The sequence below is a fragment of the Methylobacterium sp. JK268 genome (assembly GCF_054052225.1).
This window is the reverse complement of the sequence record NZ_JBSVZN010000022.1, coordinates 56,112-159,076: the sequence shown is the minus strand read 5'-3', so window position 1 is coordinate 159,076 and position 102,965 is coordinate 56,112. Positions and strand designations below refer to the sequence as shown.

Genomic DNA, 102,965 nt, shown 5'->3' with positions numbered 1-102,965 from the left:
GGGCTACGGCCTTGACGGAAGTGAGTCGGGGTCTGCGAGGATTGCGCCGGCGAGCATGGCGGCGAAGCGCTGCCAGCCGCGGGCCATGATCTTGGGTCCCGGCGGCTTGCCGGCGACGTTCCAGCCGCCGTGCCGGGCCACGATCCAAGACAGCCAGGCCAGCGTCCCCGGTGGGTGTGGGTTCTGCAGGCGTGCCGTACTGCCCTCGCAGGCCCGGCCCAGCTGCGCCACCACGGGCAAGGCGACCGCGTCGAGCACGTCCTGCATCGGCCGCCCGCCGCCCGTGCGGGCATCGACCAACTGCAGGATGCGCACCGCCGCCCCCAGCGCCAAAGCCGCCAGCCGGAACAGCTTGTCGGGCACCCGCATCTGCGTCGCGTCCAGGCCCAGCCCGTCCCGCTTGAGCGCGCGGAACACCTCTTCAATGCGCCAGCGCAGCCGGTACAGCCGCACCGTCTCGCGCGCCTCGGCGGCGGTCGCGACCGGGCGCGTGCTCAGAAGGTGCCAGCACAGCGGCGCCTGACCGTCGGGCGGGGTGGGCTCCTCCACCGTCACCAGGCTCAGCGGCAGCGCGCCCGGCAGGCTCTTCGGCTCGCCCGCTGGCCGCTTCACCACCAGCGATCCGGCCCGCAACTGCACCCGTGCGGTGCGCTCGGGCCGGCCCGGCCGGGCGGGGACCGTCACCGTATCCTCGGCCAGGACCGGCCAGCGCGCCGCCTCCGCCGTCATCGCGCCCCCCGTGGCCAGCGCCCGGTCGTGGCGGGCGCGCACCAGCAGGTCGGTGCCCGCCGGACAGCGCGCGACGTGATCGTAGATGTCGCCTTCCTGGTCGGCCACCACGATCAGGCTCGCCGCGCTCTCGCCCAGGCGGGCCTGCGCGGCCTGCGCGCCCACACCCCAGCGCCGGCTCTCCTTGTCCGCGATCGGCCGGCCCGCCCGCGGCTTGACCGGCGCGTCCGCCCGCGTCCAGATCTGGGCATCGACCAGCCCCAGGATCGCCTCGTCCTGTGCGTCGACCGCCACGACCGGGTGCAGGAAGAAGCCGGGATTGCGCCCGTTGCCGGCGGGCCCGAGCCCGTGACGGCCCGCCGCCAGCGGGGTGAAGTTGATCTCGCTCGTGTCCTGCACCGCCACGACCGCGCGGCCGGCACAGGCCTGGGCCGTGCGCGCGCCAAACGCCCGCAGGATGGCGCCCACGCTCGTGTGCGGCGAGGACAGGTAGCGATGGGCTGCGGCCGTGCCGGCCTCGCTGCCCCCGACCGTGCTCAGCACCACGCTGCCGGTGGTCACGATCCGATCAAACAGCCAAGCGCCGCGCGCCTCGGTGCGGATGTCGCCGACCCCAAGTCCGTCCATGCAAAGCCTCCCGCACAGCGCAAAGGCTCACAACACGAACCGAGCGAATCAGATCCGTACAGGCCGTAGCCCACTCGGGAGAGGGGATCCGGCGCGAGCTGGGATGGCATAGTTTTCTGCTAACGTAGCCTTTTTCGGAGACCAAAGCGCACGAAAAGGGGCCTCCAATTTTCACCGGACAGCCGTGCCGCACGCGGGGAGAAGAGAAACCCGCACCTCATCCGGCGAAGTGTGAATGAGCGAGCCGTCGGAGGAGAGGGTTCCCGGCGCGCTCCCTACTGCGCGTTCTTGAACGGCTCGTACTTGGTCAGGCCGCGCAGGAGCTGGCCGAGGAAGGCCTGCTCGCCGCCGCTCGTCGGCGTCGTGCGCGAGATGAAGTCGAACACCCGCCCGTCCTGCTCGCCGTAGAGCGCCACCCGCTCCACCTTGAAGCCGCCATTGAAGTAGACCGCGAGCACCCGCTGGTCCTCCGGCCGCTCGCCCAGGAACATCACCGTGCGCTTGGTGTTCTGGCTGATGTAGTACCAGGATTTGTTGCCCACGGTGGAGACCGTGGAGGGCGTGCCCAGGAGCTGCAGGACCTGCTCGGCGCTGGTGCCCGGCTTGACCTGGGCGACCGCGGCCTCGTCGATCAGGTAGCCGTGGCGGAACTCCTCGCCGATCACGCAGCCGGCCACCGACAGGCCGAGCAGCCCCGCCGCGGCGAGGCGGGTGAGCGACGGAATGAAGCGACGCGGCATCGCGACCCTCTGGAACGCGCGAAAGGACGGCGCCCTTGCGCCGGAACGGACCGTTGCCGTACCCCGGGGTTGTGGCGTTGGCAAGGCACGGCCACGCTTGCCCGGCGGGCGCCCCGGCACCCCGGCCGGGCGGGAAACCGGCGCCCGTGCAAGGCTTTGGCAGTGAGGGGACCGATGCTCCGCAATCTCTTCCGGCGCGAGGACGGACGGCGGCGCGCCATCGAGGCGTTGCACATCCGCATCAACGCGGCCGCCCGGGTGCCCGCCCTCTACCTCGATCTCGGCGTCCCCGACACCGTCGAGGGCCGCTTCGAGATCCTCTGCCTCCACGTCATCCTGACCCTGCGCGGCCTGCGCGGGCTCCCGGCCCCGGCCGCGGACATCGCCCAGGACCTCGTCGACTCGGTCTTCGCGCAGCTCGACGCGTCCCTGCGCGAACTCGGGGTCGGCGACCTCGGCGTCGCCAAGCGCATGAAGAAGCTCGCCCAGGCCTTCTACGGGCGGGCGCAGGCCTACGACGACGCCCTCGACGCCCGGGACGAGGCGGCGCTGGCCGCGTCGCTGGCCCGCAACGTTCTCGGCGGGGCGTCCCCCGAGGCCGGCCGGCCGCTGGCCGCCTACGTGACGGCCGCCGCCGCCGCCCTCGCCGGGCAGGATCTCGACGGGCTGATGGCGCAGGGGCCCGTCCTGCCCGACCCGGCCGCGTTCCGGGCGGCCTGACGGCCCGGCACGGCCGGCGCGCCGTCCGGATCCCGATCCAACCCCCGAGGAGGACTCCATGACCCCCGAACCCATCGGCCCGCTCTCCCGCCCGGTCATGGTCGAGCGCACCCTCAAGGCCGGCGGGGAGATCACCGTCGAGGCGAACGAGGAGGAGCGCGCGGCCCTGGCGCGCGATTTCGGCCTGCCGGCGATCCACAGCCTCATCGGGCGCTACCGCCTCCAGGGCTCGCTCCACCGCCTGCAGGTGACGGGCACCGTCGAGGCCGCCCTCGCGCAGACCTGCGTGGTGACGCTCGAGCCCTTCGACTCGACGCTGCGCGAGGAGGTCGACGTGGATTTCGCCGCGCCCGACGCCTTCGCGGGCACGGCCGCCGAGGATGCCGAGATCCCCGACCCGATCGTCAACGGGCGCATCGACCTCGGCAGCCTCACGGCGGAGTTCCTGGCGCTGGGGCTCGATCCCTACCCGAGGAAGCCGGGCGTCGCCTTCGAGCCTCCGGCGGCCGAGGCCGGCGAGCACCCCTTCGCGGGCCTGCGCAGCCTGAAGGAGGAATGACCGGCCCCCGAGAATTCGTTTGCGGCCCGGCGCCGGGCCGCTATTTTCCGCCGCGCCGCGGCACCCCCCTGTCCGTCCGCCGCCGGAACGAGGCTCGTCGACACGCCCATGTCCCAGAGAGTGCGCATCTCGCTCGACGCGATGGGCGGCGACCACGGCCCCTCCACGGTGGTGCCCGGCGCGGCGATCGCCCGCGAGCGCCGCCCTGAGACGAGCTTCCTGCTGTTCGGCGACGAGGCGGTGCTGGCGCCGATGGTGGCGGCCGAGCCCCGGCTCGCCGGTGCCGTCGAGATCCACCACACCAGCGTCGCCGTCGCCATGGACGACAAGCCGAGCCAGGCGGTCCGGGCCGGGCGCGGCAAGTCCTCGATGTGGCGGGCGATCCAGGCCGTGCGCGACGGGGAGGCGGAGGCCGCGGTCTCGGCCGGGAACACCGGCGCCCTGATGGCCATGTCGAAGATCTGCCTCAAGACCATGGCGGGCATCGAGCGGCCGGCGATCGCCTGCCTGTGGCCGACGGTGCGCGGCGAGAGCGTCGTGCTCGACGTCGGGGCGACGATCGGCACCGACGCGGAGCACCTCGTCGAGATGGCGCTGATGGGCGCCGCCATGGCGCGGATCGTGTTCGACCTCGACCGGCCGACGGTGGGGCTCCTCAACGTCGGCACCGAGGAGATGAAGGGCAACGAGGCCGTCAAGGAGGCCGCCCGCCGCCTGCGCGAGGCGGAGCTGACGACCCTGCACTACCACGGCTTCGTCGAGGGGACGGATCTCGGCCGCGGCACCACGGACGTGGTGGTGACCGAGGGCTTCACCGGCAACATCGCGCTCAAGACCGCCGAGGGAACCGCCAAGCAGATCGGGCAGTATCTCAAGAGCGCGATGAGCCGGACCCTGATGGCGAAGATCGGCTACCTGTTCGCGCGCGGCGCCTTCGACGCCCTGCGCGAGAAGATGAACCCGAGCCGGGCCAATGGCGGCGTGTTCCTCGGCCTCGAGGGCATCGTCATCAAGAGCCACGGCTCGGAGGACGCGCACGGTTTCGCGGCCGCGATCGAGCTCGCCGCGGACATGGCCCGCCACGACCTGATGCGGACCATCCGCGACATGCTCGAGACGACGCCGGCCGGGGCTTCGGCGTGAGGGAGGATTGCGTGTGTCCCAGAAGCCCGGCATGACCCGCCTGCGCTCGGTGGTGCGGGGCTGCGGCGCCTACCTGCCCCCGACCATCGTCACCAACGACGAGCTCGCGGCCCGGGTCGACACCTCCGACGAGTGGATTGTCCAGCGCACGGGCATCCGCCAGCGCCACGTGGCCGGCCCGGACGAGACCACCTCGGTGCTCGGCATCCGGGCCGCCCGGGCGGCCCTCGACGCGGCCGGGCTCGACCCGTCGGAGATCGACCTCGTCCTCTGCGCCACATCGACGCCCGACCACACCTTCCCGTCCACGGCGACGCAGATCCAGGAGGGGCTCGGCATCCACGGCGGGGCGGCCTTCGACCTCCAGGCGGTCTGCGCCGGCTTCGTCTACGGGGTCGCCACCGCCGACAAGTTCCTGGTCACCGGCGCCGCCAAGCGCGCGCTCGTCATCGGCGCCGAGACCTTCTCGCGCCTCCTCGACTGGGAGGACCGCACCACCTGCGTGCTGTTCGGCGACGGGGCCGGGGCGATCGTGCTGGAGGCGCAGCCCGGCGAGGGCCATTCGGGCGACCGCGGCGTGCTCACGAGCCACCTGCGCTCGGACGGGCGCCACCGGGAGAAGCTGTACGTCGATGGCGGGCCGGGCTCGACCGCCACCACCGGCAAGCTGCGCATGGTCGGCAAGGAGGTCTTCCGCTTCGCGGTGGGCTCCGTCACCGACGTGGTCGCGGACGCCTTCGCGGCCACGGGAACGACGGCGGCGGACCTCGACTGGTTCGTGCCCCACCAGGCCAACCGCCGCATCATCGAGGCCTCCGCCGACAAGCTCGGCATCGCCCGCGAGAAGGTCGTGCTCACCGTCGACCGCCACGGCAACACCTCGGCGGCCTCGATTCCCCTCGCCCTCGACGCCGCCTGCCGGGACGGGCGGATCCGGCGCGGCGACCTCGTGATGATCGAGGCGATCGGCGGCGGCTTCGCCTGGGGCAGCGCCCTCATCCGCTGGTGACGGGAAAAGACGTCGGCTCCGGTTGACCAAGCGACCGCGCCCGATTAGCGTGCCCGATCATAGACATATCTCGGTTTGTTGAGATCCGTCCGGGAGAGGCACGATGACAGGCAAGACGGTCACGCGGGCCGACCTGACCGAGGCGGTCTACCAGCGCGTGGGCCTGTCGCGGACCGAATCGGCGGCCCTCGTCGAGACGGTGCTGTCGGAGATCTGCGGCTGCCTCGCCGCGGGCGAGACCGTGAAGCTCTCCTCCTTCGGCTCCTTCGTGGTCCGCGACAAGGGCAGGCGCGTCGGGCGCAACCCCAAGACCGGCGTCGAGGTGGCGATCGAGCCGCGCCGGGTGATGGTGTTCAAGCCCTCGAACGTGCTCAAGGCCCGCATCAACGGCGGGACGGCGGAACCCGACGAGGAGTGAGGCGCCTGCGCGGTGGTGCGCGATTGCGGCGGCGCCCGTCCGACGCCACTCTGGTCTCCTTCGACGGCGCCGGGCCTGCGGCCCGGCCGGATGCGGCTGAAGGCGGGAGGTCCCGCGCATGACGACGCTGGCGGCCGCCGGCGAGCCGGGCGGCGAGAAGGCTCCGGACGCATTCCGCACCATCAGCGAGGTGGCGGAGGATCTCGACCTGCCGCAGCACGTGCTGCGCTTCTGGGAGACCCGCTTCAGCCAGATCCGGCCGCTCAAGCGCGGCGGCAACCGCCGCTACTACCGGCCGGACGACGTCGACCTGTTGCGCGGGGTGCGCCGGCTCCTCTACGGCCAGGGCTACACGATCCGGGGCGTGCAGCAGATCCTGCGCGAGCGCGGCATGCGCTTCGTCCAGGCGGTCGGGCGGGGCGAGCAGGTGGCGCCGGCCGCCTTCGCGGAGGCGGAGCTGCCCCGCGACGCGCCGGCCGGCCCGCCGCTCGCGCCGGAGGACCGGGCCGCGCTGGTGCGCATCCACGACGACCTCGTCGCCTGCCGGACCCGCCTCGCGGCGTTCCGGGAGGGGCCGCCGCGCGAAAATCCGTCGCCCGTCGAGAACCTTGCGGAGGAGTAGGCGTTCCCCGGACATGGCCGACCCGCCCCGCCACGCTTCGCCGACCACGGCGCTGATCGCCCGGCTGATGCGCATCGTGCGCACCTGCCCCGAGGCGACGGCCGACGTGCTCGAACTCGTGCTGCTGGTGAGCCAGGTCGAGGCCCTGACCGCCGTCGACCGCGACTACCGCGACGCCAAGCGGGTGATCGCCCGCCTGCGCCATCCCCTCTGGGACATGGCGCCCGACCAGCGCGCGGTGCTGCGGCGGGCGGCGGACACGATCCGGGAGGCGTGCGGGCTCGCCGAGAGCGATATCCCGCCCGACCCGATCGGGGATGCGGGGGAGCGCGAGCGCATCGAGGCCCAGCTCGCCCTGGCGCTGGCCGGCGAGTTCACGCCGGCCCAGATCGCCAAGGTGACGGGCTCGGTGATGGCGGTGCTGCAGGCCTCGGGAAGCGGGCGAGGGGAGGCGTGATGTTCGGCGATTACCCGGTCGAGGGCCGAGGCTACTGGACGTGGCTCGGCGGCATCGCGCTGCTCGGGCTGTTCAACCTGTTCGTGATGCTCGTGCTGCACTGAGGGCGGGGCGGCGCCATGACCCTTCCCCGCAGAGGCGACCGTGTGCATACAGCATAGGAAAACATGTTCTATATCAAAAGGATGATCGTTCCGATCGATCAGACTTCGAGCGGATCCTTCATCGCTCAGCCGCACCCACTGCGCGATCGCTCGCAAAGCATCGCAAAACTCAGCCGACGCCGATCGAGCTGAAGACCGCTCGATTTCAGCCAGTCAGGTGATGGTGAGCCACAGCATCAAACCCGTCTTACGGCAACAAACCCACCTCCTCATGCTGAGGTGCGACCGAAGGGAGCCTCTGGCGGGCCGCAGGCCCGCACGCACCCCAGAGCGCCGTTCCAGGGCTCACGCCTCGGACGGTCTGGACAGGGGTGCTTCGAGGCTGCGCGCGATCTTCGATCGCCGCAGCACCTCAGCATGAGGAGTGTTGTGTTTTCCAGACGCGGTCAGCTGATGAGCCGGCACAAAGATGTGTGCCCACGGCAGCCCGCAACGGGCGGGAGGGTTCGGGCGGGGCGGCCCTCGACGTTCCCCGCCCCCTTCCCCACATGCCTGCCGCGGAGCTTCCTCGGAGAGAATCCCCATGACCCGTCTCATCCTCGCGCTCGTCGCGGCCGGCGCGGTGCTCGGCGGTCCGGCGCTGGCCCAGAGTGCCAAGACCATCGAGCGCAGCGTCGCGACCGGCAAGCAGATCCGCGTGCTCGCCGTGCCCAACCTCAAGAAGGATTGCTCGCTGGGACCCCAGCCCGAGCTGAAGGTCACCGCGGCGCCCAAGAACGGGACGCTGACCCAGCGCGCCGGGCGCACCAAGACGCCCGCCACCTATCGCTGCCCGAACGCCGAGACCACCATCCAGGCGCTGGTCTACGAGAGCAAGGCGGGCTTCACCGGCACCGACGAGGCGACCGTCGAGGTGAAGGGCACCGACGGCGCTACCGTCACCCGCACGATCCGGATCAAGGTCGGCGGCGAGGCCAAGGGCGAGTCCAAGGGTGACTCGAAGGGCGACGCCAAGAGCGATGCGAAGAGCGACGCCACCGACCTCTGAGGAACGTCGGGACCCCATCCCGCGTTTCCCGGCGGAGCGAAGGCGGAACCGTCCCCGCAACGGTTCCGCAAAACCGCAACGGGTGTGTCGGATCCGGCACAGTGCGCGCGGTCGCGGCGGGCTTCGCCTTGATGGACCTGCGACTTTCCGCAGGAGCACGGTCCCGGCGGCGCGTCCGAGCCGTGTCGTATGGCCCCGCTCACCCGTCCTGCGCAATTCCCCACCGTCGCCGCACTGCGACAAACATGGGGATATCGATTGCATTGGAGGCGGGACAGGATGAAGCTGGCGATGTCGTGAGGGTTCGGAATGCCAATGCCGTCAGCGAGCGACCTGTTTCAGACCTTTGCCCGCAGCTACGAGGCCCGCCGTGACGCGGAACTGACGCTGTCCGAGTACCTCGAAGCGTGCCGCAACGATCCCCTGATGTACGCGAGCGCCCCGGAGCGGATCCTGGAGGCGATCGGCCAGCCGGAATTCGTGGACACCGCGCGGGATTCACGCCTGGGCCGGATCTTCATGAACCGGACCATCCGGATCTACCCGGCCTTCTCGGAATTCTACGGCATGGAGGAGACGATCGAGCGGATCGTCTCCTTCTTCCGCCACGCCGCGCAGGGGCTGGAGGAGCGCAAGCAGATCCTCTACCTGCTCGGACCGGTCGGGGGCGGCAAGTCGTCCCTGGCCGAGCGCCTCAAGTCCCTGATGGAGGTGCACCCGATCTACGTGCTCAAGGCCGGCAACGAGCTGAGCCCGGTCTTCGAGAGCCCGCTCGTGCTGTTCGACCCCGAGACCATGGGGGCGGCGATCGAGGAGCGCTACGGCATCCCGCGGCGGCGCCTCACCGGCCTGATGAGCCCCTGGTGCCTCAAGCGCCTGGACGAGTTCGGCGGCGACATCACGCAGTTCAAAGTGGTCAAGGTCCGGCCCTCGCGCCTGCGCCAGATCGCCGTCGCCAAGACCGAGCCGGGCGACGAGAACAACCAGGACATCTCGTCCCTGGTCGGCAAGGTCGACATCCGCAAGCTCGAGACCCTGAGCCAGGCCGATCCCGACGCCTACTCGTATTCGGGCGGCCTGAACCGGGCGAACCAGGGCATTCTCGAATTCGTCGAGATGTTCAAGGCGCCGATCAAGATGCTGCACCCCCTGCTCACCGCGACGCAGGAGGGCAACTACGTCGGCACCGAGAATATCGGGGCGATCCCGTTCTCGGGCATCATCCTGGCCCACTCGAACGAGGCCGAGTGGCAGAGCTTCAAGACCAACAAGAACAACGAAGCCTTCATCGACCGCATCTACGTCATCAAGGTGCCGTATTGCCTGCGGGTGACCGAGGAGCAGCGGATCTACGAGAAGCTGGTCTCCGGCTCGGAACTGGCGGCGGCGCCCTGCGCGCCGGGCACGCTGGAGATGCTGGCGCGGTTCTCGGTGCTCTCGCGCCTGCGCGAGCACCCGAACTCCAACGTCTTCTCCAAGATGCGGGTCTATGACGGCGAGTCCCTGCGCGAGGTCGATCCCCGCGCCCGGTCCCTCCAGGAGTACAAGGACTCGGCCGGCGTCGACGAGGGCATGGACGGCATCTCGACCCGCTTCGCCTTCAAGGTCATGGCCGCGACCTTCAACCACGACACCACCGAGGTCTCGGCCGACCCGGTCCACCTGATGTACGTGCTGGAGCAGTCCCTGCGCCGCGAGCAGCTGCCGCCCGAGACCGAGAAGCGCTACCTGGAATTCATCAAGGGCGAGCTCGCCCCGCGCTACGCGGAGTTCATCGGGCACGAGATCCAGAAGGCCTACCTCGAATCCTACCACGATTACGGGCAGAACCTGTTCGACCGCTACATCGACTACGCGGACGCCTGGATCGAGGACCAGGACTTCAAGGATCCGGAGACCGGGCAGCTGCTCAACCGGGAGCTCCTGAATCAGGAACTCACCAAGATCGAGAAGCCGGCGGGCATCGCCAACCCGAAGGATTTCCGCAACGAGGTGGTGAAGTTCGCCCTGCGCTCGCGGGCGCAGCACGGCGGGCGCAACCCGTCCTGGACCTCCTACGAGAAGATCCGCGAGGTCATCGAGCGGCGGATGTTCAGCCAGGTGGAGGAATTGCTGCCGGTGATCTCCTTCGGCTCGAAGAAGGACAGCGAGACCGAGAAGAAGCACGGCGAGTTCGTGGAGCGGATGCGGGCGCGGGGCTACACCGAGCGCCAGGTGCGCCGCCTGGTCGAGTGGTACATGCGCGTGAAGCAGGCGGGCTGATCGGGGCGAGGGCCGGTGTCCCGGCTCCCCGCGGTTGCTGATGCCGGGAGCCGCCCGGTAGGGTAAGATGGCGTGATCGGAAGTTTCGCCTGATGCACATTATCGATCGGCGCCTCAATCCGGGCGGCAAGTCCCTGGCGAACCGGCAGCGTTTCCTGCGCCGGGTGCGCGACGTGGCCCAGCGTGCCGTGCGCGAGGCGGCCCGCGACCGCGACATCCGCAACATCGACAAGGAGGCCAGCGTCACCGTCCCGGCGGACGGCGTGCGCGAGCCCCGCTTCAGCCGGGCCCCCGGCTCGGGCGTGCAGGACCACATCCTGCCCGGCAACAAGACCTACATCGAGGGCGACACGATCGAGCGCCCGCCCCGCGGCCAGAGCGGGGGCGGAGGCGGCCAGGCCGGGGAGGGCGGCCAGGATTCCGAGGATTCCTTCCAGTTCATGCTGACCCGGGAGGAGTTCCTCGAACTCTTCCTGGAGGACCTGGAACTGCCCGACCTCGCCAAGCGCCGCCTCGCCGTGGTCGAGACGCCGGCCCTGCGGCGCGCCGGCTACATGACCTTGGGCTCCCCCGCCAACCTCGCGCTGACCCGGACCCTGCGCAACTCGCTGTCGCGGCGCATCGCCCTCAAGCGGCCGAAGACCGACGACCTCGCGGCCCTGGAGGCGGACCTCGCCGAGGCCGAGGCGCGCGCACCCGAGGCGCCCGAGACGGTCGCCCTGCGCGAGGAGGTGGAGCGGCTGCGCATCCGCAGCCAGCGCATCCCCTACATCGACCCGATCGACCTGCGCTTCCGGCGCTTCGAGCCCTATCCGCGCCCGGTCGCCCAGGCAGTGATGTTCTGCCTGATGGACGTCTCGGGCTCGATGACCGAGCACATGAAGGACCTCGCCAAGAGGTTCTACATCCTGCTGCACATCTTCCTGGTGCGCCGCTACAAGCACGTCGAGATCGTGTTCATCCGCCACACCGACCAGGCCAAGGAGGTGGACGAGGACACCTTCTTCGGCTCGCGGGAGACCGGCGGCACCCTGGTCTCCTCGGCGCTGGTCGAGATGAAGCGGATCGTCGCCGAGCGCTACAACCCCGAGGACTGGAACATCTACGCCGCCCAGGCGTCGGACGGGGACAACGTGTCGAGCGATTCCTCGACCTCGCAGGAGCTGCTGCGCTCCTCGATCCTGCCGGCCTGCCAGCACTTCGCCTACCTGGAGGTGGGGGACGAGACCGGGCCGCGGGCGGGGTTCGTGGAGCACCGCACCACGCTCTGGCGCACCTACGAGCCCGTCTCCAAGACGAACCCGGTGCTTGCCATGCGCAAGGTCAACCACCGGCGCGACATCTACCCGGTGTTCCGGGAGCTGTTCGCCCGCAAGGCCGGGCAGGAATCGGCCAGCGTCTGAGCCGCCGCGACACGGCCGCAATCCGAGGGGAGCCTGGCTTGACCGGGATACACGCGAGGTTCGAGGTCCGATGAACGCACCGACCACCGGGGTGATGCCGCGGCCCGCCCTGGCCCGGGCCGGAGAGCTTCTCTTCACCGGCAATGACTGGGACTTCGACACCATCCGGCGCATCCACGATGCCTGCGAGGCGATCGCCGGGCCGGAACTCGGCCTGTCCTGGTATCCGAACCAGATCGAGATCATCACGGCCGAGCAGATGCTCGACGCCTACGCGTCGATCGGCATGCCGCTCTTCTACAAGCACTGGTCCTTCGGCAAGCACTTCGCCCAGCACGAGGCCGGCTACCGCCGCGGCCTGATGGGGCTCGCCTACGAGATCGTCATCAACTCGAACCCGTGCATCTCCTACATCATGGAGGAGAACACGGCGACGATGCAGACGCTGGTGATCGCCCACGCCGCCTTCGGCCACAACCACTTCTTCAAGAACAACTACCTGTTCCGGCAGTGGACGGACGCGGACGGCATCCTCGACTACCTCGACTTCGCCAAGGGCTACATCTCCCGCTGCGAGGAGCGCTACGGCCACGGGGCGGTCGAGGCGGTGCTCGACGCCGCCCACGCCCTGATGAACCAGGGGGTGCACCGCTATCCCCGCAAGAAGCGGCCCGACCTGTCCTCCGAGCAGCGCCGCGAGCGCGAGCGCCAGGAGCACCAGGAGCGGATGTACAACGACCTCTGGCGCACGCTCCCCGCCAAGGCCAAGGCCGACGCCCCGAACCTCTCGGCCGAGCGCCGCCGCGCCCTGCTGGAACTGCCGCAGGAGAACATCCTCTACTTCCTGGAGAAGGTGGCGCCGCGGCTGCAGCCCTGGCAGCGCGAGATCCTGCGCATCGTCCGCCACGTGGCGCAGTACTTCTACCCGCAGCGCCAGACCAAGGTGATGAACGAGGGCTGCGCCACCTACTCGCACTACCAGATCATGACCCGCCTGTCGGAGACGGGCCGGATCAGCGAGGCCTCCTACCTCGAATTCCTGCAGTCGCACACCAACGTGATCCGGCAGCCGACCTACGAGGACCGGCACTACGGGGGGCACAACCCCTACGCGATCGGCTTCGCCATGATGACCGACATCGCCCGGATCGCCACCGACCCGACCGAGGAGGACCGCGCCTGGTTCCCGGACATCGCCGGCTGCCGCGACCCGATGGGGGTGCTGCGCGACGTCTGGGAGAATTACCGGGACGAGAGCTTCATCGCGCAGTTCCTGTCGCCGCGCCTGATGCGCCAGCTGCGGCTGTTCCACGTGGTGGACGATCCCGACCAGCCGGAATTGCGGGTGGAGGCGATCCACGACGAGCGCGGCTACCGCCGCCTGCGCCGGGCCTTCGCCCGGCAATACGACGTGGCCTGGCTTGACCCGGACATCGAGGTGGTCGACGTGGACCTGGAGGGCGACCGCCGGCTGATCCTGCAGCATCGGGTGCTGAACCGGGTGCTGCTGCAGAAGGACGATGCTCACCGGGTGCTCCAGCACCTCGCGGATCTCTGGGGCTACGACGTGGTGCTCAAGGAGGTCGACCCGGCCTCCGGGGCGGTGCTGAAGGAGCACACCGCCACCGCCCGGCCGACCTTCTTCTGAGGCGCGCCGTCAGCCCGCCCGGCTCTCCTCGGCCTTGACGGCGAGCGCGGCCTCGGCCTGGGCGCGCGCGAACAGCCCCGGCAGCTCCGCCGCGGCGTCGCTCTGCCCGCGCTCCGTCAGCTCGCCGCGCAGCCGCGCCAGCAGCGCCGCGTCGGTGAGCGGCGTGGCGATCGCCTCGACCAGCCGCCGCGTATAGGCCTCGCCCTCCGGCGCGGAGAGGCCGAGGCGGTCGCTCATCCAGGTCCCGATCATCCGGTTGCGGCGCACCAGGGTCCGGAACCGGATCTCCTCCTCGTGGGCGAACAAGGCCTCGAAGGCGCGTTCGCGCTCCTCGAAAAGGGTCGTCATCGGCTCCTCCCTGCTGCGGCGGGTGCGGATGCTACGCCGATCGGACGCGATTGCCAGATCGTCCCGGTTCACGCTTCGCGGAGGCGCGGCGGCCCTTGACCGCGCGGCCCGTTCGGCCGCTAAGGCGACGCATGCCCGCCACCCACGCCCTCCCGATCGGCGCCGCCCGCCGCGCAGTCCCCGAGCCGCGATGATCCTCGGCATCCTGGCGGCCCTGACTACCGGCGCGCTCTGGGGGCTGACCTTCGTGGCGCCTCGCGCCGTCGCCCCCTTTTCGATGGTCGACCTCGCCATCGCGCGCTACGCGGTGTTCGGGCTCGCCTCGCTGGGCCTGATGGCCCTCGATGCGCGCTTCCGGCCGGACCGGCCCCCGGCCCGCCTCCTGGCCCGGGGCCTGGCGCTCGGGGCGATCGGCTACGTGGCCTACTTCATCTGCGCGGCGCGGGCCGTGCACCTCGCCGGGCCCGTCATCCCGCCGCTCGTCATCGGGGCACTGCCGGTGGTGCTCGGCGTGCTCGGCAACTGGCGCGACCGGGACCTGCCGTGGCGGGCGCTCGCCGGGCCCCTGGCGCTGATCGGGGCGGGGCTCCTCGCCGTGAACGCCGCCGCCCTGGCGGACAGCCCCGACCTCCTGTCGCGCCGGGCGGTGCTGGAGGGCATCCTGTGGTCGGCGGTGGCGCTGGCGATCTGGATCGTCTACGCGCTCCTCAACGAGGGCGCGGCGCGCCAGGAGCGGGCGCCCGCCCCGCTTCCCTGGACGGGGCTGCAGGGCCTCGGCGCCGGGCTCGCGGTGCTGCCGCTCCTGCCGCTCAGTTCCTGGGCCGGGAGCGGATGGCTGCCGGCCGGGCCGCTCGGCGGCGAGGCGCTGCGCTTCGCCGCCTGGGCGCTGCTGCTCGGCATTCCCGGCTCGTGGCTCGCGACCTGGTGCTGGGTCGTCGCCTCGCGGCGGCTCAGCCTCGCGCTCGCCGCGCAGCTCATCGTCAGCGAGAGCGTGTTCGGGCTGATCTACGGCATCCTGTACGAGGCGCGCCCGCCGACCGGGCCGGAACTGGCGGGCGCGGTGCTCATCGTCGTCGGCGTGGTCGCGGCCATCCGGGCCTTCGAGCGGCACCGGGTGGCGCGCCGTGAAGGCCCGGTCGCGGGCTGACGCGCCGTCCCCTCATCCGGCCAGGGCGTAGACGCGCAGCCGATGCCCGTCCGGATCGGCGGCGAGGAAGCTGCGCCCGAAATCGAGGTCGGTCGGGGGCATGAGGATGCGCGCGCCCCGGGCCTCCCAGACCGTATGCGCGGCGTCGACCGCGGCGGCGCTCGCGAGCTTGAAGCCGAGCTCCGCGCCCCCGCCCGTCGCTTCGGGGCGCGGCGCCACGCCGGACGCCCCCCACAGCCCGAGGGACAGCCCGGAGGGCAGGACGAAGAGCACGAAGGTCGCGCTCACCTCGACGGGCTCGCGCGCGAGGACGGACGCGTAGAAGCGCCGGCTCGCCGCGGGGTCGGTGACGTACAGGAGGACGATGCTGCTCTCGGTCTCGGGATGGCTCATCGGTTCGCTCGTGGGCTCGCTCCGTCCCGGCTGGGACCGGGGCGAGCCTTAGCGGGCGCTGCTGCCAGGTTCCGTCAGCATCAGAAATCGGCCTGCGCCAGGCCCTGCGCCCGGCGCCAGTCCCGCATCAGGGCTTGGCGGCGCGCAGGGTAGCGGGCGTCCAGCGGCTCGGCCGCGGCGATGCGGTCGGTGCGGAAGGAGCGGAAATCCCCGCGCAGCTCGCACCACCCGAGGAGCAGGCGCACCTGATCGAAGAAGGCGAGGGCGAAGGGCCAGACGATGCGGTGCGTGTCGCGCCCGGACGCGTCGCGATAGGTGAGGGCGAGCTTGCGCTCGGCGCGGATCGCCCGGCGGAGCAGCGCCGGATCGACCCCGTCCTCGGCGCGCGCGGCGCCCGGTCCGACCAGGAGCGCGCCCGCCTCCATCTCCGCGCGCAGGTCCGCCGGCAGGATGGCGCTGATGCGGGCGAGCGCGCTCTGCGCGGCGTCGCGCAGGCGCCCGTCCGCCCGCCGGGCCACCCAGCGCGAGCCGAGCACCAGGGCCTCGATCTCCTCCGGCGTGAACATCAGCGGCGGCAGCAGGAAACCCGGCCGCAGGACGTAGCCGACGCCCGGCTCGCCCTCGATGGTGGCGCCGTGCGCCTGGAGGCTCGCGATGTCGCGGTAGAGGGTGCGCAGGCTGACCCCCAGCTCCGCGGCGAGCGCCCGGCCGCTCACCGGCTGCCGGTGACGCCGCAGCAGCTGCAGGAGGTCGAGCAGGCGCTCGGAGCGGGACATGCGCGCCTCTCTCGCGGCCCGCGCGTTCTCACCGCCGCGGCTTGGGATGCGCCTTGAAGAAGCGCCACATCTCCCGGGAGGCGTCGGGCCCGCTCGGGTCGGTGTAGCTCCCGGCCGCGTCGCCCCCCGACCAGGCGTGGCCGCTGCCCTGGATCACCCAGTGCTCGACGCTCGGGCGCCCGCGCCCGTCCGCCAGGATGCTGCGGCGCCACGCCCGCCCGTTCGGCGAGACGCCGGATTCCTCGCGCAAGGGCGTGGCGCCGGTCGCCGCGACGATCGCCGCGCCGTTGCGCGGATGCACGGTCCCGTCCTGGTCCCCGTGGAACACGATGGTGGGCAGCACCTGATCGGGCCGGGACGGGGCCTCCGCCCCCTCCCGCATGGCGCGCAGGGCCGCCGGCAGGCTGCTCGCGGCCCCGGCGCAGAGGCCCGAATGGATGCCCGCCGCCGCGAACAGGTCCGGATAGGCCGCCGCGAGGTTCGCGGCCGCCGCGCCCCCGGCCGAGAGCCCGGCCACATAGACCCGCCGCGGATCGACCGCGTACTCCTCCATCACCGCCCGGGCGATGCCGGCCAGGATCGAGGCCTCGCCGCGGTCGCGGCGCTGGTCGCCCGTGTTGTACCAGTTCCAGCAGCGGGCGTGGTTGGCGGAGGCGGTCTGCGCCGGGTAGGCGACCAGGAAGGTCTCCGCCTCGGCGATCCGGTTCATGCCGGTGCCCGCCGCGAAATCGTCCGGCGACTGCGTGCAGCCGTGCAGCATCACGACGAGGGGCACCGCCTGGCCGCGATAGCCCGGCGGAACGTAGAGTTTGTAGGCGCGCTGGCCGGCCGCGTTGGCGAAGCTGCGCGCGACGAAGTCTCCGGCGCCCGGCGCGGTCGGCGCCTTGGCGGGCTCGACCAGCCCTTCGAGGACCGGCCCGATCGTCCGGCCGATCTCGCGGGCGACGTCGCGTAGCCCCTCGGGCAGGCCCACCGGGAACAGGCGCGGCTCCGGCGCGGCCGGGCGCTGCGCCGCCGCCGGGCGGGACGCGGCGGCCGGACGCGGCTGCGGGGCCGGCCGCGCGGATGCCGGGGTGCCGCCCGGAAGGACCCGGAGCGGTACGGTCGTGCCGAGGGCGGCGGTGCTCTTGGAGGCCGCCTTGGCCTTCGGGCCGGGCGTGGTGGGAGCGGGCGACGGCGCGTCGGTGGACCCGCCGCGCACGGCCCGCTGGATCACCGAGAGCGCCTCGCCGAGGCGCCCGGCTCGGGTGAGGCGGGTCGCCTCGGCCATTCCGGGAAGGATCGTCTTGCGCATCTGAGCCTCGTCCTGCGGACGCGAGAGGAGAGGGCACCGGGCCGCGCGGTCCGGTGCCGTTGCGAGAAGGCGGAGCCTCCGCGGCGGGGCGGGGCCGCCCCGGTCAGCGCATGCGGTCGGCGAGGGCGGCCTTCACCGCGGGGCTGGCGTGGAGGGCGCCGAGCACCTCCACGGAGGCGATCGCGGCCCGGGCGAGGTCGGGCGTCACGTCCGGCGCGATCGTGGCGAGCCCGAGCACCCGGATGGCCAGCGGGCGTCCCGCGTCGCGGGCCGCCTCCAGGTCCTCCCGGGCGAAGTGGCGCAGCCCGAGTTCGACGCTCTTGCGCGCCACCGAGAGGCGCGTCGCCTCCCCGTGCCGGTCGATCTGGTTGCGAATTGCCGTGCGGATGAAGTCCGTGCGGTTGGCGTAGAAGCCGTCGCGCACCAGCAGGTCCACGTGCCCCAGATCGACGTAGCCGAGATTCACCGTGATCTTCTCGCTGTCGCCGGGCCGGGGCCGCAGCTCCTGGACGCTCCCGCTCATACGCACCATCCCATCACCATCCAACGGGATGGAAGATGGCTCTCTTTCGCAAGTGCAGCAAGTGCGGTGCAGCAAATATTTTCGGCCGCGTCCCCCTCCGAAGGACGAAGACGCACGGCAAGCGCGAGCGTTGAGGCTTCCGCAACCCTCTGTTAAGCGCCCCCTCCAGAACAGGGAGGAACGCCATGTGGAACCAGGTCTACGACCCCTTCGGGAACGCCTGGGCGTCGACGGCGGCCGCCGCCGTGCCGGTCGTGGCGCTCCTCGCGCTCATCGCCAGCGGTAAGGTGAAGGCCCACATCGCTGCCGTCATCGCGCTGGTGATCGCCGTGCTGGTGGCCACGCTGGTGTTCGGCATGCCGGCGGGCCTCGCCGCGCGGGCCACGGCCTTCGGCATCGCCACCGGCCTCTTCCCGATCGGCTGGATCATCCTCAACGTGATCTTCCTCTACCGGCTGACGGTGGAGAAGGGCTGGTTCGCGACCCTGCAGCAATCGGTCGCCGACATCACGGCGGACCGGCGGCTCCAATTGCTGCTGGTGGCCTTCGCGTTCGGCGCCTTCTTCGAGGGGGCCGGGGGATTCGGCACGCCGGTGGCCGTGACGGGCGCGATCCTGATCGGGCTCGGCTTCTCGCCGCTCGCCGCCTCGGGCCTGTCGCTGATCGCCAACACGGCGCCGGTGGCCTACGGGGCGCTCGGCGCGCCGATCCAGGGCCTCGCCTCCGTCACGGGCTACGACCCCTATCTCCTTGGCGCGATGATCGGGCGGCAGCTGCCCTTCTTCTCGCTGCTCGTGCCCTTCTGGCTGATCGTGGTCTTCGCGGGCTTCCGCGGCATGGCCCAGATCTGGCCGGCGGTGCTGGTCTGCGGCGCCTCCTTCGCGGCGGCGCAGTTCCTGATCTCGAACTACGTCAATCCCTGGATCGTCGATATCGGCGCCTCGCTCGTCTCGATGGGCGCGCTCGTCGCCTTCCTGAAGGTCTGGCACCCCGCCGAGATCTGGACCTCGACGGCCCTGCGCACCCACGACGATTCCATGGCCTTCGCCCCGCCGCGGCCGGCCTCGCTCGGCGCCGCCGCCGTGGCGCGGACGGCCACGCAGCGCGAGATCGTCATGGCCTGGGTGCCGTGGATCATCCTCTCGGTCATCGTGGCGATCTGGGGCACGGGCTGGTTCAAGGATCTCGTCAACCCGCTCTTCACCTGGCGCTACGAGGTGCCCGGCCTGCACAACATGGTGATGAAGGTGCCCCCGGTGGTGGCCAAGCCCGCGCCGGAGGCGGCGGTGTTCCTGTTCACCTACATGTCCTTCACCGGCACGGGCGTGCTGATCGCGGCGCTGATCTCGGGCGTCATCATGGGCTTCGGGCCGGTGCGGCTGGTCATGGCCTATCTCGAGACGATCTGGGTCCTGCGCACCTCCCTCATCACCATCGCGGCGATGCTGGCGCTCGGCGTGCTCACCCGCTACGCGGGCGTCGACGCCACCCTCGGCCTCGCCTTCGCGGGCACCGGCATCCTGTACCCGTTCTTCGGCACGCTGCTCGGCTGGCTCGGCGTCGCGCTCACCGGCTCCGACACCGCCTCGAACGTGCTCTTCGGCGGGCTGCAGCGCATCACCTCCGAGCAGCTCGGTCTCTCGGGCATCCTGATGGCGGCGGCGAACTCGTCGGGCGGCGTCATGGGCAAGATGATCGACGCGCAATCGATTGTCGTCGCCTCCACGGCCACCGGCTATTTCGGCCAGGAGAGCCGGATCCTGCGCTTCGTGTTCTGGCACTCGATCGCGCTCGCCTGCCTGGTCGGCGGCATGGTGATGCTGCAGGCCTACGTGCCGCCCTTCACGGCGCTCGTGCTGCGCTGAGGGGGCGCGATGGCGATCACCCTCTACGAACTCGCCGGGGCCGACCCGGCGCGGCGCTTCTCGCCCTTCTGCTGGCGGATCCGCCTCGCCCTGGAGCACAAGGGGCTCGCCTTCGCGGGCCGGCCCTGGCGCTTCACCGAGAAGGACGCCATCGCCTTCGCGGGCAGCGACAAGGTCCCGGTGCTGGTCGACGGCGAGCGGGCGATCGCCCTCTCGCCGGCCATCGCCGCCCATCTGGAGGAGGCCTATCCGCACCGGCCGAGCCTGTTCGGCGGGCCGGCCGGGGCGGCGCTCACGCGGTTCGTCGTCCACTGGACGGACGGGGTGCTGCATCCCGCGCTGGCGCCGCTCCTCCTCACCGCCATCCACGGGATGCTCGACGAGGGCGACAAGGACTATTTCCGCCGCTCCCGTGAGGCCCTGTTCCGCAAGCCTCTGGAAGCGGTCTGCCCGGACCCCGAGGCGCAGCTCAAAGTCCTGCGCCGGACCCTGTCGCCCGTGCGGGCGGTGCTCCGCGAGCAGCCCTTTCTCGGCGGAGCGGCGCCGCTCTACGCCGATTGCGCCGTGATGGGCGCCTTCCTCTGGGCGCGGGGCGTGAGCGCGCGGGCGCTCCTCGAGGCCGACGATCCGGTCGAGGATTGGCGGCAGCGGATGCTGGCGCGGCTCGGGCCGGATTCGGCCGGGCTGACGGCGTTCTGATCCGGCTGGCCCCGCATCGGGTTCCACCGGCGACGCTGACCTCGGCGGATGAGAGCGAGCCGTCTCGGTGTTTGGCTCAATCCCACTCCCTTTTCCGGACGACTGTCGCGTCAGCGGAAGGAGATCCGGAAACCAGCACAGGACTCGCCGCGAAGCGGCTCCTATTGTTGGCAGCGGTGTTGAAAAGCGGTCGCTTCGCGAAGTTTTGCGCTGGTTTCCGGGTCGCATTCCGCTGACGCTGCATGCGCCCGGAAAAGGGGAGATCCACAGGACAACCGGTGTCTCATCTTAGGACGCCGTGGCGAGCACCCGGACGGCGCGCCGCGGGTCGTCGTGAACGAGGCGGATGAGCGCGCGCAGGGCGGGATCGGGCTGGACCCGTCCCTGCTCCCAGTTCCGCACCGTGCCGAGCGGGATCCCGAGCGCCGCCGCGAAGCCCTCCTGCGTCAGGGCGAGGCCCTTGCGGGTCCGCCGGACGTCCCGGGCGAAGAGGCCGCGCGCGATCTCCGCCTCGGTCAGCGGCGGGTTGTCCGGATCCGCCTCGGCCGCCGCGGTGATCGCCGCATCCGTCAAGGCGTCGAGCGCGGTCTCCTCCGCGGGCGACGGGCACGGCGGGGCAGTGGGATCGAGGCGGAACTCAACGGATACCATGTCGGCGCTCCTGGCCGCCGTTCCACCCGAACGCGGCCGGCGTGATCATGGTTGGACCCTGCGCGAGCCGCGCATCTCTCACAAGGCTCTCCGCCGCAGCCCGCCTCCTGGCGCATCCGGGCGCGCCGTGGCGCCTCGGCCGCAGGACCGACGGATCCGACCGAACCCTGTGGACCCCTGCACCCCGCGCGGATCGCGGGGCCGCCCGCCCGTGTTAGAACCCCGGTTCGGGTGACCGCGGAGCCGTGATGACGATCAGCGTGGAGATGGGCGTGGCGGGCGGCCGCGAGGTCGCCGCCCTCGATCTGGAGGAACTCCTCGCCACCCGTCTCCTCGTCCAGGGCAATTCGGGCTCGGGCAAGTCGCACCTCTTGCGCCGCCTGCTGGAGCAGAGCGCGCCCCACGTGCAGCAGGTGGTGATCGACCCCGAGGGCGACTTCGTTACCCTGGCCGACCGCTTCGGCCACGTGGTGGTGGACGGCGCCCACGGGGAGGCGGATCTGCAGCGCATCGCCGCGCGGGTGCGCACGCACCGCGTCTCGGTGGTGCTCACCCTGGAGAGCCTCGACGTCGAGGCGCAGATGCGCGCCGCCGCCGCCTTCCTGGGCGGGCTGTTCGATGCCGAGCGCGACCACTGGTACCCGGTCCTCGTGGTGGTCGACGAGGCCCAGCTCTTCGCGCCGGCCGCGGCCGGCGAGGTCTCGGACGAGGCCCGCAAGGCGTCGCTCGGCGCCATGACCAACCTGATGTGCCGGGGCCGCAAGCGCGGCCTCGCCGGGGTCATCGCCACCCAGCGCCTCGCCAAGCTCGCCAAGAACGTGGCCGCCGAGGCGTCGAACTTCCTGATGGGCCGGACCTTCCTCGACATCGACATGGCGCGGGCCGCCGACCTGCTCGGCCTCGAGCGCCGCCAGGCCGAGAGCTTTCGCGACCTGGAGCGCGGGTCCTTCGTGGCGCTGGGGCCGGCCCTGTCGAAGCGCCCGCTCACCCTGCGCATCGGCGCGGTCGAGACGGCGCCGCGCTCGACGAGCCCCAAGCTCGTGCCGCTGCCGGTCCCCGCCGCGGAGGATCTGCGCGACCTCATCCTCACGCCCGGCGCCGACGAGCCCGTGCGTGTGCCCTCGCCGCGCCCCGTCCCGCGGCCCTCGTCCGTCGACCTGATGCAGCAGCTCGCCCAGGCCCGGCCGGTCCAGGCGGAACCCGAGGAGGTGCCGGCCCTGGCACCCGAGGAGCGCGAGGCCGCGCTCGCCGCGATCCTGCGCGAGATCGCCGCCGACCCGGACGCCACCCACCACACCCTGGCGGTGCTCTACCAGGACTTCCTGGTGCGCTGCCGGATGCGGCGGATCGGCGATCCCCTCGACCTGCCGGCCTTCCGGCGCCGCCTCGCCGTGGCCCGCGCCGGGCTGGAGGGCACGGAGGAGCAGGAGGGCGAGGCCGACGCCGTGCTCGCCGCCTGCGCGGGACTGCCCGAGGAGGTGCAGGGGCTGTTCCTGCTGCTGGCCCGCGCGGCGCGCAGCAGCGCCCCGTGCCCCTCCGACGACGCGCTCGCCCGCGCCATCGGCTCGCGCTCGCCCGGCCGGGCGCGGCGGCTGCTGGCCTTCGTGGAGAGCCGCGGCGCCGTGGTCTGCCGGACGGATTTCCGCGGCAACCGCGTCGTGGCGATCCCGAGCCTCGGCCTCGAGACCGGCCCCGGCGACCCCAAGGGGACGGCCGCGCCGCCGCCCGGGCTGTTCGCGGCCGAGTAGGGGTTCATACCAACGGCCCAGGATGCTGACGCATCGGGCCGTTGATCTATCTCGAATTTTCGATACCAGGCAAAAGCTTGGCGAAAATTCGAGAGCGGAACCACAGGTCATTTTCAATGACCGGTGGTATCAGGGACGCCGCTCGCAGAGGGTCTTCACGTAGGTGCTGGCATCCGGGCTGCGGCCGGCCCCGGCCACCATCGTCGGACCCATCATCAGGCATTCCTGGGGCGAGTGGGCCGGGGCGGTGATCACGTCCTGCGCCGTCTCGCGGGTGCAGTCCTTGGCGTCGAGGGTGGAGGCGCAGACGAGCGCCACGACGAGGAGAACGGGCATCGGGCCCTCCGGGGCGGGAGGCCGGAAGTGTAGTGCCGATCCGTTGCCCGCCAAGGATCGAGACCTGCGATATAATGCGCGCCATCAGGCGCGGGCGAGTCCGGCCAGGTGGGCCACGAGGCGGCGGGCGACCTCGTCCTTGCCCAGCGTCGGCCAGGTCTCGACCGCGCCGTCGCGACCGATCAGCAGGACGGTGTTGCGGTCGCCGCCCATGACGCCGGTCCCGGTCGAGACGTCGTTGGCCACGATGAGGTCGCAGCCCTTGCGGGCGATCTTGGCGCGGGCGTGGGCGACGACCTCGTGGGTTTCGGCCGCGAAGCCGACCACGAGGGGCGGGCGTCCCTCGCGGCGCTGCGCCACCGTGGCGAGGATGTCGGGGTTCTCCACCAGCGCGAGGCCGGGCGGCCCGCCCGGCCCCTTCTTGATCTTCTCGTCCGTCTCCGCGGCGGGGCGCCAATCGGCGACGGCGGCGGCGAAGACCGCGATGTCGGCGGGAAGCGCCGCCTCGACGGCCGCCAGCATCTCCCGGGCCGTCTCGACCCGGACGACCGTCGCGCCGGGCGGGTCGGGAAGGGACACGGGTCCGGAGACCAGCGTCACCCGGGCGCCCGCCGCGGCGGCGGCGGCCGCGATGGCGTGGCCCTGCTTGCCCGAGGAGCGGTTGGCGATGTAGCGGACCGGGTCGATCGGCTCGTGGGTCGGCCCGGAGGTGACGAGGAGGTGCCGGCCCGCCAGGGCACCCGCCTGGCTGCGCGCCGCCAGGAGCGCGACGAGGGCCTCGGCGATCTCCTGCGGCTCGGCCATGCGGCCCGGCCCGGTCTCGGCCTCCGCCATGGCGCCCGTATTGGGGCCGACCACCGCGACGCCGTCGCCCCGCAGGGTCGTGAGGTTGCGCTGCGTCGCCGGATGCAGCCACATCCGCACGTTCATGGCCGGGGCGATCAGGATCGGCAGGGTGGTGGCGAGGAGCACCGTGGCGGCGAGGTCGTCCGCGTGCCCGCCAGCCATTCGCGCCATCAGGTTGGCCGTGGCGGGGGCCACCACCACCGCGTCCGCCTGCCGGGCGAGCTTGATGTGGCCGATATCGGCCTCGTCGTCGCGGTCGAACAGGTCGGTGTGGACGCGCTCTCCCGAGAGGGCGCCGGCGGCGAGCGGCGTCACGAAGCCCTGCGCACCTTGGGTGAGCACGCAGCGGACCGCCGCGCCCCGCTCGCGCAGGCGGCGGATCAGGTCGAGGGACTTGTAGGCCGCGATGCCGCCGCCGATCACGAGCAGCACCCGGCGGTGGGCGAGGGGGAGGGTCATGAGGTCCTTCGGAGGCGGGGTGCATCCGGCGGAAGCGCCGATCAGGCGGCATCCTGGCAGGGTACGTCGAAGGCGATCCCGCCGCCCTCGACGTGGATCGACACCTTGAAGCCGAGGCGGCCCACGAGCCGCATCAGCATCGGCACCGAGAAGCGGCTCGGCCGCTCGCCGGTCAACGCCGTCACCTCGTCTTGGCCGAGTCCGAGCCGATCTCCGACCTCCTGCGGCGTCAGCCCGCGCCGCCGGATCTCCTCGGCGACGAAGCGGAGAAGGCGCGACTTCACCACGAGGTCGTCCGCATCGGGCATCTCGAGTGCGTGGAAGGCACTCTGGACCGCATCCATCGTGTCCGTCATCCCGGTCTCCTCCGCTGCCGCTAGGGCCGAACGGCGCGCTCCATCTCCTCGGCCTCCCGCAGGCGCGAACGGATCAGGTCAACGTCGTGCTTCGGCGTCTCGCTCCCGCGCTTCGACTTCTTCTTGAACGCATGGAGGACGTAGATCGCGGTGGCAAGGCGCACGGTGTAGACGCACCGGTATGCATCGCCGTCGTGATCCTCGACGAGTTCGATCACGCTGCCCCCGTCGAAGCCCTTCAGCGCTTTCGCCCGCGGTGCCCGCTCACCCTGCTGCGCCAGGTAGAGGGCGTACCCGACATCCTGGCGGACCTCGTCGGGAAACCCCATGAGGTCCTTGCGGCTCGATGCGACGAAAACCAGCGGTCGGAGCCTCCGGCCGTCGTCCATCGCTGCATCGTGCCCCCGGTCGTATCGGCGTCGCTATAGCAGACGGCCGCGATCTTCGCAGCGCCCGATCCGGTGCGAAGGTCACTGGTAGCCTCTGTGATCGGGGGCCGCACCCTGCCTCCCTGTCGCGCGGAAGCGTCAGCGCAGGGCGAGGACGAGCAGGCTTCCGGCGATGATCCAGAGCGCGAGGCTCGACCACAGCGCCCGTTTCGTCTCCAGCCGCACCTTCCGCTCCAGGCGGGCGGCGTCGCGCGGGCCGTCCTCGTCGAGGCGGATCAGCACGCGCTTCAAGCGCTGCGACAGGTCGGGCGCGTCCGCCACCACGTCGGCGAGCGTCAGGGCCGCGCGGCCCGCCTGCTCGACCCGCCCGATCGGCCCGAGATTGCGGGCGAGCCAGGTCCGCACCACCGGCTCGGCGGTGGTCCACATGTCGAGGCGCGGATCGAGCGAGCGGGCGACGCCCTCGACCACCACCATGGTCTTCTGGAGCATCACCAATTCGGTGCGGGTGCTCATGTCGAACAAAGCCGTCACGTCGAACAGCAGGGTGAGCACCTTCGCCATCGAGATCTCGTCGGCGCGGCGCTGGTGGATCGGCTCGCCGATCGCCCGGATCGCCTGCGCGAAATCGTCGACCGCGTGGTGGGAGGGCACGTAGCCCGCCTCGAAATGCACCTCGGCCACCCGCCGGTAGTCGCGCAGGATGAAGCCGAGCAGGATCTCGGCGAGGAAGCGCCGCTCCTTCAGGCCGAGCCGGCCCATGATGCCGAAATCCACCGCCGCGAGGCGGCCCATCGGGTCGACGAACAGGTTCCCGGGATGCATGTCGGCGTGGAAGAAGCCGTCCCGGATGGCGTGGCGCAGGAAGGACTGGATCACCGTGCGCCCGAGCGCCGCCGTATCGTGGCCCGCCGCCACGATCGCCGCGCGGTCGTTGAGGCGGATGCCGTCGATCCATTCGCTCGCCAGCACGTCGCGGCCGGTCAGCTCCCAGACCGGCTGGGGCACGCGGAAATCCTCGTCCGCCTTGATGTTCTCGGCGAATTCCGAGAGCGCGGCGGCCTCCAGCCGCAGGTCCATCTCCATGGCGACCGAGCGGGCCAGGGTCTCGACCACCTCGCGCGGGCGCAGCCGCTCGGCCTCCGGGCGCAGCACCTCGACCACCCGGGCCATGAAGCGCATGGCCTGGATGTCGCGGGCGAAGCGCTCGCGCACGCCCGGCCGCATCACCTTCACGGCGACGGTGCGCTCGGTCCCGTTCGCCTCGCGGATCCGCGCCTGGTGGACCTGCGCGATCGAGGCGGCGGCGATGGGCGGGCTGAAGGACAGGAACAGCTCGCCGAGGGGACGCCCGAGCGTCTCCTCGATCGTCGCCACGGCGACCGCCTGCGGGAAGGGCGGCACCCGGTCCTGCAGGCTCTCCAGGTCGCGGGCGGCCGCGACCCCGACGATGTCCGGGCGGGTCGCCAGGAACTGGCCGAACTTCACGTAGGAGGGGCCGAGCCGCGTCAGGGCCTTGGGCAGCCGGGCGGTCGGCCCGAGGCCGCGGCGCTCCAAGCGTCGGCCGAGGCGCAGGAAGGCGCGCAGGTGCGGGGGCAGCGCGCCCGCGTCCACGAAGGCGAGCGCCCCCTCGCGGGCCAGCACCCAGCCGACCTCGATGCCGCGCAGGAGGTGGATGATCGCGCTCAGCACGACGGGCGGGCTCCGCGGGCGGGATCTCTCACGCGATCTTCCAGCCCGAATGGATGGCGCAGATCCCGCCCGAGAGCGGCCGGTGGGTGACGCGGGCGAAGCCCGCCTCCTCGATCATGCCCGCGAAGGCGCCGGGCGTCGGGAAGCGGCGGATCGACTCGACGAGGTAGCGGTAGGATTCGCGGTCGCCCGCCACCAGCTCGCCGATCCGCGGGATCACCCGGAACGAGTAGGCGTCGTAGATCCGGTCGAGGCCCGGCACGTCGACGCGGGAGAATTCGAGGCACAGGAACCGCCCGCCGGGCTTGAGCACCCGGTGGGCCTCCGCCAGCGCCAGGGGGATGCGCGGCACGTTCCGGATCCCGAAGGCGATCGTGTAGGCGTCGAAGGTGCCGTCGGGGAGCGGCAGCGCCTCGGCGTTGCCGGCCACGAAGTCGATCCGGCCGGGAAACCGCTCGCCCGCCCGCTCGCGCCCGACGCCGAGCATCGCGTCGTTGATGTCGAGCACCGTGACGTCGGTCTCCGGCCCGCCCGCCTCCAGGGTCCGGAAGGCGATGTCGCCGGTGCCGCCCGCCACGTCGAGGAGCCGGAACGGCCGGGTCCGCGAGGGCCGCAGGGTCGAGATCAGCGCGCTCTTCCAGGCCCGGTGCAGGCCGCCCGACATCAGGTCGTTCATCAGGTCGTAGCGGCGGGCGACCGACCGGAAGACCTCGTTGACGCGCCCCTGCTTCTCGTCGAGGGGCACGCGGGCGAAGCCGAAATCGGTGCTGGTCTCGTCGGCGGCCATCGGTCCCTCCTGCGGCCGCCTGCATAGCGGGTGAGCGCCGGAATCACCATCTGGCGGGGATCCTTTCGGGTGCGGTTCTTCGCGCAGCCGCCCCATCCCGCTCGCGGAGTCCCATGCCCGAACTGCCCGAAGTCGAGACCGTGCGCCGGGGCCTGGAGCCCGCCCTCGTCGGCGCGCGCTTCGCCCAGGTCCATCTCGCCCGCCCGGACCTGCGCTTTCCCCTGCCCGCGCGCTTCGCCGCCCGCCTCACGGGCGCGCGGGTCGAGTCCCTGTCGCGGCGCGCCAAGTACCTCGTGGCGGACCTCTCCTCGGGCGAGGCGCTGATCATGCATCTGGGCATGAGCGGGCGCTTCGACGTGGTGCTCCCGGACGGGCGCCAGGTCTCGCCGGGCGACTTCTACCTCGACGGGGCGCTGGGGCAGGCCAAGCACGACCACGTCGTGTTCGGGCTCTCGAACGGGGCGCGGGTCACCTACAACGACGTGCGCCGCTTCGGCTTCATGGACCTCGTCTCGGCCCGGGACCTCGCGACCTGCCGCCACTTCGCCGGGATGGGGATCGAGCCCCTCGGCAACGAACTGTCGGGGGAGGCGGTGGCGCGGCTGTTCCGGGGGCGGCGCACGCCCGTCAAGGCGGCGCTGCTCGACCAGCGGCTGATCGCCGGGCTCGGCAACATCTACGTCTGCGAGGCGCTCCACCGCGCGCGCCTGCATCCCGAGATGCCGGCCGGCGCCCTCGCGGACGCGGCGGGGCGGCCGACGAAGGCCGCCGGCCGCCTCGCGCAGGTGATCCGGGACGTGCTCAACGAGGCGGTCGCGGCCGGCGGCTCCACCCTGCGCGACTACGCGCAGACGGACGGGAGCCAGGGCGGGTTCCAGCACGTCTTCCGCGTCTACGACCGGGAGGGGCTCGCCTGCACGGCGCGGGGCTGCCGGGGCGCGGTGCGGCGGATCGTGCAGGCCGGGCGCTCGACCTTCTTCTGCGAGCGCTGCCAGCCGCCGCCCTGAGGCGGGCGCGGCCGATGTGCGCTCCCGCACATGGGCCCGCTCGGTTCCGGTCTATGTCTGTACATGCCGGATGCGATGGCGTCGCGTCCGGCAGCCCTCGATGGGCGTTTCCTCCCTAGACTTCGGGCCGCTCCGCGAGGGGCGGCTTCTTTTTGTGTCGCGCGCCGTCGTGGTACGCGGGGCCGAGGCGGCGCGAAAGCGGGCCTTCCGCCCTAGGCCGAAGCGGACCGGCCTATGCCGAGGTGGTGGGCCTGCGCCCGCGCGACCCGCAGCGCGGCCCGGCCGGCCCGGCTCGCGGGGGGCGGCACGGGCTCGCCCGCCCAGGCGCGCCGCTTGAGGGCGAGGAGATCGGGATCGCCCCAGCGCGCGAGCAGGGCCTGGAAGGCCTCGTGGCGGGCGCGGTCGAAGGCGCCGGCCGCGTCGAGGGGATGGGGCGGCTGGATCATCGCGATCGGCACCAGCCCGGGCGGGATCGGCGCCGTGGCGGCGTGGCGGCGGCGCAGCCGCAGGAGCTTCGGCAGGACCTGCAGCCGCGCGTCCTGCCCGGTCCCGGGGGCCGCCTCGGCCCGGTGCGCGCCGGCCAGCGCCACGCGGTCGCAGGGCAGGGCGAGCAGGGCCGCGAGACCATCCTCCTCCTCCAGGACCGACGACCCGCAGCGGGCGCGCAAAGGCGCGGCGGCCTCCGGGTCCGGCGCCCGCAGGCAGAGGCGCAGGCCCGGCAGCCCGACGCCGAGGTCGAAGAGCGGCGCCCCCCGATCCTGCGGGCGCACCGCCAAGCGGTCGGGGCCGAGCGCCGTCACCCGGTCGGGCGCGCCGGCCGGGAGGTCGCGGGCGGGGAGGCAGAGCGCGACGGCGTGGCTCCAGGCCTCGCCCGCGAGCGCGGTCTCGTAGGCGACGGCCGTGAGTCGCCCGAGGGGCCCGAAAGCGAGCGCCCCGCCCGCCACCGCGCGGCCGAGCCGTCCGGCGAGCGGGATCCCCGGCGCCGCGATGCGGATCGCCGCCCCGTAGGGACCGAGGGTCCAGACCGTCGCGGGCTCCGCCAGCGCCGACGCGACGAGGTCGCGCAGGGCGGTCGCGTCCTCGCGGGGGCTCACCGGGTCGCTCCGCCTTGAGCGCAGCGCAGCAAACCGTTACCTGTGCGCGGGCAGGGGGCACCTGCGCTGGTGAGGACGTGAGCGTGCAGGATCCGTCTCCGTCGATCCCGGAGCCCGAGGCCGGCCCCCGCAAACGGGTCAGCGTCCGGGGGCGCCTGCGGAACTACTTCTTCACGGGCGTCATCGTCGCCGGGCCGCTGGCCATCACGATCTACATCACGTGGTGGTGCGTCAGCCTGATCGACAGCTGGGTCAAGCCGCTGCTCCCCAGCACCTACCTGCCCGACCATTACCTGCCCTTCAACATCCCGGGCCTCGGCCTGCTGATCGCCTTCGTGGCGCTCACCCTGCTCGGCGCCTTCACGGCGAACCTCGTCGGGCGCTCGGTGGTCGAGTTCGGCGAGGTGCTGCTCGCCCGCACGCCGGTGATCTCCGGCCTCTACCGGGGCCTGCGCCAGGTCTTCGAGACCCTGTTCTCCACGAGCGGCACCTCGTTCCGGACGGTCGGCCTGGTGGAGTTTCCCGTCAAGGGCACGTGGTCGGTGGTGTTCCTGTCCGCGCCCGCCGGGCCGGACGTCCAGGCCGCCCTGCCGCCGAGCGGCGACTACGTCGGGGTGTTCCTGCCCTGCGCGCCCAACCCGACCACGGGCTTCTTCTTCTACCTGCCGCGCGCCGAGGTGATCGAACTGCCGATCAGCGTCGACGACGCGGCCAAGCTGGTGATGTCGGCCGGCGTGATCCAGCCCGAGGAGGCCCAGACGCGCCTCCAGGCCATGGCCGCGGGCCTGCGGGCGGCCCAGGTCGGCCCCGTCGAGGTGCCGGCCCGGGACACCCAGGACGCCTGACCGCGCGCCGGGCGTCCGCTCACGCGAGCGCGCGCGCCGCGGTCGCCACCTTGCGGACGACCTCGTCCACCTCGCCGGAGGCCTGCCGGATGCGGTCGATGCTGGCCTGAACCTCGGCCACCTGCGTGGCGGCGCTCTGCATGTTGACCGACATGTCCCGGGTGACGGCGGTCTGCTGGGCGACGGCGGCCGAGACGCTGAGCGAGATGCCGCTCAGGTGCCCGATCGCCTCGGTGACGGAGCGGATCACGCCGACGGCGTCCTTGGTCGCGTCCTGCACGGCGACGATCTGGCGGCCGATCTCCTCCGTGGCGCGGGTCGACTGCTCGGCCAGCGCCTTCACCTCCGCGGCCACCACCGCGAAGCCCTTCCCGGCCGCCCCCGCCCGCGCGGCCTCGATGGTGGCGTTGAGCGCCAGCAGGTTGGTCTGATCGGCGAGGCCGTGGATCGCCGAGACGACCGCGCCGATCCGGTCCGCGGCCGCGGTCAGTCCCGCGACCGTGGCGCCGGCCTGCTCCGCCCGTCGCACCGCGTCGTCCGAGGTCGCCTTCGCCTCCTCGGCGTGGCGGTTCAGCTCGGCGATCGAGGAGGCGAATTCCTCCGCGCCGGCCGCCACGGCCTGCACGTTCGACGCCGCTTGGCCCGTGCTCTCGGCCACCGCGCGGACCTGCCCGTCCACCGCCGCCACCGCGCCCGCCGCCACCTGGAGGTCGGCGTCGATGGCGCGCTGGCCCTCCGCCCGGCGCATCCGGGCGCGCACGCGATCGGTCATGTCCATGGCGAACTTCACGACGGCGCAAGGGCGGCCGTCCGCGTCGAGCACGGGGTTGTAGGCGCCGAAGATCCAGACCTCCCGGCCGCCCTTGCCGATGCGGCGGAACTCCCCGGACTGGAACTCGCCGGCCGCGAGCGCCTGCCAGAAGGCCTGGTAGGCGGGCGTGCCGTGCTCGTCCGGCGACAGGAACATCCGGTGGTGCCGTCCCCGGATCTCGTCGAGGGTGTATCCGAGCACCCGCAGGACGTTCGCGTTGGCGTCGACGATGGTGCCGTCGAGCGCGAAGTGGATCACGGCCTGCGAGCGGCCGACCGCCGCGAGTTCGGCGGCGAGGGCGGCGTCCCGGTCGCGCTGCTCCGTGATGTCGGTGGCGAGCTTCATCACCCGCACCGGGCGGCCGGTGCGCCCCAGGACCGGGCTGTACGAGGCCTGGATCCAGAGCCGCCGCCCGCCCTTGCCGACGCGGCGGAAGACGCGCGCCTGCGGCTGGCCGTCCCGCAGGGCTTGCCAGAATGCGCGGTAATCCGGCGTATCCTGCTCCTCGGCCGGGACGAACAGGCTGTGATGCTGGCCCCGCACCTCGTCGAAGCGGTAGCCCAGCATGCCCAGGAAAAGATCGTTCGCGGCAAGGACGCGACCGTCCATGTCGAACTCGATCCGGCCCTGCGATCGGTCGATGGCGGCCAATGCTGCCGATTCCCGAGAGAAAAACGTCACGACTCCGCCCCAATCTCGAAACGAAAGCTGTCAATAGGAAATGAAAGTGAAAATTCAGTAAAATTGACATTGATCTGCGGCGAGCTGGCTTATTCTGTATTTGGAGATACGATTATTTTTCTAACAGTCATGATTCTCTTCATGGACTATATGATGCAAGTAATGACAAGGAATGGAGCAATGATGCCGTCATGTCGGCGCGCCGTGTGCTGCAACAGTGTTTTGCGGCCGGCCTCCGGGGATCTGGTCCAAGTCCGGCATCGGAGGCGTCCGGTCGGTCGAAACGACGGCGTCCCTCGCCGCCCTCGCGCGGCGACCGAGGGCGCCCTCGGCCCGAGATCCCGCGTCCGCCGTGATTCCGGCGATGGACAGCATGCCTGCCGTAAGATGATTGATAACCGATCGTGATCGAAAGGCGCGACCTACCGCGGGTGTCGAGAAATTTCAGCGCGTCCGCGCCGATGAGCGCCGTCTCGACGGCGATGGCCAGCGCTCTCACCGGGAGATCGCGACCGAGACCGCGCAGGACGGCGGCCATCGCGGGCCTGCCGCCGGTGTGTTGCGCGACCGCGAGCTGAGAGCAGCGATCGGCAACGCGCTCGACCGCGCTGTCGTCGTCGTGGCGCGGGCCGTTCGCGTCGATGGCGAGAGGGCTCACTGGGAAACATCCGGCGGGGAGAGGCGATCGATGGCGGCGCGCCTGGCGAATGAGGCGCTGTCCTGTGCACGCTCAATCGGAAACGCGATGGTCTCAGCTCTTCGTCCCGCGGCGCGATGCCGGAGCCGGCGGACCGCGCGGCCCCTCCGGGTCCTGAGCCTCAGAACGCCGACCGGAGGGAGGCGCGGGACGCGCTCAGCGCTGACGGATGCATTCAGATCCGATCATGCGGCATCTCGCCGAGGAAAATGCGATCCGGCTCATACGGTCGCAAGCCCGCCTTGATCAACCTGTCCAACTGTTTCGAAAAATGATCGGGATTGTCGAGATCAAGATCTTTGAATTCTGAAAAATGATACCGCCACCATTGTTGTTCAAGCAAATTATTGATCGTGTTTTGGCTGAAACGCATCTTGATGATCTGGGCGGGATTGCCTCCGACGATCGCGTATGGTGGAACATCTTTAACGACGACGGATTTTGCGGCGACCACTGCGCCGCTGCCGATGGCGAGGCCCGGCATGAGGGTGGCGCCGGCTCCGATCCAGACATCGCTGCCGATCACCGGCATCTCTTTCTTCGAGATCTGCCTGAAGTTATCATAGTTGGTATTGTGGTCGATGATGGCCTGTTTCGCGATGCTGAACTGGCCGTCGTAGAAGACCGACGAGGTGCTGATTTTCTCGAGCGGGTGCCGAGGAAACGGCACCAGCAATCCTCCGGCGATCGAGCAGTATCGGCCGACCTTCATGGATGGTTCAAGGTAAGACCAGCTGTAGGAGAACGCGCCCATCTCGCAAAGGGAGCCGCCTTCCAGGAACGCGCAGTAAGGTTCCACGGAAGTCTGTTCATCGAAGCTGATGGTGGCGCCGACATCAAAACGATTCGTTTCCAGAGACGCCGTGGAGAAGATACGCCGATCAAGTAACCACCGAATGCTGTCCTGGTTCAGCCGAACATGCATCATAACTCTCCGTCACAAAGGCTGATGATCCTAACAGGGAATCCGGTACGCGCGCGTTGTAGGAATAGAAATTTGATAATCGTGCGACTATTCGAAAGCATCGTCGTGGTGATGGCGGGCCCTGAAGTCATCGGGGTTCCGTCTCATGGCTGGTGAGGGGCCGTCAAGATCGCGAGATGTAGCTCGATTGAACTGATCGATCGCGATCGAGCCGAATTCGCGGAGGTCGGAGACAGCCTCGACCGTCCGCCACCCGTCCGGTGTGACGGTGGGGAGGGGCTCGTGGATGTCACGCCCAGCGATGGCGGTGAGGCCCTGGTTCGCGTCCCGGCTGGGCCCGAGCGCCGCGAACGATCCAGAAGAGACCGCGACCGCCCCGGCGGCCGGCCGGATGCGCGACCTCGGGAAGGGGATGGAGGCGGCTACGCCGGTGCGGTGCGCCGAACCGGCCGGTCCGCGCCGTGCCGGATGTCGGTTTGAGCCGAGGTCTCCACGCCCCGATCTGGTTCCTCGTTCGACCGCGCTCGTCCCCCGGGACGTGCGATCCGAGGGGCCTCGCAGCCCGGAGGTCTCGGAGTGGCAATGGTCGGAGCGGCGGGATTCGAACCCACGACCCTAGTTCCCCAGGCAGGGGCCAATCGCTGAATTTGCAGGAGAATCCTGCAAAACGCCTCACAGGCGTTCGTTCTTCGTATGTTCAGACCTGCCTGCGTCATATTGTCATGACAACAGCAGCGCAGCCGAGTGGTTCGAGAGCGGCAGCGACGTGGAGGCGGCCAGGACGATGAGCGACGCGGCATGGACACGTCCTGCGTCGAACAGGACGAGAGCGACACTGGCTCAGGGCCGGTGGCGGCTCGGCCCGGCAGATCGAGGTCTGGATCCTCACTGTGTCCCGGGTGTGCGACGCCGGAAACGCCTCCACTGGGTTAGTGCAGCGATCCGCCAAGATCTAGGGCAGTCGGGCGATGATCGCGTCAGCACAGCGGAACACTCTCTGCAGTCCGCGCTGCTGGCTGCTCCGAGCCGGTTTGGTTAAGCTACAGCTCAGAGACTCGGGCGGGATCCAGAGACCGTGCGCCAAGGTGACGAACCGGACGAGCCGCAGCGACAGGCGCCCCCTGCCGAGCAGCGTCTCAGAACATCCACCGAAGCGCGCGACGAAGCCTGGGGCGAGCTGCGCGTCGCGCGCAGCTTCGAGGCTGAGGTCGCCGCAATCATGAGCGCCCTCGCGCAGGCGCCAGGCGACGCTGACCGCGTTCTGCACCTCATCATCGAAAGCAGCACGCGGCTGTTCGCCGCGACGAGCGTCTCGATCCATCTCGCGGCGGACGACGCGGCTTCGCGCCAAGTCTGGGTCGGCGCTAACGCGCAGCGGGTCGGTCGAGCCTCTCCCTCCACCAGCGGCGGCGGCCTGCCGGGCGTGGTGGTGTCGCAGGACCGTTCGATTCACGTCGCTGACCTCGACGATCCCGATGCGTCCGTGGCGGACTGGCCCGGCCTCTCCGAGGCGCGCGCGGCCGGCGCCCGGGCGTTGAGCGGCACGCCGCTGCGTCGAGAGGGCCGGGCCGTCGGCGCCCTGATGGTTTTTCGCGACAGGCCGCTGCCTTTCACGCGGGACGAGCTCGCGCTTCAGCGGACCTTCGCGGATCAGGCCGTCATCGCCATCGAGATCGCGCGTCTGCGCGAGCAGGTACAGGCGCGGACGCGCGATCTCGAGGAATCGCTCGCGCGGCAGACGGCGACCGCCGACGTGCTGAAGGCGATCAGCCGCTCCGCCTTCGATCTCGACGGCGTGCTCGTGACTCTGGTCGAAGCCGCGCGCGACCTCTGCCGCGCCTCCATCGCCTCGATCAGCGTCGTCAGCGACGGCTTCCTGCGCTTTCGCGCGTTGGCCGGCGGCAACCCCGAATTCGAGGCGTTCCTGCGCGGACATCCGTTTCCCATCGCCGCGCCGACGCGGGCCAACAACGCCGGTCGCGTGCTGCTGACACAGGCGGCCTCCTACGTGGAGGACGTCGCCAACGAGCCAGACTACGCCTTCGGCAGCGCGCCTCGCCTGGGCGGGTTCCGCAGTCTGCTCGGCGTTCCTCTGATGCGCGACGGGGACGTGATCGGTGTTTTCCAGATCGGCGCGCCCGAGCCTGGCGCCCTGAGCCCGCGGCAGATCGATCTCGTCGCCGCCTTCGCCGATCAGGCGGTGATCGCCATCGAGAACGCACGATTGATCGAAGAGGTACGGGCGCGCACGCGCGAAGTCGAGGAAGCGCTCGCGCAGCAGACCGCCACGGCGGAGGTCCTGAAGACGATCAGCCGTTCCGCCTTCGACCTTCAAAAGGTGCTCGACACGCTGATCGCCTCGGCGGCTCCGCTGGCGGGTGCCGACAGCGGACTGATCTATCTTCGGCGCGACGACGCCTTCTACGTTCAGGCGCATTTCGATCCGGGATCGGAGCCGGACTTCGTGGAACTGCTGAAGAGCCGACCGCAGCGGCCGGGCCGCGGGTCGGTCGGCGCGCGGGTGCTGCTGACCGGCGACATCGTGCATGTTCCCGACAATCGGCTCGAACCGGACTACGATCCGGCGCTTCTGGCCGCCACGGTCAGTCGCGCGGTGCTGGGCGTGCCGCTGAAGCGGGACGGAGCGATCGTTGGCGCGATCGCGCTGGCGCGACGCGACCCGGGCTCGTTCACCACGCGGCACATCGAGCTCGCCCAAACCTTCGCGGATCAGGCCGTGATCGCGATTGAGAACTCGCGGTTGCTCGGTGAAGTCCAGACCCGCACGTGGGAGCTGGAGCGGTCGCTCGACGATCTGCGCAACGCTCAGAACCGGTTGGTGCAGTCGGAGAAGCTCGCTTCGCTCGGTCAGCTCACCGCCGGGATCGCCCACGAGATCAAGAACCCGCTCAACTTCGTCAACAACTTCGCCTCCGTATCGCGTGAACTGATAGAAGAATTGCGCGAAACTCTGAAGGCGCTTCCGGAGGACGCGAAGGCAGACGCGCACGAACTGATGGACATGATCGCTTCGAATCTCGAAAAGGTCGCGAGCCACGGCAAGCGCGCTGACTCCATCGTCAAGAACATGCTCCTCCATGCGCGCGAAGGCTCCGGCGAGTGCGCGAGCGTCGACGTCAACGCGATGGTGGAGGAGGCGCTGAACCTCGGTTACCAGAGTGTGCGGGCCGAGAAGCCCGGCTTCGATGTGACGCTCGAAAAGAATTTCGATCCCGAAGCGGGCGAAGCCGATCTCCATCTGCAGGAAATCACGCGCGTGCTTCTCAACCTGATTTCGAACGGGTTCTACGCCGTAGCCTCGCGCAAGGAGATGGCAGGCTCGGACTACGCGCCGACCTTGACGGCGGCGACCCGCAACCTCGGCGACCGGGTTGAGATTCGGATCCGCGATAATGGAACCGGCGTTCCCGAAGAGGTGCGGGCGAAGATGTTCAATCCGTTCTTCACCACCAAGCCGGCGGGCGAAGGCACGGGCCTGGGTCTCAGTCTCAGCCACGACATCGTCGTCAAGCAGCATGGCGGAACGTTGGACGTCGAGACGGCGCCGAACGCCTTCACCGAGTTGGTCGTCACGCTGCCGCGCAGGATAGCCGGGGCAGGGCGGCTGGGCGGGCGGCAGGCTGGCGAGGCCGCGGGACCGGACGGCAGCCGAGAAAGGATGCGGTGAAGGGCTCGCATAACCGGCCGCTGAGCGCAGGCTCGGTGCGTCGCGCCAGTTTGCAGAATGGTTTGCAAACTGGCTTCCGGGCAGAGAGTGGGACTTCCTCTGGCCCTCTGGAGAGAAATGGTCGGAGCGGCGGGATTCGAACCCACGACCCCTAGTCCCCCAGACTAGTGCGCTAACCGGGCTGCGCTACGCTCCGACGGCCCGGCGGGGCGCGGGGCGCCGCCAGGCGAGGGGGTCTTAGCCGTCCCGGTTTCCGGGCGCAACCCCCTATCGCGGGGGGAAGCCCGGTCCGGCGGGCCGCTCAGAGCGACCGCAGCAGGGTGTCGGCGCTCGACACCTCGGCCTTGGAGGGCGTGTCCTCGACGTTGAGGGCGCGCACCACGCCGTCCTCCACCAGCATCGCGTAGCGCTTCGAGCGCACGCCGAGGCCGAAGCCCGTCCCGTCCATGTCCAGGCCCACCGCCTTGGCGAAGTCGCCGTTGCCGTCGGCCAGGAAGGTGATGCCCTCCGCGCCCGCCGCCTTCGACCACGCGTCGAGGACGAAGACGTCGTTGACCGAGGTCACCGCGATCGCGTCGACCCCGTGCGCCAGGATCTCGCTCTTCTTCTCCACGTAGCCCGGCAGGTGGTTGCGGTGGCAGGTCGGCGTGAAGGCGCCCGGCACCGCCACCAGCACCACGCGGCGGCCCTTGAACACGTCGTCGGTGGTCTTGGCCGCGGGTCCCTCCGGCGTCATCACGCGGAAGGTCGCCTGCGGCAGGTGATCGCCAACCTGGATCGTCATCGTGCTCTCCCGAGGGTGACGGCCGCGGGCACCGCATCGCCCGGGCGGGGCGCCCGGCCCGCGGCACCGCTCCGGCCGAGCCGGCCCCGCTCTAGCGCGACCACTCGCGGGTGTCGAGGTTGGCCTCCGTGGTCACCGGGCGCTGGCCGGGGCTCGCCAGGATCAGGCTCAGGGGAAGTCGGTCGGAGGCCGCCGGCGGGCGCTCCAGCACGGGGATGCGGAACAGCACGGTGCCGGGGGCCTCCGGCAGGGGACGCGGCGGGGGCAGCAGGAGCCACCCGGGCGGGGCCGCGACGAAGAGGTCGGCCCGGGCGCCGCCGGGCACCCGCGCCCGCACGGCGACGAAGAGCCGCCCGGCGAGGCCCGGCGGCTCGGGCGTCGCGCCGAGCACCGTGAGCGGTCCCTCGCCGAGGGGCACCGGCCGGGGCGAGGCCGCCACCGCCTCCGCCACCCGCGGATCGCCCACCGCCGCGGCGTCGGCCGGGAGCGTCAGCGACAGGTCGGCCCGCACCGGGATGCAGATGGCGTTGCAGACGCCGTAATCGAGGCGCAGGCGCAGGGCCACCGGCGCCGCCGGATCCCTCGGCACCACCCGCAGCGGCAGCACGACCCGGTCCTCGTAGCCGAACACCACGTCGCCGGCCTCCGACAGGCGGCGGGGCACCGGCCAGAGCACGTCCAAGGCGGCGACGTTGCGCGAGGCCGACCAGTCGATGGCGGGCGGCACGCCGGCCTCGCCCGGATCGCGCCAGAAGGTCTTGAAGCCGCGGTCGAGCAGGATCTCCAGGCCGGCATAGCGCTGGCCCTCCGCCTGCCCGCCGGGGATCAGCCGCGCCCGCGCGTGCAGGCCCGAGGCCCAGGCGGAGGCCGCCCGGGCGGGCGGCGCCGCGGCGAGCGCGGCGAGGAGCGGCACGGCGAGGCGGGCGGTCCGGCACCACGAGCGGGCGACAGGGGTCATCGGGCGACAGGGGTCATCGGGCGACAGGGGTCATCGGGCGAAACGGGTCATGGAGGCGACATCACGGGGTCTGAATCACGGGCTCGGGGTCGTGGTCTCGACGGGCTGTCGGGCCGGGCTCCGGCGATGGGCGGCCCTCGCGAGGGGGCAGCGTACCAGCCGCGGGCGGGTCCGGACCAGGAACGTTCGCGCGAGCCGCCGGGATCCCGCGGCGGGAGGGCGTCCCGGCGGCGACGCGCGACGTCGTCCCGCGGCCGGACCGCCGGTTTGAGCATGGACAATGGCGGGCCGGGGCGTAGCATATCGGCATGCGCACGCGTTCCGATCCTGGCGCGACGGCGGCGACCGGCCAGCCCTCCGCGGAGAACTACCTCGACGGGCAGCTCCTGGTCGCGATGCCGGGCATGGCCGACGATCGTTTCGCCCGGTCCGTCGTCTACCTCTGCGCCCACTCGGCCGAGGGCGCGATGGGGATCATCGTCAACAAGGCCGCGGCCGACCTCAACATGCCGGACCTGTTGGTCCAGCTCGACATCATCCGGCGCGACGACGCCATCCGGCTGCCGCACCGGGTCGGGGGCATGCCGGTGCTGATGGGCGGTCCGGTGGAGTCGAGCCGGGGCTTCGTCCTGCACTCCCCCGACTTCCACATCGACCAGTCGACCCTGCTGATCGACGACGGCATCTGCCTCACGGCCACCGTCGACATCCTGCGGGCGATCGCGGCCGGGACCGGGCCGCGCGACGCCGTCCTGGCCCTCGGCTACGCGGGCTGGCAGGCGGGACAGCTGGAGAGCGAGATCCAGGCGAATGGCTGGCTGCACTGCCCGGCCGATCCGGACCTGATCTTCGGCACCGCCCTCGACGCGAAGTACGACCGCGCCCTGCGGGCGATCGGCATCGAGCCCGCCATGCTCTCGACGACCGCCGGCCACGCCTGAGTGCGGCCGGCCCGCCGGGGGTCAGGGGGCCGAGCTGGTGACCACCGCCGCCCTTTTCCGGGCGCATGCAGCGTCAGCGGAATGCGACCCGGAAACCAGCGCAAGACGTCGCGCAGCGACCGCTTGTCAGCACGGCTGCTGACATCCGGAGCCGCTTCGCGGCAGATTCCTGTGCTGGATTCCGGATCTCCTTCCGCTGACGCTGCAGTCGTCCGGAAAAGGGGGTGTCCGTGAGAGAGCCGATGCCGCCCGGTTTCAATTCACCTCCTCTCGAATTTTCAACGCCAAGCCCAAGGTTCCGAATTCCGGGCTTGACGACAATTCGAGAACGGAACCAGCGATCATCTGGAGGTGACCGCGGGCCTCACTCCTGCGAGTCGGCGAAGCCCGGGTTCATGCCGTCCGCGGGCGGCGGCCGGCGCCGGACCGGGCGGGGAACGTTGCTGGCGGTCGGGCTCGCGCTGCCGGTCGCGAGGCCGAGCCGCGTCGCCAGGGACAGCACCCGCGCCTCGGTGACGCGCAGGTGGCAGAAGCCGTGCACCCCCTCGCGCGCGTAGGCGCGGCACATCTGCTCGCGGTCCGCCGAGAACGCCGCCTGCTCGGCGACGATGGGGCGGACGTCCTCGCGGCGGGCGCGCTGCGTCATCACCTTGTAGTTCTCGCGCACGGAGCGGTCGGCGGCGCCGCGGGCGGAATCGAATTCCTGGGCGCGCGGCACCAGGGCGGCCGGGCCCGGCCCCCACAGGCCCTTCGGGGTGGTGGCGCAGTCGATGGCCTGGAAGACGCAGACGTCGGGCTCCGTCAGCGGGGTGACGAGCACGCTGCCCTCCAGGATCTCCATCCGCAGCGGGCAGACCGGGTCCGCGGAGGCGAACCGCGTCACGCCGCTGGGACGGCCCTGGTCGGCGAGGGGCACCGGCGCGCCCTTGTTGAGCGAGACCCGGCAGGATTCGGTCGGCTGCGAGATCTTGGTGCCCTCGAGCGTGATGCGGGCGGTGAGCCCGCCCTGCGCGGCACGCTCGATCCGCAGCGTGCCGGCGCTGCCGTTCTCCTGCAGGTCCTGGCCGATCACCGTGTCCTCGCCGGGCACCCGGATCACCACCGGCTTCGGCGGCGGGGGCGGCGCCGGGCGCACGTCCTGGGGCGGTGGCGCGTCCATGGGGGCCGGCGGCGGCGCGACGTGCGGCGCGGGCTGGGGCTTGGCCGCCCGTCCGATGCCGAACAGCTGCTCGAAGAAGTTCTGGGCATGCGCCGGAGCGGGCAGGGCGGCCACGGCGAGGGCCAGGACCAGGGGGCGGAACGCGGGCATCAGGCTCCTGAGCAGGCTGCGGACGAGGAGCCCGGCGCCCGGGCGGGGACCCCGCGTCCCGGCGGTCCCCGCCGGCGGGCGCGCGCGCCGCCGGGCGGCCGACCGCACCACATTCGACCGTAGCATGCGCCCCGTGGCGAGCGCGTGGCAAGCCCGCAACATTCTGGTGGCGCCTTGGCCGTGCGGGCCGGCTTCCGGTTGACGGAGGGACGCCTTGCGGGACGTCTCGCGGCGTCCGAGCGGTCCGCTCCGCTCGCCTTGCGGGCCTTCGGGGGCATTCTTATATCGCGTGCGGCGCGGGCACCGCACCGGCCTCCCCGGGGGGCTCGCCGGCTCCCGCCCGCCACAACCGATCTTCGTCACCTCAGCACCATGGGCCGAGCTGCTTCGGGGCTCGGCGGTCTGCTTAAGAAACATCAACGAGGGATCCCACCATGGGTAAAGTCATCGGCATCGACCTTGGCACCACGAACAGCTGCGTGGCCGTGATGGAAGGCACGCAGCCCAAGGTCATCGAGAACGCGGAAGGCGCGCGGACCACGCCGTCGATCGTCGCCTTCACGGATGACGGCGAGCGCCTGGTCGGCCAGCCGGCCAAGCGCCAGGCGGTCACCAACCCGTCGCGCACCTTCTTCGCCATCAAGCGCCTCATCGGTCGCACCTACGACGACCCGATGACCCAGAAGGACAAGGGCCTCGTGCCCTACCACATCGTGCGCGCCAGCAACGGCGACGCCTGGGTCGAGGCGGACGGCAAGCAGTACTCGCCCTCGCAGATCTCCGCCTTCACGCTTCAGAAGATGAAGGAGACGGCGGAATCCTACCTGGGCCAGCCGGTCACGCAGGCGGTCATCACGGTCCCGGCCTACTTCAACGACGCCCAGCGCCAGGCCACCAAGGACGCCGGCAAGATCGCCGGCCTCGAGGTGCTGCGCATCATCAACGAGCCGACCGCGGCCGCGCTCGCCTACGGCCTCGACAAGAAGAAGTCCGGCGTCATCGCGGTCTACGACCTCGGCGGCGGCACCTTCGACGTCTCGATCCTGGAGATCGGCGACGGCGTCTTCGAGGTGAAGTCGACGAACGGCGACACCTTCCTGGGCGGCGAGGATTTCGACAACCGGATCGTCGAGTACCTGGCGGCCGAGTTCAAGCGCGAGCAGGGCATCGACCTGACCAAGGACAAGCTCGCCCTGCAGCGCCTGAAGGAGGCGGCCGAGAAGGCCAAGATCGAGCTGTCGGCGGCGACGCAGACCGAGATCAACCTGCCCTACATCACCGCCGACGCGTCCGGGCCGAAGCACCTCGCGCTCAAGCTCAGCCGCGCCAAGTTCGAGTCGCTCGTCGACGACCTGATCCAGCGCACCATCGAGCCCTGCCGCAAGGCGCTCAAGGACGCGGGCGTCTCGGCGAGCGAGATCGACGAGGTGGTGCTGGTCGGCGGCATGACCCGCATGCCGAAGATCCAGGACGTGGTGAAGACCTTCTTCGGCAAGGAGCCCCACAAGGGCGTCAACCCGGACGAGGTCGTGGCGATCGGCGCGGCCGTCCAGGCGGGCGTGCTGCAGGGCGACGTCAAGGACGTGCTGCTCCTCGACGTGACCCCGCTCTCGCTCGGCATCGAGACCCTGGGCGGCGTGTTCACCCGGCTCATCGACCGCAACACCACCATCCCGACCAAGAAGTCGCAGGTCTTCTCGACGGCGGAGGACAACCAGAACGCGGTCACCATCCGGGTCTTCCAGGGTGAGCGCGAGATGGCGGCCGACAACAAGCTGCTCGGCCAGTTCGACCTCGTCGGCATCCCGCCGGCCCCGCGCGGCGTGCCGCAGATCGAGGTGACCTTCGACATCGACGCCAACGGCATCGTCAACGTCACGGCGAAGGACAAGGCGACGGCCAAGGAGCACCAGATCCGCATCCAGGCCTCGGGCGGCCTCTCCGATTCCGAGATCCAGCGGATGGTGCAGGAGGCCGAGGCCAACGCGGCCGAGGACAAGAAGCGCCGGGAACTCGTCGAGGTGAAGAACCAGGGCGAGAGCCTCGTCCACGCCACCGAGAAATCGGTGAAGGAGTACGGCGACAAGGTCTCGGAGGCCGACAAGGCCGGCATCACCACCGCCATCGACGCCCTGCGGCAGGCGCTGGCCGGCGAGGATGTCGAGACCATCAAGGCCCGCACCACGGACCTGATGCAGGCCTCGATGAAGCTCGGCGAGGCGATGTACGCCGCGCAGGGCGGGGCCGAGGGCGGCGCGGCGCCGGGGTCCGAGGGCCACGCCGAGGCCAAGAAGGACGACGTCATCGACGCCGACTTCCAGGAGGTCGACGACAAGGACCACAAGAAGCGGGCCTGACCGCGCCGCATTTGTCGTGGTTCATCTTGGCGAACGCATGAATGTGGCGCGGGAACCCCTCTCCCGAGTGGGAGAGGGGCAGGGGTGAGGGACGGAGGCTTCAGCAAGAAGACGGGACCGAGCCGCTGGCAGCTCAACGGGTCCGTCGCCTTGCGGAAACCGAGCCACCCTCACCCCGACCCCCCTCCCACCCGGGAGAGGGGTTCCCGAGCGCAATCCTGATGGATGAGAGGCCGTCACGGTCCCCGCCGCTCGGACAGCGACGGGGACCGTGCGCCTGTGAGACGGGGCCCACCGGGGTCGGGGACGGGAATGTCGAAGCGCGACTATTACGAGGTGCTGGGCGTCGCCAGGACGGCGAGCGAGGGCGAGCTAAAATCCGCCTTCCGCAAGCTCGCCATGGCCTATCACCCCGACCGCAACCCCGGGGACAAGGACGCCGAGATCAAGTTCAAGGAGGTCAACGAGGCCTACCAGACGCTCTCGGACGGCCAGAAGCGGGCGGCCTACGACCGCTTCGGCCACGCCGCCTTCTCGCAGGGGGCGGGCGGTCCCGGCGGGCCGGGCTTCGGCGCCGATTTCGGCGACTTCATGTCGGACATCTTCGACACCTTCTTCGGGGACGCCCGGGCGGGCGGCGCGCCCGGGCCCGGCGCCCGGAGCGGACGCGCGGGGGGCCGCGAGCGCGGCGCGGACCTGCGCTACAACCTCGAGATCACCCTCGAGGAGGCCTTCACGGGCAAGACCGAGACGATCCGGCTGCCCACCTCCGTCACCTGCGAGGTCTGCGCGGGCTCGGGCGCCAAGGCGGGCTCGAAGCCCCGGGCCTGCCCGACCTGCGGCGGCTACGGGCGCGTGCGGGCGGCGCAGGGCTTCTTCGCCATCGAGCGCACCTGCCCGAACTGCCAGGGCCGCGGCGAGATCATCGACGACCCCTGCGCGGCCTGCGGCGGCGCCGGCCGGGTCACCCGCGAGCGCACGCTCTCGGTCAACGTGCCGGCGGGCGTCGACGACGGCTTGCGCATTCGCCTGGCGGGCGAGGGCGAGTCCGGCCTGCGCGGCGGGCCGGCCGGCGACCTCTACATCTTCCTCTCGATCAAGCCGCACCCGTTCTTCCAGCGCGACGGGGCCGACCTGTTCTGCCGGGTGCCGATCTCCATGGTGACGGCGGCGCTCTCGGGCGAGATCACCGTGCCGGTGATCGACGGCTCCCACACCACCGTGCGCATCCCGGCCGGCACCCAGACCAACAAGCAGTTCCGCCTCAAGGGCAAGGGCATGCCGGTCCTGCGCGCCCGCGACGTCGGCGACCTCTACATCCAGGTCTTCGTCGAGACGCCCCAGAACCTCACCAAGCGCCAGCGCGAGCTGCTGCAGGAATTCGACCAGCACGGCACCCACGCGGACAATCACCCGGAGAGCGCGGGCTTCTTCTCCCGGGTGAAGGAGTTCTTCGACGGGCTGAGCGGCGCCGGACGCGCCTGAGGGCCCTCTCCGTGAACCGGCGGACGCGCCGCGCGTTCTCCCGCGCGGCCGGCGGCGGGATTCTGAAGCCGGCTGAAGGCTTGACGGCAGCGTCCCTTTGGACGACAGCCGTCACGCACCCTCCGCCTGCCTCAAGGGTTCGACCGTCTTGCCCTCGCCCCGCCGCTCCAGCGCGAAAGCCGTCGCCCTGACCCGCGCCCCCCGGCGCGACCTGTTCGAGGACGAGGCGCGGTTCCTGCGCTCCTGGCTGGAGCGGCCCCTGGTCACGGGTGCGGTGACGCCCTCGGGGCGGCTCCTCGCCCGGACCATGGCCTCCTACGTCGACCCGCGGATGACGGGGCCGGTGATCGAGCTCGGGCCGGGCACCGGCCCTGTGACGGACGCGCTGGTGCGCCGGGGCATCGCGCAGGAGCGCCTCGTCCTGGTCGAGTACAACCCGGATTTCTGCGACCTCCTGCACCGCCGCTTTCCCCGCGCGACGATCATCCGGGGCGACGCCTACCGGATCCGCGAGACGCTGCGCGGCGTCGTGGACGAGGCCGCCTGCGCCACCATCTCGAGCCTGCCGCTCTTCACCAAGCCCCTGGAGCAGCGCCTCGACCTGCTGCAGGAGGTGCACGACCTGATGCACCCGAACGCGCCCTTCGTGCAGTTCACCTACGCGGTGGTGCCGCCGATCCCGGCGCGGTCCTCGACCTACACGGCGAGCCGCTCCAACAAGGTCTGGTTGAACCTGCCCCCGGCCCGGGTCTGGGTCTACCGCCGGCCCTGACCGCTCTCCCCGAAGGACGTGGCCGAGGCGGACGGGCGATCGGCGAGACGCAACGGCCCGAGCATCCCTGGCGGGCCTGAGGCGCGGGGGCGTATGCCCGCGCTCCCGCATTTTGGTCGCGATCCTCTGGTTTGAGCGCGGGGCCCGGGCCGACCGGGTTCGTACCGGAGTTCCCCGTGCTGCACCGCATCGCCCTCGCGCTCGCCCTGTCGTCGACCGCCGCGCTCGCCGCGCCTCAGCAGACGCCGGTGCCGGACCGCGCCCTCCTCAAGCAGCACTGCACGGGGGATTACCTGACCTATTGCGGCGACCTGCCCCCGGACGGACCGGAGGTGCAGGCCTGTTTCCGCCAGAACAAGGCGAAGCTCTCGCAGAACTGCCAGTCGGCGATCGCCTCCTACGTGAAGGCCCAGCGCCGGGGCTGAGCCGCGCCGGGCGCCGGAAGGCCGAACCGGCGCTACACCCCTGGCCGGGCGCCCGCGGCGTCAGCGGAGGACGACCCGGAACCCCGCGCGAGACGACGCGACGCGACGGCTTCTCGGCACCGCTGCGGGCCTATGGAGCCGCTGCGCGACGCTTGCGCCGGTGCCCGGATCTCCATGGGTCGACGCTTCGGTCGTCCGGGAGAGCGGGCGCTTGGCGTGTGGCGGTTGCGGTCCGGCGCTTCGGTCCGTGTCGGCGTTCGCCGACCCCTGCGGATCGCCCGCATCGCGCGACCTCCCTCTCGTGTCGCGTCTCAGAAATGTCGTCTAAGTTATTGTCTTAATTTGTAAAGTAACGGAAGTTCGGTCGCGCGTTGCGATATGTCGAATCCGTGACACCGCGCACATCCCGCCGCAAGGCCTTTCGGCCACACTGCGTGAGGATCGGCCACGGGAGGGCCGGATCCGACGGGATCGCCCCGACCTGTCGCGCCGCGGCACTGGCGACCCGCCGCCTCCGCCGCTCCTCTGGACGGCCCCGGAGCAACGCTCGCGGATGAGGCGCGACCCATGACGGATGCATCCCTGTTCCTGAACCTCGGCGGCGCCATGGCGCTCGCCGCGCTCGCCGGGCACGGCATCCGCTGGGCCCTCGACACCTGGGTTCGGCTCGCCCCCGTCGGCTCCGAGGAGCCCGATCCGGTTGAATAGGCGGCGATTGCACGACGAAGGTGTGGGCGGCGGATCCCGCCGCCGGGCGACCGGCCCGGGTCGGAAAATCCCGTCCGCTGAGCCATTTGGCCGAGGGTGTCACCACGCGCGGTGAGGTCGGCCGCCGGGCCCGTCGGCCGCGATCCGGCACCGGTTTCTTCTTCGTGGCCAAGGACTTCGCCTCTTGTCCTCGCGCGCCGGGCGAGGAGCGCCGGGGCGTTTGACGGCGGATCCCCGTCAAGCCTTCCTTCACCAGACCGCGGCAGCGTGGCGGTCAAGTGGCGTGGCCCGATGGGCCGCGGATCGGACCGCGGCGGATCCGGGCAAACCGGACGGCGCGGGGGGGCAGGCGGGACCGGACACGACATGGCAGGATCCACGAACGGTGAGGCCGGCGCCGCGGCCGGCCTCCTGCGGCTCGCGGCGGTGGCGGGCGTCGCCCTCCTGACGGCCAATTGCGCCGGGACCCCGCAGCCGACCGCCACGGCGTCGGCCCGCGGCGGCCGGCAGGTCGATCCGAAATACGGCGTCGTCGCGAGCCCGCGGCTCTACGGCGAGAACGACCCGATCCCGAAGGGCGGCGGCCGCGCCATGGTGGGCAAGCCCTACGTGGTCGCCGGCCACACCTACGTGCCCCGCGAGAACCCCCATGGCTACGTCCGCGAGGGGCTCGCTTCCTGGTACGGCACTGCCTTCCACGGCCGCCAGACCGCCAACGGCGAGGTCTTCGACCGCTTCTCGGTGGCAGCCGCCCACCCGACCCTGCCGCTGCCGAGCTACGCGCGGGTCACCAACCTCGCCAACGGCCACTCGATGGTGGTCCGGGTGAACGATCGCGGCCCCTACCACGAGGGCCGGCTGATGGACGTCTCGGAGCGCGTGGCCGAGGCGCTGGAATTCCACCGCCGCGGCACCACCAAGGTGCGGGTCGAGTATCTCGGCAAGGCCTCGGTCGCGGGCAGCGACGACCGCAAGCTGATGGCGACCCTGCGCACCGACGGGCAGCCCGCGGGCAGCCCCTACGGCGCCAACCTGATGGTGGCCGATGCGGGCGAGGCGGCGACGCCGCTGGCGTTCCGGCGGCCCGAGCCCGAGCCGGAGCCGGTCCGCCCGATCGTGGAGCGCCCGCGGGTCGCGCCGCTGCCCGCGCCGGTCCAGGTGGCCGAGGCGCCGCCGCGTCCCGCCGCCGCGCCCCTGCGGATGGCCTCCGCCGCACCGGTGCGCGCCGCCGTCGCCCTGCGGCCCGCCCTCCCGCCGCAGCCGGTGCAGCACCCTATGCCCCTGCGCCTCGCTGCGGCGGAGCCCGCTCGCGGACCCGCACCGCGCCCCCTCCCGGCCGCGATGCGCCCGGCGGCCGCCGCCAAGGACCGCGACGCCCTCGCGCAGGCGATGCTCGCCGCCTCGCGCACCGCGCCGGGCGCCAAGGGGGCGGCGCATCCGGGGCCGCTGCCGCTGACCTCGCCCCTGCCGCTCACCGGCGCGCGCCCGCTGCCCCCGGGCCGGCCCGGCGGCGAGCGCAGCCAGACCGCGCGCCTCGACGGCGCCGATCCGGCCGACCGCAAGGGCAGGGCGGCCCGCGCCCGCATGGCCGACATGCTCTGAGGGCGGCGCAGCCGCGGGACACCGCATGGCGGGATGGGCGTTCCGCCGCAATTGCTCCGGTCCGGCCGTAGCGGCAGAGTGGCGCCGGGTCCGGGTGAGTGGAACGGTGTGCGCATGAGGCTGACGGCAGGACGGGCGGGCGGCGCGGTGGCGCGGCTCGCGATGGGGCTGGCGCTCGCGGCGGGCGTGGCGACGGCGGCCCTGGCCCAGGGCTTCCAGAGCCAGGCGCCGCACGCGATCCTCCTCGACGCGGATTCCGGCTCCGTCCTCTACGAGAAGGCCGCCGACGAGCCCTTCTCGCCCGCCAGCATGGCCAAGCTGATGACCGTCGAGGTGATCTTCGACGAGATGCGCAAGGGCCGCCTCAATCAGGACAGCGAGTTCCCGATCAGCGAGAACGCCTGGAAGCACGGCGGGGCGGGCGGGGGCGGCTCCTCGATGTTCGCCCAGGTCAACAGCAAGGTGAAGCTGCCCGACCTCCTGCGCGGCATCATCGTGCAGTCGGGCAACGACGCGGCCATCGCGGCCGCCGAGGCGATCGGCGGCACCGAGGACAATTTCGCGCAAATCATGAACCGGCACGCCCGCGAGATCGGGCTGACCCGCTCCACCTTCCGCAACCCGACCGGCTACTCGGCCCCGGACCAGAAGGTGACGGCCCGCGACCTCGCCCGGCTCGCCGTCCACCTGATCGAGACCTATCCGGAGGAGTACAAGCTGTTCTCCGAGCGCGAGTTCACCTGGAACAAGATCCGCCAGCAGAACCGCAACCCGCTCCTGACCATGGATATCGGCGCGGACGGGCTGAAGACCGGCTACCTCGAGGAATCCGGCTACGGCCTGACCGGCTCGGCGGTGCAGAACGGCCAGCGGCTGATCCTGGTGGTGAGCGGCCTCAAGAAGGCCCAGGAGCGGGCGGCCGAGGCCCGCAAGCTCCTCGACTGGGGCTTCCGGGCCTTCGAGGCGCGGCAGGTCTTCGCGCCCGGCGAGACGGTGGCGGAGATCGACACCTACGGCGGCGAGAAGGGCAAGGTCGCGCTGGTGGCCAGGAAGCCGGTGCGGGTGCTGATGCCCCGCGGCTCGGTCGACCGGCTCACCGCCCGGGTCGTCTACCAGGGACCCCTCAAGGCGCCGATCGAGGCGGGCCGCGAGGTGGCGCGCCTGAGGATCACCCGCGGCGAGCAGCAGGTGGCGGACATGCCCCTCTACACCGCCGAGGGCGTCGGCACCGGCACGATGAGCCAGCGCGCCCTCGACGCCGCCCTGGAGGTCGGGACCGGCTGGGTGCGCGACGCCTTCGCCAAGCTCACGAACCGCTCGTGAGCGGAGGCCGGGGGCCGGGCGTGTTCATCACGCTCGAGGGCGGGGAGGGCGCGGGGAAATCGACCCAGGTGGCGCGGCTCGCCGACCTGCTGCGCCGGGGCGACCGGGAGGTGGTCACCACCCGCGAGCCCGGCGGCTCGCCGCGGGCCGAGCGGATCCGCACCGCGCTGCTCGCGGGCGCCGCCAAGGACCACGGGCCCTTCGCGGAGGCGCTGCTGTTCTCGGCCGCGCGCCTCGACCACCTCGCCACGCTGATCCGGCCCGCGCTCGCCCGCGGCGCCGTGGTGCTGTGCGACCGGTTCGCGGATTCGACCCGGGCCTACCAGGGCGCGGCGGGCGGCATCGACCCGGACAGCCTCGCGGCCCTGGAGCGGGTCGTGGTCGGGCCGACGCGGCCGGACCTGACGCTCATCCTCGACCTGCCGCCGGAGATCGGCCTCGCCCGCGCCCGCCGCCGCGAGCGGGGGGCGCAGGACCGGTTCGAGGCCGAGGCGCTGTCCTTCCACCAGCGCCTTCGCGAGGTGTTCCGGGCCATCGCCGCCGCGGAGCCGGAGCGCTGCGCCCTGGTCGACGCCACCGGCGATCCCGACACGGTGGCGGCCGCGATCCGCGCCGTCGTCGCCGGGCGCCTGCCGCACCTGCTCCCGGAGCTCGGCCATGCCGCCTGAGGTCGAGGACGATGTCGAACCCGGCGAGATCCGGGGCCTGCCCCGCCCGCGTGCGCAAGGCGTCCTGATCGGCCAGGAACCGGCCGAGCGCGCCTTCCGCGACGCGATCGGCGCGGGGCGCCTGCACCACGCCTGGCTGCTGGGCGGCCCGCGCGGGATCGGCAAGGCGACGCTCGCCTACCGGGTGGCGCGCCACCTCCTCGCCCGCGGGGCCGGGCAGGGCGTGCCGGAGACGCTCGCCATCGCGGAGACGCATCCGGCCTTCCGGCAGGTCGCGACGCTGGCGCACCCGAATCTCGTGGTGCTGCGCCGCCAGCGGACGCCCGGCGCCAAGACCATTCCGACTCAGATCACCGTCGAGGCGGCGCGGCGCGCGCTCCACCTCTTCGCCGAGACCTCGGCCGACGCGGGCTACCGGATCTGCATCGTCGACTGCGCCGAGGAGCTGAACCTCGCCAGCGCCAACGCGCTCCTCAAGCTGATCGAGGAGCCGCCGCCGCGCTCGCTGTTCCTGATCGTCAGCCACGCCCCCGGCCGGCTCCTGCCGACCATCCGCTCCCGCTGCCGCCGCCTCGCCCTGCGGCCCTTGAGCGAGGCGGACGTGGTGCGGGTGCTGCGCGGACTCGGCGACTCCTTCGCGGCGCAGGACCCGGAGGTGCTGGCCCGGGCGGCGGCGCTCAGCGAGGGTTCGGTGGCCCGCGCGGTCGGCCTCCTCGATCCGGCGACGCTCGCTCTCGTCGGCGAGGTCGAGGCGCTGCTCGCCGCGCCGGACTGGCGCCGGGTGCTGGCGCTCGCCGAACGCCTGAGCGGCCGCGAGGCGGAAGCGCTCTACGAGACCGCCCTCGACACGGCGCAGCGCCACCTCGCCGCCGAGATCGGCCGGCGCCTCGGCGAGCCGCCTGCGCGCTTGGCGGCTTTGGCCGAGGCGAGCGAGCGCATCGCCCGCGCCGCCCGCGAGGCCGCCACCTACAATCTCGATCGCCGCCCGGTGATCCTGTCGCTGTTCGAGGAAGTCGCGGGGGCGCGGTGAGCGAGGCCAATCCCCCGTCGGAGGCCGTCGTCGGCCTCTACCGGCGTCACGCGCGGGCCTGGGCCGAGCGGCGCGGGCGATCCTCCGGGCAGCCGATCATGGAGGCTGCCTGGCTCGGCCGCTTCCTGCAGCTCATGCCCGCCGGGCCGCGCGTGCTCGATGTCGGCTGCGGAAGCGGCGAGCCCATCGCGGACTTTCTCGTCGGGCAGCAATGCCGCGTGACCGGGATCGATGCCGCTCCCGAGCTGATCGCTCTCTGCCGCGCGCGACGGCCCGATCAGGCATGGCACGTCGGCGATATGCGGGCGATGGCGCTCGGTGCCAGCTTCGACGGCATCATCGCCTGGAACAGCCTCTTCCACCTGTCCCACGCGGATCAGCGACGGATGGTCCCGATCCTCCGCGCCCATGCAGCGCCGGGTGCGGCGCTGATGTTCACGAGCGGCCCGTCCCACGGGGAGGCGATCGGCCGCTTCGGCGGCGAGCCGCTCTACCACGCCAGTCTCGACGGCGACGAGTACCGGGCGCTGCTCGACCGGAACGGCTTCGACGTGCTGGCGCACGCGGTCGAGGACCCGGCCTGCGGCGGCCACACGATCTGGCTTGCCCGGCGCCGATAGAGCCGCCCGGTCCGACCTACGTGGAGCTGGTTCGCCGCACACGATGCCGCGGCGTGCGCAGAACCCGCCGAACCGCCCTACGACGCTGGCCTGCGCAGCAGCACCCCGAACCCCTCCGCCGCGTCGCCCACGAAGCGCACCCCCTCCTGCTCCAGGGCCGCCCGGATCGCCCCGAGGGTGCGGGCACGAGGGGCCACCTGCTCGCTCTCGATCATGTTCAGCGTGACCACCGAGACCGCGGCCCGGGCCGCGAGGACGGATTGCGTCCAGCGCAGCAGGCCGCGGCCGGCCCGGATCTGCGCCGGGGTGATGCGGGGTTCGTCCATGGCTGCCAGATGGGGCAAACTGAAAGATTCTTCAAGTTCTGCGTTGACACGGCCGCGGTTCGCCCGTATCCACCCGGCCATCGGCCTGCCGGGCCGGTGATCGAAGGTTATCGCTCCCTCCGGACGTCCGCGGTCGCGAGCCGCGGGGGCGAAACGCCCAGTCCACCTTTGATCGGTCATGACCGGCAGGCCCCGTCGCCGGCGCGGGCCGGAGGCACTCGGTTATCGCCTGCAACGCGCCAACCACCGAGGGCCATCTCACGACCGCGCCACCCTGGGGTCCCTCGCGGACGGAGAACGGCATGAACGAGCACGACCTGATCGTCGCCTTCGCCCGTCCGCTCGGGCGCCCAGGGCGACCGATGCCGGCCTGTCGACGCAGCCGCGACGGCTGAGGTCCAGGTAGGCCACACCCCTCCCACAGTATCTGTCCGATCGGGCCCGTGCGGGCCGAACGGAGACGGTTCCCTGGGTCGAGCGCCGCGCGGTTCGCCGCGCGGAGGAGCGGGTTCGATCCCCGCCGGGCCGCGAGGTCCGGAGCTCATACCGTTTCCGAGCCCATGCCCGCACGACCCGATCCGCGTCTCGACGGCCGCGCGGGCCGGAGAGGGAAGGTTATCTTTTGCCAAAAGGGAGGTCGCGGGTTCGAGTCCCGCCGGGCCGCGAGGCCCGTAGCTCAGTCGGCAGAGCGCCAAGACCTTTCCTCATCTCATGACCGCGCGGCCCGCACGGGCCGGCAGGCGAAGGTTATCGGCGAATCCGGGGATGCGGGTGCAAGACCCGCCGGGCCGCGAGGCCCGTAGCTCAACGGCAGAGCTCCGGACAGGACACCTTCTCCGACCTCCACGACCGTGCGGCGCGCGCCGTCCCTGACCGATCCCGATCGTCTTCGGCCCCGCCGCCATCGCGCGGGCCGGAGCCGCCCGGCGCCTGCGGGCTTGCCCCGCATGCGCCACCGCACCGCCGCGGCGCGCGTCCGGGAGCAGGCTCCCGAACGGCCCCGGCCACCCGAAGAGGAGCGAGCGATGTTCGATTACGCCAAGCTGTTCTCGCTCCGGCGCACGCCGCAGTCGGAGCCCATTCCCCGCACCGTGCCGAATTCGGCCGGCGGGCACGCCTTCCCGGTCGACGACTGGACGCGGCTCGACCGCTTCCTGGTGCTCGGCGCGGAGGGCGGCTCCTACTACGCGGGCGAGCGGGCGCTCACCCGCGAGAACGCGGGCGCGGTGCTGCGCTGCCTGAAGGCGGATGGCGCGCGGGCGGTGGAGACCATCGTGGCGGTGAGCGCGGGAGGCCGGGCGCCCAAGCAGGACCCGGCGATCTTCGCGCTGGCCCTGGCGGCGGGCGCCGAGGACCTCGCGGTCCGGCGCGCGGCGCTCGCGGCCCTGCCGCGTGTCTGCCGGACGGGCACGCACCTGTTCCAGTTCGCCGAGGCCGTCGGGGCGACCCGCGGCTGGGGCCGTTCGCTGCGGCGGGCGGTGGCGCGCTGGTACGAGGACAAGCCCCTCGACGTGCTCGCCTACCAGGCCGTGAAGTATCGGTCGCGGAACGGCTGGTCGCACCGCGACCTGCTGCGGCTCGCCCATCCGGAGGCCGGGGAGGCGGACCGGGCCGCCCTGTTCGAGTGGATCTGCCGCGGCACGCTCGCGGCGGATCTGCCGCCCCTGGTGCACGGCTTCGCGGCCGTGCAGCGGGAGGGCGTGGACGGCGCGGCGGCGGCGCAGCTCGTGCGCTCGCACGGCCTGCCCTGGGAGGCGCTGCCGACCGAGCTTCTGCGGAGCCGGGCGGTGAACGAGGCGCTGGTCGAGGGCATGCCGATCGGCGCCCTGGTGCGCCAGCTCGGGCGGCTCACCGCCGCGGGGGTGCTCGCGCCCTTCTCCGAGGGGACCGAGCGGGTGCGCGCGGCGCTGTCGGACCGGGAGCGGATCCTCAAGGCCCGCCTGCACCCGATGGCGCTGCTCATCGCGCTCCGGACCTACGCGTCCGGGCGGGGTGAGCGGGGGAAGCTGACCTGGGAGCCGGTCGGGACGATCGTGGAGGCGCTCAACGCGGCGTTCTACACGGCGTTCCGGGCGGTGACGCCCACGGGCCGGCGGCTCGTCCTCGCCCTCGACGTGTCGGGCTCCATGAGCGTGGGGTCGGTGGCCGGGTCGCCGCTCACGCCCCGCGAGGCCGCCGCCGCGATGGCGCTCGTCACCGCGGCGACGGAGGAGCACTGGCAGGTGGTCGGCTTCACGGCCGGTCCCTCCGGGCGCGGCACGGGGCTGACGCCGCTGCCGTTCGGGCCGTCGCTGCGGCTCGACGCGGCGGTGGCGGCCACCGCGGACCTGCCCTTCGGTCCCACCGACTGCGCCCTGCCGATGCTCTGGGCGCTGGAGCGCGGGATCCGGGCCGACGCCTTCGTGGTCTACACGGACTCGGAGACGTGGGCGGGGGATGTGCACCCGGTCGAGGCCCTGCGCCGCTACCGGGAGCACACCGGCATCCCGGCGAAGCTGGTGGTCGTGGGGCTCGTCTCCAACGGCTTCAGCATCGCGGACCCGGAGGATGCCGGCATGCTCGACGTGGTCGGCTTCGACACGGCAGCGCCGGCGCTGATCGCGGACTTCCTCCGGTAGTTCCGGGGCGGGCGGCTCCCTCGCGGGGGCCGCCCGCCTCATGAGGAGCCGGTTCGCGGGGCGGTGCCACGTCTTGCAGGTTCACATCCAACTCTCCCCCCTTTTCCGGGCGCATGCAGCGCCAGCGGAATGCGACCCGGAAACCAGCGCAAGACTCCGCGAAGCGTCCGCTCTTCAACACCGTCGCTGGCATGCGGAGCCGCTTCGCGGCGATTCATCATCTGGTTTCCGGATCTCCTTCCGCTGGCGCTGCAGTCGTCCGGAAAAGGGGGCGTGTGATAGAGCGCGGGTCTCACGGTTTCATCCGCCGGGGGCCGCTGCGCCGCTGCAAACTCACCGCCGCGGCACGAAGGGGTGCGTGCTGGAGAGCCCGCCATCCACCGCCAGCGCCTGCCCGTTCACGTAGGAGGCTGCCTCGCTCGCCAGGAACAGGGCGGCGGCCGCGACCTCCTCCGGCTGGCCCGCCCGCCGCAGCGGGTTGAGCTGCCCGATCCGGTCCTCGCGGCCCCGGGCGCGGGCGGCCGTGAACAGCCCGGCGGTCATGCCCGTCTCGATCAGGCCGGGGCAGACCGCGTTCACCCGAACCCCGGTGCCGGCGAGCGCGTCGGCGGCCGTCTGGACGAGGCTGATCACGCCGGCCTTGCTGGCGCTGTAGGCGGCGCCCGCCGCGTTCGCCCTCAAGCCCGCCACCGAGGCCGTGCAGACGATGGCGCCGCCCCCGTGCCGGATCAGGGCCGGCGCCCCGTGCTTCACGGCGAGGAAGGCGCCGATCAGGTTGACCCGCAGCACCTCCTCCCACAGCGCGACCTCCTGCTCCAGGAGCGGGATCGCGCCCCCGGAGATCCCCGCATTGGCGAAGATCGCGTCGAGCCGGCCGAACTCCCGCTCCGCCGCGGCGATCATCGCGACCACGTCCGGTTCGCGCCCCGCATCGGCGGTCAGGGCCAGCGCCCGGCCGCCCTCGGCGCCGATGGCGGCGGCGGTCTCCGCGACGGCCTGCGCGGCCCGGTCGACCGCCGCAACGGCGGCGCCTTCCCGGGCGAAGAGGAGGGCGGCGGCGCGGCCGATGCCGCTCCCCGCGCCGGTGACGATCACGGCCTTGCCGTCGAAGCGGTGCATCGGAGCGCCCCTCACGCGACCGTGTAGCCGCCGTCGATCACCGTGACCTGGCCCGTCACGTAGGCGGAGGCCTCGCTGGCGAGGTAGACCGCGATGCCGCCGAAATCCGCCGGGCGCCCGTAGCGGCGCAGGGGGATGCGGGGGAGGGTGTTGGCCACGAACTTCTCGTTGCTCATCAGGCCGGCCGTCATCTCGCTCTCGATCCAGCCCGGCAGGATGGCGTTCGCGGTGATGCCGTAGCGGGCGAGTTCGACCGCCAGCGCCCGCACCATCGCGTTCAGCGCCCCCTTGGTGGCCCCGTAATGCTCGTTGCGCGCGGCGCCGAGCAGCGAGGCGACGCTCGACGTGGCGATGAGCCGCCCATAGGCGTCGCCGGCCTCCGCCCGCGCGGCCATGTGCCGGGCCGCCTGCTGGAACACCTGCACCACCCCGTCGAGATTGACCGCGAAGGTGCGCCGCCACTCCGCCGGGTCCCGCTCCAGGAAGGAGCGCCGGCCGCCGCCCGCCACGCCCGCATTGGCGAAGACCGCGTCGACGCGCCCGAACCGCGCCAGCGTCGCCGCGAAGGCCGCTTCGACCGCCTCCGGCTCCGCCACGTCGCAGCGATAGGCCTCGGCCGTCGCGCCCGCGGCGGCGAGCCGCGCGACGGCGGCCCGGTTCTTGGCCTCGTCGCGGCCCCAGATCGCCACCGCGGCCCCGGCCCCGGCCAGCGCCTCCGCCATGCCGAGCCCGATACCGCCATTGCCGCCGGTGACCAGGGCGACCCGCCCGGTGAGATCGAAGAGGCCGGCCATGGATGTCCTCCCGTCGGCGCCCGGTTTCGGGCTTCCGTCTTGCTGCGTTGATCCAACCTCGCGGAAACAAGCCAAACCGGCAAGTCCGCCTTTCGAAAAGACGGTATGGTCGTGCGCCCTGTCCTGCATGCGGAGCGGGCGGCGCTCGCGAGCGCTGGCGAAAGGGCATTCGGACGGCTTGCCTCGGGACGTCATCCTGCTCCATCTGTTCCTTGGCGAGGAGGCGTGCGGCGATGCACGACGAGGTCGATTCGAGCCCGGTCCACGCGGCTCTCCTGGAAGAGGTGCGGCAGGAGGAGTTGCGGGCGGGGGAGAGCCCGGAGAAGGTCAGCTTCCCGGCGCCGCCGGCCCTCGTCGCGGCGGCCAAGCGGCAGACCGGCGTGACCTCGACGGCGGATTTGGGGCTCCTTGCCCTGGCCCTGCTCGCGCGGCCGGATCCGGTTGCCGCGATCCTGAAGCGGCGGCGCGGCCGACTCGGTCGAGACCACAGGCTTGACGTTTGACCTTCGCGGTTCTCTGCGGCGCAGGAAGCCCGATCGCCGCCGCAAGAGGCTGACGCCGCGGCCGGTCGCCGCCATCCCGTCGGTGGCGACGCTCGAAGGCGAACCGCGGCCGATCCTGCCGGAGACCCGATTCGTCGTTTTCGAGCCCTAAGCCCCGCGCATGCCACGCCCGCCCGGGCGGCGCTTGCAACGGGCGGTCGCGCGCCAGATCTCTTGGCACTCAAGGGGCCACGCCAACCACGGGAGCCCGGGATGCCGCCCTTCTCCGTCCTCGACCTTGCTCCGATCCCCCTCGGATCGACACCCGGCGAGGCCCTGCGCAACAGCCTCGACCTCGCCCGCGCCGCGGAGCGGCTGGGCTACACCCGCTACTGGCTCGCCGAGCACCACAACATGACCGGGATCGCCAGCGCGGCGACCTCCGTGGTGATCGCCCACGTGGCGGCCGGGACGCAGCGCATCCGGGTCGGGGCAGGGGGCGTGATGCTGCCCAACCACTCGCCCCTCGTCATCGCCGAGCAGTTCGGCACGCTCGCCGCCCTACATCCGGGCCGGATCGACCTCGGCCTCGGCCGGGCGCCCGGCACCGACGGGCGGACCCTGCGGGCCCTGCGCCGCGATCCGGCCGCCTCCGACAGCTTCCCGCAGGACGTGCTGGAACTGCAGGCGCTGCTCGGGCCGGTGCAGCCCGGCCAGGTGGTGCAGGCGGTGCCCGGCGCCGGCACGCAGGTGCCGCTGTGGATCCTCGGCTCCAGCCTGTTCGGGGCGCAGCTCGCCGCCATGCTGGGCCTGCCCTTCGCCTTCGCGTCGCATTTCGCGCCCGACGCCCTGGACCAGGCCCTGGAGATCTACCGCGCCCGTTTCGAGCCCTCGGCGCAGCTGGACCGCCCTCACGCGATGGTCGGGGTCAACGTGATCGCGGCCGAGACGGATGCGGAGGCGCGCCGCCTCTTCACCTCGGCCCAGCAATCCTTCACGAACCTGTTCCGCGGCACCCGCGGCCAGTTGCTGCCGCCGATCGACGACATCGAGACCTACTGGACACCCGCCGAGAAGGCGCAGGCCTCGCGCATGCTCGCCTGCTCCTTCGTCGGCTCCCGGGAGACGGTGCGGGCGGGCCTGCGGGACTTCCTCGACCGGACGAAGGCCGACGAGATCATGGTCGCGGCCGCGATCCACGACCACCGCGCCCGGGTGCGCTCCTACGAGATCCTGGCAGAGCTGCGGGAGGACGTGCGGGTGGCGGAGCCGGCGCTGGCGTGATGCGAGGGCGGCGCCTCAGGCGGAGGCCTCCCCCTTCGCCGCGGCCCTGAGGACGTCCTCGGTCCATTGCGCGAGGCTCTTCGCGGCGCTGGCGGCGGCCCGGGCGGCCTCGGCATGGACGGCCGGGTCGATGCGGACCATGAGCTTGCCGGAGAACGCCTTCTCGGGCTGCTTGCCGATCCTCGCACAGGTCTCGACGGTGTCGTCGACCGCATCGTGGGAGGCCCGTATCAGATCCGGGCCGTTTCGGCGTGGAAGCCCACGATGGCGTTGATGCCGGTGAGGTGCCCCACGAGGGCTTCGTTCTCGGCGCTGAACTGCACGTTCGCAACGAAGCCTTTGTAGCTCAGTGTGTTGTTCATGGTTTCACACCGATCTAGCTGAGGAACGAACGGCGTACGTCTGCAAGGTGGCGCCTAACAGTCTGAGGGTCAATGTCGGCACGTTTCGCGGAGGTCTCCCGGGCGCCCTTCGTTGACCCGACCGGCCCCACTCCCTAGGGTGCCGGCTTCACCCTTCCCGCCCGCCCGCGCCCGTCCGGGGCTCTCGAGACACCATGCCCGCTCCGCTTCGCATCGACCCCGCCCTCCTCGACGCCGCCGCGACCTCCGCGGCCTGGCCCTTCGAGGAAGCGCGCAAGCTCGTCGCCCGGCTGGAGCGGAGCCCGAAAGCCGAGGTGCTGTTCGAGACCGGCTACGGCCCCTCGGGCCTGCCGCATATCGGCACCTTCGGGGAGGTCGCGCGCACCTCCATGGTGCGCCACGCCTTCCGGGTGCTGACCCGCGACGCGGTGCCGACGCGGCTGCTGGCCTTCTCGGACGACATGGACGGGCTGCGCAAGGTGCCCGACAACGTGCCGAACCGCGAGATGATGGCGAGCCATCTCGGCAAGCCCCTGTCGCGGATCCCGGACCCGTTCTCGAACGAATATCCGTCCTTCGGGGCGGCCAACAACGCGCGCCTGCGCGCCTTCCTCGACAGCTTCGGCTTCGACTACGAGTTCGCCTCGGCGACCGACTACTACACGTCGGGCCGGTTCGACGCGGTGCTGCTGCGGGTGCTGGAGCGCTACGACGCCGTGATGGCGGTGATGCTGCCGTCGCTGCGCGCCGAGCGCTCGGCCTCCTACTCGCCCTTCCTGCCCCTCCACCCGGTCACCGGCCACGTGATGCAGGTGCCGATCGACGCGGTGAATGTCGGAAACGGCACCATCGTGTGGCGCGACCCCGCCACGGGCGAGGCGTACGAGACCCCGGTGACCGGCGGCCACGCCAAGCTGCAGTGGAAGCCCGACTGGGCCATGCGCTGGGTGGCGCTCGGCGTCGATTACGAGATGGCCGGCAAGGACCTGATCGACTCGGTCAAGCTCTCGGGCCAGATCGCCCGCGTGCTCGGGGCCGAGCCGCCCGAGGGCTTCAACTACGAGCTCTTCCTCGACGAGAAGGGCCAGAAGATCTCGAAGTCGAAGGGCAACGGGCTCACCATCGACGCGTGGCTGGCCTACGGCACGCCCGAGAGCCTCGCGCTGTTCATGTACAACAAGCCGCGCGAGGCCAAGCGCCTGCACTTCGACGTGATCCCGCGCCACGTGGACGATTACCTCTCCTTCCTGGAGAAGTTTCCGAGCCAGGAGCCGAAGCTGCAGCTCGGCAACCCGGTCTGGCACCTGCACGCGGGCGAACCACCGGCGCCGGAGCTGGTGGGCGGCGGCAGCGCGATCACCTTCGCGATGCTGCTCAACCTCGTGGCCGTAGCGAACACCGAGGACCCCTCGGTGCTGTGGGGCTTCATCCGCCGCTACGCGCCGGACGCCTCGCCGCAGACCCATCCGCGCCTCGACCGGCTGGTCCACCACGCGGTGCGCTACTTCCGGGACTTCTTGCGCCCGGAGAAGCAGTACCGGCTGCCCGATGCCGAGGCCGCGGCGGCGCTCGCGGACCTGTCGGAGACGCTCGGCGCGCATGCGGGCTCCACCGACCCGGAGGCGCTGCAGGCGGCGGTCTACGAGGTCGGGCGGCGCCACTACCCGGACCTGTCCGGCAAGGCGAAGAGCCCGGACGGGCGGCCCGGCGTGGCCCAGACCTGGTTCACCACGCTCTACGGCACGCTCCTCGGCGAGGCCCGCGGCCCGCGCTTCGGCTCCTTCGTGGCGCTCTACGGCGTGGCCGAGACCCGGGCGCTGATCGCCCGCGCGCTGTCGGGCGACCTCGCGGCCGAGCACGCCGCCTTCCTGGAGAGCCGGGCGCCGAAGGCCGCCGAGTAGGCGCGACGGGGGCCGGCCCGTCCGGACCGGCCGCCGTCGCCGCGATCCCGGCGGATCAGCGGGCGGGCGCGGCCTCGGGCGCGAGTCCGGGCAGGGCGGCCTCCGCGCGCGCCTCCGCCGGCTCGGGCGCGGCCTCCATCTCGCCCTGCCACTTCGCCACCGCCGCGGTGGCGAGCCCGTTGCCGAGCACGTTGGTGACGGTGCGGCCCATGTCGAGGATCTGGTCGATGCCTATGATCAGCAGGATGCCGGCCGCGGGCAGGCCGAACATCGGCACCGAGGCGGCGACCACCACCAGCGAGGCGCGCGGGACGCCGGCGATGCCCTTGCTCGTCACCATCATGACCAGCAGCATCATGACCTGATCGGTGAAGCCGAGGGGGATGCCGAAGGCCTGGGCGATGAACAGGGCGGCGAGCGCCTGGTACATCATCGAGCCGTCGAGGTTGAACGAGTAGCCGAGCGGCAGCACGAAGCCGGTGACGCGGGGGCGGACCCCGAACCGCTCCAGCACCTCGACGGTGCGCGGGAAGGCGGCCTCGCTGCTCGCCGTCGAGAAGGCGACGATCATCGGCGCGCGCAGGAGCCGCAGCAGCCGCAGCGTGTCCCGCCCGAGCACCAGCCAGCCGGCCCCGATCAGCAGCGCCCAGAGCACCGCGAGGCCCGCGTAGAAACTCGCGATGAACTTGCCGTAATCGACCAGCACGCCGAGGCCCTGGACGGTGATCACCGCGGCGATCGCCGCGAAGACCGCGATCGGCGCGAGCCGCATCACCGCGTCGGTGACCCGGAACATCACCCGGGCGAGTCCGTCGAGGAGGTGCACCATCGGCGCGGCGTGGTGCCGGTCGAGGGCGCTGAGGCCGAAGCCGAAGAAGACCGAGAAGACCAGGATCTGCAGCACCTCGTTGCCGGCCATCGCCGAGACGATGCTGGTGGGCACGACGTGGGCCAGGAAGTCGTGCAGGTTGAGCGAGGCGGCCTTCAGGCCCGTCTGCGCGCCCGCGTCCGGCAGGGGGAGCGCGAGGCCGGCGCCCGGCTGGAACAGGTTGGCGGCGAGAAGCCCGAGGCTCAGCGACACCAGCGAGGCGGTGACGAACCAGCCCATCGCCAGGGCCGCGACGCGGCCGACCGAGCGGGTGTCGCCGAAGCTCGCGATGCCGCCGACGATGGTGGCGAAGACGAGCGGCGCGATGATCATCTTGATCAGGCGCAGGAAGATCTCGGTGACGAGGGTGAAATGCGCGGCGAGCGCCTTGGCCTCGGCGGGGCCGGCCGCCTGCCCGTGCAGGACGGCGCCGGCCAGGATGCCGAGCAGGAGCCCGGCACCGGTGTAGAGGGTGAGCCGGCCCGAATGGCCGCCCGCAGGGGCGTGAGTCATCGCGTGTCCTCCCGTGACGTGGTTGGGTATCGAGGGGGCGGGACCCGGCCGCTGGCGTGGCGGCGCGGGTCCCGGGTTCGGGTTCAGGCCGCCGTGACCGGGCGGTCGAGGGCCTGCGGGCGGGTCAGCCGCTCGGGGCGCAGCACCGCGTCGAGCTGGGCGCGGGGCATCAGGCCCTTCTCCAGCACGAGCTCGTAGACGCCCCGCCCGGTGGCGTGGGCCTCCACCGCCACCGCGGTGGCGTTGCGGTAGCCGATATAGGGGTTGAGCGCGGTGACGAGGCCGATCGAGGCCTCGACGTCAGCGCGCAGCCGCTCGCGGTTCGCCGTGATGCCGCGCACGCAGTTCACGTCGAGGGTCCGGCAGGCCGCCTCCAGGTGCGCGAGGCTGCGGAACAGGCTGTAGGCGATCACCGGCTCGAAGGCGTTGAGCTGGAGCTGCCCGGCCTCGGCCGCGAAGGTGATGGTGACGTCGTTGCCGATCACCTCGAAGGCGACCTGGTTCACCACCTCGGGGATCACCGGGTTGACCTTGCCGGGCATGATCGAGGAGCCCGCCTGCCGGGCCGGCAGGTTGATCTCGTTGAAGCCCGCCCGCGGCCCGGAGGAGAGCAGGCGCAGGTCGTTGCAGGTCTTCGAGAGCTTGACCGCCACCCGCTTGAGCACGCCGGAGAGCTGCACGAAGGCGCCGCAATCCTGGGTCGCCTCGACGAGGTCCTCGGCCGTGACGAGGGGCACGCCGACGATGGCGGAGAGGTGCTCGCGCACCAGCCCCGCATAGGCCGGGTGCGCGGTGATGCCGGTGCCGATCGCGGTGGCGCCGAGGTTGATCTCGCGGATCAGCAGAGCCGCCTCGCCGAGCCGGGCCTCGTCCTCCGCGAGCATGCGGGCGTAGGTGCCGAATTCCTGGCCGAGCGTCATCGGCACCGCGTCCTGGAGCTGGGTGCGGCCCATCTTGAGGATGTCGGCGAACTCCGCCGCCTTGGCCTCGAAGCTCCCCCGCAGGGCCGCCATGGCGGCGAGCAGGCGCCGGATCGCCCCGGTCGCCGCGATCTTCAGCGCGGTCGGGTACACGTCGTTGGTGCTCTGCCCCAGGTTGACGTGCTCGTTGGGGTGGAGCTGCGCGTAGGCGCCGCGCGGGTGGCCGAGGATCTCCAGCGCCCGGTTGGCGATCACCTCGTTGGCGTTCATGTTGGTGGAGGTGCCGGCCCCGCCCTGGATCAGATCGACCACGAACTGGTCGTGGAGCGCCCCGCCGCGGATCTCCTCGCAGGCCGCCACGATCGCGTCGCGTCGCGCGGCGTCGAGGAGGCCGAGCTCGTGGTTGGCGCGCGCCGCCGCCTGCTTGATCGCCGCGAGCGCGCCGATCAGGTCCGGGCAGGACGCCAGCACGGTGCCGGTGATCGGAAAATTCTCGACCGCGCGCAGGGTGTGGACGCCGTAATAGGCCCCCGCCGGCACCTCTCGGTCGCCCAGGAGATCGTGCTCGGTGCGGGTGGGGGCGGTCGGACGGGTCACGGCGGATCTCCTTGCGGGTCGCGACGATCCGGCGCCCGGCCGCGCACGCGGCCGAGCGGGGGCGCCCGCGGCGGAGCGCCGTTCCGGATCAAGGGGTTGAGGCCGATGAGGGCCGCCGTCCCCGGGCGGAGAGGCGGCCCGGCTCACCGGGCGGGCTCTCGATAGACCCGGCGCCGAGAGCGCGCCAATGCCGAGTCGGACCGCGGTTATTCCGATCCGGAATAGTTATCCGTGGCCTCCCCGGCCGCGTCCCAGACGAGGTCGAGGAAGGGGCGGTTCCGCTCGGCGCTGCGGTAGAGCCGGATCTCCATCGGCATCTCGGCGCTCACGACGGTCAGCGCCCCGGCGGCGACCTCGCCCGCGACGAGGCTGCGCGGCAGCCACGCCACGCCGTGGCCGCCGAGCGCCATGGTGCGCAGGGCCTCGGCCAGGGAGTTCTCGTTGATGTGCACGGGGTGAGTCGCGGGCGCGCCCGCCTGGGCCTGGGCGATCCCGGCGAGCCGCCCGAGGAAGGAGCCGCGGAAGTACTGGAGCAGGGGCAGGCGTCCCTCCGCGTCGGGCCGCAGCCCGCGGGGGGACGCCACGGCCACGAGGCTGTCGCGGCCGATCACCCGGAAGGCGTGGCGGGTGGGGTCGAGGGGGATCGGGATGCCGGGGTGGTGGTAGGTTAGCAGCAGGTCGTAGCCGCCCTCGACCAGGGCCTGGACGCAGATGTTGAAGTTCTCCGGCAGGACGCGGCTGCTGACCGGCCCGACGACCTCCTGGATCCGCGCGAGCCAGCCGGGCAGGACGGAGAGGCAGAGGGAGTGCAGGGCGGTGATCGCCACGACCGGCAGGCTCGACCCGGTGCCGCGGCTGCGGAACTCCGCGCGGCTGACGGTCATGAGCCGCAGCACCTCCTCGGCGGTCTCCAGGAACTGCCGCCCGTCCGCCGTCAGCGTGATCGGGTAGGCGCTGCGGTCGATCAGGATGGTCCCGAGCCAGACCTCCAGCGACCGGATGCGCCGGCTGAAAGCCGACTGGGTGACGTGCCGGATCTCGGCCGCGCGCGAGAAGCTGCGCGTCTCGGCGAGACTGAGGAAATCCTCAATCCACTTCAGCTCCATAGCGGCGACTCGCGGTGCTCCCGGGTTGCGGGGATCCTACGATAGCCGGGGTTTCCGATGTCGTGCGCCGCGCGCGCCGGGGGGTGACTTACGATGAAGACTGGAGTCCGGCGGCATCCGAGTTTGGCGCGGGATCCCCTCTCCCGAGTGGGAGAGGGGTAGGGGTGAGGGTGGCGCGGGTGCAGCAAGAAATCTGAACCGTGCCGCTGCTTGCTCAACGGTTCAGACCAATCCTGAACCCGAGCCACCCTCACCCCCGGCCCCTCTCCCACTCGGGAGAGGGGGGAAGTGCCTCGGCTCTCCCCGGACAGCCGTGCCGCAGAGGAGGAGGCTTCGCCGTCGGCGCTCCCTCAGGACGCTCGGCGCGCCCGGGCCATCCGCACGGTCTGCAGGGACAAGTCGCGCCGCACCCGGGCCAACTCGCGCTCCTGCAGCCGCACCGCCGCATAGCCGAGCGTCACGACCAGCAGCGGCGTGACGCCGAAGGCGAGGAGCGCGGAGGCGGTCATGGCAGGAGCCCGTCGAGGAGGCGTCGTGCCAGACAATGTAGGAGCATCGCGGCCGCGAGCCAACCGGCGATGCCGAGGCCCAGCACGCCGAGGCCCAGCGAGGCCTGCAGGCCGCTGACATTGTAGAGCCAGCCCGCCACCGGCGTGGCGACGCCGACCGTGAAGCAGGCCGTCGAGGCCCGATCGAGGTTGTTGGCGAGGAGCCGCACGCGCTCGTTGACGCGCTGCTTGCGGGCCGAGAGCGGGTCCGCCGGGCCGGGCCCCGCAGGGGGCGTGGTCACGCGGCGAGGCCCCCGCGCGAAGCCCGGCCCCCCGTTGCCAAACGCCCGAAACCATGGCTGAGTGCATGACGTAACGTCATGAGATTCCCATGAAGCGGCTCGCCAGTCTGGTCGCGGTTCCGGGGCTCCTCGGTCTCGGTCTGCTCGAAGCAGGGCCCGCCGAGGCGTGGCCGACCCGAACCTTCGAGAAGGTCGCCGTCGCCGGCCATCCGCAGAAGTTCGCGTCCTACACCGCCGTCGAGGAGAACTGCACCTCGGCCGGAGCCATGACGGTCCACATCATCGAGCCGCCCGGCCACGGCACCCTCGATGTCCGGTACGGTCGCGCGTATCCGAACTTCCCCGCCTACAATCCGCGCTCGCGCTGCAACACCCGCCAGGTGCCGGCGACCCTCCTGTCCTACACGAGCGCCCCGGATTACCGCGGGGAGGACGAGTTCGTCGTCGAGGCCGTCGGGCCGTTCGGCACGCCGACGGAGATCCGGTACCACGTCACGGTCCGGTAGGGCCGCGCCGCGCGACCCGCGCCGCTCACGCCCCGACCGCCAGCGCCCGCGGCGCCCGCCGCGCGGCCGCCTTCCGGGGGGCCGGGGGCGCGAGCCGCACGAGGTCGCCGAGCGCCACGAACTCCTCCGTCTCCGGGCCGGGCAGGCGCGTGCCGAAGCCGAGCGCGAAGGAGAGGGTGAGCTTGCGGTCCGGCGCGATGCCGAAGGCGTCGAGCGCCGCCAGGAACGCCTCCCGGAAGCTGCGCACCCCGCACCACGCCTTCTCGGAGAGGTGCAGCGGCCATTCCCAGTGGCCGTCCGGCCGCTTGGCGCCGAGCGCCTCCCGGTCGATGAAGTAGCCGGTCGCCCGGTGCTCCAGGCCGTCCTGCGACAACACCCAGTCCCGGTTCTCGAACAGAGCCGCGTCGTCGAGGCAGGTCGCCGCCATGATCAGGCCTCCCGGGATCCGCTGCGGGGCCGTGCCGCGTCGCGCCGGCGCCCGGTGTTTGGAACAGATGCGGAACATTGGTCTCATTCGTCACGCAGGTCAATGGCCGGATGCGAACAATCCCTGAACGATGACGGGTGCGCGCCCCTGGCGCGGCCGGGCGGGCGACGCCACCTGTCACGGAGAGCGCGACGGGGAGGAGCATGGAGCGGAGCCGGACGAGCCAGGGTACGAGCCAAGGAGCGAGCCAGGAGAGCGAGGCGCTGCGGCGGCTGGAGGGCCTGCGGCCCGAGTACGAGCGGCTGCGGGCGGAGCGCATCCGGGCGGAGAGCGACGTGGAGCGGCTGAGCGCCGAATTGGAGGCGGCCCGCGCCCAGGCCCGCGAGGAGCTCGGCACGGACGACGAGGCCGCGATCCTGCGGATGATCGAGGAGACGCGGTCCGAGAATGCCCGCCGGGTCGAGGCCTTCGCGCGGGCGCTGAGGGACGTGGAGGAGAGGCTCGCCGGCCTCGCCGAGCCCCGCTGATGGCGCCGGAGGCAGGTTTTCCGGCCGTCGAGCGGCTCGGCCGCGCGCTCGCGTCCGCGCAGACCCGGCGCCGCGCCCTGCAGGAGGAGCGGGACGGGCTCGTCCGCGCGGTCGCCTCCGCCAAGGGGCGGCTCGACCTGCGCGACGCCGTCGACCTCTGCCTGCGCGACCTGCAGCGGGACACGCACCAGCGCAGCCTCGCGCGGTTCGAGGCGCTGCTCTCGGCGGTGGTGCAGGAGGTGCTGCCGGGGGAGAAGCCGGTCTCCCTCGAACTCACCACCGAGCGCGGCCTGCCGGCCCTCGATATCGGCCTCCTGCGCCCGGACGGGGGCCGCGAGGACGTGCTGGAGGACAATGGCGGGGCCATGACCAACGTGGTCGGCATGGGCCTGCGGCTGATCGCGGTGGTGAAGGCCGGGGTCGGGCGCTTCGTCGCCCTCGACGAGGCCGATTGCTGGATCGCGCCCGAACGGGTGCCGGCCTTCTACCGGGTGCTGGAGGACGGGGCGGCGCGGCTCGGGCTGCAATGCCTGGCCATCTCCCACCACGACGTCTCGGGTTTCGGCACCGGCACGCGCGTGAGCCGGATCGGGGGCGAGCCGGGGAGCGGCGTGCTCATCGACGGGCCGGCGGAGGAGTGCGCCGCCGCGTGGTCGCCCGACGCGCCGGGTTTCCGCTTCGTTCGCCTCACCGACGTCCAGGGCTTCGCGGACGCGACGCTGCCCCTCGGTCCCGGCGTCAACGCGCTGGTCGGCCCCAACAACCGCGGCAAGTCGACGGTGATTCGGGCCCTGCGGGCGGTGTTCTACGGCGAGGCCCGGGACGGGCTGGTGCGGGCCGGCAAGCCGGCCGCCCGGATCGAGATCGGGGTCGCGGGCGGGCGGATCCTGCGCTTCGTGCGCCAGGTCCGGCGCTCGCCCGTCAACCTGTGGTCCCTGCACGAGCCGGACGGGTCCCTCGTCCTGCACGAGGGCGCCCGGCTGGAGACCGGCGGCCGGGACGTGCCCGGCTGGGTCGACCGGCTGTTCGGCATCACCCGCGTCGAGGAGCTGGAGGTCCACGTCGCGCACCAGAAATTCCCGGTCTTCCTCCTCGGCGAGAAGGCGCCCAAGCGCTCGGCCGTGCTCTCGCTCGGCCGCGAGGCGGGCGTCATCCGCGACATGCAGGCCCTCCAGCGCGAGCGCGTGAGCGAGGACCAGCGCGTCGTGCGCGAGGGCGAGCGGCGGCTCGCCTCCCTCGCCGAGGCGCTGGCGCCCTTCGCGGAGCTCGACGCCCTCGCGGGGGCCGTGGCGTCCCTGCGCGAGCAGGCGGCGGCGGTCGCGGCCGGCGAGGCCCGCGCGGCGGCGATGGAGGCCCGGGCGGCGCAGCTCGGGCGGCTCGCGGCCTCCCGCGCGGCGGCCGCCGCCCGCGCCCGCGCCCTCGGCGCCCTGCCCCCGCCCGAGGCGCTCGCCGATCTCGGCCGGCACCTCGCCGAGGCCCGCCACCGCGCGGCGGCCGGCCGGCGCGTCCTCGCGCTCGTGAGCGGCCTCGCGGCGGCGCGGGCCCGGGCGGCCCTACTCGCGGATCTGCCGGACGCCGCGCCGGTCCCGGGATCGAGCGCCGTGCCGGAGCGCCACGCCGCCCGCCTCGGCCGGCTCACCCGCGACCTCGCCCGGGCCCGGAGCCGGGCGGCCAGCCTCGCGGCGCTGCCCGCCGCGGCGCCCGCCCTCGTCGAGACCGCGCGCGAGGCCCGCGCCGCCGGGCGCCTGCGCGACCTCGCCGGGCAGCTCGCCGCGGCGCAGGCGCGGGCAGCGGCGGCGGACGAGGGCCTCGCCGCGGTCGAGGCCGAGACCGCCGCACTCCTCGCCGGGACCGGCGGGCGCTGCCCGGCCTGCGGCACGCCCGCCGCCCCGGCCGCGCTCCTCGACGCCCACCGCCACGATCCGTCGCCCGGTCCCGCGCGCGATCCGCAGCATCCGGAGGCCGCATGATCCTGTCGGGCGAGCGCCTCGACGCCCCGCCGGTCGCGTGCGCGGGGCTCCTGCTGATCGGCGACCCTCACGTCTCCTCGCGGCGGCCGGGCCGGCGCAAGGATCCGGACTGGCCGGGGCCGGTGCTGGCCAAGCTCGACCATTGCGTCGCCCTGGCCAATGCGGGCGACCTCGCGCCGGTGCTGCTCGGCGACCTGTTCGAGCACCCGGTCGAGCCCGACGAGAGCCTGAAGGCGCGGCTCATCCGCATCCTGAAGGGCTTCCGCCACCGGCCGCTGGCCAATGTCGGCAACCACGACATCCGCCACACCCGCCTGTCGGACGGGGACAGCCTCGCGGTGCTCGCGGTGAGCGACGTCCTCGACGTGGTGCCCGAATCCGGCCCGGCGGCGCATTACGCGCTGCCCGACCTGCGCCTCGGCCTCGGCGCCACGCCCTACGGGCAGGCGATCCCCGAGGATGCGCGCGGCCTGCTCGCGGCGGATCGGGTGGTGTGGCTGACGCATCACGACCTCGCCTTTGGGGCGGGCTATCCGGGGGCGGTGCCGCCCCGGGCGATCCGCGGCTGCGACCTCGCGGTGAACGGGCACGTGCACAAGCGCCATCCGCTGGCGCGGGTGGGCGACACGGTCTGGTTCAATCCGGGGACGATCACCCGCGGCTCGGTCGACCTCCTGACCCACCTGCCCGCCGCCTTCCGCCTCGGCCCGGACCTCGCGCCGATCGAGGAGGCGCTGCCGCACCGCGCGGAGGTGTTCGACCTGACGGGCCGGCAGGTGGCGGCGTCGCGGCCCGCGGCGCCGGTGGAGAGCGCCTTCGTGTCGCTCCTCTCCGCCGAGAGCGCCACCGACCTCGCCCGGACCGACGACGGGGCGGTGATCCGCGAGACGATCGAGGCGACCTTCAATCGCGACGCCACGCCCGAGCCGGTGCGGGCGATGGTCCGCTCGCTACTGGAGGAGGTGGTGGCGCGGCGACGGTGAGGCGACCTCGACCTGCGGGAGGGGATACCCGAACGCAGCCGGGCGCGCGACGTGCCGGTCTCAACCGGGGAGGAGGGTGATCGCGAGCGCGCCTCCGAAAAGGCCGGAACGCCCTCGCCGGCGGGGGTCGCGACGCTTCGCGTCACTGTCGACGACTCGGGTCAAACCGGTCTGTCCGGCTCCTCAACGGCACACCGCGTGGTATGGTCGATGCCATGACCCGCAACGACGCCATCGCGCAGCTTCGCTCCCATGCCGAGGCGGTTCGCGCCCGCGGCGCGACGGCACTCTCCCTGTTCGGATCGACGGCGCGGGACGAAGCCGCTGCGGACAGCGACCTCGATCTGTTTATCGAATATGATCCCGCAGGCGTCGTCTCGCTCCTGGATCTCGTCGACATCAAGCTGTTCCTTGAAGCTAAGCTCGACGTTGACGTTGATATCACGACGCGCGACAGCCTCCATCCGCGGCTCCGGCACCATATCGAAACATCGGCCGTCCGGGTGTTCTGATGACAGGCCGCAGCCCAACGGCCCTCGCGCCGCCCGCGCTCCAAGGTCGCGCACGGTCCCCGGAGCGCGGCTTGGCCGCCCGCACGGGTCCACGTGCCGCCGGGCCGGTAACGACGGCAACCATGCCGAGACCCCCGCGCAGGCTGGACCGGACTTTGCACGTGACCTAACGTGATGGTTTGAGCGAGCGGTGCGCGGCTGCGAGCCGATCCGCCGCCGTAGGGCGGTCCAAGTCAGGGGTCTCGATGACCTACGCCATCCGGCCCGCACGGGTCGATGACGCCGAAGCCATCAGCGATGTGATCGTCGCGGCGCTCCACGTGACGAATGCTCGGGATTATTCCGAGGCGGTGATCGCGCGTGTGGCGCTGAACTTCTCGCCCGACCGGGTGCTGATCCTGATGCAGCGCCGGACGATGATCGTCGCCACCCTGGCCGGGTGCGTCGTCGGCACGGCGAGCCTGGAGGGTGGGCTCGTCCAAACCGTGTTCGTCCACCCCGACCATCAGGGCCGCGGCGTCGGGCGCCGGCTGATGGCCGCGATCGAGCGGGCGGCGCGCGACGACGGCGTCACGACCCTGACCGTCCCGGCCTCCGTCACGGCCGAGCCCTTCTACGCCGCGCTCGGCTATCGGGCCGTCCGGGACCGTCACTACGGCGAGGAGCGCACCATCGAGATGGAGCGGGCGCTCCCCGCTTCCGCGTAGGGCCGCGCCTCGGCCATCGCCCGCTCCAGCACCGTGTAGACGCGCGGGTCGGTGCTCTGGGCCACGTTGAAGCGCAGGAAGCGCCCGGCGCTCCCCGAGAGGCTGAACACGTTGCCGGGTGCCAGCACCACGCCGTCGGCCAGGGCCCGCCGCGCGACCGCCTCGGCGTCAAGGCCTTCCGGCAGCGACGCCCAGAGGTAGAGCCCGCCGCGGGGCGCGATCCAGGGCGTCAGGCCCCGGGCCTGCAGGCGCTGCCGCGCCTGCCCCATCGCGTCGGCGAGGCGCGCGCGCAGGGCGTCGAGGCTGCGCCGGTAGCTGCCGTCCTGCAGGAAGCGGTGGACGAGGCTCGCCGAGAGCCGGCCGCTGCCGAAGCTGGTCGCGAGCTTCAGGTCGACGAGCCGGTCCACCCAATCCGCGCGCAGGGCCGCGTAGCCGCAGCGCAGGGACGCCGAGAGGGTCTTGGAGAAACTGCCGATCCGGATCACCCGGTCGAGCCCGTCGAGGGCGGCGAGCCGGGGCGAGGGCTCGGCCTCGAAATCGTCGAACAGCGCGTCCTCAATGATCAGCACGTCGTGGTCCTCGGCGAGGCGCAGCAGCCGGTGGGCCACCCCGGCGCTCATCGTGGCGCCGGTCGGGTTCTGGAAGGCCGAGTTCGTCAGGTAGAAGCGCGGACGATGGGCCGCCACCGCCGCCGCGAAGGCGGCGAGGTCGGGGCCCGCCGGGGTCCAGGGCACGCCCACGAGCCGCGCCCGATGCGCCTGGAGCAGGGCGCGGAAGTTGAAGTAGCAGGGATCGTCCACCAGCACCGCGTCGCCCGGCCGCAGGAGCAGGCGGGCGAGGAGGTCGAGGGCGTGCGTCGCGGAATCCGTGAGCACGATCCGGTCCGGGTCGGCCGGGATGCCCCGCTCGGCGAGGCGCCGGGCCAGGGCCTGGCGCAGGGGCGCGTGGCCCAGGGGCTCGTCGTACTCCACGAGGTCGCGCGCCTCGGCTCGGGCGAGGCCGCGCAGGGCCCGGCGCAGGGCCTCGTCCGGGAGCCAGCCGGGCGGTAGCCAGCCGCAGCCCGGCAGCAGCGCGTCGGGGCGCGCCTCCAGGGTCTGGCGCACCACCCAGAGGGAATCCACCGCCCGGTCGAGGCGGGGGGCGAGGTCCGCCGGCGCGAGGGGCCGTGCCGCGCCCGCCACGTAGAAGCCCGAGCCCGGCCGGGCCACGATCGCGCCCTCGGCGACGAGCCGGTCGTAGGCCTCGACCACGGTCGATTTCGACACGCCCATCTGGGTGGCGAAGCCGCGCACCGAGGGGATCCGGGCGCCCGGCGCGAGCGCCCGCCCGTCGATGCGCGCCCGGATCGCCGAGGCCACCGCCTCGATCCGGGTCGGGTCCCGCGCCGCATCCATCCGTACTGGTCTCCGCACCCGGACAGTTCGGCCGGATCGTACCGGGTCCGTGCCTGTCGCGACAGGCGTGTCGGCGGCAAGGAAGCGCTCTCGTGTGGAGGAGCGTGCGATGGGGAGCGGCACCGTGGCGATCGAGGGAGCGGCGGGCGAGTGCGCGCGGGCGGAGCGCGCCGTGGCGCGCCGCGCCCTGCTCGACGGGCTGATCGGGGTGGTGATCTTCGCCGGCTCGCTGCCGGCGACGCGGGTCGCCGTGATGGATCTCGACCCGTTCTTCGTGACGGCGTTCCGGGCCGCCGCCGCGGGCCTCGCCGCGCTCGGGCTCCTCGCCCTCCTGCGCCAGAGGGTCCCGGACCGGCGCGACCTCGGCGCCCTCGCGCTGGTGGCGGTCGGGGTGGTGCTCGGCTGGCCCCTCTGCACGGCGCTGGCGCTGCGGACGGTCACGGCCGCGCACGGCACCGTCACGGTGGCCTGCCTGCCGCTCGCCACGGCCCTGTTCGGGGTCTGGCGGGGCGAGCGGCCGCGCCCCGCCTTCTGGCTGTTCTCGGGGCTCGGCACCGCGATCGTGGCGGGGTTCTCGCTCCGCCAGGGCGGCGGACGGCTCGAGATCGGCGACGCGTGGCTCCTCCTCGGCATGGTGCTCTGCGCGCTCGGCTACGCGGAGGGGGCGCGGCTCGCCCGCCGGCTCGGCGGCTGGCAGGTGGTGGCCTGGGCGCTGGTCCTGTCGCTTCCGGTCTCGGTCGCCGCCGCGTGGCTCCTGCGGCCCGCCACCGTCGCGGGCGTCGGCCTGCCGGCCTGGTTCAGCCTCGCCTACGTGTCGCTGTTCAGCATGCTGATCGGCTTCGTGTTCTGGTACCGGGGCCTGGCGCGGGGCGGCATCGCGGCGGTGGGGCAGGTGCAGCTGCTCCAGCCCTTCTTCAGCCTGATCCTGGCCGGGTTCGTGCTGGGCGAGCCGGTGGATGCCGGCCTCGTCCTCGCCTGCGCCGGGGTGGTGGCGACGGTGGCGGCGGCCAAGCGCTTCGCCTGACGAGGGGTGGGTCCAGGGCCACCTTGGCGGGGCGCCGGCCGAGGCTCCGCCTTCAATCGTCAGAAATCCGAAGCTCGCGCGACCTGAGGCGCAGGAACTCTGCGAGCGAACCTTCGTCGACGGCGCCAGCCGCCAAGCTCATCCAGGTTTGATAGAGTTCATCCGGATCACAATCGATCTCATGGCCGTGCCGCATCAGAAAGAGATCTGCGATGATCAGTGAGACGCGCTTGTTGCCATCGATGAACGGGTGATTTCGCGCCAAGCCGTAAGCGTAGGCGGCTGCCAAGTCGAAGACGTCCGGATCTCCGTAGGCAGCGAGGTTCAGCGCCCGCGCGAGGGCGGAGTCGAGAAGTGCGCCATCCCGCAGCCCGGGCGATCCGCCATATCGTGCCAGTTGCTCGGAATGCAGCGCGATCACCACCTCCCGGTCGATCCAGGCGATCGCCACGTCGCGCCTCTCAGCGGGCAAGCTTGCGCAGGACGTCGTGGTGCTTCGCCATCACCCGACGGCCCAGGGCGAGCTGCTTCGCGCGCTCGCGCTCCGGATCCTCCGTGGCCTTCGTCAGGATGTCGATGACGTCCTGCAGCCGTTGCGAGACGGCCTGGAGCGTCGCGCGAGTCGCCGCACTGTTCGCCGCATCCTCGCCGAGAAGCGTCTCGATCTGCGCGTGGATCGTATCGGCCTGCCGCAGCAGGTGATCCGCATGGATGGGATGGGTCTCGTCCGTCATCGGCGCCTCACGCGGACCGTATAGCACGTCCCGCCGCCTGCCTCACGGATCCGCCTCACGGGTCCTTCGCGATCGCCTCGATGTCGCGGTCGACGCCGCTCTCGACCTTGAAATCCTGGGTGTAGACCTTACCGTCGTGGCGGGCGATCAGCTGGTACTCGCCCTCCGCGAGCGTCACCTGCGGGAAGGCGCCGATCGCTTCGCGGATCGTATCGCCGCCGGGCGTCAGCACGCTGAAGGCGGTGCCCGCGAAGGCCTCGGTGCCGGGCGAGGCCACGAGCTTCAGGGTCACCGTCGCGGCGCGGTGGTTGAGGGTGGCGTCGGTGATGCGGCCGTTCTCGACCTTCAGGTCGGCGCGCTGGATGGCGTTGGAATCGCCCCAGGTCGAGACCACGTGGTAGGTGCCCTCGGGCAGGCGGATCAGCTCGCCGGCCTTGACCCCGTCGCGCACGAGCCGCCCTTCCGGGTTGTTGCCGATCGGCACGAAGATCGAGAAGGCGAGCTGGTTCGCCGGCAGCTTCGTCTCCCCGACCGCGCCGCCGAGGCGCAGCGCCCCGGCATTGACGGTGATCTGGTCGGAGAGGCCGGCGGCGGCCAGCGTCACGCGCTTCGAGGTGCTGACGAAGCCGTAGGTGACGTTGGCGAGGTAGCTGCCCGGCGGCAGCCGGAAGGTGGGCTGGACCTCGTCGGAGCGGGCGAGCAGGGCGGGTTTCCCGGCATCGCCGCGATCCTCGTAGATGCGCCAGGTCAGGCCGCCGCGGATCGGCTTGCCCTCGCCGGTGAGCACCGCCCGCAGGGTCAGGGCGGCATCCGGCACCGGCACCGCCGAGGGGGCGGGCAGGGCGGCCGGACGGGGCGCGTCCTGCGCCGAGGCCGCGCCCAGGCCGACGAGCACCGCGCCCGCCCCCATGAGCGCCCGCATCCCCTCACCGAACCGCCGTCGCTCCCGCCTCATCCCCGTCCCTCTCCAGCACTTCAGTCGCCGCCGCCACCAGGTTGCCGACCGAGAGCGGCCGGAACCGGAACGTCACGACGTGGCGCCCCTTGGGCACCTCGACGCCGCGGAACAGCAGGTTCGTCCGCAGGATGGGCTTGCGCTGGCCGTCCACCCGGGCCTCCCAGCCCGGATAGTAGAGGTCGTGCAGCACCAGCACGGCGTCGCGGTCGGTGTCGACCTCCACCGTGACGAGAGTGCGGCGATAGGCGCGGATCTGCGCGCCGCCCTTCGCCGCGGCCACGGGGGCGGCGGGATCGCCCTGGCCGTAGGCGCCCGTCACCTTGGGCAGGCTCTCCTGGTCCACCAGCGCGGTGTCGTTCCCCTCGAAATCCGGCAACTCGTCCTGCGAGAGCACGTCCTCCGAGTCCACCGGCACGAGGCGGGTGGCAAGGTAGGCGCGGGGGCGGGCCGGGTCGAGGCGGTAGATCCACATCTCGCCCGAGCCGTAGAGGAGCTTCGCCCCGGTGAGCTGGGGGAAGTGCTTGGGCAGGCGCTCGGCCGGCCGGTCGAGGACGAGGTATTCGAGGCCGAGCAGGCTCGCGAGCCGCGAGCGGTAGCCCCGGAACAGGGCCGGGAACTGGCGCAGGTTGGCGTCGGCGGCGTTCTCGCCGGGGCCGACCGCGCGCTCGTAATCGGCCAGCCGCAGGGGGTTGTAGCCGATCGTGTCCTCCAGCCCGAGCACCATCGAGGCGTTCTGCCACGCGCCGCCGAGGCCCAGGATCTCGACCCGGGGATGCTCGCCCTTGGCGTGGCGGGCGTCGAGCTCGGCCTTGAGGATGGTGAGGCCCTGGAGCTGCTCGGGGGGCAGCTGCCGGAACACCGCGTAGCGCCCGGCCGGCTCCGCGTTGAGGGAGGAGCCGGCGTTGCGCCAGATCAGCTCGGCGCCCGTGACGGCGACGAGCCCGGCCGCGATCGCGGCGCGGTGGCGCGGACGGCGCAGGAGCAGCACGCCGGCCGTCGCGAGGCCGGCGCCGATGGCGATGTCCCGCAGGGCCTCCCGCAGGTGGCCTGCCGGCCACGCGAAGTCGAGGGCGGCGGCGAGCGCGCCGAGGAGGAGCGCCAGCGCCAGGGCCGGCAGGGCGAGGCGCGCGCCGCGGGCCAGGGCGGGGGCGCCGTCCCGTACGAAGCGGTGCACGAGGTAGCCCGCCGTGAGCGCGACGCCGATATTGATCACGAAGGTGGCGTCGGCGGGCCGGCGGTAGAGGTCGATGCCCGGCACGTGGTCGAAGAGCAGCGCGAAGGCGGGCGTGTAGCGGCCGAGCGCGTAGAACAGGGCGCAGGCCAGCACCAGGACCGGGAAGCGGACCTCCCGGGCGAGGAGGCGCCCGCCCGCGACCCCGTGCCAGAGGATCAGCAGGGCGGGGATCGTGCCGGCGAACAGGTAGTTGATTGCCCGGTCGGTCCAGGTGTCGCCCTTGAGCGAGACCCAGTCCGGCCCCCAGTAATCGTAGGTCCAGCGCAGGGACCCGAACACGTCCGCGAACAGGCCGGTGGCGAGGCTCTCGGGCGGCAGCGAGCCCATGGCGGCGACCCCGTAGCCGAAGGAGGGCCGGGTCGAGGTCATCAGGAGCTGCATGGTGAGGAGCGAGGGCACGGCGAGCAGCGCCCCGCCGACGAGCGCCATCGCGCCGAGCAGCGCCAGCCGCGAGCGCAGGAAGGCGAGGGGGCGCTCGGCCTCCGCCACCGCCGCCACCGCCCGGGCGATCAGCACGAGGCCGCACAGGAAGGCGACCTGGTCGCGCCCGACCGTCATCACGGCCGCGACGACCGCGAAGCCGAGGCCGAACCGGAGGGAGCGGCGATCGAGGGCCTCCTCCAGCAGCCAGAGGGCGAGCGGGAAGTAGCCGTAGGAGAGGATCATCCCGGTATGCTGCAGCCGGGCCGAGGCCGAGCCGCCGAGGATGAAGATCATGGCGGCCGCCACGGCGCCGGCCGGGTGCCAGCCCCGGCGCCGGAATAGGGGCAGCATCGCCACCGCGCCGGGCAGGAAATGGGCGAACACCACCGCGTCGAACAGCTCCATCGACGGCGAGGGGTCGAGCCACGCGAACAGCATCATGGTGGGCGAGAACAGCAGCGATTGCGGGTCCGCCACCGAGGGATGCCCGGCGAAGTGGTAGGGGTTCCAGAGCGGCATCTCGCCGTTCGCCAGCGCCGCGCCGAGGTAGCGCAGCATCGGGTAGAAGTGGTTCTTCGAATCCCACGGCACGACCGTGCCGGTGAGCGGCCAGATTGCGGCGGCGGCGGCCCAGAACACCAGGATGGCGGCGAGCGCCAGCAGGAAGGCGCGCGTCGACCAGGCCTGGTCGGGCGGCGGGGCGGGGGGGCAGCTCATGCGGGGAGGTTCCGGCGGGGTCGTGTCTCGCGGGGGCTCGTGTCGACGGTGTGCACGCGGCGGCGGTCCGCATGCCCGGTTCCCGTGACGAATTTCGGGCCGGATGGCAAAGCCTTCCGTCGGCGGCGCGCGCCGGGACCGGCTCCGTCTGGACTTGGTCTCGTTCTAGGTGATTGATTCTCGCGCATTTTTTGTGACGGACCGGTTTCCGCCGGGCCGGCGGATGCTCTAAGAGGAGCCGGGGCGGGGCGGCCCGCCGGACCGTTCCTTCTTCCTGTCTCATCCGCACTGAAGGCCCGATGAACGCGACGATCGACCTCCTGCGCCGCCGGCGCTCGGTTCCCCCGGCGATGCTCTCCGGCCCGGGGCCGAGCCCCGAGGAGCTGGACACGCTGCTCACCCTCGCGGCGCGGGTGCCGGACCACGGCAAGCTCGCGCCCTGGCGCTTCCTGGTGATCGCGGACGAGGGCGCGCGGCGCACCGGCGATCTCATCGCCGCGACCTACGCGGCCGACCACCCGGAGGCGGACGCGGCGCGGCTCGAGATCGAGCGCAACCGGCTCGCGCAGGCCCCCCTCGTGGTCGGGGTGGTGTCGCGGGCCGGGCCGCACGTGAAGATCCCGGATTGGGAGCAGGTGCTCTCGGCCGGGGCCGCGGCGATGAACCTCGTCGTGGCGGCGAACGCGATGGGGTTCGCCACCGCGTGGCTGACCGAGTGGATCGCCTACGACCGGCGCATCCTCGACGCGCTCGGCCTCGCACCGCAGGAGCGGATGGCGGGCTTCGTCCATATCGGCCGCGCCGCGCAGGTGCCCCCCGACCGGCCGCGACCGGACCTGGCGGAGATCGTTACGCGGGTGTGAGGGCGCGCCTGCGGGCCCCGCCGCCCCTCGCGCGTGGGGCGAAGGATGCTACGCTCGGCGGATCGCCGAGCCCAGGACCGACCCATGCACTACGACGCCGAGACCCGCTCGCTCCCGCGCAACCCCTTCAAGGCGCTGGTCGCGCCGCGGCCGATCGGCTGGATCAGCGCCCTCGACCGCGAGGGGCGGCTCAACCTGTCGCCCTACTCGTTCTTCAACGGGATCGCCGACAGCCCCGCCGACATGGTGATGTTCTCCTCCTACGGCCGCAAGGACGCGCTGACCTTCGCGGAGGAGGGGGGCGAGTTCGTGTGCAGCTTCGCGACCCTCGCCCTCAAGGACGCGATGAACGCCACCTCTGCGCCCCTGCCGCGGGGCCAGAGCGAGTTCGACGCCGCCGGCCTCACCCCCGCGCCGTCGCGCAAGGTCCGCCCGCCCCGGGTGGCGGAATCGCCCGCCGCGGTCGAGTGCCGGTGGCTGCGCACCATCCCGCTCGAACCGCACGGGGGCGGGGAGGCCCACTACTTCATGGTGATCGGTCAGGTCGTCTCCCTCTACATCGACGACCGCTTCGTGACGCCGGAAGGCCGGGTCGACACCGCGGCCATGCGGCCGCTGATGCGCGGCGGCTATTTCGACTATTTCGCGGTCGGCGAGGAGAACCGGTTCGAGCTGCGGCGGCCGGAGGGAGGCGGGGACGCCCCAAAGCGCTGACCCGGCCGGTCGCGCCCGCTTCAAGCTTCATTTACCATGTTCCGATCATGGTGACCTTCGGGAGCCGGCACCCGCATGGCGGTGCCGTCCCGCCGGGGCGCCATGTTCCTCTTCACCACGTCCACGCCCGCGCCGAGGGATGCGCAGCAGGGTCGCGCCGCCGGCGCCTCGGGCGGGGTCGTCGAGGCGATCCGCCAGGGCGCGGAGAAGACCGGCACCGGCTTCGACTACCTGCTGGCGACGGCGCAGCGGGAATCGAGCCTCGACCCGGGCGCCAGGGCCTCCACCTCCTCGGCGAGCGGGCTGTTCCAGTTCATCGAGCAGACCTGGCTCGGGGTGCTCAAGCAGGACGGGCCCTCGCTCGGCCTCTCCGCCTACGCGGACGCGATCACGGCCGGCCCGAAGGGCGGCTACACGGTCGCCGACCCCTCCGCCCGGCAGGCGATCCTCGACCTGCGCCAGGACCCGGAGGTCGCCTCCGCCATGGCGGGCGCGCTGACGCGGCGCAATCACGACGCGCTCGTCGCCGATCTCGGCCGCGAGCCGACCCGCGGCGACCTCTACGCCGCCCACCTGCTCGGCGCGCGGGGCGCCGCCACCCTGATCCGCTCGGCGCAGTTCACCCCGGCCCGCGCCGCCGCCACCGACCTGCCGGAGGCCGCCGCCGCCAACCGGGCGCTCTTCTACGACAAGGGCGGACGGGCGCGCAGTTCCGCCGAACTCACCGCGCTCCTCGCGGCCGGCCCCTCCGCCCCTCCGCCCGCTGCCGCCGCGGGCGAGCCCTCCGCCTTCGCGCCGGAGGCCGGCACCGGCCTGCGCTCCCTGTTCCAGACCGATGCCCGGCGCGGCCCGGTCTCGGACGGCGTCGCCCGCCTGTGGCGGACCCGGTCGGGCCCCGACACCGACGCGCCGAGCTACTTCCCGCGCTCGGACGACGGCGCCCCGACGGGGGCGGGCGCGCAGGAGACCTCCGTCCCGGCCGCCCCGCCGACCCTCGCCGAGGCCCCGCTGCCGCCCGCCCGCCCCGCCGAATTCACCGCCTTCCGCCCCCTCGCCGACCTCTACCGCTCGACCGGCCGTCCCTGACGCCGCCTCCCCGGACCCGCCCCGATGATGATCCGTCAGTTCCTGCTTTGGACGCAGCACGAATCCGCCGGCCGCCGCGCCGAGGCCGCCTCCTCGCTGGCCCGGGCCTACCTCTACGCCGCGCTCGACGCGGAGGCGCGCTGGGAGGCCAAGACCGCGATCACGGCGCTCCTCGACGATCCCTCGCCGCTGGTGCGCCGGGCGCTCGCGGAGGCCTGCGCCAACGCCGCGGAGGCGCCCCGGCCGGTGGTGGTGGCGCTCGCCCAGGACGTGCCGGAGATCGCCGGGCTGGTGCTCGCCCGCTCGCCCGTCCTGTCGGACGCGGACCTCGTCGACTGCGCGGCGATCGGCGAGGAGCCGGCCCGGGCGGCGATCGCGTCGCGGCCCGTCCTGTCGCCGATGGTCTGCGGCGCCCTCGCGGAGATCGCCGGCCCGGCCTCCCTGCGGGGCCTCGCGGCCAATCCGGGTGCCGCGATCACGCCCGGGAGCCTGATGCGGATCGTCGAGCGCCACGGGGAGGACGGGGCCCTGCGGGAGGCGCTGCTGGCGCGGCCGGACCTGCCGCTGGAGGTGCGCCAGGCCGTGACCGCCCGCCTCGCCCAGTCCCTGTCGGACTTCGTGGTCGGCTGCGGCTGGCTCAGCCGGGACCGCGGCGAGCGGGTGGTGCGCGAGGCCCGCGACCGCGCCACGCTCGGCCTCGCCGAGGGCGCGGCGCGGGAGGATCTGCGCCGCCTCGTGGCCTTCCTGCGCCGCAACGGCCAGCTCAATGCCGGTCTGATCCTGCGCGCCCTCCTGTCCCGGCGCATGGCCTTCACGGAGGCCGCCCTCGCCGACCTGTCCGGCCTGGCGCTGCAGCGGGTCGCGGGCCTCCTCCACGACGCGAGCGGCCAGGGCTTCGCGGCCCTCTACCGCCGAGCCGGGCTGCCCGCGTCCCTGGCGCCCGCCTTCGCGGCCGCCCTGTCGGTCTGGCGCGAGGAGGCGCAGGGCTTCAGCGACGAGACCGGGCCCACCCTGTCGCGCCGGATGATCGAGCGCGCCGTCACCGCCTGCGAGCGCCTGCCCTTCGCCGAGGGCCACGCCCTCCTGGCGCTCCTCAACCGCTTCGAGGCGGAGGCGGCCCGCGAGGAGGCCCGCGTGATGGCGCGGAGCCTCGCCACCGAGGCCACGGTGGCGGCGGTGCTGGACTCCATCCCGGCCGCCCTCATCGAGAGCTATCGCGAGGACCGCCGCCGCGCCGCCTGACGGGATCGGCCCGCGGCCGACGACACCGTCCCGCGGGAGGAAGGGCGCCGGGCGCCGCCGGACACCGGGGCGTCGGCGCCGCGCCTGCTCACCGTCATTCCCGCCCGGCGCCCCCCGGTCCGCCACCGCGGCGGCCGTGCCGCGCGGAGGACGGCGCGTGGCCTGCGCAGCAACATTGTGGCTCGTCGGCCATCGGAATCGACAAGAGCGGGTATGAATTGGCTACAAAAAGATATACAACCATTCCGCTTGTATACAACCTAAGGTTATAATTCCACGCTCATATCGCAGGGGTCGTCCACAAAAACCGTGCCTGATGCGGGACCTTGTTCCCGAGACCATCTTGCGGATTGCGACGAACGGCGCCAACACATCTGTCACGCTTTCTGGGCTAGTGTTTCCGCAACGTCCGGAGCGCGTCACAACGAGACGAAGAGGGTCGGCCCTTGCGCCCTGGCGGTCGCAGTCCCGACCCCAACCCCTGACGAAACGGATCTGGATGATGACAGACGTGGATGGCTTGGACGCGGACGCGGAGGATCTCGTCACGCTCACGGCCGACATCGTGTCGGCCTACATCTCGAAGAACTCGGTGCCCGCCTCGGAACTGCCCGGACTGCTGACCTCCGTCCACGGCACCCTGCAGGCGCTCGTGGCGCCGCCGCCGCCCGAGCCGGCGAAGCCCGTCCCGCCGGTTCCGATCAAGAGGACGGTGACGCCGGACGCGATCATCAGTCTCGAGGACGGAAAGCCCTACAAGAGCCTGAAGCGCCACCTGACGACCCGTGGGCTCACCCCGGAGCAGTACCGGGAGAAGTGGGGTCTGCCGTCGGACTACCCGATGGTGGCGGCGAACTACGCCGCGCAGCGCTCCGAGCTCGCCAAGAGCATCGGCCTCGGCCAGCAGCGCAAGAACCGGCCCGCGCCCCGCAAGAGCTGAGGCCCCCGGCGGCGCGGCCGGTCCGGTCCGCCGCCGTAACCCGGGACGGCGGGGCTTGCTGATTCACACTTCGGGTGGTGCGCATGCCCTCTCCCCGCACGCGGGGAGGGGGGAAACCCGCGCCTCATCCGGCGAAGTGTGAATGAGTTAGGACGGCGGGGGGAGGGGGCCGATGCGGCTCCCGCCCCCCGGCAGGGCGGCGCGGCGGATCAGTGGGCCGCGCGCTTGGGCAGGTAGAGGTCGGTGATCGTGCCCTCGAAGGCCTCGGCGGCCATGCCCACCGTCTCCGACAGGGTCGGGTGCGGGTGGATGGTGAGCCCGATGTCGCTGGCATCCGCCCCCATCTCGATGGCGAGGGCCGCTTCCGCGATCAGGTCGCCCGCCGAGGGGCCGACGATGCCGCAGCCGAGGATGCGGTCGGTGGCCTCGTCGAACAGCACCTTGGTCAGGCCCTCGTCGCGCCCGAGCGACAGCGAGCGCCCGCTCGCCGCCCAGGGGAAGACGCCCTTGCCGACCTTGATCCCCTTGGCCTTGGCCTCGTTCTCGGTGAGCCCGACCCAGGCCACCTCCGGGTCGGTATAGGCCACCGACGGGATCACCTTCGCGTCGAAGAAGGCGTTTTTCCCCGCGGCGGTCTCGGCCGCGACCTTGCCCTCGTGCGTCGCCTTGTGGGCGAGCATCGGCTGGCCGACCACGTCGCCGATGGCGAAGATGTGCGGCACGTTGGTGCGCATCTGCTTGTCGACCGGGATGAAGCCCCGCTCGTCCACGGCCACGCCCGCCGCCTCCGCGCCGATCAGCTTGCCGTTCGGCCGCCGCCCGACCGAGACCAGGATCCGGTCGAAGGTGTCGGTGGAAGGCGCCGAGCCGCCCTCGAACGTCACCTTGAGCCCCTCGGGCAGGGCCTCGACGGCCGTGACCTTGGTCTTGAGGTGGATCGCCTCGTATTGCTTGCTGATCCGCTTCATCAGCGGGGTGACGATGTCCTTGTCGGCGCCCGGGATGATCTGGTCCATCAATTCGACGATGGTCACGCGGGCGCCGAGCGCGTGGTAGACGGTGGCCATCTCCAGCCCGATGATGCCCCCGCCGATCACCAGCAGGCGCTGCGGGATCCCGCCGAGCTCGAGCGCGCCGGTGGAGTCGACCACCCGCGGGTCGTCGTGCGGGATGAAGGGCATCTTCACCGGCTCGGAGCCCGCCGCGATGATCGCCTGGTCGAAGCCGATGATCCGGGTCTGGCCCTCGTGCTCGACGGCGATCTGGTGCGGGCTCACGAAGCGGGCGGTGCCGGTCACCACCGTGACCTTGCGCTGCCTGGCGAGGCCGGCGAGGCCGCCGGTGAGCTTCTTGACCACGCCCTCCTTCCAGGAGCGCAGCTTGTCGATGTCGATCTGGGGCGACGCGAAGCTGATCCCGTGCGAGGCCATGGCGTGGCTCTCGTCGATCACCTTGGCGGCGTGGAGCAGCGCCTTCGAGGGGATGCAGCCGACATTGAGGCAGACGCCGCCGAGGGACGCCCAGCGCTCGACGAGCACCACCTTCTTGCCGAGGTCGGCGGCCCGGAAGGCGGCCGTGTAGCCGCCCGGCCCCGCGCCCAGCACCAGCACCTCCGCCCGCATCTCCTCCCCGGAGACCGGGGCGGCGGCCTGCGGGGCGGGGGGCGTGGCGCCGTTGCCCCCGCTTGTCGCGGCCGCGGCCGACGAGCCGTAGCCCGCCTGGCCCTCGCCCGCCCCGTGGGGCGGCGCGCCACCGCCCGCGGCGGCCGGCGTCCCGGCGACGGCGGGTTTCGCCGCGCCGGCCCCCGCCGCCTCGGCGAGGAGCAGGATCAGGTCGCCCTGCGAGACCTTGTCGCCGGGCTTGACCTTGATCTCCGCCACCGTGCCGGCCACCGGCGAGGGCACGTCCATCGTGGCCTTGTCGGATTCGAGCACGATCAGGGTGTCGTCGACCCCGATCGTGTCGCCGGGCTTCACCACCACCTCGATGACCGGGACGTTCTTGAAGTCGCCGATGTCCGGCAGGCGGACCTCGTTGCTGCTCATTCCGAGGCCTCCTCAGATCACGAGGCGCCGCACGTCCTCGAGGACGTGGGCGAGGTGGCGGGTGAAGCGGGCGGCGAGCGCCCCGTCGATGACCCGGTGGTCGTAGGAGACGCTCAGCGGCAGCATCAGCCGCGGCTTGAACTCGGAGCCGTCCCAGACCGGGGCCATCTTGGAGCGCACCACGCCGAGGATCGCCACCTCGGGCGCGTTGACGAGGGGCGTGAAGCCGGTGCCGCCGATGCCGCCGAGGGACGAGATGGTGAAGCTCGCCCCCTGCATGTCGCCGCTGCCGAGCTTGCCGTCGCGGGCCTTCTTCGACAGCGCGCCGAGCTCCTGGCTGATCTCCTGGATGCCCTTGCGGTCCGCGTCCTTGACCACCGGCACCACGAGCCCGTCCGGCGTGTCCACCGCCACCCCGATATTGTAGTAGCGCTTGAGGATCAGCGCCTCCTTGTCGGGCGACAGGGAGGCGTTGAACTCGGGGTGCTGGCGCAGCGCCGAGACCGAGGCCTTGATCAGGAAGGCCAGCAGCGTGACGCGGTAGCCCTTGTCCTTGGCGGCCGTGTCGAGGTCCTTGCGGTAGGCGTCGGTCTCGGTGATGTCGGCCTCGTCCTGGTGGGTGACGAGGGGGACGTTGAGCCACGCCCGGTGCAGGTGCGGTCCCGAGATCTTCTTGATGCGGGGCAGCGGCCTGGTCTCGGTCGGCCCGAACTTCGAGAAGTCGACCGCCGGGATCTCCGGGATGCCCATGCCGCCGCCGGCGAAGACCGCGCCGCCGCCGGAGGCCGCGGGGGCCGCCGCCCGGGTGAGGTGGCCCTTCACGTCCTCCTTGGTGATGCGGCCCTTCTCGCCGGTGCCCTTGATCTGGTTCAGGTCGACGCCGAGTTCGCGGGCGAGCCGGCGCACCGCCGGGCTGGCATGGACCTGCGAGAAGTCCGGGATCGCCGAGGCCGCCGCGGCCGGGGCGGGGGCCTGCGGGGCCGGCGGGGGCGTCGGCTCGGGCTCCTGCTTGGCCATCAGGGCGGCCGTGTCGGCCACGACGGCGGTGTCGGCCGTCGGGGCCGCCGCGCCGTTGGACTTGGTGTCGCCCTTGGCGTCCCCCTCGCCCTTGAGCAGCAGGATCGGGTGGCCCTCGCTGACCTTGTCGCCGATCTTGATCAGCAGCTTCTCGACCACGCCCGCGGAGGGCGCCGGCACCTCCATGGTGGCCTTGTCGGATTCGAGCGAGATGATCGGGTCGTCCGGCCCGATCGTGTCGCCCACCTTCACGTGTACCTCGATGATCGGCACGTCCTTGAAGTCGCCGATATCCGGAACCTTGACCTCGGTCGCCACGACGTCTCTCCCGTTACGTCACGTTTGAAGGGGGGGCTTGGACACGGTCGGCGGGGGATCGCAGGATCCCCTCTCCCGTGCGGGAGAGGGGTATGGGTGAGGGTCCAGGTGGTTCAGCAAGTGTCCTGAACCGTCCCACCGTCAGCACGACGCTGAGATCCCTATTCTGATCGGTTCGGGACCCTCACCCCTGCCCCTCTCCCGCACGGGAGAGGGGTTCCGTCGCGCTGCCCGCGCCTCATGCCGGGATGGTCGCCGTCACACCGTCCAGGGGGCGGGCTTCTCCGGGTCGATGCCGTACTTGGCGATCGCCTCGGACACTTTCGCGCTCGGCATCAGCTGGTCCTCCGCGAGGCTCTTGAGAGCCGCCACCGCCACCCAGCGCCGGTCGACCTCGAAGAAGTCGCGCAGGCGCACCCGGTAATCCGAGCGGCCGAACCCGTCAGTGCCGAGCACCTTGTAGCGGGCCGGCACGTAGGGGCGGATCTGCTCGGCGAACATCCGCATGTAGTCGGTCGCCGCGACCACCGGGCCGGAGCGGCCGGACAGGCAGGTCTCGACGTGGGATGTCCGCGGCGCCTCGTCCGGGTGGAGCATGTTCCAGCGCTCCACCGCCATCGCGTCCCGCTTCAGCTCCGTGAAGCTCGGGCACGACCAGATGTCGGCGACGATGCCGAAATCCTTCTCCAGGAGTTCGGCGCCCGCGATCACCTCGCGCAGGATGGTGCCCGAGCCCAGGAGCTGCACCCGCGGCCCCGAGCCCTTGCCCTCTCGGAACAGGTACATCCCCTTGATGATGCCCGCTTCCGCCCCCTCCGGCATGGCCGGATGGGCGTAGTTCTCGTTCATCACCGTCAGGTAGTAGAAGACGTCCTCCTGCTCGGCGTACATCCGGCGCAGGCCGTCCTGCACGATCACCGCCACCTCGTACGAGAAGGTCGGGTCGTAGGAGACGCAGTTCGGGATTGTGGCCGAGAACAGGTGGCTGTGGCCGTCCTCGTGCTGGAGCCCCTCGCCGTTGAGCGTGGTGCGCCCGGCCGTGCCGCCGATCAGGAAGCCCCGCGCGCGCAGGTCGCCCGCCGCCCAGGCCAGGTCGCCGACCCGCTGGAAGCCGAACATCGAGTAGTAGATGTAGAACGGGATCGTCGGCGCGTTCGAGTGCGAGTAGGAGGTCGCGGCCGCGATCCAGGACGACATCGCCCCGGCCTCGTTGATGCCCTCCTGGAGCATCTGACCGTTCTTGTCCTCCTTGTAGTACATCAGCTGGTTGGCATCCTCCGGCCGGTAGAGCTGGCCGACCTGGCTGAAGATGCCGAACTGCCGGAACATGCCCTCCATGCCGAAGGTGCGGCTCTCGTCGGGCACGATCGGCACGATGCGCTTGCCGATCTCCTTGTCGCGCAGGAGCGTGTTGAGCACCCGCACGAAGGCCATGGTGGTGGAGATCTCGCGGCCGGCGGTCTCCTTCAGCTGCGCCTCGAAGGCCGAGAGGGGCGGAACGGTCAGGCTCTCCGATGTCTGCCGCCGGGCCGGGAGCGGGCCGCCCAGCGCCTGGCGGCGGGCCATCAGGTAGCGGTGCTCGGGGCTCCCGTCCGGGAAGCGGATGAAGGGAATGCCCGAGAGCTGCTCGTCCGAGAGGTCGATCTGGAAGCGGTCGCGGAACTGGCGCAGCACCGCCTCGCCCATCTTCTTCTGCTGGTGGGTGATGTTCTGGGCCTCGCCGGCCTCGCCCATGCCGTAGCCCTTGACGGTCTTGGCGAGGATGACGGTGGGCTGGCCCTTGTGGTTCACGGCGGCGTGGTAGGCCGCGAAGACCTTGCGCGGGTCGTGGCCGCCGCGGGTCAGCCGCCAGATGTCATCGTCGCTCCAGTCCGCCACCAGCGCCTTGGTCTCGGGGTAGCGGCCGAAGAAGTGCTCGCGGATGTAGGCGCCGTTCTTCGACTTGAAGTCCTGGTACTCGCCGTCCACGCACTCGGCCATCAGGCGGGCGAGCATGCCGGAGGTGTCGCGGGCCAGCAGCGCGTCCCACCCCGAGCCCCACAGCACCTTGATCACGTTCCAGCCGGCGCCGCGGAAATTGGCCTCCAGCTCCTGCACGATCTTGCCGTTGCCGCGCACCGGCCCGTCGAGGCGCTGCAAGTTGCAATTGATCACGAAGACCAGATTGTCGAGCTTCTCGCGGGCGGCGAGGGAGATCGCGCCGAGCGATTCCGGCTCGTCCATCTCGCCGTCGCCCATGAAGGCCCAGACCTTGCGGCCGTCCGTGTGGGCGAGGCCGCGATGGTGCAGGTAGCGGAGGTACCGCGCCTGGTAGATCGCCATCAGCGGCCCGAGGCCCATCGAGACGGTGGGGAACTGCCAGAAATCCGGCATCAGCCAGGGATGCGGGTAGGAGGACAGGCCCTTGCCGCCCACCTCCTGGCGGAACTTCAGGAGCTGCTCCTCGCTCAGGCGCCCTTCGAGATAGGCGCGGGCGTAGATGCCCGGCGAGGAGTGGCCCTGCACGTAGATCAGGTCGCCGCCATGCGTCTCGTCGGCCCCGTGCCAGAAATGCATGAAGCCGGTGTCGTAGAGGGTCGCGGCGGATTGGAAGCTCGCGATGTGGCCGCCGAGCTCGGAGGAATCCTTGTTGTTGCGCAGGATGATCGCGATGGCGTTCCAGCGGATCGCCGAGCGGATCCGGTGCTCGATCGCGCGGTCACCCGGATGGGGAGGCTGCGCCTCGACCGGGATGGTGTTCAGGTAGGCGGTGTTCGCCGAGTAGGGCACCGGAGCGCCCTTCTTGCGGGCCTCCTCGATGACCTGCTCGATCAGGAAGTGGGCCCGGTCGGGGCCCTCGACCTCGAGGACGCCGTCGAGGGAATCGAGCCATTCCCGGGTCTCGATAGGGTCGGGATCGCGCGGGTCGAGGTCGCGGCTGCGTTCCACTCTGTCCTCCCTCTCAGGTCCCGGCAGGTCTGGCGCCCCGGGCGGGGGGCCGGCCCGTGCGGGCCGGTCGTCCCTAAACCCTACGCTATGGGACCCGCAAGGAAGTTCAAGAGGATGCGCGCAGAAGTAGTCCCGCGCGCCGCATCCGCCCGGCTCAGGAGCGGGCCGGCGCCTCGACCGTCGAGACGAGGGCCGCGTCGGCGGGGGCGTCCGGCGTCGGCGCCGTCCCGGCCACCAGGGGGCTGCCGGGCTTGGCGAGGGTCAGCGCCGTGACGCCGAGCGCCAGCAGGGCCGCGAGCCCGGCCGGGAACAGGAAGGCGTTCTCGCCGAAGGCGGCGTGGAGGAGGCCGCCCGTGACCGCCCCGGTGCTGAGCGCGCCCCAGAGCGGGGCCTGGATCCAGAAGGACTTGGCGGGCCTGTGGAGGATCAGGTTGGCGAGCCCGGTGCCGAACCGGACCACCGCGCCGGTCACGTAGGTGAGCGCGAGGCTGCGGCCGTCCTCGTCCTGCAGCGTCGCGTTCTGCATGCCGAGGGCGAAGACCACCGGGTAGGCGTGGATCGGGAAGCCGAAGGGCCCCGGCGGCATCACCAGCCCGAGGCACAGGAAGGCGGCCTGCAGCCCGAGCAGCACCGGCAGGCGCCACGCCCCGGCCGCGGCGGCGATGAGCGTGCCCATGAAGGCGCCGAAGCAGAACAGCGCGATCACCGAGGTGACCCGCGTGATCCCCTCCCAGTCCGCGCCCGCCACCGCGACGCCGAAGCGGGTGGTGTTGCCGGACATGAAGGACATGAAGAGCTGCGAGAATTGGAGGAAGCCGATCGCGTCCGCGCAGCCGGCCAGCCCGGACAGGGCCAGGGCCAGGGGGATGCGGGTGGTCGGGCTTGCGGGGAAGGACTTGTCGTGCATGAGGGCTCCGGCTCCGGGCCACAACCGGCCGTGCCGCGCCCCGTTCCCCAAGGGGCGCCAGGCCCTATGCCGCAGGGTCGGGAAGGCCGCCGCCCCGCGCCGAGCGGCTCCGCGGGGCCGCCGGATCCGATCAGTGCATGATCGGGCGACCGGGACGACCGGCCGCGCGAGGCCGGGCCACCGTGAATTTCGGACATCGGGACAAGGATTTGATCGGCCGGCCGGCGGAATGTTGCCCGGCCTTGCGCGCGACGGCCGCGAATACGGTTCGCGGCGGCACTTCATCCCGCCGGTCGGCGGGTTACTCGCCGGAGCGCTCGTGGCGGGCCGGCGGCATGCCGCCCCCGCCGAAATTCTGCGAGAACATCTTCAGGAACAGGGACTGCATCTGCTCGGCGTTCTGAGGAAACAGCGAGAACCAGCTGCGCATGATCGCGTCGGGCGAGAACCGCTCCATGTCGGCGAGCATGCGCCGCTCGACCTCGGCCATGACCGCCTCCTGCATCGGCTCGACGTTCGGGAGGCCGACGAATTGGCGCGCTTCGAGTGGCGTGCAATCGACCTCGACGCGAAACTTCATGGCAATCAACCCTCAAGGGCGCCGGGCGCCCTCCCGCACACAGGGGCATTCCCAGCGGTTTGTAAAGAGCGGGCCGGGCAATCCGGACGAGCGGCGATTTGATGTGGATCACGGCGCTGCCGCCCGTTTCCGGCAACCCTGCAGCGTCGCTCCGCTCCCGCATGGTTGCGAACGGACGACGGCGGGTCGGGTCGCGGCCCGACCGGGGGGAGAGGCCCGGCCCGGCCCGCTTTCGGCGAAATCCACCGCGCGAACCTCCTATGTCAACAGCGTCGCCGTGACGGGTGTGCGAGTGTGCGGGCGTCGCGCTGGTCGTCCAGCCCCTCTCCTGACGGCGCGGCGGCGGGCCGGGCTCCCATCCCCCCACCGGGGAGAGCCCGGCCCGCCAGCATTCCGGTGACATTCAGCACATTCTTCTGCAGTCGACCGAGCTAAATCTTCTCTTGTCACCGCCTCACGACACCGCGGACGACAGACAAGAGGAGAACTGGTCATGACGAACACGAAGTTTCTCGCGCTGGCCGCTGTCGTCGGTGGCCTCGGCTTCGCCTCGGCGGCGAGCGCCGCTCCGGGCGCCGTGGCGCCGGCCGGCCTGATCGCGGGCGACGCGCAGGTCCAGTCCGTCGCCTATGGCTGCGGCCCGGGCTGGGCGCCGAACGCCTGGGGGAATTGCCGCCCGATCTACCGTCCCTTCGGGTACGGCTACGGCTACGGCTATCGCCCGACCTACGGCTACGGCTACGGCTACCGCCCCTTCCACCCCCACCACGGCATCGCGCTTCGGTTCTACTGAGCCGGCCGCCCCGCGGGGCCTGGGTGGCGGCCCGCGCGGCGGGGCGCCACCCAGGGCATGATCGCCCCGGGGACGATCGCGGCGGCCCGCGGGCCGCCGCCAGGGACGGGCGCGCGACTCACGCCCGGCGGGCACCGCCTCCGGTGCTGCGAATCGCGCCGCTACCGGGCCCGTATCCGAGGCCCGTCATGTTGATATTGGGGACAAGCCGGGCGACTCGCCCTGCTTTTGCGCAAGATGGCACCACCGTCGCATCCCGTTCATGGGCTGGTTCCTCAGAGTCGAGGATAGCGTATCTGCGAGGCTCTACCTTGCGAGGTGGTGATGGAGTTTCGAGTCGAGCAGGAAGGCAAGGGGAAGTGGGGCTGGCGTCTGCTGGGTCCACGGGGCGTGACTCTGCTCCGCTCCGACGAGACCTACGGCAGCGAGGTCCAGGCCTCCGCGGCCGCCACCGCCTTCGCGCGGCTGGTCGCCCAGGCCTCCCGGAAGATGACGGCGCCGGCGCCGATGGACGTCTGACCGCCCCGGGCGCTCAGCGGCCCAGGCAGGCCTCGTTCGCGCCCGGGCCGAGGATGATGTCGCCCTGCCGGGGTGCGTTGACCGCGAAGGGACCGGTGCCCTGCAGGCCGAAGGTGCCGCGCCCGAAATCGGGCGTGATCGCGTTGGTGCCGATCTCCACGTAGCAGCGGTCCTGGACCGCCTCGTAGGGCAGGTGCAGCTCCGCCACGACCTCCCGGCCGCAGGTCGCCACGAGGTCGATCTGCCCCGGCGCCGAGAGCCGCACCGGGTGCGAGCGGCCGGGCGGCAGCACGAAGCTCGGCCCCCCATCCTGGCTCCCCACCAGCGTCAGCACCGAGCGGTTGGTGATGCGCCGCGTGCAGCCGGCCTGGGCGGCCGTCTGGCCGAGGGGCAGCAGGACCAGGGCCGCGAGGGCGGCGCGCGGGAGCAGGCGGGAGGACGGCAGCATGCGGGGAGCCCTTCGCCGCGGTGCCCCCCGATTCCGGGAGCCCGACGGCCACGCGTATCTGCCCGCGAAACCGGGCGATTGCAAACGGGTTCGGCGCCGACCCGCGTCGCGGCGGCCCCTCAGCAGCCCGAGCAGATGCTCTTGTCGATCGCGTCGTCGCGCCGCTCGTCGCGGCTGCGCTCGTCGACGCGGCGCTCCAGGGCGCGGTCGCCGCCCCGTGGCACGGTCGCGCCGGTGGAGGTCGTGTAGGGCGCCGTGATCGTCGAGCGCGGCCCGCGCCCGGTCCCGGTCTGGTCTGCCTCTGCCTGCGCGAGCGCGCCGGTGGGCAGGAGGAGAAGCATCAGGCTCGTCGCGGATCGCACGGGCGTCTCCTGTCGCGGAGGTCTCACCCAAGATCTGGTCGCCGGACGCCGGCCGGCAAGCCGGTTCAGGCGGCCTTCTTGCGCTGGGTGAGCTTGACGAGGTCGCGAAGGATGGCGGTCGTCTCCTTCAGGCGCTCGGCGACCGTGTCGAGGTTGCGGATGAACACCACGCTCATGTCCGGCCGCACCTTCGCGAAGCTGCGCTGCTCGGCGATGTAGGCGGCGAGCCGGGCCGGGTTGGCGAAGGACCGGTCGCGGAAATGCAGCACGATGCCCTTCGGGCCCGCCTCCACCTTCTCGACGTTGGTTTCCCGGCACAGGATCTTGATCGTCACGATCTTGAGGAGCTGCTCCACTTCCGGCGGCAGCGGGCCGAAGCGGTCGATGAGTTCCGCCCCGAAGCTCTCCAGCTCCGCATCGTTCTCCAGCGTCGCGAGGCGCCGGTAGAGGCCGAGCCGCACCGTCAGGTCGGAGACGTAGTCCTCCGGCATGGTCACGGGGGCGCCGAGCGCGATGGTCGGCGACCATTGCTCGTCGGTCGGCACCGCCTTGCCCTCCTTGAGGGCCGCGACCGCGTCCTCCAGCATCTGCTGGTAGAGTTCGTAGCCGACCTCCTTGATGTGGCCGGACTGCTCGTCGCCGAGCAGGTTGCCGGCGCCGCGGATGTCGAGGTCGTGGCTCGCGAGCTGGAAGCCGGCGCCGAGCGTGTCGAGGGATTGCAGCACCTTGAGCCGCCGCTCGGCCTGCACCGTGAGCGCCTTGTCCTCCGGCGTCGTGAACAGCGCGTAGGCGCGCGCCTTCGAGCGGCCGACCCGCCCGCGCAGCTGGTAGAGCTGGGCGAGGCCGAACATGTCGGCCCGGTGCACGATCAGGGTGTTGGCGGTCGGGATGTCGAGGCCCGATTCGACGATCGTGGTCGAGAGCAGGATGTCGAACTTGCCCTCGTAGAAGGCCGTCATCACGTCTTCGAGCTGGCCCGCCGCCATCTGCCCGTGGGCGATGCCGACCTTGGCCTCCGGCATCTCCCGGTCGAGGAAGCGCTTGACCTCGTCAAGATGCTCGATCCGCGGCACCACGTAGAAGGCCTGTCCGCCCCGATAGCGCTCGCGCAGCAGCGCCTCGCGGATCAGCAGCGGGTCGAAGGGCGTCACGAAGGTGCGCACGGCCAGCCGGTCCACCGGGGGCGTGGCGATGATCGAGAGTTCGCGCACGCCCGTCATGGCGAGCTGCAGCGTGCGCGGGATCGGCGTCGCCGACAGGGTCAGCACGTGCACCTCGGCGCGCAGGGCCTTCAGCCGCTCCTTGTGGGCGACGCCGAAATGCTGCTCCTCGTCGATGATGATGAGGCCGAGGTCCCGGAAGGTGATGGCCTTGGCCAGCAGCGCGTGGGTGCCGACCACGATGTCGATCGTGCCGTCGGCGAGCCCCTCGCGGACCTTCTTCAGCTCGGCACTCGGCACGAAGCGCGAGGCCTGCGCGACGTTGACGGGCAGCCCTTTGAAGCGCTCCGCGAAGGTGCGGTAGTGCTGGCGGGCGAGGAGCGTGGTGGGCACCACCACCGCCACCTGCTTGCCCGAGATCGCCGCCACGAAGGCGGCGCGCAGCGCCACCTCGGTCTTGCCGAAGCCGACATCGCCGCAGATCAGCCGGTCCATCGGCCGCCCGGCCGTGAGGTCGCCGAGCGTCGCCGCGATGGCGGCGTCCTGGTCCTCGGTCTCCTCGTAGGGGAAGCGCGCCGCGAACTCGCCGTAGGTGCCGTCCGGCGGCACCAGCTTCGGGGCGGGGCGCAGGAAGCGCTCGGCCGCGACCTTGATGAGGGCGCCGGCCATCTCCAGGATGCGCCGCTTCAGCTTCGCCTTGCGGGCCTGCCAGGCCCCGCCGCCGAGCTTGTCGAGGGGGATGTCCGCCTCTTCCGAGCCGTAGCGGGTCAGGAGCTCGATGTTCTCGACCGGCAGCAGCAGCAGCCCGCCGCTGTACTGGATCTCCAGGCAATCGTGCGGGGCGCCCGCCGCCGTCACGGTCTTGAGCCCGACGAAGCGGCCGATGCCGTGATCGGCATGGACCACGAGGTCGCCGGGGCTGAGCGCCTGGACCTCCAGGATCACGTCCTGCGGGCGCTTGGCCTTGCGCTTGGGCCGCACCAGCCGGTCGCCCAGGATGTCGCCCTCGGCGACGACCGCCATGCGCTCGATGGTGAAGCCCGCCTCCAGGCCCCAGACCGCCACGGCGACGTCCTGGCCGCGCTTGAGCGCCAGCGTGTCGGAGAGCCGGGTGATGGTCTTCGGCTTCGGCAGGCCGTGATCGGTGAGCACGCCGCAGAGCCGGTCGCGCGAGCCCTCCGACCACGCCGCCAGGATGACGTGGTGGCCGGACGCCTGCAGGTCGCGGACATGCTGGACCGCCGCGTCGAAGACGTTGACGCCCTCCTGCGCCCGCTCGGGCGCGAAGCTGCGGGCGGGCTCGGCCGCGCAGTCGATGGTGGCGCGCCCGGGGCTCTCGGGCACCGCGAAGGGGGTGAGGCGCGCCACGATGCCGCCCTCGACCCGCTTCGCCCACTCGGTGGGCGAGAGGTAGAGCGCGTCGGGCCGAAGCGGCTTGTAGGGCGCGACCCCGGGCTGGGGCGCCGCCATCGCCTCGCGGCGGGCGTCGTAATACTCCTGGACCTGGCCCAGCCGCTCGCCGGCCGCGTCGTCCACGTCCTTGTCGAAGACCAGCGGCACCCCCGCGAGGTAGTCGAACAGGGTGTCGAGCCGGTCGTAGAAGAGCGGCATCCAGTGCTCGATCCCGGCCGCGCGCCGGCCCTCGCTCACCGCCTCGTAGAGCCGGTCGTCGCGGGTCGCCGCCCCGAAGGTGGCGATGTAGCCCTGGCGGAAGCGCCGGATGGTCTCGGTGGTGAGCTGGACCTCGCTCATCGGCACGAGGTCGAGGGAGCGCAGCTGCCCGATCGTGCGCTGGGTCTCGGGATCGAAGCTGCGGATCGATTCGAGCGTGTCGCCGAAGAAGTCGAGGCGCACGGGGTTGGGCAGGCCCGGCGGCGACAGGTCGATGATGCCGCCGCGCACCGCGTACTCGCCGGTGTCGCGCACCGTGCCGGTGCGCAGGAAGCCGTTCGCTTCGAGCCAGGCGACGATCTTGTCGGTGTCGAGTGCGTTGCCGACCGCCGCCGAGAAGGTCTCGACCGCGATGCGGTCGCGCGCCGGCACCCTCTGCACCAGGGCGTTCACGGTGGTGAGCACGACCCGCGGCCGCTCCTCGGAGGAGCGCGAGCGGGCGAGCCGCGACAGGGCGGTCATCCGCTCGGCCGCGATGGCGCCGTTCGGCGAGACGCGGTCGTAGGGCTGGCAGTCCCAGGCCGGGATGCTCAGCACCTCGATCTCGGGCGCCACGAAGGCGAGGGCCGCCGCGAAAGCCGCCGAGCGGGTGCCGTCGCGGGCCACGTGGACGAGGGCGGCCGGCCCCTGCGCGTCCCGGCCGAGCACGCGCGCGAGGTCGGCCACCACCAGGGCGTCGAACCCGTCGGGCACCCGCGCGAGGGTCGGGCTGTCGCCGCGCTTGAGCGCCTCGACGGCCCGGGTGAGGGCGGCGGATTTGGGGAGCGCGAACCGGGCGGCCGGCGGCTTGGGAGCGGTTGTCATCGAGGGCGTTCGGAGATCCGGGGCGAGGGCCGGGAGATGCGCGACCCCGCGCCCGCGGCGGAGGGCCCTGCGGGCAATCTCAGGTGTGGATGGGGGCGCCGTGCTGATGGAAGCCCTTCAGGCGGCGATAGACGGGGGTGTCGTAGTTGGTGGGCACCTCCTCCTCGCCGCTGATCCAGCGGAAGAGGTCGCGGTCGGGCACCTCGATCAGGAGTTCGAAATCGTCGAGCTCCGCGTCCGTGAGGGTCCCGATCTCGGCGTCCGCGAAGCGGCCCATGATCAGGTCCATCTCGCGGGTGCCCCGGTGCCAGGAGCGGTAGAGGGTGCGGCGGCGGCGCGGATCGAGGTCGGCGCTGCTGCGGGTCGTGCCGGTCATGGGTCGGTTCCCCGGGGGACTGCGCGGGCGGCCTGTATATGGGCGACGGCGGCGCCCGCGTCATCCCGCATCGTCGCAGGGCCGTGCCGCGCGGCCGCGCTCGTGTATAGCACCGCGATCCGATCCTCGTTCCGCCGCCGCATGTCGCTCCGTCCCTCGCTGCTCGACCCCCTGTTCGCGCCCGCGACCGTCCTGCCCGGGGCGGGCCCCAAGATGGCGGCCTATCTCGACCGGCTGCTCGGCACGCCCGAGCACCCGGCCCGGGTGGTGGACCTGCTCTTCCACCTGCCGCACGGGGGCGTGGCGCGCAGCCTCAAGGGATCGATCGCCGAGGCGCCGACCGGCGAGCCGGTGACGCTCTGCGTGACCGTGGCGGCCCACCGCCCACCCCAGACCGTCGGCGCCCGCAAGCCCTATCGGGTGCTGGTCGAGGACGCGACCGGCGACATCACGCTCGTGTTCTTCAACATGCCCCGTGCCCGCATCGAGAAGATGCTGCCGGTGGGCGCCCGCCGCTACGTCTCGGGCCGGATCGAGCTCTGGGACGGCTTCCGTCAGATGGTCCACCCGGCCCGCATCCTCGACGACAAGGGTTTTTCGGAGTTGCCCGCCGTCGAACCCCTCTACGGGGCGACCGAGGGGCTGACCTCCCGGGCGATCGGCAAGCTGGCGCAGGGCGCGGTCGAGCGCCTACCGGACCTGCCCGAGTGGCAGGACCCGGCCTGGCTCGCCCGCCAGCGCTGGCCCTCCTTCGTCGAGTCCCTGCGCGCCGCCCACCGGCCGGACCAGCCGCCGCCCGCCGAGGGCGAGCCGCCCGCGCCGGGCCGGCGGCGCCTCGCCTACGACGAGCTCCTGGCCTCGCAGCTGGCTTTGGCCCTGGTGCGCAGCCGGATGCGCCGGGCGCCCGGCCGGATCAACGCGGGCGACGGCGCCCTCTCACGGCGGATCGAGGCGGCCCTGCCGTTCCGGCTCACCGGCGCGCAGATCCGGGCGCTCGCCGAGATTCGCGGCGACCTGCGCTCGGACCGGCGCATGCTGCGCCTGCTCCAGGGCGATGTCGGCTCGGGCAAGACCGCGGTGGCGTTGCTCGCCATGGCCTCGGCGATCGAGGCCGGGCGGCAGGCGGCCCTGATGGCCCCGACCGAGATCCTGGCCCGCCAGCACGCCGAGCGCCTGCGCCCGCTCGCGGAGGCGGCCGGGCTCTCGCTGGCGCTGCTCACCGGCCGCGACCGCGGCGCCGAGCGGCGCGCCACCCTGAAAGGTCTGGAGGAGGGCACGGTCGCCATCGCGGTCGGCACCCACGCGTTGTTCCAGGAGGGGGTGGCCTTCCGCGACCTCGGGCTGGCGGTGGTGGACGAGCAGCACCGCTTCGGCGTGCACCAGCGCCTCGCGCTCGGCGCCAAGGGCGCGGGCGTCGACATCCTGGTGATGACTGCGACCCCGATCCCGCGCACGCTGGCGCTGACCTATTTCGGCGACATGGAGGTCTCGGTCCTCGACGAGAAGCCCGCCGGCCGCCAGCCCATCGCCACCCGCCTCGTCTCGACGGAGCGCCTCGACGAGGTTGTGGCCGGGCTGGAGCGGGCGCTCGCCCGGGGCGAGCGGGTCTACTGGATCTGCCCGCTCGTGGCGGAATCCGAGGTGATCGACCTGGCGGCGGCCGAGGAGCGCTTCGCCGATCTGCGCCAGCATTTCGGCGAGGCGGTCGGGCTCGTGCACGGCAAGATGCCGGGCCGCGACAAGGACGAGGCGATGGCCCGCTTCGCCGCCGGCGAGACCCGCATCCTGGTCTCGACCACGGTGGTGGAGGTCGGCGTCGACGTGCCGGAAGCGACCATCATGGTGATCGAGCACGCGGAGCGGTTCGGCCTCGCGCAGCTCCACCAGCTCCGCGGCCGGGTTGGGCGCGGGGCGGCGGCCTCGACCTGCCTGCTCCTCTACCGCGGCCCGTTGGGCCAGGTGGCGCGGGCGCGGCTGGAGATGATGCGCGAGACCGAGGACGGTTTCCGCATCGCCGAGGAGGATCTGCGCCTGCGCGGGGAGGGGGAGGTGCTGGGCACGCGCCAATCCGGCCTCGCGGCCTTCCGGCTGGCGCGGCCCGAGGCGGACGGCGACCTGCTGCTGGCCGCCCGCGACGACGCCAAGCTGATCGTCGAGCGCGACCCCGGGCTCGCGAGCGAGCGCGGGCAGGCGCTGCGGGTGCTGCTCTACCTGTTCGAGCGGGACGCGGCGGTGAAGCTGCTCGGGGCGGGGTAGCCGGGGGCCCGGAGGGCGGTGAGGCGGGCCGGCATCGGCCGCGAACCTGTACCGGTTCCTCGCCGGCTACCCCGCCCGCCGACGACGTCAGGAATCGCGCTCTTCAGGCTCCACGCTCCCTTCTGTTCGACCTCGACTCTCTTTCGGCCCGGCCGCCGGCCACTCGCCAACCCGGTCGTGCTTTCGGATTCCGCTGCGGAACCCGAGCCGGCGCCGGCCCCCGGGGATCCCGGCACGGTGGACATCGTCGCGGTGGACGTGCGCGGCGCGATCGCGGGCGTCGCGCGCGCGATCGCGCGCACCGGGCGGAGATCGCCGGGAGCGCGGAGCCTGACCGCGTGCTCGGAATCGAGATCGTGGACGCCTGAGCGACGGCCGCCTGACGCTGGAGGCGTTGCCGCCCGCGGGCACCATGCCTGGAGGATAGCAGCGCCGGACCGGTGCACAGCTTTCTTCCAGCCTACGGCCGTGAAATCCACCCATGGTCGCTATCCAATTCGAAAATCCCGTCGTCGGGCCCGCAAATTTCTTTTGTAAAAAAATAAAATGATGCAATAGTAATTAAAGACAATTAGAAGTTACATGATGACCCAAAAATCGACGTAAACGCACATCATCTAAAATATTTAAAATGACAAATACGATTCGTAAGCTCACAGCTCGGATTCAAGCAATTTGGAAATGATGCGTATGAATGAGATAAGTTGATATAAATTGTTAACAGATTGATGTTATGGTTCCATGATGTCGAACCTCTTCCGGCTCCGCCACCCGCCCCTGCCCCCGGTTGCCGTGCTTCCCGATCCCGCGGCGGAACGCGAGCCGACGCCGGCCCGCATGGATCCGGGCGTGGTGGCCATCGTCGAGGCGGATGTGCGGGGGGCGATCGCGGGCGTCGAGCGTTCCATCGCGGCGGCCCGTGCGGAGGTCGTGGCGATGCAGCGGGATTCGCAGGCGATCCGCGAGCAGTCCGAGGCCCTCGCCGGGAGCGCGCGGGCCGCTTCCGCGGCGAGCGCGGAACTCGCGGAGCGGACCGGCGCGCTTGCGACGACCTCCGGCCGCATCGACGGGGCGATGACCGAGGCGGCGCGGCACGTCGACCAGGCGACGGCCTGCGGGCAGGAGGCCTCCGCCCTGGTCTCGTCGCTCGACGCGGCCGGGAGCGAGATCGCCGGCATCGTCGACACCATCGCGAAGGTGGCCCAGCAGACCAACTTGCTGGCGCTGAACGCGACGATCGAGGCCGCCAGGGCCGGCGAGGCCGGCCGCGGCTTCGCGGTGGTCGCCGCAGAGGTCAAGGCGCTCTCGGTCCAGACCGCCCGCGCCGCCGAGGAGGTGCGCCTGCGCGTCGCGCGCCTGCGCGAGGGCGCCGCCTCGTCGGGCAAGGCCCTCGGCGCGGTGGCAGCGGCGATCGAGGCGGTGCGCCCCTCCTTCGCTCTGGTGCGGAACCTCGCCGAATCCCAGGCGGGTACCGTCGCGGGAATCGTCGGCGAGGCGGCCCGGACCTCCGATCAGGCGGCCACGGTCCACGCCGAGGCCGTCGCGGTGAGCGGCGCGACGCGGTCCCTCGACGGCCAGGCCGCCGCCATGGAGAAGGCCGCCGCGGCGGCGGCCGGCGAGGCCGCGCGGCTCGCCCGGCGCTTCGTGGCTGTGATCCGTCAGAGCGAGGTCGGAGACCGGCGCCGGTTCGACCGCTACCCCGTGGAGCATCCCGTGCGCCTTGCCGACGGCCGGGGAAGCCGCACGATCGACCTGAGCGAGGGCGGGCTTCTGCTGGCGAGGCCCGACGGGCACGCCCTGCCGGTCGGGTCGATCCTGCGGCTCGACGTCGAAGGGCTCGGAGCGGTGGAGGCCCGGGTTGCCGCGGAGAGCCAGCTCGGCCTGCACTGCGCCTTCGCGCTGCTTCCCGAACCGGTCCGCGAGCGGCTCCTGCGCCTCCTCGAGGAGACCCGCGCCGGTTACGCGCCCCTCATCGCGCGGGCCCAAGCGGTCGCCGGCCGCGTCGCCGCCCTGCTCGCGACCGAGATCGAGGCGGGGCGCCTTCCTGAGGCCGACCTGTTCGACACCGACTACGTACCGATTCCCGGCACCGACCCGGCGCAGTTCCGGACCGGCGCGGTGTCCGTCCTCGAGCGGCTGCTGCCGCCGATTCTGGAGGGCGAACTCGTCCAGGATTCCCGCATGCTGTTCTGTATCGTCACGGACCGGAACGGCTTCCTGCCGGTCCACAACCGTCGCTACGCCCAGCCGCAGCGGCCGGACGACCCGGTTTGGAACGATGCCCATTGCCGCAACCTGCGGATCTTCGACGACCGCACCGGCATCACGGCGGCGCGTTCGACCCGGCCGGCCACGGTGCAGGCTTATCGGCGCGAGATCGGGCGGGAGGTCGTCCTCGTGCGGGAGGTGGACGCGCCGATCAGCATCCACGGCCGGCACTGGGGGGCCTGCCGCACCGCCTACGCGCTCTGATTCACGGTCAGAATTCCGGCTCGTTCAGCGCCCGGCTGCCGATCCGGCTCTGCAGGTCGATGGGGGAGCCGGCCTGTCCGCCGGCCTCGTCGACGACGATCACCGGGATGCCGGCGTCGCGCATCTGCGCCCGCAGGCGCTCCGCCATCGTCCGGAACGCGCCCGCCTCGCGGGGCGGAACATGAAGCAGAACGGCCGCCGGCCGGGGCATCACCGCCAGCACGTCGTCCGCCGCCTCGAGCGAGGCCGTGACGCTGGCGTAGCCCAGCTCGGCGAGCTCGGCGGAGAGGGCCCGATCGACGGCGCGGTGGCCGTCATCGACGACGAGGACTTTCTGCAGCGCACCCATGGAGCGAGTGGTAATCCGTTGCGCGCCTCTCGTGAAGGCACCGCAGCAATAACTCGCGTAGCCGCCGAATGGTTCACGCGGCCCGGGGCGAGGCCGCGCGGCGCGCGGCGGCCGGGTCCGCCTCCGGCGGCCGCAACCCTCTGATTTGTCATGGATAAACCACGATCCGCACCGACCCGCTCACGCCTCCGTCACGGCCGTGGCGACGCCGGCCATCAGCGTGGTGCGGAAGCGCGACACCGTCCAGTCATCCACATTTTCGTTGCGGGCGGTGCCGCGCTGCAACACGCGGATGGCGGCGGCCGGCCCCTGGAAGGCGAGCTGGCCCTCCGCCTCCCGCCGGATGCGCATGAGCCCGCCCGCCGTCGTCCGCTCGGGCGCGGCGAGGAGCAGCGCGACGTCGCTGCCGTCGCGGCGGCCCGCCACCAGGGCGGCCTCGTCGAACACCACCACGTCGGTGACGTCCCGGCGTCCCGGCGCGCGGGCGCTGAGCCGCACGGGCGCGCGATGCACGAAGACGAGGCTCTTGAGGCGGGCCGGCACGCTCGTCCGGGCGAGGCCGGGCTCCATCCAGCCCGGCGCGACGAGGTGGGTCGGCTCGGGGCGGGCCAGGGCCGCGGCGAGGCCGGCGCTGTCGTAGACGGGGTGGGATTCGAGGGTCCCGCCCGTGAGCAGCGCGGCGGCGAGGCCCGGCACGAGGCCGCGCAGGTCGGCCGGCGGCAGCAGGCTGAGGATGCGGTCCCCCGGCTCGATCCGGGCCGGTGCGAGGTAGAGGGCCGTGGCCGCGGTGA

General features: G+C 72.2%; 96 protein-coding genes and 2 tRNA genes (1 of these 98 only partly in view). 50 read left to right on the top strand and 48 right to left on the bottom strand.

Features of this window, described 5'->3' with window-relative positions; translation table 11 throughout:
* Nucleotides 1-3: 3 nt before the first annotated feature.
* Nucleotides 4-1,356, bottom strand: coding sequence for an IS4 family transposase (locus tag ACW9J6_RS22375; RefSeq protein ID WP_457118717.1), 1,353 nt, complete (start codon nt 1,354-1,356; stop codon nt 4-6).
* 275 nt (nt 1,357-1,631) lie between these two features.
* On the bottom strand, nt 1,632-2,096 hold the full coding sequence (locus ACW9J6_RS22370; protein ID WP_457118716.1) for an outer membrane protein assembly factor BamE: 465 nt from the start codon (nt 2,094-2,096) through the stop codon (nt 1,632-1,634).
* Between the two features lie 174 nt (nt 2,097-2,270).
* Here ACW9J6_RS22370 and ACW9J6_RS22365 point away from each other — a divergent pair, with 174 nt between their 5' ends.
* The 11 genes from ACW9J6_RS22365 (at nt 2,271) to ACW9J6_RS22315 (ending at nt 13,489) form a co-directional block, all read left to right on the top strand.
* Entirely contained in the window at nt 2,271-2,816 is a 546-nt protein-coding gene (locus ACW9J6_RS22365) for a ubiquinol-cytochrome C chaperone family protein (protein WP_457118715.1), read from the top strand.
* A 58-nt stretch (nt 2,817-2,874) separates the two neighbouring features.
* A complete protein-coding gene (locus tag ACW9J6_RS22360) occupies nt 2,875-3,375 on the top strand; it encodes a YceD family protein (protein WP_457118714.1) in 501 nt (166 codons plus the stop codon).
* A gap of 108 nt (nt 3,376-3,483) precedes the next feature.
* Nucleotides 3,484-4,518, top strand: coding sequence for a phosphate acyltransferase PlsX (gene plsX, locus ACW9J6_RS22355; protein ID WP_457118713.1), 1,035 nt, complete (start codon nt 3,484-3,486; stop codon nt 4,516-4,518).
* 31 nt (nt 4,519-4,549) lie between these two features.
* On the top strand, nt 4,550-5,527 hold the full coding sequence (locus ACW9J6_RS22350; protein WP_457118725.1) for a beta-ketoacyl-ACP synthase III: 978 nt from the start codon (nt 4,550-4,552) through the stop codon (nt 5,525-5,527).
* A 103-nt stretch (nt 5,528-5,630) separates the two neighbouring features.
* Nucleotides 5,631-5,945 carry an integration host factor subunit alpha gene (locus ACW9J6_RS22345; RefSeq protein ID WP_457118712.1) on the top strand — a complete coding sequence of 105 codons (315 nt, stop codon included), beginning with the start codon at nt 5,631-5,633 and terminating at the stop codon, nt 5,943-5,945.
* 118 nt (nt 5,946-6,063) lie between these two features.
* The gene (locus tag ACW9J6_RS22340) at nt 6,064-6,567 is read left to right on the top strand and encodes a MerR family transcriptional regulator (protein ID WP_457118711.1); all 504 of its coding nucleotides are present in this window, start codon (nt 6,064-6,066) and stop codon (nt 6,565-6,567) included.
* A gap of 13 nt (nt 6,568-6,580) precedes the next feature.
* On the top strand, nt 6,581-7,024 hold the full coding sequence (locus tag ACW9J6_RS22335) for a hypothetical protein (protein ID WP_457118710.1): 444 nt from the start codon (nt 6,581-6,583) through the stop codon (nt 7,022-7,024).
* Nucleotides 7,025-7,711: 687 nt separating this feature from the next.
* Nucleotides 7,712-8,176 carry a 4-aminobutyrate aminotransferase gene (locus ACW9J6_RS22330; protein ID WP_457118709.1) on the top strand — a complete coding sequence of 155 codons (465 nt, stop codon included), beginning with the start codon at nt 7,712-7,714 and terminating at the stop codon, nt 8,174-8,176.
* A gap of 309 nt (nt 8,177-8,485) precedes the next feature.
* A complete protein-coding gene (locus ACW9J6_RS22325) occupies nt 8,486-10,438 on the top strand; it encodes a PrkA family serine protein kinase (RefSeq protein WP_457118708.1) in 1,953 nt (650 codons plus the stop codon).
* A gap of 92 nt (nt 10,439-10,530) precedes the next feature.
* Nucleotides 10,531-11,841 carry a YeaH/YhbH family protein gene (locus ACW9J6_RS22320; protein ID WP_457118707.1) on the top strand — a complete coding sequence of 437 codons (1,311 nt, stop codon included), beginning with the start codon at nt 10,531-10,533 and terminating at the stop codon, nt 11,839-11,841.
* Nucleotides 11,842-11,911: 70 nt separating this feature from the next.
* The gene (locus ACW9J6_RS22315) at nt 11,912-13,489 is read left to right on the top strand and encodes a SpoVR family protein (protein WP_457118706.1); all 1,578 of its coding nucleotides are present in this window, start codon (nt 11,912-11,914) and stop codon (nt 13,487-13,489) included.
* Nucleotides 13,490-13,498: 9 nt separating this feature from the next.
* Here the strand turns inward: ACW9J6_RS22315 and ACW9J6_RS22310 are convergent, their stop codons facing one another.
* Nucleotides 13,499-13,837, bottom strand: coding sequence for a DUF1476 domain-containing protein (locus tag ACW9J6_RS22310; protein ID WP_457118705.1), 339 nt, complete (start codon nt 13,835-13,837; stop codon nt 13,499-13,501).
* A 190-nt stretch (nt 13,838-14,027) separates the two neighbouring features.
* Here ACW9J6_RS22310 and ACW9J6_RS22305 point away from each other — a divergent pair, with 190 nt between their 5' ends.
* A complete protein-coding gene (locus tag ACW9J6_RS22305; protein WP_457118704.1) occupies nt 14,028-14,984 on the top strand; it encodes a DMT family transporter in 957 nt (318 codons plus the stop codon).
* 12 nt (nt 14,985-14,996) lie between these two features.
* On the opposite strand, the gene ACW9J6_RS22300 is transcribed toward ACW9J6_RS22305, so the two are convergent.
* The 4 genes from ACW9J6_RS22300 to ACW9J6_RS22285 form a co-directional block, all read right to left on the bottom strand.
* Nucleotides 14,997-15,377 carry a VOC family protein gene (locus ACW9J6_RS22300; protein WP_457118703.1) on the bottom strand — a complete coding sequence of 127 codons (381 nt, stop codon included), beginning with the start codon at nt 15,375-15,377 and terminating at the stop codon, nt 14,997-14,999.
* 80 nt (nt 15,378-15,457) lie between these two features.
* A complete protein-coding gene (locus ACW9J6_RS22295) occupies nt 15,458-16,153 on the bottom strand; it encodes a helix-turn-helix transcriptional regulator (protein ID WP_457118702.1) in 696 nt (231 codons plus the stop codon).
* 28 nt (nt 16,154-16,181) lie between these two features.
* Nucleotides 16,182-17,447 (bottom strand): extracellular catalytic domain type 1 short-chain-length polyhydroxyalkanoate depolymerase, encoded by a 1,266-nt coding sequence (locus tag ACW9J6_RS22290; protein ID WP_457118701.1) that lies wholly within the window; start codon nt 17,445-17,447, stop codon nt 16,182-16,184.
* Nucleotides 17,448-17,550: 103 nt separating this feature from the next.
* The gene (locus ACW9J6_RS22285; RefSeq protein ID WP_457118700.1) at nt 17,551-17,970 is read right to left on the bottom strand and encodes a CopG family transcriptional regulator; all 420 of its coding nucleotides are present in this window, start codon (nt 17,968-17,970) and stop codon (nt 17,551-17,553) included.
* 185 nt (nt 17,971-18,155) lie between these two features.
* Here ACW9J6_RS22285 and ACW9J6_RS22280 point away from each other — a divergent pair, with 185 nt between their 5' ends.
* Nucleotides 18,156-19,835, top strand: coding sequence for an L-lactate permease (locus ACW9J6_RS22280; protein WP_457118699.1), 1,680 nt, complete (start codon nt 18,156-18,158; stop codon nt 19,833-19,835).
* A gap of 9 nt (nt 19,836-19,844) precedes the next feature.
* Nucleotides 19,845-20,534, top strand: coding sequence for a glutathione S-transferase N-terminal domain-containing protein (locus tag ACW9J6_RS22275; RefSeq protein ID WP_457118698.1), 690 nt, complete (start codon nt 19,845-19,847; stop codon nt 20,532-20,534).
* 288 nt (nt 20,535-20,822) lie between these two features.
* Here ACW9J6_RS22275 and ACW9J6_RS22270 read toward each other — a convergent pair whose 3' ends face one another.
* A complete protein-coding gene (locus tag ACW9J6_RS22270) occupies nt 20,823-21,185 on the bottom strand; it encodes a helix-turn-helix domain-containing protein (RefSeq protein ID WP_457118697.1) in 363 nt (120 codons plus the stop codon).
* Between the two features lie 248 nt (nt 21,186-21,433).
* On the opposite strand from ACW9J6_RS22270, the gene ACW9J6_RS22265 reads away from it, so the two are divergent.
* Entirely contained in the window at nt 21,434-22,933 is a 1,500-nt protein-coding gene (locus tag ACW9J6_RS22265; protein WP_457118696.1) for a helicase HerA domain-containing protein, read from the top strand.
* 129 nt (nt 22,934-23,062) lie between these two features.
* Here the strand turns inward: ACW9J6_RS22265 and ACW9J6_RS22260 are convergent, their stop codons facing one another.
* From ACW9J6_RS22260 to ubiE, 6 genes are all read right to left on the bottom strand, one after another.
* Nucleotides 23,063-23,269 (bottom strand): hypothetical protein, encoded by a 207-nt coding sequence (locus tag ACW9J6_RS22260; RefSeq protein WP_457118695.1) that lies wholly within the window; start codon nt 23,267-23,269, stop codon nt 23,063-23,065.
* Between the two features lie 84 nt (nt 23,270-23,353).
* Nucleotides 23,354-24,574 (bottom strand): bifunctional phosphopantothenoylcysteine decarboxylase/phosphopantothenate--cysteine ligase CoaBC, encoded by a 1,221-nt coding sequence (coaBC, locus tag ACW9J6_RS22255; RefSeq protein WP_457118694.1) that lies wholly within the window; start codon nt 24,572-24,574, stop codon nt 23,354-23,356.
* Nucleotides 24,575-24,615: 41 nt separating this feature from the next.
* Nucleotides 24,616-24,930: a helix-turn-helix transcriptional regulator gene (locus tag ACW9J6_RS22250; RefSeq protein ID WP_457118693.1), complete on the bottom strand. Its 315-nt coding sequence runs from the start codon at nt 24,928-24,930 to the stop codon at nt 24,616-24,618.
* A 20-nt stretch (nt 24,931-24,950) separates the two neighbouring features.
* Nucleotides 24,951-25,319 carry a type II toxin-antitoxin system RelE/ParE family toxin gene (locus ACW9J6_RS22245; protein WP_457118692.1) on the bottom strand — a complete coding sequence of 123 codons (369 nt, stop codon included), beginning with the start codon at nt 25,317-25,319 and terminating at the stop codon, nt 24,951-24,953.
* A gap of 138 nt (nt 25,320-25,457) precedes the next feature.
* Complete coding sequence (ubiB, locus tag ACW9J6_RS22240; protein WP_457118691.1) at nt 25,458-27,011, bottom strand: 2-polyprenylphenol 6-hydroxylase; 1,554 nt, start codon at nt 27,009-27,011, stop codon at nt 25,458-25,460.
* A 28-nt stretch (nt 27,012-27,039) separates the two neighbouring features.
* Nucleotides 27,040-27,798 (bottom strand): bifunctional demethylmenaquinone methyltransferase/2-methoxy-6-polyprenyl-1,4-benzoquinol methylase UbiE, encoded by a 759-nt coding sequence (gene ubiE / locus ACW9J6_RS22235; RefSeq protein WP_457118690.1) that lies wholly within the window; start codon nt 27,796-27,798, stop codon nt 27,040-27,042.
* A 113-nt stretch (nt 27,799-27,911) separates the two neighbouring features.
* Between ubiE and mutM the strand changes: the two genes are divergently transcribed.
* Nucleotides 27,912-28,805: a bifunctional DNA-formamidopyrimidine glycosylase/DNA-(apurinic or apyrimidinic site) lyase gene (mutM, locus tag ACW9J6_RS22230; RefSeq protein ID WP_457118689.1), complete on the top strand. Its 894-nt coding sequence runs from the start codon at nt 27,912-27,914 to the stop codon at nt 28,803-28,805.
* Nucleotides 28,806-29,017: 212 nt separating this feature from the next.
* Here the strand turns inward: mutM and ACW9J6_RS22225 are convergent, their stop codons facing one another.
* Entirely contained in the window at nt 29,018-29,899 is an 882-nt protein-coding gene (locus ACW9J6_RS22225; protein ID WP_457118688.1) for a DUF6925 family protein, read from the bottom strand.
* An 83-nt stretch (nt 29,900-29,982) separates the two neighbouring features.
* Between ACW9J6_RS22225 and ACW9J6_RS22220 the strand changes: the two genes are divergently transcribed.
* Nucleotides 29,983-30,744: a DUF502 domain-containing protein gene (locus tag ACW9J6_RS22220; RefSeq protein WP_457118687.1), complete on the top strand. Its 762-nt coding sequence runs from the start codon at nt 29,983-29,985 to the stop codon at nt 30,742-30,744.
* A 19-nt stretch (nt 30,745-30,763) separates the two neighbouring features.
* On the opposite strand, the gene ACW9J6_RS22215 is transcribed toward ACW9J6_RS22220, so the two are convergent.
* Nucleotides 30,764-32,236, bottom strand: a complete 1,473-nt coding sequence (locus ACW9J6_RS22215) for a methyl-accepting chemotaxis protein (RefSeq protein ID WP_457118686.1) — start codon at nt 32,234-32,236, stop codon at nt 30,764-30,766.
* Between the two features lie 872 nt (nt 32,237-33,108).
* Nucleotides 33,109-33,858 (bottom strand): CatB-related O-acetyltransferase, encoded by a 750-nt coding sequence (locus ACW9J6_RS22210; protein WP_457118685.1) that lies wholly within the window; start codon nt 33,856-33,858, stop codon nt 33,109-33,111.
* 1,075 nt (nt 33,859-34,933) lie between these two features.
* On the opposite strand from ACW9J6_RS22210, the gene ACW9J6_RS22205 reads away from it, so the two are divergent.
* Nucleotides 34,934-37,546, top strand: a complete 2,613-nt coding sequence (locus tag ACW9J6_RS22205; protein ID WP_457118684.1) for a GAF domain-containing protein — start codon at nt 34,934-34,936, stop codon at nt 37,544-37,546.
* 118 nt (nt 37,547-37,664) lie between these two features.
* On the opposite strand, the gene ACW9J6_RS22200 is transcribed toward ACW9J6_RS22205, so the two are convergent.
* The 3 genes from ACW9J6_RS22200 to ACW9J6_RS22190 all read right to left on the bottom strand — a co-directional run bounded on the left by ACW9J6_RS22200 (nt 37,665) and on the right by ACW9J6_RS22190 (nt 39,288).
* Nucleotides 37,665-37,742 (bottom strand) — tRNA-Pro (locus ACW9J6_RS22200).
* 105 nt (nt 37,743-37,847) lie between these two features.
* A complete protein-coding gene (locus tag ACW9J6_RS22195; protein WP_457118683.1) occupies nt 37,848-38,330 on the bottom strand; it encodes a redoxin family protein in 483 nt (160 codons plus the stop codon).
* Nucleotides 38,331-38,421: 91 nt separating this feature from the next.
* The gene (locus ACW9J6_RS22190; protein WP_457118682.1) at nt 38,422-39,288 is read right to left on the bottom strand and encodes a protein-disulfide reductase DsbD domain-containing protein; all 867 of its coding nucleotides are present in this window, start codon (nt 39,286-39,288) and stop codon (nt 38,422-38,424) included.
* A gap of 308 nt (nt 39,289-39,596) precedes the next feature.
* On the opposite strand from ACW9J6_RS22190, the gene ACW9J6_RS22185 reads away from it, so the two are divergent.
* The gene (locus ACW9J6_RS22185) at nt 39,597-40,229 is read left to right on the top strand and encodes a YqgE/AlgH family protein (protein WP_457118681.1); all 633 of its coding nucleotides are present in this window, start codon (nt 39,597-39,599) and stop codon (nt 40,227-40,229) included.
* A gap of 364 nt (nt 40,230-40,593) precedes the next feature.
* On the opposite strand, the gene ACW9J6_RS22180 is transcribed toward ACW9J6_RS22185, so the two are convergent.
* Nucleotides 40,594-41,538: a hypothetical protein gene (locus tag ACW9J6_RS22180; protein WP_457118680.1), complete on the bottom strand. Its 945-nt coding sequence runs from the start codon at nt 41,536-41,538 to the stop codon at nt 40,594-40,596.
* A 434-nt stretch (nt 41,539-41,972) separates the two neighbouring features.
* Here ACW9J6_RS22180 and dnaK point away from each other — a divergent pair, with 434 nt between their 5' ends.
* The 10 genes from dnaK to ACW9J6_RS22130 all read left to right on the top strand — a co-directional run bounded on the left by dnaK (nt 41,973) and on the right by ACW9J6_RS22130 (nt 52,528).
* Nucleotides 41,973-43,895: a molecular chaperone DnaK gene (gene dnaK / locus ACW9J6_RS22175; protein ID WP_457118679.1), complete on the top strand. Its 1,923-nt coding sequence runs from the start codon at nt 41,973-41,975 to the stop codon at nt 43,893-43,895.
* 312 nt (nt 43,896-44,207) lie between these two features.
* Entirely contained in the window at nt 44,208-45,380 is a 1,173-nt protein-coding gene (gene dnaJ, locus ACW9J6_RS22170) for a molecular chaperone DnaJ (RefSeq protein ID WP_457118678.1), read from the top strand.
* Between the two features lie 148 nt (nt 45,381-45,528).
* Nucleotides 45,529-46,152 (top strand): class I SAM-dependent methyltransferase, encoded by a 624-nt coding sequence (locus ACW9J6_RS22165; RefSeq protein ID WP_457118677.1) that lies wholly within the window; start codon nt 45,529-45,531, stop codon nt 46,150-46,152.
* A gap of 176 nt (nt 46,153-46,328) precedes the next feature.
* On the top strand, nt 46,329-46,577 hold the full coding sequence (locus ACW9J6_RS22160; RefSeq protein WP_457118676.1) for a hypothetical protein: 249 nt from the start codon (nt 46,329-46,331) through the stop codon (nt 46,575-46,577).
* A 567-nt stretch (nt 46,578-47,144) separates the two neighbouring features.
* On the top strand, nt 47,145-47,285 hold the full coding sequence (locus ACW9J6_RS22155) for a hypothetical protein (RefSeq protein WP_457118675.1): 141 nt from the start codon (nt 47,145-47,147) through the stop codon (nt 47,283-47,285).
* Between the two features lie 366 nt (nt 47,286-47,651).
* The gene (locus tag ACW9J6_RS22150) at nt 47,652-48,887 is read left to right on the top strand and encodes a septal ring lytic transglycosylase RlpA family protein (protein WP_457118674.1); all 1,236 of its coding nucleotides are present in this window, start codon (nt 47,652-47,654) and stop codon (nt 48,885-48,887) included.
* Nucleotides 48,888-49,001: 114 nt separating this feature from the next.
* Nucleotides 49,002-50,210, top strand: a complete 1,209-nt coding sequence (locus ACW9J6_RS22145) for a D-alanyl-D-alanine carboxypeptidase family protein (RefSeq protein WP_457118673.1) — start codon at nt 49,002-49,004, stop codon at nt 50,208-50,210.
* On the top strand, nt 50,207-50,878 hold the full coding sequence (gene tmk / locus ACW9J6_RS22140) for a dTMP kinase (RefSeq protein ID WP_457118672.1): 672 nt from the start codon (nt 50,207-50,209) through the stop codon (nt 50,876-50,878). Before ACW9J6_RS22145 ends, tmk begins: the two co-directional genes overlap by 4 nt.
* Nucleotides 50,868-51,908, top strand: coding sequence for a DNA polymerase III subunit delta' (locus ACW9J6_RS22135; RefSeq protein ID WP_457118671.1), 1,041 nt, complete (start codon nt 50,868-50,870; stop codon nt 51,906-51,908). Before tmk ends, ACW9J6_RS22135 begins: the two co-directional genes overlap by 11 nt.
* Entirely contained in the window at nt 51,905-52,528 is a 624-nt protein-coding gene (locus ACW9J6_RS22130) for a class I SAM-dependent methyltransferase (protein ID WP_457118670.1), read from the top strand. The genes ACW9J6_RS22135 and ACW9J6_RS22130 overlap by 4 nt, the downstream gene beginning before the upstream one ends.
* Nucleotides 52,529-52,605: 77 nt before the next feature.
* On the opposite strand, the gene ACW9J6_RS22125 is transcribed toward ACW9J6_RS22130, so the two are convergent.
* A complete protein-coding gene (locus ACW9J6_RS22125) occupies nt 52,606-52,854 on the bottom strand; it encodes a helix-turn-helix domain-containing protein (RefSeq protein ID WP_457118669.1) in 249 nt (82 codons plus the stop codon).
* A 596-nt stretch (nt 52,855-53,450) separates the two neighbouring features.
* Between ACW9J6_RS22125 and ACW9J6_RS22120 the strand changes: the two genes are divergently transcribed.
* A tRNA-Ser gene (locus tag ACW9J6_RS22120) sits at nt 53,451-53,519 on the top strand.
* Between the two features lie 360 nt (nt 53,520-53,879).
* Nucleotides 53,880-55,472, top strand: coding sequence for a TROVE domain-containing protein (locus ACW9J6_RS22115; RefSeq protein ID WP_457118668.1), 1,593 nt, complete (start codon nt 53,880-53,882; stop codon nt 55,470-55,472).
* Between the two features lie 333 nt (nt 55,473-55,805).
* Here the strand turns inward: ACW9J6_RS22115 and ACW9J6_RS22110 are convergent, their stop codons facing one another.
* Both ACW9J6_RS22110 and ACW9J6_RS22105 read right to left on the bottom strand, forming a co-directional pair.
* Entirely contained in the window at nt 55,806-56,591 is a 786-nt protein-coding gene (locus tag ACW9J6_RS22110; RefSeq protein WP_457118667.1) for an SDR family NAD(P)-dependent oxidoreductase, read from the bottom strand.
* Nucleotides 56,592-56,602: 11 nt separating this feature from the next.
* Complete coding sequence (locus ACW9J6_RS22105) at nt 56,603-57,385, bottom strand: SDR family NAD(P)-dependent oxidoreductase (RefSeq protein ID WP_457118666.1); 783 nt, start codon at nt 57,383-57,385, stop codon at nt 56,603-56,605.
* Nucleotides 57,386-57,618: 233 nt separating this feature from the next.
* On the opposite strand from ACW9J6_RS22105, the gene ACW9J6_RS22100 reads away from it, so the two are divergent.
* A complete protein-coding gene (locus ACW9J6_RS22100; RefSeq protein ID WP_457118665.1) occupies nt 57,619-57,888 on the top strand; it encodes a hypothetical protein in 270 nt (89 codons plus the stop codon).
* A 252-nt stretch (nt 57,889-58,140) separates the two neighbouring features.
* Nucleotides 58,141-59,151, top strand: coding sequence for an LLM class flavin-dependent oxidoreductase (locus tag ACW9J6_RS22095; protein ID WP_457118664.1), 1,011 nt, complete (start codon nt 58,141-58,143; stop codon nt 59,149-59,151).
* A gap of 15 nt (nt 59,152-59,166) precedes the next feature.
* On the opposite strand, the gene ACW9J6_RS22090 is transcribed toward ACW9J6_RS22095, so the two are convergent.
* On the bottom strand, nt 59,167-59,292 hold the full coding sequence (locus tag ACW9J6_RS22090) for a toxin-antitoxin system HicB family antitoxin (protein ID WP_457118663.1): 126 nt from the start codon (nt 59,290-59,292) through the stop codon (nt 59,167-59,169).
* A gap of 89 nt (nt 59,293-59,381) precedes the next feature.
* Entirely contained in the window at nt 59,382-59,513 is a 132-nt protein-coding gene (locus ACW9J6_RS22085; RefSeq protein WP_457118662.1) for a hypothetical protein, read from the bottom strand.
* A gap of 194 nt (nt 59,514-59,707) precedes the next feature.
* Between ACW9J6_RS22085 and ACW9J6_RS22080 the strand changes: the two genes are divergently transcribed.
* Nucleotides 59,708-61,414 (top strand): lysine--tRNA ligase, encoded by a 1,707-nt coding sequence (locus tag ACW9J6_RS22080; RefSeq protein WP_457118661.1) that lies wholly within the window; start codon nt 59,708-59,710, stop codon nt 61,412-61,414.
* A 55-nt stretch (nt 61,415-61,469) separates the two neighbouring features.
* Here the strand turns inward: ACW9J6_RS22080 and ACW9J6_RS22075 are convergent, their stop codons facing one another.
* From ACW9J6_RS22075 to ACW9J6_RS22055, 5 genes are all read right to left on the bottom strand, one after another.
* Nucleotides 61,470-62,795, bottom strand: a complete 1,326-nt coding sequence (locus ACW9J6_RS22075) for a dicarboxylate/amino acid:cation symporter (RefSeq protein WP_457118660.1) — start codon at nt 62,793-62,795, stop codon at nt 61,470-61,472.
* Nucleotides 62,796-62,878: 83 nt separating this feature from the next.
* The gene (aspA, locus tag ACW9J6_RS22070; RefSeq protein WP_457118659.1) at nt 62,879-64,312 is read right to left on the bottom strand and encodes an aspartate ammonia-lyase; all 1,434 of its coding nucleotides are present in this window, start codon (nt 64,310-64,312) and stop codon (nt 62,879-62,881) included.
* 206 nt (nt 64,313-64,518) lie between these two features.
* Nucleotides 64,519-65,418 carry a LysR family transcriptional regulator gene (locus tag ACW9J6_RS22065; protein WP_457118658.1) on the bottom strand — a complete coding sequence of 300 codons (900 nt, stop codon included), beginning with the start codon at nt 65,416-65,418 and terminating at the stop codon, nt 64,519-64,521.
* 350 nt (nt 65,419-65,768) lie between these two features.
* Nucleotides 65,769-65,927, bottom strand: a complete 159-nt coding sequence (locus ACW9J6_RS22060) for a hypothetical protein (RefSeq protein ID WP_457118657.1) — start codon at nt 65,925-65,927, stop codon at nt 65,769-65,771.
* On the bottom strand, nt 65,924-66,208 hold the full coding sequence (locus tag ACW9J6_RS22055) for a hypothetical protein (RefSeq protein ID WP_457118656.1): 285 nt from the start codon (nt 66,206-66,208) through the stop codon (nt 65,924-65,926). The genes ACW9J6_RS22060 and ACW9J6_RS22055 overlap by 4 nt, the downstream gene beginning before the upstream one ends.
* Before the next feature lie 89 nt (nt 66,209-66,297).
* Between ACW9J6_RS22055 and ACW9J6_RS22050 the strand changes: the two genes are divergently transcribed.
* The gene (locus ACW9J6_RS22050; RefSeq protein ID WP_457118655.1) at nt 66,298-66,714 is read left to right on the top strand and encodes a hypothetical protein; all 417 of its coding nucleotides are present in this window, start codon (nt 66,298-66,300) and stop codon (nt 66,712-66,714) included.
* A gap of 25 nt (nt 66,715-66,739) precedes the next feature.
* Here ACW9J6_RS22050 and ACW9J6_RS22045 read toward each other — a convergent pair whose 3' ends face one another.
* Nucleotides 66,740-67,141, bottom strand: coding sequence for a hypothetical protein (locus ACW9J6_RS22045; protein ID WP_457118654.1), 402 nt, complete (start codon nt 67,139-67,141; stop codon nt 66,740-66,742).
* 203 nt (nt 67,142-67,344) lie between these two features.
* On the opposite strand from ACW9J6_RS22045, the gene ACW9J6_RS22040 reads away from it, so the two are divergent.
* From ACW9J6_RS22040 to ACW9J6_RS22020, 5 genes are all read left to right on the top strand, one after another.
* Nucleotides 67,345-67,668, top strand: a complete 324-nt coding sequence (locus ACW9J6_RS22040; protein ID WP_457118653.1) for a hypothetical protein — start codon at nt 67,345-67,347, stop codon at nt 67,666-67,668.
* The gene (locus ACW9J6_RS22035) at nt 67,668-69,638 is read left to right on the top strand and encodes an AAA family ATPase (RefSeq protein WP_457118652.1); all 1,971 of its coding nucleotides are present in this window, start codon (nt 67,668-67,670) and stop codon (nt 69,636-69,638) included. Before ACW9J6_RS22040 ends, ACW9J6_RS22035 begins: the two co-directional genes overlap by 1 nt.
* Nucleotides 69,635-70,621 (top strand): hypothetical protein, encoded by a 987-nt coding sequence (locus ACW9J6_RS22030; RefSeq protein WP_457118651.1) that lies wholly within the window; start codon nt 69,635-69,637, stop codon nt 70,619-70,621. The genes ACW9J6_RS22035 and ACW9J6_RS22030 overlap by 4 nt, the downstream gene beginning before the upstream one ends.
* 215 nt (nt 70,622-70,836) lie before the next feature.
* Nucleotides 70,837-71,133 carry a nucleotidyltransferase family protein gene (locus ACW9J6_RS22025; protein WP_457118650.1) on the top strand — a complete coding sequence of 99 codons (297 nt, stop codon included), beginning with the start codon at nt 70,837-70,839 and terminating at the stop codon, nt 71,131-71,133.
* Between the two features lie 245 nt (nt 71,134-71,378).
* Nucleotides 71,379-71,840 carry a GNAT family N-acetyltransferase gene (locus tag ACW9J6_RS22020; protein WP_457118649.1) on the top strand — a complete coding sequence of 154 codons (462 nt, stop codon included), beginning with the start codon at nt 71,379-71,381 and terminating at the stop codon, nt 71,838-71,840.
* Here ACW9J6_RS22020 and ACW9J6_RS22015 read toward each other — a convergent pair.
* The gene (locus ACW9J6_RS22015) at nt 71,786-73,234 is read right to left on the bottom strand and encodes an aminotransferase-like domain-containing protein (protein ID WP_457118648.1); all 1,449 of its coding nucleotides are present in this window, start codon (nt 73,232-73,234) and stop codon (nt 71,786-71,788) included. The genes ACW9J6_RS22020 and ACW9J6_RS22015 overlap by 55 nt on opposite strands.
* 109 nt (nt 73,235-73,343) lie before the next feature.
* Here ACW9J6_RS22015 and ACW9J6_RS22010 point away from each other — a divergent pair, with 109 nt between their 5' ends.
* Nucleotides 73,344-74,258 carry a DMT family transporter gene (locus ACW9J6_RS22010; protein WP_457118647.1) on the top strand — a complete coding sequence of 305 codons (915 nt, stop codon included), beginning with the start codon at nt 73,344-73,346 and terminating at the stop codon, nt 74,256-74,258.
* Between the two features lie 52 nt (nt 74,259-74,310).
* Here the strand turns inward: ACW9J6_RS22010 and ACW9J6_RS22005 are convergent, their stop codons facing one another.
* The 4 genes from ACW9J6_RS22005 to ACW9J6_RS21990 are packed head-to-tail and all read right to left on the bottom strand — an operon-like array spanning nt 74,311 to nt 78,324.
* Nucleotides 74,311-74,703, bottom strand: coding sequence for a type II toxin-antitoxin system death-on-curing family toxin (locus ACW9J6_RS22005; protein ID WP_457118724.1), 393 nt, complete (start codon nt 74,701-74,703; stop codon nt 74,311-74,313).
* Nucleotides 74,704-74,719: 16 nt separating this feature from the next.
* A complete protein-coding gene (locus ACW9J6_RS22000; protein WP_457118646.1) occupies nt 74,720-74,992 on the bottom strand; it encodes a hypothetical protein in 273 nt (90 codons plus the stop codon).
* Between the two features lie 55 nt (nt 74,993-75,047).
* On the bottom strand, nt 75,048-75,947 hold the full coding sequence (locus ACW9J6_RS21995) for a hypothetical protein (RefSeq protein WP_457118645.1): 900 nt from the start codon (nt 75,945-75,947) through the stop codon (nt 75,048-75,050).
* Nucleotides 75,919-78,324 carry a YfhO family protein gene (locus tag ACW9J6_RS21990; RefSeq protein ID WP_457118644.1) on the bottom strand — a complete coding sequence of 802 codons (2,406 nt, stop codon included), beginning with the start codon at nt 78,322-78,324 and terminating at the stop codon, nt 75,919-75,921. The genes ACW9J6_RS21995 and ACW9J6_RS21990 overlap by 29 nt, the downstream gene beginning before the upstream one ends.
* Before the next feature lie 299 nt (nt 78,325-78,623).
* Here ACW9J6_RS21990 and ACW9J6_RS21985 point away from each other — a divergent pair, with 299 nt between their 5' ends.
* From ACW9J6_RS21985 to ACW9J6_RS21965, 5 genes are all read left to right on the top strand, one after another.
* On the top strand, nt 78,624-79,187 hold the full coding sequence (locus ACW9J6_RS21985) for a nitroreductase family protein (protein ID WP_457118643.1): 564 nt from the start codon (nt 78,624-78,626) through the stop codon (nt 79,185-79,187).
* A gap of 84 nt (nt 79,188-79,271) precedes the next feature.
* The gene (locus ACW9J6_RS21980) at nt 79,272-79,901 is read left to right on the top strand and encodes a flavin reductase family protein (protein ID WP_457118642.1); all 630 of its coding nucleotides are present in this window, start codon (nt 79,272-79,274) and stop codon (nt 79,899-79,901) included.
* A gap of 102 nt (nt 79,902-80,003) precedes the next feature.
* The gene (locus ACW9J6_RS21975; protein WP_457118723.1) at nt 80,004-80,987 is read left to right on the top strand and encodes a lytic transglycosylase domain-containing protein; all 984 of its coding nucleotides are present in this window, start codon (nt 80,004-80,006) and stop codon (nt 80,985-80,987) included.
* A gap of 24 nt (nt 80,988-81,011) precedes the next feature.
* Entirely contained in the window at nt 81,012-82,229 is a 1,218-nt protein-coding gene (locus ACW9J6_RS21970; protein WP_457118641.1) for a DUF2336 domain-containing protein, read from the top strand.
* 502 nt (nt 82,230-82,731) lie between these two features.
* Nucleotides 82,732-83,169: a MucR family transcriptional regulator gene (locus tag ACW9J6_RS21965; protein WP_457118640.1), complete on the top strand. Its 438-nt coding sequence runs from the start codon at nt 82,732-82,734 to the stop codon at nt 83,167-83,169.
* Between the two features lie 209 nt (nt 83,170-83,378).
* Here the strand turns inward: ACW9J6_RS21965 and lpdA are convergent, their stop codons facing one another.
* The 5 genes from lpdA to ACW9J6_RS21940 form a co-directional block, all read right to left on the bottom strand.
* Nucleotides 83,379-85,214 (bottom strand): dihydrolipoyl dehydrogenase, encoded by a 1,836-nt coding sequence (gene lpdA, locus ACW9J6_RS21960; protein ID WP_457118639.1) that lies wholly within the window; start codon nt 85,212-85,214, stop codon nt 83,379-83,381.
* A 12-nt stretch (nt 85,215-85,226) separates the two neighbouring features.
* Nucleotides 85,227-86,549 (bottom strand): dihydrolipoyllysine-residue acetyltransferase, encoded by a 1,323-nt coding sequence (gene aceF, locus ACW9J6_RS21955; protein ID WP_457118638.1) that lies wholly within the window; start codon nt 86,547-86,549, stop codon nt 85,227-85,229.
* 258 nt (nt 86,550-86,807) lie between these two features.
* Nucleotides 86,808-89,477, bottom strand: a complete 2,670-nt coding sequence (aceE, locus tag ACW9J6_RS21950) for a pyruvate dehydrogenase (acetyl-transferring), homodimeric type (protein ID WP_457118637.1) — start codon at nt 89,475-89,477, stop codon at nt 86,808-86,810.
* 154 nt (nt 89,478-89,631) lie between these two features.
* Complete coding sequence (locus tag ACW9J6_RS21945) at nt 89,632-90,384, bottom strand: YoaK family protein (protein WP_457118636.1); 753 nt, start codon at nt 90,382-90,384, stop codon at nt 89,632-89,634.
* Nucleotides 90,385-90,685: 301 nt separating this feature from the next.
* On the bottom strand, nt 90,686-90,964 hold the full coding sequence (locus tag ACW9J6_RS21940; RefSeq protein ID WP_457118635.1) for a DUF6489 family protein: 279 nt from the start codon (nt 90,962-90,964) through the stop codon (nt 90,686-90,688).
* Nucleotides 90,965-91,457: 493 nt separating this feature from the next.
* On the opposite strand from ACW9J6_RS21940, the gene ACW9J6_RS21935 reads away from it, so the two are divergent.
* On the top strand, nt 91,458-91,757 hold the full coding sequence (locus tag ACW9J6_RS21935) for a GCG_CRPN prefix-to-repeats domain-containing protein (RefSeq protein WP_457118634.1): 300 nt from the start codon (nt 91,458-91,460) through the stop codon (nt 91,755-91,757).
* A 324-nt stretch (nt 91,758-92,081) separates the two neighbouring features.
* Nucleotides 92,082-92,276, top strand: a complete 195-nt coding sequence (locus ACW9J6_RS21930; protein WP_457118633.1) for a hypothetical protein — start codon at nt 92,082-92,084, stop codon at nt 92,274-92,276.
* Nucleotides 92,277-92,289: 13 nt separating this feature from the next.
* Here ACW9J6_RS21930 and ACW9J6_RS21925 read toward each other — a convergent pair whose 3' ends face one another.
* The 4 genes from ACW9J6_RS21925 to ACW9J6_RS21910 all read right to left on the bottom strand — a co-directional run bounded on the left by ACW9J6_RS21925 (nt 92,290) and on the right by ACW9J6_RS21910 (nt 97,097).
* On the bottom strand, nt 92,290-92,724 hold the full coding sequence (locus tag ACW9J6_RS21925; protein ID WP_457118632.1) for a hypothetical protein: 435 nt from the start codon (nt 92,722-92,724) through the stop codon (nt 92,290-92,292).
* Nucleotides 92,725-92,843: 119 nt separating this feature from the next.
* The gene (locus tag ACW9J6_RS21920) at nt 92,844-93,086 is read right to left on the bottom strand and encodes a hypothetical protein (RefSeq protein ID WP_457118631.1); all 243 of its coding nucleotides are present in this window, start codon (nt 93,084-93,086) and stop codon (nt 92,844-92,846) included.
* 65 nt (nt 93,087-93,151) lie between these two features.
* Nucleotides 93,152-96,721: a transcription-repair coupling factor gene (mfd, locus tag ACW9J6_RS21915; RefSeq protein WP_457118630.1), complete on the bottom strand. Its 3,570-nt coding sequence runs from the start codon at nt 96,719-96,721 to the stop codon at nt 93,152-93,154.
* A 79-nt stretch (nt 96,722-96,800) separates the two neighbouring features.
* Entirely contained in the window at nt 96,801-97,097 is a 297-nt protein-coding gene (locus tag ACW9J6_RS21910; protein ID WP_457118629.1) for an FAD assembly factor SdhE, read from the bottom strand.
* 141 nt (nt 97,098-97,238) lie between these two features.
* Here ACW9J6_RS21910 and recG point away from each other — a divergent pair, with 141 nt between their 5' ends.
* Together recG and ACW9J6_RS21900 are read left to right on the top strand one after the other, a co-directional pair.
* Nucleotides 97,239-99,353, top strand: coding sequence for an ATP-dependent DNA helicase RecG (gene recG, locus ACW9J6_RS21905; RefSeq protein WP_457118628.1), 2,115 nt, complete (start codon nt 97,239-97,241; stop codon nt 99,351-99,353).
* 741 nt (nt 99,354-100,094) lie between these two features.
* Nucleotides 100,095-101,825, top strand: coding sequence for a methyl-accepting chemotaxis protein (locus ACW9J6_RS21900; protein ID WP_457118627.1), 1,731 nt, complete (start codon nt 100,095-100,097; stop codon nt 101,823-101,825).
* Between the two features lie 7 nt (nt 101,826-101,832).
* Here ACW9J6_RS21900 and ACW9J6_RS21895 read toward each other — a convergent pair whose 3' ends face one another.
* Nucleotides 101,833-102,174, bottom strand: coding sequence for a hypothetical protein (locus ACW9J6_RS21895; RefSeq protein ID WP_457118626.1), 342 nt, complete (start codon nt 102,172-102,174; stop codon nt 101,833-101,835).
* Between the two features lie 180 nt (nt 102,175-102,354).
* Nucleotides 102,355-102,965, bottom strand: partial view of an AMP-binding protein gene (locus tag ACW9J6_RS21890; protein WP_457118625.1) — the 3' portion only. 646 nt of this gene lie beyond the right edge of the window; the window shows 611 of its 1,257 coding nt (coding positions 647-1,257); its start codon lies beyond the right edge, outside the window; it ends in the stop codon at nt 102,355-102,357.

What these genes read in the sequence shown, in the direction of transcription:
- ACW9J6_RS22100 (WP_457118665.1), top strand. Translation starts at nt 57,619, where the DNA reads ATGCACGACGAGGTCGATTCGAGCCCGGTCCACGCGGCTCTCCTGGAA.
- ACW9J6_RS22295 (WP_457118702.1), bottom strand. Translation starts at nt 16,153, where the DNA reads ATGTCCCGCTCCGAGCGCCTGCTCGACCTCCTGCAGCTGCTGCGGCGT.
- ACW9J6_RS22245 (WP_457118692.1), bottom strand. Translation starts at nt 25,319, where the DNA reads ATGGACGACGGCCGGAGGCTCCGACCGCTGGTTTTCGTCGCATCGAGC.
- ACW9J6_RS21985 (WP_457118643.1), top strand. Translation starts at nt 78,624, where the DNA reads ATGAACGCGACGATCGACCTCCTGCGCCGCCGGCGCTCGGTTCCCCCG.
- ACW9J6_RS22180 (WP_457118680.1), bottom strand. Translation starts at nt 41,538, where the DNA reads ATGCCCGCGTTCCGCCCCCTGGTCCTGGCCCTCGCCGTGGCCGCCCTG.
- ACW9J6_RS22075 (WP_457118660.1), bottom strand. Translation starts at nt 62,795, where the DNA reads ATGACTCACGCCCCTGCGGGCGGCCATTCGGGCCGGCTCACCCTCTAC.
- ACW9J6_RS22285 (WP_457118700.1), bottom strand. Translation starts at nt 17,970, where the DNA reads ATGAGCGGGAGCGTCCAGGAGCTGCGGCCCCGGCCCGGCGACAGCGAG.
- ACW9J6_RS22155 (WP_457118675.1), top strand. Translation starts at nt 47,145, where the DNA reads ATGACGGATGCATCCCTGTTCCTGAACCTCGGCGGCGCCATGGCGCTC.
- ACW9J6_RS21965 (WP_457118640.1), top strand. Translation starts at nt 82,732, where the DNA reads ATGACAGACGTGGATGGCTTGGACGCGGACGCGGAGGATCTCGTCACG.
- dnaJ (WP_457118678.1), top strand. Translation starts at nt 44,208, where the DNA reads ATGTCGAAGCGCGACTATTACGAGGTGCTGGGCGTCGCCAGGACGGCG.
- ACW9J6_RS22280 (WP_457118699.1), top strand. Translation starts at nt 18,156, where the DNA reads ATGTGGAACCAGGTCTACGACCCCTTCGGGAACGCCTGGGCGTCGACG.
- ACW9J6_RS22085 (WP_457118662.1), bottom strand. Translation starts at nt 59,513, where the DNA reads ATGAACAACACACTGAGCTACAAAGGCTTCGTTGCGAACGTGCAGTTC.
- ACW9J6_RS22260 (WP_457118695.1), bottom strand. Translation starts at nt 23,269, where the DNA reads ATGCCCGTTCTCCTCGTCGTGGCGCTCGTCTGCGCCTCCACCCTCGAC.
- ACW9J6_RS22250 (WP_457118693.1), bottom strand. Translation starts at nt 24,930, where the DNA reads ATGACGGACACGATGGATGCGGTCCAGAGTGCCTTCCACGCACTCGAG.
- ACW9J6_RS21940 (WP_457118635.1), bottom strand. Translation starts at nt 90,964, where the DNA reads ATGAAGTTTCGCGTCGAGGTCGATTGCACGCCACTCGAAGCGCGCCAA.
- ACW9J6_RS22290 (WP_457118701.1), bottom strand. Translation starts at nt 17,447, where the DNA reads ATGCGCAAGACGATCCTTCCCGGAATGGCCGAGGCGACCCGCCTCACC.
- ACW9J6_RS22305 (WP_457118704.1), top strand. Translation starts at nt 14,028, where the DNA reads ATGATCCTCGGCATCCTGGCGGCCCTGACTACCGGCGCGCTCTGGGGG.
- ACW9J6_RS22035 (WP_457118652.1), top strand. Translation starts at nt 67,668, where the DNA reads ATGGCGCCGGAGGCAGGTTTTCCGGCCGTCGAGCGGCTCGGCCGCGCG.
- ACW9J6_RS22080 (WP_457118661.1), top strand. Translation starts at nt 59,708, where the DNA reads ATGCCCGCTCCGCTTCGCATCGACCCCGCCCTCCTCGACGCCGCCGCG.
- ACW9J6_RS22325 (WP_457118708.1), top strand. Translation starts at nt 8,486, where the DNA reads ATGCCAATGCCGTCAGCGAGCGACCTGTTTCAGACCTTTGCCCGCAGC.
- ACW9J6_RS22350 (WP_457118725.1), top strand. Translation starts at nt 4,550, where the DNA reads ATGACCCGCCTGCGCTCGGTGGTGCGGGGCTGCGGCGCCTACCTGCCC.
- ACW9J6_RS22045 (WP_457118654.1), bottom strand. Translation starts at nt 67,141, where the DNA reads ATGGCGGCGACCTGCCTCGACGACGCGGCTCTGTTCGAGAACCGGGAC.
- ACW9J6_RS22020 (WP_457118649.1), top strand. Translation starts at nt 71,379, where the DNA reads ATGACCTACGCCATCCGGCCCGCACGGGTCGATGACGCCGAAGCCATC.
- ACW9J6_RS22025 (WP_457118650.1), top strand. Translation starts at nt 70,837, where the DNA reads ATGACCCGCAACGACGCCATCGCGCAGCTTCGCTCCCATGCCGAGGCG.
- recG (WP_457118628.1), top strand. Translation starts at nt 97,239, where the DNA reads ATGTCGCTCCGTCCCTCGCTGCTCGACCCCCTGTTCGCGCCCGCGACC.
- ACW9J6_RS22015 (WP_457118648.1), bottom strand. Translation starts at nt 73,234, where the DNA reads ATGGATGCGGCGCGGGACCCGACCCGGATCGAGGCGGTGGCCTCGGCG.
- ACW9J6_RS22090 (WP_457118663.1), bottom strand. Translation starts at nt 59,292, where the DNA reads ATGGTCCGCATCGACCCGGCCGTCCATGCCGAGGCCGCCCGGGCCGCC.
- ACW9J6_RS22145 (WP_457118673.1), top strand. Translation starts at nt 49,002, where the DNA reads ATGAGGCTGACGGCAGGACGGGCGGGCGGCGCGGTGGCGCGGCTCGCG.
- ACW9J6_RS21930 (WP_457118633.1), top strand. Translation starts at nt 92,082, where the DNA reads ATGGAGTTTCGAGTCGAGCAGGAAGGCAAGGGGAAGTGGGGCTGGCGT.
- ubiE (WP_457118690.1), bottom strand. Translation starts at nt 27,798, where the DNA reads ATGGCCGCCGACGAGACCAGCACCGATTTCGGCTTCGCCCGCGTGCCC.
- ACW9J6_RS22105 (WP_457118666.1), bottom strand. Translation starts at nt 57,385, where the DNA reads ATGGCCGGCCTCTTCGATCTCACCGGGCGGGTCGCCCTGGTCACCGGC.
- ACW9J6_RS22040 (WP_457118653.1), top strand. Translation starts at nt 67,345, where the DNA reads ATGGAGCGGAGCCGGACGAGCCAGGGTACGAGCCAAGGAGCGAGCCAG.
- ACW9J6_RS21900 (WP_457118627.1), top strand. Translation starts at nt 100,095, where the DNA reads ATGATGTCGAACCTCTTCCGGCTCCGCCACCCGCCCCTGCCCCCGGTT.
- coaBC (WP_457118694.1), bottom strand. Translation starts at nt 24,574, where the DNA reads ATGACCCTCCCCCTCGCCCACCGCCGGGTGCTGCTCGTGATCGGCGGC.
- ACW9J6_RS22375 (WP_457118717.1), bottom strand. Translation starts at nt 1,356, where the DNA reads ATGGACGGACTTGGGGTCGGCGACATCCGCACCGAGGCGCGCGGCGCT.
- ACW9J6_RS21980 (WP_457118642.1), top strand. Translation starts at nt 79,272, where the DNA reads ATGCACTACGACGCCGAGACCCGCTCGCTCCCGCGCAACCCCTTCAAG.
- ACW9J6_RS21975 (WP_457118723.1), top strand. Translation starts at nt 80,004, where the DNA reads ATGTTCCTCTTCACCACGTCCACGCCCGCGCCGAGGGATGCGCAGCAG.
- ACW9J6_RS21925 (WP_457118632.1), bottom strand. Translation starts at nt 92,724, where the DNA reads ATGCTGCCGTCCTCCCGCCTGCTCCCGCGCGCCGCCCTCGCGGCCCTG.
- plsX (WP_457118713.1), top strand. Translation starts at nt 3,484, where the DNA reads ATGTCCCAGAGAGTGCGCATCTCGCTCGACGCGATGGGCGGCGACCAC.
- ACW9J6_RS22095 (WP_457118664.1), top strand. Translation starts at nt 58,141, where the DNA reads ATGCCGCCCTTCTCCGTCCTCGACCTTGCTCCGATCCCCCTCGGATCG.
- ACW9J6_RS22115 (WP_457118668.1), top strand. Translation starts at nt 53,880, where the DNA reads ATGTTCGATTACGCCAAGCTGTTCTCGCTCCGGCGCACGCCGCAGTCG.
- ACW9J6_RS22335 (WP_457118710.1), top strand. Translation starts at nt 6,581, where the DNA reads ATGGCCGACCCGCCCCGCCACGCTTCGCCGACCACGGCGCTGATCGCC.
- ACW9J6_RS22300 (WP_457118703.1), bottom strand. Translation starts at nt 15,377, where the DNA reads ATGAGCCATCCCGAGACCGAGAGCAGCATCGTCCTCCTGTACGTCACC.
- ACW9J6_RS22060 (WP_457118657.1), bottom strand. Translation starts at nt 65,927, where the DNA reads ATGACCGCCTCCGCGCTCCTCGCCTTCGGCGTCACGCCGCTGCTGGTC.
- ACW9J6_RS22315 (WP_457118706.1), top strand. Translation starts at nt 11,912, where the DNA reads ATGAACGCACCGACCACCGGGGTGATGCCGCGGCCCGCCCTGGCCCGG.
- ACW9J6_RS22330 (WP_457118709.1), top strand. Translation starts at nt 7,712, where the DNA reads ATGACCCGTCTCATCCTCGCGCTCGTCGCGGCCGGCGCGGTGCTCGGC.
- mfd (WP_457118630.1), bottom strand. Translation starts at nt 96,721, where the DNA reads ATGACAACCGCTCCCAAGCCGCCGGCCGCCCGGTTCGCGCTCCCCAAA.
- ACW9J6_RS22340 (WP_457118711.1), top strand. Translation starts at nt 6,064, where the DNA reads ATGACGACGCTGGCGGCCGCCGGCGAGCCGGGCGGCGAGAAGGCTCCG.
- ACW9J6_RS22110 (WP_457118667.1), bottom strand. Translation starts at nt 56,591, where the DNA reads ATGCACCGCTTCGACGGCAAGGCCGTGATCGTCACCGGCGCGGGGAGC.
- ACW9J6_RS22360 (WP_457118714.1), top strand. Translation starts at nt 2,875, where the DNA reads ATGACCCCCGAACCCATCGGCCCGCTCTCCCGCCCGGTCATGGTCGAG.
- ACW9J6_RS21970 (WP_457118641.1), top strand. Translation starts at nt 81,012, where the DNA reads ATGATGATCCGTCAGTTCCTGCTTTGGACGCAGCACGAATCCGCCGGC.
- ACW9J6_RS22370 (WP_457118716.1), bottom strand. Translation starts at nt 2,096, where the DNA reads ATGCCGCGTCGCTTCATTCCGTCGCTCACCCGCCTCGCCGCGGCGGGG.
- ACW9J6_RS22135 (WP_457118671.1), top strand. Translation starts at nt 50,868, where the DNA reads ATGCCGCCTGAGGTCGAGGACGATGTCGAACCCGGCGAGATCCGGGGC.
- ACW9J6_RS22210 (WP_457118685.1), bottom strand. Translation starts at nt 33,858, where the DNA reads ATGCATGTTCGGCTGAACCAGGACAGCATTCGGTGGTTACTTGATCGG.
- ACW9J6_RS22345 (WP_457118712.1), top strand. Translation starts at nt 5,631, where the DNA reads ATGACAGGCAAGACGGTCACGCGGGCCGACCTGACCGAGGCGGTCTAC.
- ACW9J6_RS22310 (WP_457118705.1), bottom strand. Translation starts at nt 13,837, where the DNA reads ATGACGACCCTTTTCGAGGAGCGCGAACGCGCCTTCGAGGCCTTGTTC.
- ACW9J6_RS21990 (WP_457118644.1), bottom strand. Translation starts at nt 78,324, where the DNA reads ATGAGCTGCCCCCCCGCCCCGCCGCCCGACCAGGCCTGGTCGACGCGC.
- ACW9J6_RS22265 (WP_457118696.1), top strand. Translation starts at nt 21,434, where the DNA reads ATGACGATCAGCGTGGAGATGGGCGTGGCGGGCGGCCGCGAGGTCGCC.
- ACW9J6_RS21895 (WP_457118626.1), bottom strand. Translation starts at nt 102,174, where the DNA reads ATGGGTGCGCTGCAGAAAGTCCTCGTCGTCGATGACGGCCACCGCGCC.
- dnaK (WP_457118679.1), top strand. Translation starts at nt 41,973, where the DNA reads ATGGGTAAAGTCATCGGCATCGACCTTGGCACCACGAACAGCTGCGTG.
- ACW9J6_RS22065 (WP_457118658.1), bottom strand. Translation starts at nt 65,418, where the DNA reads ATGGAGCTGAAGTGGATTGAGGATTTCCTCAGTCTCGCCGAGACGCGC.
- ACW9J6_RS22185 (WP_457118681.1), top strand. Translation starts at nt 39,597, where the DNA reads ATGCGCACGCGTTCCGATCCTGGCGCGACGGCGGCGACCGGCCAGCCC.
- ACW9J6_RS21945 (WP_457118636.1), bottom strand. Translation starts at nt 90,384, where the DNA reads ATGCACGACAAGTCCTTCCCCGCAAGCCCGACCACCCGCATCCCCCTG.
- ACW9J6_RS22270 (WP_457118697.1), bottom strand. Translation starts at nt 21,185, where the DNA reads ATGGTATCCGTTGAGTTCCGCCTCGATCCCACTGCCCCGCCGTGCCCG.
- ACW9J6_RS21935 (WP_457118634.1), top strand. Translation starts at nt 91,458, where the DNA reads ATGACGAACACGAAGTTTCTCGCGCTGGCCGCTGTCGTCGGTGGCCTC.
- mutM (WP_457118689.1), top strand. Translation starts at nt 27,912, where the DNA reads ATGCCCGAACTGCCCGAAGTCGAGACCGTGCGCCGGGGCCTGGAGCCC.
- ACW9J6_RS22365 (WP_457118715.1), top strand. Translation starts at nt 2,271, where the DNA reads ATGCTCCGCAATCTCTTCCGGCGCGAGGACGGACGGCGGCGCGCCATC.
- ACW9J6_RS22275 (WP_457118698.1), top strand. Translation starts at nt 19,845, where the DNA reads ATGGCGATCACCCTCTACGAACTCGCCGGGGCCGACCCGGCGCGGCGC.
- ACW9J6_RS22050 (WP_457118655.1), top strand. Translation starts at nt 66,298, where the DNA reads ATGAAGCGGCTCGCCAGTCTGGTCGCGGTTCCGGGGCTCCTCGGTCTC.
- ACW9J6_RS22000 (WP_457118646.1), bottom strand. Translation starts at nt 74,992, where the DNA reads ATGACGGACGAGACCCATCCCATCCATGCGGATCACCTGCTGCGGCAG.
- lpdA (WP_457118639.1), bottom strand. Translation starts at nt 85,214, where the DNA reads ATGAGCAGCAACGAGGTCCGCCTGCCGGACATCGGCGACTTCAAGAAC.
- ACW9J6_RS22150 (WP_457118674.1), top strand. Translation starts at nt 47,652, where the DNA reads ATGGCAGGATCCACGAACGGTGAGGCCGGCGCCGCGGCCGGCCTCCTG.
- ACW9J6_RS22010 (WP_457118647.1), top strand. Translation starts at nt 73,344, where the DNA reads ATGGGGAGCGGCACCGTGGCGATCGAGGGAGCGGCGGGCGAGTGCGCG.
- ACW9J6_RS22195 (WP_457118683.1), bottom strand. Translation starts at nt 38,330, where the DNA reads ATGACGATCCAGGTTGGCGATCACCTGCCGCAGGCGACCTTCCGCGTG.
- ACW9J6_RS22320 (WP_457118707.1), top strand. Translation starts at nt 10,531, where the DNA reads ATGCACATTATCGATCGGCGCCTCAATCCGGGCGGCAAGTCCCTGGCG.
- ACW9J6_RS21910 (WP_457118629.1), bottom strand. Translation starts at nt 97,097, where the DNA reads ATGACCGGCACGACCCGCAGCAGCGCCGACCTCGATCCGCGCCGCCGC.
- ACW9J6_RS22125 (WP_457118669.1), bottom strand. Translation starts at nt 52,854, where the DNA reads ATGGACGAACCCCGCATCACCCCGGCGCAGATCCGGGCCGGCCGCGGC.
- ACW9J6_RS22030 (WP_457118651.1), top strand. Translation starts at nt 69,635, where the DNA reads ATGATCCTGTCGGGCGAGCGCCTCGACGCCCCGCCGGTCGCGTGCGCG.
- ACW9J6_RS22190 (WP_457118682.1), bottom strand. Translation starts at nt 39,288, where the DNA reads ATGACCCCTGTCGCCCGCTCGTGGTGCCGGACCGCCCGCCTCGCCGTG.
- ACW9J6_RS21995 (WP_457118645.1), bottom strand. Translation starts at nt 75,947, where the DNA reads ATGAGGCGGGAGCGACGGCGGTTCGGTGAGGGGATGCGGGCGCTCATG.